Here is an 83382-nt window from a genome sequence, read left to right as displayed (position 1 = left end):
TGAATGTGGTACAACCGGACATTTTAATGATTCATCGCAGCCGCATCGATATCGTTAAGCCGCATGGCGTTGAAGGTGCGCCCGACCTGGTCGTTGAGATTCTGTCTCCGAGCTCTCGCAAGCGGGACAAGGTGGTCAAAGCCGGCCTGTACGCCAAGCACCAAGTGCCCGAGTATTGGCTTGTCGATCCCGAGACGCGGACACTGGAGCAATATCGACTCGATGGCGAGCGTTACGAACTGGCAGAGATATACGAAGCGGAGGATCGAGTTTCCTCGGACAGGCTGCCTTGCGTCTCTTTTGTGTTAGGAGAAGCTTTTGACGAGGTTAATCGTTTGAATTTGCCGATGTGAGGGGGACCGAGAATGAAGAAAAAGCGGGACGAAGAACCGGTTATTCGCGAGCAGCCGGTCACCTACGACGATTATGCGGCGATGCCGGACGACGGCAAGCGGTATGAGATTATCGACGGTGTGCTGGAGCTGATGTCTCCGGGGCCGATGGCGGTTCATCAGGCGATAAGCTCTGAATTGGAATTTATTTTGAAACAAAGCTGTCGTTCAGATTATGCCATCTTTTACGCTCCGTTTGATGTCATTTTAAGCAAGGTAAATGTGGTACAACCGGACATTTTAATGATTCATCGCAGCCGCATCGATATCGTTAAGCCGCATGGCGTTGAAGGTGCGCCCGACCTGGTCGTTGAGATTCTGTCTCCTAGCTCTCGCAAGCGGGACAAGGTGGTCAAAGCCGGTGTGTACGCCAAGCACCAAGTGCCCGAGTATTGGCTTGTCGATCCCGAGACGCGGACACTGGAGCAATATCGACTCGATGGCGAGCGTTACGAACTGGCAGAGATATACGAAGCGGACGATCGGGTTTCCTCGGACAAGCTGCCTTGCGTCTCTTTTGTGTTAGGAGAAGCTTTTGACGAGGTTAATCGTTTGAATTTGCATAATTGAAGGGCGCGCGGTACGAATTGGTGCAGTCGTATGAAGCGGATAACCTAGGGCGTGTCTGCAAACCCGCTCAGGGGCATCTTTCACCCCCTGCTGCGTCACCTTTGCTTGACGTACCCCCGGTACGCCTTCACAAAAGTTCCTTGCATGGAACGAAAATTCGGCATAATCTGCTATCCTCGGAGTTTGCATACACGCCCTAGTAAAATGGCCTGCATATTCCTTTAAACTAAGCGATATTTTTGATTCCATTCGCATGATCGGCACATAGCGGAAAAAGAGGTTTAGCATACGGTGAATAGCACAGTGAAAATTAAAATCGGCATTGCAAGCATTGCGGCGCTAGGGCTGGCAGCTGTAATTGCGGCGATTGCCTTCTTGGTCGGCGCGGTCGGAGGGACCCGCGATAGCGACGAGGAGAATATGCCGCGGGCGTACGAGTATGGAACGGCGACAGCGACTAACGGCATGGAGCTGCATTTTTTACGGACGAGGCCGTCCAACATAGAACCGCTCGTCATTCGCAATAACGTTTCGGCGGTGCCTCATTACGGAGTTAACGGCGGTTTTTTCTACGAGGATGCTCTGCTGAGCGTGGCCGTTCTTAACGACGAGCCGGTGCACGGGGAAACGGGCCGGTACGGTTCCGGAGGAGCGAACGTGAAGTATGCCAGGGGGACGTTAGTCTGGGACGGCGCTCCGGATCGGCTGAGCGTGCAGGTTGTCCGCCAGGCGAAAGAGATCGAAGTATCGGATCGCGCGCGCTTCTGGGCGCAAGGCGGCATTAGTATGAGTCTGGTACGCGGCGAAGACTGGGAGCGGCAAACGGCAGAGGAGGCGGCGCCTTTACCGGATCAGACCAGCCTTCGGTCGGGAGCCGTCTATGATAAGGAAGGCAATTTGTACCTTGTCGTCAGCTCGACGAAGGGAACTCTGGCCGCTTTTCGCGAAGCGATCCTCGAGCGAATCGGAGAAGGGAAGCTCGTAGATGGCATTTTTCTCGACGGAGACGGTTCGTCCCAGCTTCGCAGCAGGGAAAAAAAGCTGGCAGGGGACGGCAGGCTGGTCGTGCAAATGCTGCGGCTTATCGAGTAACGGCACGGTTGGATAAACGGTCATTGCCCGACACCGAAACGGCGCGGATTCTCCTATCGTTAAGGAGGCTGCGCCTCTTTCTATTAGGGTGTTTTTGCTTAGCGGCATGCAAAAAAAGGGAGTGGCAAACGAACCGGATATTAGGTAGGATAGTAGCATTCTCTTAAAGGTGGCCGACAATGACTAACAAATGGATCAAAAACTTCGCGGAGTTCGGCCGCGCCTACCACCCTATTGTTCATTCCCTGCTGCTGGGCACGATTTTGGCTCGGCTGGCTTCGTCGATGAGTTTGCCTTTTCTCGCGATTTATTTGGCCAAGCATACGGATGTCGGCGCGGTTATGATCGGGGCCATCATCGGTGCGAGATCGTTGGCCGGAATGGCGGGCGGCTTCATTGGAGGGACGTTGTCCGATTTATTCGGCAGAAGAAAAATATTGCTCGGAGCGTTGATCGGATGGGGAGTTGTGTTTTTGGGGTTTGCGATGTCCGACAGCGTGCTTCTGTTTTTCCTGTTCAGCCTGCTGAACGGTCTGTGCCGCTCGTTCTACGAACCGGTCTCCCAGGCGCTGATGGCCGATCTGACCGACAAGGAGAAGCGGTTCCAGGTATTCTCGCTGCGCTATCTCGCCATCAACGTCGGGGTTGCGGTGGGGCCTTTGCTGGGGGCGCTATTCGCGGCTCTCGACAGCACGCTTCCTTTTTATATTACCAGCGGCATCTATTTGGCCTATGCCTTGTCCTTATATCTGCTGCTGAACAAATTCGGGATTCGCAAGATTGAAGGGGAAAATAAAGCGGTCAACACGTTCGCGTCGGTATGGAACGTTGTGAGGCGGGACGTCGTGCTGCGGTATTATTTGCTCGGAGGCGTCGTGACCGCGATCGGATATTCCCAGATGACGGTCACACTCTCTCAGTATGTTGGGGACAGATTCGCCGACGGGGTCGCCCTGTTCGCGGTCATGATGAGCGTTAACGCGGTGACGGTTGTCGCGCTGCAGGTTCCTTTTACGAAATGGGCGGACGGGCTGAAGCCGTTGACCGTACTAGCGATCGGCGTTGTCTTCTATGCGCTCGGCAACGTCGGTTTCGGATTGTCGGGCAGCTGGATGACGTTTATCCTCTCGATGGTCGTGTTTACCTTCGGCGAAATGTTGACCTTTCCCGCTGGCAACATTCTTACGGACCGGATTGCTCCGGACCACATGAGAGGCGCTTATTACGGCGCGCAGTCGTTTTCGAATCTGGGTCATTTTCTCGGTCCGTGGATCGGCGGTATGCTGCTGAGCGGCTACAACGGCAAGGTGCTGTTTTTGACTATGGCGGTCGTAGCGGTGAGCGCGATCGTGTTCTATGCGCGGGGAGAGCGGAAGCTTGCTTCCATCCAGACTGTGCAATAGTGGACGAGGTGCAACCTTTTCGCCCGATTTTCCGTTTAGATGGAAAATAGTCTTCGAGTAGGGAGGTTGCTCAAAGAATGAGAAAGATAGCCCTCATGCTGGTTGCGATTCTGTTAAGCGGCTGCGGAGCCGGAGCCTCGGATCAACCTGCGGCTGCGCCGTCCGATTCGCCGTCTTCCGCTAAGGCATCGTCTTCGACTCCGTCCGATGCCCCGTCGCCATCCGCGGCAGTGCCGTCGGCGATGTCGTCCAACGTTCCGCCCCCTTCTCCGAACGGATTGGAGGCGATTCAGAACTTGCTGACCGAGCAGTGGGAGACGCTGCAGGAGAAGCATGCCTTTCAATTGCAGCTCGTCTATTCGACCGAGAAGGCCGTCATAATGACGATCCGTCCTTACGGAGATATCGAACGAGAGCCGACGGAGGAAGAGGTCGAAGCCTTTAAGTCCGATCTGTTCGAATTGGCGGGCAAACCGTTTCCGTTAGAGCTGTCCGTCTGGGAGTGCTGCAAGAACGAACCGCCCGTAACCGGTAAAATCAAATCCGTCGAGAATGGAAGGGTGCTGATCGTTAACGACAACAAGAAAAACGGCAACTCGGACGATCCAGAAGCGTTCTGGGTCGGCTTGTCCGCAGACGGGAAAATGATCGATAGAGACGGAGAAGCGATTCTCAGTATCGACGAAACGCTTGTTGGCCGAGAAGCGAAGGCATGGACGACGGGAATGGTTAACCAATCCTATCCGGGCCAGACGAGCGCCCTTAAAATTGTCATTGAATAGGAAACGTGCAGTGGGCCGATTCGGATGACGCCGAACGATATGGAGCAAGGCAGGCGGTCGTTCAAGGCGACGTTTTGTCGGCATGAAGCATCGTGCTCCCGATATAGAAATCTCCGCGAATCCGGATATGCTCGTAAGGCAGATTAGGGTTCGCTAGTCTCCATAAGAGGCGGTCGGCAGCTCGGTAGCCGCTCTCCTTAATCGGCAGCAGTGGCCGCGTCAGCGCCGGTAGCCGGTCGGTCTGCTCGTTCGCGATGCCGACGAAGGAGCAATCCTGCGGGACCCGTACTCCGGCGTCTCTCAGAGCATAGTAAGCCGGCTCGACTTGTTCGTCGATGGCGCACAGAACGGCGCTGGGACGGAAGCTTCTGAACCGTTCGATAAATCCTCGCGCCCATGAAGCGGTATCCCCGTTCATCCGTTCCGTGCAATGCCTCTCGGGATTAACGGTAAGCCCCTCTTCGCCCATCGCCTCCTGAAAAGCCGACCAGCGTAAGCGAAACCCTCGCTGAGAAGCTGCGTCTCCCACGTATAAAATGTCGCGGTGTCCGGCGCGCAAGAGATGCCGCACGGATTGATGGACCGCCTCGTGCACGTCCCAGATAACGGAATCCACTTTGGACTCGGGCGGTGGAAAGTTCAACAGAACGCGCGGCATCGCCAGCGCCAGCAGCCGTTCCTCCAGCTCCGCGCCAGCCATCCGGGGGGCGATGAAGACGCCCTCGGCATACGGCAAACCGACTTTGTCCGCCCAGCCGTCGAAAGCCTTGGGCTTCAGTTCCGGAGGAAGCAGCAAAGGCTCGACGGTATGGCCGAACTCCGTGAAACGATCGTGCAGACCGGCCAGCAGCAACCGATTAAAGTTGACGGATTGCTCGTTGTGCAGAAGAACGAAGCGCCGTCGCACGACCGGATAAGGGGAAATTCTCTCGTAGGTCAGCGCGTTGCGCTGATCCTTGGTCCAATACCCGAGCTCCCTCGCGAGCCGACAGACTTCGCTTCTCGTTTCCTCCGACATGCCCGGCTTGCCCGTCAGTGCCTTGGACACGGTCTGCACGGACAAACCGAGCTGTTTCGAGAGATCCGCCAACGTCACCTTTTTGCGTCGCATTAACGATTTCCTCTTTTCTGTAGAGCTGCGTTTTCCTATCTTAAACAAAAGTTAAACTAACTTTAAGGCTTTTTCTCCTTCATAATCAAGATGAAATTTTATGGTTCGTTCCGAAGGAGATGACGGCTTGAAAACGATAGAAGCAGACGTAGTGGTGTGCGGCGGAGGTCCGGCGGGCGTAAATGCGGCGATCGCGGCAGGCAGGAGCGGCGCAAGGACGGTTCTGATCGAAAGATACGGATTTATTGGGGGGATGTCGACCGCGGCGCTCGTATATCCCTGGATGACCTTCCACACGCTGCAAGGTAAGCAAGTTATCAAGGGGATCGCGCAGGAGATCGTCGACCGGTTGACGGCGATGAACGGTTCGCCGGGCCATCTCCGGGATACGGTGGGGTTCACGAATACGATTACGCCGTATCATCCGGAGATGTACAAGGTGCTCGCCGTCGATATGCTTAAGGAAGCGGACGTTAAGCTGCTGCTGCACAGCATGATGCACGAGGCTTATACGGAAGGCGGCAGGATTGAATCCGTCCGGCTCGCGACCAAGTCGGGAAAAATCGACGTCAAGGGCAAGGTATTCGTGGACGCGACGGGAGACGCCGATCTGGCCAATCTGGCCGGTGCGCCGTGTCTTCAGGGGCGAGAGGGGGATGGTCTGACCCAGCCGATGACGATGAAGTTTCGGATGCGGGGAGTGGATCTGGCTCGCGTAAAACGGTATATGCTGGAGCATCCCGACGAATTCTACGGGAAAACCCCCTTCGACGAGTTGGAGAGGCTTCCGCTTTCGGGCGTGTTGGGTTTCTTTAAGCATTGGAAGCAGGCGGATTTGCCGATCAACCGCGACCAAGTGCTGTTTTTTACCGGGCCGGAGTCCGATGAGGTACTCGTCAATACGACTCGGGTGCAGGGACTAAACGGCTTGGACGTTGAGGATTTGACGGAAGCCGAGGAGCTGGGGCGGAAACAGGTGTTGATGGTGGCGAACTTCATGACGGCCAACCTGCCTGGTTTCGAAAAAGCGTCGATCTCGAACGTGGGCGCGCAGATCGGAATTCGGGAGACGCGAAGAATCGATGGCCAATACGCGCTGCAAGCGGAGGATGTCGTTCAAGGACGTAGATTTGCGGACGCGATCGCCCGCAGCGGTTATCCGATCGACATTCACGACCCCTCCGGTAAAGGGGTGAAGGCCGCTTGGGTGCAAGGCGACGGCGCTTACGATATTCCCTATCGCTGCTTGCTGCCCCAAGGCATAGATAATCTGCTGGCCGGCGGCCGGTGCATCTCGACCTCCCACGAAGCGCTTGCAACGACGCGCCTGACGCCGAGCTGCATGGCGACGGGGCAAGCGGCCGGAACGGCTGCGGGTCTGGCCGCAAGGTGGGGCATAAAGCCCGGCGAGCTGGACGTCGACCTTCTTCGGCAGGAGCTTGCAGCCGGCGGAGCCGTCGTAGAATAGAAGGCAAGGAGCCCTCGCGTCGGAATTGTTCGACACGGGGCTCCTTCTTTTTATACGAACGGCGCTACGATTCGCTTGGTCCGTTCCAGACCGTCCCACATATCTCCCGGACCGTCGTAGATCAGGACGAATGCTCCATCGTAGCTCGTTCCCCGAACGGCTTCGAGACAACGGATGAGCTCGGCTTCATCCGGTTCGCCGTTCTCGTCGTATACGGGCTTGGCGTGCACGGACGAACTACGCGGCGCGGTCATCGCGATCTCGTCGTACTTGGCTTCGCCTTTGTAGTTGCCGAAATCCGTAATCATGCCGACGGCGTCGCCTGCCTGATTTAGCAGTTTGGCGCAACTCTCGCCGGTCGAGGTCAGCGCCTTGAAGTTTTCCGTCACGACGCGCACTCCCCGATCGGACGCATATTCGGCCAGCTCTCGCAGCGTTTGCGCCGATTTGCGGATCGCTTGCTCGTCGCTAGGTTGCGCTTCTCCTGCGACGATCCGAATCCGCTTCGCTCCGCATTGCGAGGCGATGTCGATCCATTCGCGGAACAGCCGGCCATCGGCGGCCTGCCGAGCTTCGTCCGTCGTCGACGGATCTCCGTAGTCGAGCAGCAGCGTGTCGAAGGAGACGGCCGCGTCGGCGAAGGCTTGTCGCAAACTTTTCAGGTAGGCGCTTCCCTTCGAAGGGAAATGAAAGTGGCAGATCTCGACGGCGGCATATCCTCTGCGCGCGGCTTCGCGGGGCAGCTCCAGAAGCGAAAGGACTTCCGGCTGAGGCTCTTCGTTCGTGCGGTGCTCCCCGGCCTCGGCGTCCCAGGACGTCCATCGAAGAGGGCCGAGCAGACGGTGCAAGCTCCAGGTACTGACGGACAAATAAGACATAGGGCATTCCTCCGTTACGATTCGGGTGGTTGCTGTTTTTATCGTAGTTCTTTTTTTCGGAACATTCCAATAGGGATTGTGACAATGTTGTCTCGTATTTTGGCATTGGGAAGGATTCGTTTTACAATAAGGAGACAACGATACGTAAAAGGTGAGGATAGGAATTGGCGGACTGCCTTTATGCGATAGCTTCTACCGAGGAGGAACGAGGCTTATGCTTGCTTGAGATGCGCTCTCTGTTGGGGGCGGACTGTCGGTTTAACCTGACGAGAAGCTGCGAGGAAGTCGAGCCGGGCCGCAGTCCGTTCATTAAGAGCCGGATTCGTGTCCTGTTCGAGAGCGACGGGCTGGAGGAGCTGGCTGAACTGGCGGGGGAGCGCGTGGAACTGGATGGAGCGACGTTCAAGGTGACGGCGGTTGACAACGATGACCCCGAGGAACGAGGGCGCTTTGAATACGCGCGCAAGCGCGAGCTGGAACGAGCGGTCGGCTTCCGTCTACGGGGGAGGGCGGACATGCGGAACCCGGAGCGGGAATTCGGATTCGCCCGGTTTGGCGGTCGGTGGCTGTTCGGGGAGCTGCATCGCGGGAATGCGGATTGGATGAAGCACCGCGATCAGCCTCGTCAATATTCAACGGCGTTAAGCAATCGAGTTGCTCGCGCGGTCGTCAATATTGCGGTGCCGCGTATGGCCGGCGTGCGAGCGATCGATCCGTGCTGCGGTATCGGTACGGTGCTTCTGGAAGCGATGTCGCTGGGGATCGACATCGTCGGAAGAGACATTAATCCGCTGGCTGCCATGGGGGCGCGAGAAAATCTGGCTTACTTCGGTTACGGCTCCCCTTCGTCTGTGACGCTTGGCGATATGCGAGAGATCGAAGGGCGATACGATGTTGCGATTATCGATATGCCTTATAACCTGTGTTCCGTCCTTTCCGACGATGTGAAGGCGGCTATGCTGCTCAGCGCCAGACGATTCGCCGCCAGGGCGATCGTCGTCACGATTGAAGAGATGGACCGCTTCATACGGGCCGCCGGCTTCGAGATTTTGGACCGCTGCAGGGTGAACAAGGGCGGCCGATTTTCGCGTCAGGTGCTTGTATGCGAATAACCGCGAACAGCTTATTGAAATTATGGCCGCTTTCGTCCACAATGGATGAAGAATGTTAGACCAGTCCATCTGAGCGTTTAAGGAGAGAGAACCAAAGATGAAGTATATAAGCACGAGAGGGAAAGTCGCGCCGATCGGCTTTATCGATATGTTCCTGATGGGGCTAGGCGAGGATGGGGGACTGATCGTTCCCGAGGCGATTCCGACTGTTTCTGCAGAGCAATTGAAAGCCTGGTCGGGTCTGAGTTTCCAAGAGGTGATGTTTAACGTATTTTCCCTATATACGAACGGGGAAATTCCGGATGACGATCTGCGCAAGCTGATCGCGGACAGCTATGCCGGTTTTACGAGCCCTGACGTACTGCCGTTGACGAAGCTTAGCGACGAGCTGAGCGTGATGGAGCTGTTCCACGGACCGACCTTTGCTTTTAAAGACGTTGCTTTGCAGTTTATGGGCAATTTGTATGCATACGTGGCGCAGAAGCGCGGGGAAGTCATCAACATTCTCGGCGCGACCTCCGGCGATACGGGGGCTTCCGCGATCAGCAGCGTTCGCGGCAAGGAAGGCATCCAAATTTGTATTTTGCATCCGGACGGCAAAGTCAGCCGCGTGCAGGAGCTGCAGATGACGACGGTGCAGGACGACAACGTGCTGAACCTGTCGGTGAACGGCAACTTCGACGACTGCCAGCGCATTATTAAGGATTTATTCGCCGACGTGAAGTTTAAGGCCAAGTATCATCTACGGGCGATTAACTCAATTAACTTCGTGCGTATTTTGGCGCAGGCCGTGTATTATTTCTACGCTTACTTGAAGCTTCCGGAGGCCGTGCGTGCGGGCGGCATCAACGTCAGCGTTCCGACGGGCAACTTCGGTAACATTTTCTCCGGCTATCTGGCCAAGAAAATGGGCGTGCCGATCAATCAACTGGTGCTGGCTACGAACGAAAACAACATTTTGGAGCGCTTCATTCGCGAAGGGATGTACAAGCCGGAAGGATTCAAGAGCACGCACAGCCCGTCGATGGACATTCAGATCGCGAGCAATTTCGAGCGCTATCTGTACTACTTCCTCGGCGAAGATTCGGCGGAAGTGACCGCTCGCATGAATCGCTTCAAAGCGGAAGGTCAGCTTGCGTTCACGGCCGAAGAAGTCGAGCGTATTCAGCGCGACTTGTCGGCTTACAGCGTCTCCAACGAGGAATGTCTGGAAACAATCCGCGGATACGAGGAGAAATACGGGTACTTGCTCGACCCTCATTCGGCTTGCGGCGTGGCGGCGTATGAGCGTGCAGGCGGCAAAGGAGAGGGAGTATTCGTTTCTCTGGCGACGGCTCATCCGGCGAAGTTCGACGAGGCGATCAAGCTGCTTGACATCGAGCAGAAGTTTCCGGAGCGTATCTCCGATCTGTTCGACAAGCCGCAGCGACAGGTGAGCGTCGACAATTCGGAGGAAGCGGTCGCGGCTCTGTTGGTGGATTTTTACCGGGTAGACAACTAAGGCGTGTCTGCATACTCCGAGGACAGCTGATATTGCCGAATTTTCGTTCCGTGCAAGGAACTTTTGTGAAGGCGTACCGGGGGTACGTCAAGCAAAAGTGACGCAGCAGGGGGCGAAAAGGCGGTGAAAGATGCCCCTGAGCGGGTTTGCATACACGCCCTAGATCAACATAACTGAAACGGGGGAAAACGGAGTGCTTATCGGTGCGGTAGAAGCTGGCGGAACGAAATTTGTGTGCGGGATCGGCAATGAACAAGGGGAAGTGCTCGACAGGATCAGCTTTCCGACGGAGCAGCCGGAGAAGACGCTTGCGCAGGTGAAGGCGTATTTTCAGGACAAGCAGGTGGAGGCGATCGGCATCGGATCGTTCGGTCCGATTAACATCGATCGTACAAGCCCTCAATACGGCTACGTGACGACGACTCCGAAGCCGGGGTGGTCCAACTACCCGGTGCTGCCGGAGCTCAAGAAAGTGTTCGAGGTCCCGATCGGCTGGGATACGGACGTAAACGCTGCGGCTCTTGGGGAAGCGACTTGGGGCGCGGCCAAAGGCTTGGATAGCTGCCTTTATTACACGATTGGCACCGGCGTCGGCGTCGGCGTCTACGCGGAAGGCAAAATGGTGCACGGACTTGTGCACCCGGAAGGCGGTCACGTGTTGACGCGTCGTCATCCCGACGATACGTACGAAGGCAAATGCCCCTACCACGGCGATTGCTTGGAGGGCATGGCTGCGGGGCCGGCTCTTGAAGCCAGGTGGAAAGTGAAAGGCCATGAGCTTCCGGTCGATCATCCGGCATGGGAGATGGAGGCGTTCTATATCGGGCAAGCGCTTGTGAGCGCGATTTTGCTGCTGTCTCCGAAAAAAATCATTCTTGGCGGCGGCGTTATGCATCAGAAACAGCTGTTCCCGCTTATTCACGAACAGGTGCGAAGCGGGCTGAAGGGGTATGTCGCTTCGTCCGCGTTGGATGCCGACGGCATCGTGGACTACATTGTGGCTCCGGGCCTTGGCGACAATGCGGGCCTGTGCGGTTCAATCGCCCTCGGGCTTCGCGCTTTTGAAGAATCGAAATAAAGTTAACAGCCCTGAGGGAGAGCTCGGGGCTTTTTTTTATGTAAATGGCTATATAGACTTGTTGATCGAATGCTTTACGACCTCTTTCGCTCCCTCGTTTTGTTTCATCTCGTTTGACCAACTCTCGTATGAGCTTTCGCCTCTTCGGATGTAATAAAACCTAACAATAATGAGCTGTTTTAATTCCTGGGTCTGTCCTTTTAATTGATTATGATATGTTTGTGTTATGTAATATTACATTAATGAAATGAAATAGAGAGCTATGAGGCGGGAATAGGCGTTAGAGGGAGCTATGGAAGGATGAATTCGTTTTATTGGTCGGGTGATGTATTTGTCATATAATATAACATTAGATTAAGATTCGATTAGCTTCTTGGTTGAAAACTTACATGTGGAGGTAATGTTTATGTCTTATTCTCGTGCTTCTCGCAAAATGATGATTCCGATTCTGGCCTTGCTGCTTCTGCTAAACGGCATGAGTGGCGCGTTTGCAGCGGTGAGCTCTTCCGCCTCGATTCCCTCCGTCAAAATTCCGCCGGTTCCCTTCGCATTTAAATCCTCTCCGCTTCCTAACGTCATGGTCATCGCTTCGGGCGGTACACTGGCCGGTAAGGCGGCGGACCAGACGAGCTTTCAAAATTACAAAGCTGGAACCTATCTGATGGAAGATCTGGTGAAGCAACTGCCGGACAAAAATAAAATCGCCGACGTTTCGGTCTACCAATTCGGCAACAAAGGCTCCGGCGGATATACCATCGCCGATTTGTACGATCTGTCGCAGGTCGTCGATGAGGCTCTGAAGCTTTACGACGGAGTGGTCGTGACGACGGGCACCGACACGATGGAGGAGATCGGCTATTTCCTCGATCTGACGGTACAGAGCGAGAAGCCCGTCGTCATTACCGGAGCGATGCGGCCTTGGGACGTTATCGGCACGGATGCTCCGGCCAACCTGTACAATGCGATTAAACTGGCGGGCAGCGGGAAGACGACTTGGTTCGGAACCGTCCTAATGCTCAATGATATGATTCATGCGGTGCGAGATGTAACGAAATCGAATGCTCACCGCATGGACACGTTCGAAACGCCGATCATGGGCGCCTTGGGTTACATCGACGAGAGCGAGATCCGCATTTACCGCGCTCCTGCGCGGGCATTAAAAGCAGGCAAAGAGAATTGGAAGACGCCGTTTGATCTGAAGAAGATCGCCAAGAAGAGCCTGCCGATCGTAGGCATCGCCTATAATGGCCAGGAAATGAGCGGCGGCGCCATTCGGGGCTTCGTGGCCGACGGAGCCAAAGGCATCGTAACCGCCGGAACGGGCGCAGGCGGCATCTCGTCCCAGATGAGCGAAGCGCGCAAAGAGGCGATCGGCAAAGGCGTTATCTTCGTAACGACAACTCGCACAGGCTCGGGCACGATGTATGGCGGCGGCGAAGGAATTATCGCCGGCGACAGCCTGAACGCTCAGCATGCCCGCATCCTGCTCATTCTCGCGCTGGCTTTCTCCAACGATTTCAACACGATTAAAGGATGGTTCGAGGGAGTCGGCACGCAGGAAATCGACGGCTCCAAGCTGGCGTCCTAAGATTCGCGAATATCTATAGGAAGAACCTCGAATTCCGCTGCGAAGCGGAGCTAGAGGTTCTTTCTTGCCAGTGCCGCTCCTGGAGTTTCCTCCAATAAGACCTCCTCACGTGCTAAACCTCGCTGCCATCTCCGTATTCCTGCCAATAAGACCGCCCGGCGAACCTAATCCCGTTACTGTACCCGTATTCCTGCCAATAAGACCGCCCGGCGAACCTAATCACGTTACTGTACCCGTATTCCTGCCAATAAGACCGCCCCACGAACCTAATCCCGTTACTGTTCCCGAATTCCCGCCAATAAGACCGCCTCACGAACCTAATCCCGTTACTGTTCCCATATTCCCGCCAATAAGACCGCCTCACGAACCTAATCCCGTTACTGTTCCCATATTCCCGCCAATAAGACCGCCTCACGAACCTAATCCCGTTACTGTTCCCATATTCCCGCCAATAAGACCGCCTCACGAACCTAAATTTGTATTATTGTATCTTCAAGCGTCGGAGCTGTCGTACTTTTTGCGAAATAGGCCATGCTAGGCGGAGAATGTTATTGACAATTTTCATCAAATGCAACAATATAATATATGAGCAAGTATTCATATGTTATGGAACGAGGGATACAAAATGTCCAAACACGTGCAGGACCAGCATAAAGGTAGAAATCACAACCACAATCACGACCATGCTCACAATCACGACCACAACCACAAGCACGACCATGCTAACAACCACGACCACAATCACGACCATGCTCACAAGCACGATCACGACCACAGCCACAATCATGATCATGGCCACCATCATCACGGTATCGGGGGGCATCATCACCATTTTGACGGCAATCGAGACGGGAACAAAAAGGGCTTAACGATCGCGCTGATCATCACGGCGGGGATCATGGTGCTGGAGTTTGTCGGGGGTCTCGTTACGAACAGTCTTGCGCTTCTATCGGATTCCGGGCATATGCTGAGCGACGCCAGCGCGTTGGCGCTAAGCTTGGTCGCCTTCTGGTTCGCGGCCAGACCGGCATCGCCGAACAAAACGTATGGCTATTATCGGTTTGAGATTTTGGCTGCTCTGTTCAACGGCGTTACCTTGTTCGTCATTGCCGGATTTATTATGTGGGAGGCTTACCAGCGCTTCTCGGCTCCGCCCGAAGTGTCCAGCCTGTCGATGCTGCTGATCGCCTCTGTCGGGCTTATCGCCAACCTGCTTAGCGCGTTTGCCCTTATGCGCAAAGGAGACGTCAAAAACAACCTGAACTTAAGAAGCGCCTACCTGCACGTGCTCGGAGACGCTCTAGGCTCCGTCGGAGCCATCGTTGCCGGCATCGTTATGCTTGCTTTCGGCTGGTACATCGCGGACCCGATCATCAGCGTGCTCGTCTCGCTGCTTATCCTGCGCAGCGCCTGGAGCGTCATTAAGCATACCGTCCACATCTTGATGGAAGGAACTCCGGCAACGATTGATCAAGGCGCGGTCAAGTCGGCGTTGATCGGCATACCCGGCGTTCTCGACGTCCACGATTTGCACATTTGGACGATTACGTCCGGGATGGATTCGCTCAGCTGTCACCTTCTTGTCGAGGACCAAGCAAATCAGCAAACGATTTTGCAGCAGGCGATTCGGACAATCGAAGAGAAATTCAAAATTCAGCACGCGACAATCCAGATCGAAACGTCGGAAACTCGCCATGAGGAACTGACGGTCTAGCGGTCCATCGCTGTATTTTCGGCCGCAGATCGCTGATTCCAAACGTCCTGATTCAGATGGAATGAATTGGGGTATAACCCGCAAATGTTAAAAGCGAATCAACATTAATTTTTTCTAACCGTTTTTTAAGAAAAGCTCAGAATAGCCGCAACGGCGGCGATTGCGTTCTCCTTGGAAAAATCTCGGTAAAAACGGATGTGCTATAGTTAATCCCGGCAACGATGCTGTATGCAATCCCAAGATGCCGGGAGGATTTACTTAGCTTATGAAAAACAAACTTACGATAAAATTGGTGTTGGCGTGCAGCCTGGCGACTACGGGACTGTTCGGAACAATGTTCATAGCTTCGCCTCAAGCCAGCGCGGCGACGGAGGAAGCTTTAAGCCTGATCGACATCGGCAAGGACTATATCGGAACGCCGTACCGCTTCGGAGCGACGGCGGGCAAAACCTCCGCATTCGATTGCTCCTCTTACGTACAGTACGTGTTTGATCAAGCGGGAATTTCTCTGCCTCGAACTTCCTCCAGCCAGGCTTCCAAAGGAGAGAAGGTTGATAAAGCGTTCTTGAGCGTCGGCGATCTTCTGTTCTTCAAAACCGGCGGCAAAGGCATCAGCCACGTCGGCATCTACGCCGGAGACGGCAAAATGCTTCATGCCAGCAGCAGCCAAGGCGTCATGATCTCCGACATCAATTCGAAGTACTGGACGAAAGCTTACGTAACGGCTCGCCGAGTTCTCTAAACTAACTAACAACATACCTGGTTCATATAGCTTTCCCACCAAGAAACCCTGCGTTATTACAACGTTAGGGTTTCTTTCTTTTGCGCACACTTAGAGAATGCCCCATCCTCCCGCCCAATTCCGTTGCCGCTCGCAAAACCCAAATAAATGTGTACCTATCAAAAAAGATCGCGCGTTGTTGCCGGCGGCTGGCGGCTCTATACTTTGAAATGTAGAACGTTCTACTTACTTAAGACTTCTAGGGGGATTCAAATGAAAAGAGCGTTTCGGTCCACTCTGTTATCTACCCTCTTGGTGAGCAGCATGATTGCGCTAAGCGCATGCGGAGGCAACGCGCAGAACAATAGCGCTTCCTCGCCGGATTCCGGCTCCGCTTCGCCAAGCGCCGGCGCATCGGCTAGCGCTTCGGAGGGAGGCGCGTCCGACGGCAAACCCGTTGTGATCCGCCATACGATGTACGATACGGAATTCACGAGCGAGATGGTCGCGGAATTCGAGAAAACCCATCCGAACATCAAGGTTGAGCTCGTATCCGCAGATTACAATAAGCTGATGGCGATGATGGCGGCCGGTAACGGACCGGACATTATCCGCACGAACACTAACGAGCTGCCCGGTTATGTATTGAAGGGAATGGCGCTCGATCTGACGGAAAACTTTAATTCGAGCTCTGTATTCCACACGGACGATTTCTATCCGGTCGTTAACAACTTCCGCTATGACGTTACGACAGGGGCTCAAGGCACGGGGCCGCTTTACGGATTCCCGAAGGACTGGTCGCCGGATTTTACGATTTACTACAACAAGAAAATGTTCGAAGCCGCAGGCATTCCGGTACCGAGCGCAACGGACGCGATGACCTGGAAAGAAATCGTCGAGCTGGGCAAAAAGCTGACCGTAGCGAACGGCAAAAAAGTCAGCCAATACGGACTCGTTTACTTTAACGGCAGCACGGCGGCGAACCAGGATCTGATGAATCTTCAACTGCTTCAGCAGGGCGGCAGCATGTTCAGCAGCGATTTCAGCTCGGCGGACCTGACGACGCCGCAGGTTAAGGATTTGCTGAATTTCTGGGTGGATGCGGCCAAGTCCGGCGTAGGTCCGAGCCCGCTGCACCAGGAAACCGATTGGGGCGGCCAACTGTTCGTCGACAATAAAGCGGCGATGATTATCGCGGGGTATTGGTTCTCCGGATTCCTGAAGACGAACGAGTTGACCAAGGACAGGCTGGCCGATTTTGGCGTCGCTCCGGCGCCGATGGCGGAGGGCGGCAAGAGAATCTCCCCGACGGCCTTCGGAACGGGGGCGGTCATCTACAAAAATTCGAAGCATCCGAAGGAAGCTTGGGAAGTGTTCGAATGGTTCTTCGGCGGCAAACCCGCAGAGGATCGGGCGAAGGAAGGCTACGGTCTGCCGGGAACGAAGACGCTTGCGGCGATGCTGCCGCAGACGACCGAGTTCGACAAGTTGAATTACGATTTTATTCAGAACGAGCTGCAATATACGGAAGGAACTTTGCCTTACAGTCCTTTCCTGAACTATCAGGCGGTGAATTCGGTGTTCGAAAAATATTTCACGCCGGTCTACTTCGATAAGGATACGGTAGACGGAGCCGCGCAGAAGATGACGGAAGAGCTGAACACGCTGATCGCGGAAGGCAAGGATCTGATCAGCCCGGAGTAACGATTCATTCAAGGGGGTTACCGGAGACAGTACGCTCCGGTGCCCCTTTTCAAATCCGGCACATCACAAAGGAGGCGAGCCTCGATGATTCGACCTGCCGCATCCGGCACGGCGCCCGCGCTTGGCGCCAAGCCGAAGCGCTTCCGCGGGAAAAGCTTTAAGGAAGCGATGGAATTTTACGTATTTATCTCCCCCTGGTTCGTCGTCTTTGTTTTACTCGGACTGATTCCGCTGCTTTACGGTCTCTATCTGAGCTTTACGAACTATGCGGGGTTTAATATGGACCGCCTGAAATTCGTCGGCTTCGCCAATTACCATAAGGTGTTCACCGACAATGACGCGATGTATTCGCTTGGCCGGACATTGCTGATTACCGGCATTATGGTTCCATTAAGCACCATTCTGGGGTTTTTGCTGGCGGTGCTGCTAAATCAAAATATTAAAAATATCGGCCTTTACCGTACGCTGTTTTTTATTCCTTCGATTATTCCCGTCGTCGCGGTAGGCACGATGTGGAGATCGCTATTCGTGGACGACGGCGTCGTGAACAACGCGCTGGAAAGTTTGGGACTGCAGCCGGTCGATTGGCTCGGCTACGATTATGCGATGGTACCGCTTCTGATCATGCTGTTGTGGGGAGTCGGAGGCGGAATTCTCATCTACTTGGCCGGTTTAAAAGGAGTCTCCAAAGATTTGTACGAGGCTGCGGCGATCGACGGAGCCACTGCACTGCAGCGTTTCGTCAAAATTACGATTCCGCTCGTGACGCCGGTGCTCTTCTTCCAATTTATTATGAACATTATCGGCTCGCTGCAAATCTTCGTGCAGCCGATTCTGCTTGCGGCCAACTCCAACAGCTTGCTGTCTCTGCCGATTCGACCGAACTACGTGTACTCGGTTCACGCCTTTCAGCAGATATTCGCTTACGGCCGTTTCGGCTACGGACTTGCTCTATTATGGGTTCTGTTTATTATGATCCTGGTGCTGACAGTGATCGTCTTCTCGACAAGCAAACTATGGGTATTTTACGAAGTCGATCAGGAGGGGAGATAAGATGGTGAATGCAGGCGCTCGGAACAAGCCGTTCCGAATTGTCATCTATACGCTGCTTGTTGCGCTGTCCATTCTGTTCGTCGTGCCCCTCTACTGGCTGCTGACCAACTCGGTGCAGACGGTCGGATCGGCTTCGACCTTCTGGCCGACCAGCTTTCGCTTGGAAAATTACAAGTACGCGGTAACGCTGATCGACTACTGGAACTTTGCGAGAAATTCCATCATCATCACGGCGATCTCCGTCCTCATTCCGACGCTGACAAGCGCCTTTGTAGGCTTCGGCTTCGCCCGTTTGAGGGCTCCGGGGAAAAACGTGCTGTTCCTGCTGATGCTCTCGACCATGATGTTGCCGGCAATTGTGACGCAGATTCCGACGTACGTGATCTTCTTTAAGATCGGCTTTATCAACACGTTCTGGCCGTGGTTTTTCTGGGCTCTTGGCGGCAGCGCGTTCAGCATTTTTCTGTACCGGCAGTTTTTCGCGACCTTTCCGAAGGATCTGGAGGAAGCGGCGACGATCGACGGCTGCTCGACGTACCGGATTTTCTGGAACATCTTCCTGCCGATTTCACTGCCCGTCATCGCTACCGTCGCGATTCTCTCCTTCAACGGCTCGTGGGGCAACGACTACATTACGCCGTTTATGTTTCTGCAGAACGACAAGTATCCGCTTGCGACGGCGCTGTTCTCGATCGGTTACGTATTCCCCGGCCAGAAAGACATTACGCTGACGCAGGTGCAAAGCGCCGGGCTCATTTTGTTCGTGCTGCCGATTATCGTCGTCTTCTTCCTCGGACAGCGCTATCTGGTGGAAGGGGTCGTATCTTCCGCGATTAAGGGGTGAACGAGAATGATCAGGAAAACGCTACTGTATGCCGTGCTGCTTCTAGCCTGCGCGCAGATGCTTTACGGCTGTTCGGCTAGCACCGCAACGCCGGAAGTCGAAGAGAAGCCCGTTATTGCGTATCCCGCGCCGGAGGATTTGCCCGTCAATTACCGATCGGAGGATTTCACGGTGAAGGCTGGAGAAACCGCGATCGATCTCTACAACGCCGGCAGCAATAGCTGGAATCAGCCGGTTTCCTACGGATACTTCGATATGCCGGGAGCCAGCACGATTACGATCACGCCGAATTTCGATTATCAGACCTTCGAGCTCGTTCCGCGATCGTTGGGGATACGCGGCGAGCGCAGCGGCAATGCCATTACGTTTAAGCTGAACGGCCCGGCTAACGTTACGCTCGTCTTGGACGGCAACTATCAGGGCAAAGCGCTGCATCTGTTCGCGCAAGCGCCGGAGACGGACATTCCGGATGCGAACGACGCGAACGTGCTTTTCTTCGAGCCGGGTTTCCACGACTTGGGCGAGTACGGCTCGGTTCCGACGAAGATTAATTCCAATCAGACGCTCTATATTAGCGGAGGGGCAGTCGTCCGCGGTCGTTTTCGGGCGGATGACGCAACCAACGTAACCGTAAGGGGCAGAGGCATTCTGCTGAACGATTACAGAAGCAACGACGAATACGACGATATCGCGCTTGCATTAAGCCGCGTAACGCATTCCACGATCCGGGACATCATCGTCAATCGGGATACGAACAGTTGGACCTCGTCCATGTACGGCAGCAGCGACGTGAACGTTCTGAATTACAAAGCGGTAAGCCCGCGCTTCGCCAGCTCGGACGGCTTCAATATCGTGAGCAGCCACGACATCGTGTTCGACGGGGTCTTTATTCGTTCCGCGGACGACGCTGTCGCGATCAAGGGGATGTCTCAGGAAGAGGACCCGGCGAAGGCGCCTCCCGTCTATAACATCGCATACCGGAACTCCCAGCTATGGGCGGACGCCAACAATGCGATCGGAATCGGGGCGGAGACGGTCGCCGCCTATTTCAAAAATATTAAGTTCGATAACATCGACGTTCTTTACAATTACGACGACCGCGATCATCCGGATGTGCTGCCGGACCGTTCCGCGATCAATATTTTCGCCCTCCACGGCACCGAGTTCAAGGACATCTCGTTCGAGAATATCCGGGTAGAGAAAGCGAAACGGCTCATCAATTTGCAGATGGACACCTCGTTCTACTTCGGCGCGATTCAGGGCAACTGGGCATGGCCGGGAGCAATGAGCGGAATCCGCTACAAAAACATTACCTCCTATTCAGACGGTACGAACGAGATCAAGGTTGCAGGCTGGAGCGACGATCGTATTATTTCGGACGTGGTCTTCGACAACATTGTCATCAACGGGGAGAAAGTGAAGTCGACGCAAGACCCGCATTTTACGATCAACGAATACGCCAAGGATTTAATAGTCAAATAGGATTGGAAAGATGCGCAAAAGCGCGACGAGGAGAGGAACGATGATGCAAGATCCCGATGTTTACGAAATCGGCTCCGCCCGGATCCGAATTTATCCCGCCCCGGAAGGAATCGGGTACGCGGTCGACGAGCAAAGATTAAGGCGTCAGGGAGAAGATGCGTTCGCCGCCGATCCGGAAGGTCTCGTGCTGTCCCGAGATTGGCGGATTACTGTCGGCGGGCGAGAAATCCCGGTATACGCGGCCCCGGTGACGAGCGGAGGTCCGGCATCGTTTGCCTCCTTCGAGTATATGTCCGGTCCCGGGGAGGTTACGTTGGCAGCGCACTGTTCCGAGGGGGTAAGCAGCGCATCGGTTCATCCGTTATCGCGGGGGATCGTTCCCGAAGTCGCGGAGGATCGGAGCGTGCGGATTCCCATTAACGGACCTTGCAAGCTGATCGTGCAAACGAACGGGAATCTCGAACGACCGTTGTTCCTTACAGTTCATGCGCCGGAGCGGGACATCCCTAAGCCAGGCGATCCGGGCGTGTTCTATTACGGTCCGGGGCTGCACAAGGTCGACAAGCTTAAGCTGACAAAAGGCCAAACTCTCTATATTGCGGGCGGCGCGGTGCTGAGGGCATATGTTCCGGAAGACGAGCCTCCGATCGACCCGAGCGACTGGGCGAAGCAAAAAGTATATGAGGATTTTATCGTTGCGGACGGGGCGGAGGACGTCCGGATTCTCGGACGGGGAATCCTCGATCTGTCCATGCTCGACTGGCACGCCCGCAAAGCGATGCTGATTGCGAATAGCCGCAACGTGCAGGTCGAAGGACTGACGATGGTCGGCACCTCGCATTGGACGGTGCATCTGGCGAAGTCGAGCGACTGCACGATCAAGGATCTGACGCTGTTCGGCTACCGAGAAAATAGCGACGGAATCGATATCGTCAACAGCCGGCGGGTAACGGTGGAGGATTGCTTGATCCGCACCGGTGACGACGCCGTTGTCGTCAAAGCGATGGCCGCCCCTCCGGCGATCGGAGGGCAGGACATTACGGTACGCCGCTGCGTCGTATGGAACGATAAGGTACGCTGCTTCGGCATTACCGGGGAGACGCGCACGGACATCCGGAACATCGTCTTCGAGGATTGCGACATCGTTCGTAGTCTGCCGACCTGGACGGAGGAGCTTGGCTCCCTGTGCATTATCGTCGGAGATTCCGGAACGATCAGCGGCGTACGCTTTGAGAACATGCGTATCGAGGACGAGCGTCAATATGCGATGGCATGTCTGATCTTTAAGGACCGCTGGTCGGTCGATCAAGAGCCGGGGCGAATTCGCGACATCGTCTTTCGCGATATTCGTATTCCCGAAGGCGTGCCTTCTCTGTTCCACGGCTCAGACGCGGAGCATCTTATCGAGAATGTCCGGATCGAAGGACTGTATGCGGGAGGACGGCAGCTCGAAACGATGGAGGAGGCGAACTTCCGGACGAACGATTTCGTTCGCGAGCTGAGCTTGATCGTTCGTCCGTAAGTTCCCTATAATAAAGCCAACATCTAGCGGAGACTGAGGGGATCGCGAATGGCCAACGAGAAATTGAAACTGATGATCGTCGACGACGAATATGAGATCAGGCAGGGGCTGAGGAGCTTCGATTATTCCGCGTTCGGAATCGAAGTGTCCGACGATTGCGAGAACGGGCTGTTCGCTCTGAAGGCGCTCGAGCTTGCTCCGGCGGATATTCTCGTGACGGACATTCGCATGCCCCTCATGGACGGACTCGAATTGGCGGAGAAGGTCGCAGCGCGATACCCGCATATTAAAATCATCGTATTATCGGGCTACGACGATTTCGAATACGCCAAGAAGTGCATGAAACACGGGGCGCTTGATTATTTGCTCAAGCCGCTCGATTTCGAAGAGTACGAGAAGGCTCTGGCTGAAGCGGCGCGTCTGATCGATCGGGAGAAAGACGTGCAGGAGCGAGCCGCCGTGCTCGAACGCAAAGCGAAGCTGTCTGCGCATCACCTGCGTCGAAAATTTCTTCGCGACCTGCTTCAACGGGCGATGACCGACGAGGCAATCGAGCTGGAGAGCGCCTTTTCCGAAGTGATGCTGGAGGAGAACGGAGAATACGCGGTGTGCCTGCTTCGTCTCGACTCCTATCCCGACCGGCCCAGGGGAGTAGGGGATAAGGAATGGAACCTGATTCTCTTCACGCTCGACAACCTGATGCAGGATCTATGGGACGAACAGGGCATGGGCTATCACGAGGTCGATGACAAGGGGCAAATTTCTTTGATTTTAACGAATCCGGACGAGGTTGCGGAGCTTAAGCGGAGCCCGGAGCATTTGCGAGCGCGAATGGAGCGAATCGTGTTGGGACTGAAGCGGTTCCGGGGGCTGTTGAAATCGCATATGTCTTACGTGATGGGACCAACCGTGGCCGGTCCGGGGCGTATCCGACTTTCTAATCGGGAAGCGGGAGCGTTGTTTCACGCGCCGTCCGCTCGCGAAGAGGAGGAGCAGGCTGCGTCGGAAGCCCGTGAGGAAACGATTGGCGGGGAGCTTGAACGGGAGAACGGGCACCGTCTCATCGAAGAAGCGAAGCGCTTTGTCGAGGAAAATTATGATCGGACCATTACTTTGGACGACGTAGCCCGGCACGTTCATCTGAACGCGAGCTACTTGAGCTTCTTGTTCAAGGAAATGACCGGGCAGAAATATATCGATTATTTGATTTTGTATCGAATCGAGAAAGCCAAGTCGCTGTTAAAGCAGACGAATTACAAAATACACGAAATCGGCGAAAGGGTCGGTTACGAGAACCCCCGCTATTTCACGCTGGTGTTCAAGAAATATGCCAAGCAATCTCCGGTCGAATACCGCAACGCCTTCTATCAGGCAGAGTCCGGGGGGCGGTAGGCCATGAGGTTCCGTTATTATCGCAATCGCCTTGTGCTGATTGCGTTTTTGCTTGCCATGCTGTCCGAAGCGATTCTGATCGGGATCAGCTATTGGAATACGAGAGATGTCGGCACGGAAATCCAGAGCGCCTCCGAGCAGAACCTGTCCCGGCACGTCGAGAGCCGAATCGTCGCCAAGCTGAGCGAGATGAACTCCTTGGCGCTGCAGATCGAATCTTCGGATTTTACGAAATACGCGCGTTCGTTCCTGAATCTGCGTTCGTCTGAGGAAGAAGCGACGGCTCGGAGGGAGCTGGACTCCAGATTGGAACAGCTTCATCTGCCGCAGGGGCTGGTGGATCGGATTTATTTTATCGGGGATAACTTGAACCAGAAGAATTTCGGCAAGTCGTTCGCGACGAACCGTTTGCTCCCCGACGAGCATATCCCATGGATCGACGAGATGCGGAGTGCGGGCTTGCTGGATTCGTTCACCCGGTATTACAGTATGCCGACCTTCATTCCCAAGGGCATGTTTACGGACGTTCTGAAGGATAAGAAAGGGAGTATCCCCGACGATTCTTGGCAGCGACTTAATCGATTTTTCGCGGGCGTCGAGGGGCATCTGATCATTAACAACGGAGTTAACTATTTAAACGTATTATCCGTGATCGTGCTTGACGAGCGGATATTTGCCGCCGAGCTGCCCTCCTCGGGCATATGGAGCGGATACGTGGGCGTGTTCGATCAGAATCGGCAGACGCTCTGGTCCAATCTGCCGAGCGAGGAAGCGCTGGCCGCCGCCGCGCAGCGGATCGAGAACGGCTCGCGGCAATGGGAGCAGCAGATTGACGGGCTGTACCAGGTAAGAACGCAGGCTGTCTCTCCATATGATTTTCACATCGCTTTTTTCGAGCGGGAGAGAAGCAGCACGCTGTGGGGACCAAGCTTCTCCAAAATCTATGTCGGCTTTTTCTTGGGCACGCTGCTCGTTTGTTTCCTGATTTCCCTCAAGTTCTCCAACCTGATCATGTATCCTTTCCGGATGCTTGCCAGGGTCGTCTGGAAGAAGGAAAACGAGCTCGACCTGGAGCGCATTCCCGAGGAGCGTTTTTCCGGAACCCGGTTTTCCAGGCTGTCCATTCGGAGCAAGGTGCTGCTGATGCTGCTGACGTCGGTATTGATCCCGGTGTTGACGGCTGTCGGCATGCATCTCTATCTTATGTACAACTATGTGTTCGATAAAGCCGTGGATTTGTCGGTCGATTCCTCCAACCATCTCGTCGTGGAGCTCAGGGACCGGATGGACGGCTACGAGGGCCTGACGAACCGGTTGTCTACGGACAGCCGGTTGACCAATCTGCTTTCACCTTACACGTTCATGGAAAATATCGACGACTTCACCGTGGCCAGCTATCCGGGGCTTGGCGATCTGTCCTATTTCGTCCTGTACGACGCGGGAGGCTCGGCACGCTATTCCTCGGCTTTCTTTAACAATTTAACGCTGTTTAAGCTGAGCTCCATCGATCCCGATCTGTTGTCCGAGCTTCAGCCGGAGCGGACGGTGTGGATTACCGGATTGAAAGACGTATACGGACACCCTTCGCTGATGCTGATCAAGAAGCTGTCGCTGCCTTCGCCTTCCACGGGGAAAACAATCGAAGCCTATCTGCAGGTTGTGCTCAAGGAAGAGGCGTTCTCGTCGGTCGCTTCCGATCGAAAGATGAGCTTCGTTATGCTTGACGGCTCCGGGGATTTCGTCTATTCGAATGCGTCGGCACAAGGGTTCAAGGAAGAAGCTTTCGCTCAATGGCGCGGCGATCAGGGGAAAGCCGGGAGCGCGCTGATCGAGAAGGTCGAAGGAAGCAATCAGGTTATCGTCTCCCGCCCGATCGGGGACGAGGGGTGGACCGCCTATATTTTCAGAACGATTGACGATATGTATTTGATGATCGACGACATGCTGCACCGCTTTATTCTGCTTATCGTTCTGCTCATTCTGATTATTCTCGCGGCCGTGTGGAACGTATCGCTGCTGCTCGTCAAGCCGATCGAAAGATTAACGACGGCGGTGGAGAAAGAGGAAAGCATGCCGGATGCGCAGGAGGATGAGGCTCCCGGGTCGCGGGACGAAATTGGGCGGCTCGTGGAGAGCTTTAACCGGATGATCCGGCAGATTCGTCGGCTGATGGAGGATAACGTCAATAAGCAGCTAAGGGAGAAGGATCTGGTTACGTCGAAAATGAAGGCCGAGCTTGGCATGCTGCAGCAGCAGATCAACCCGCATTTTCTGTACAACACGCTGGAGGCGATCAATATGAGAGCGCGGCAGTACGGAGCGGCGGAGGTGGGTACAATGGTCAATTCGCTGGCCAAAATTTTCAGATTCACGATTAATAAAGGCAGCGAAGTCGTTCCCTTGTCCGATGAGATCGAGCACGCCCGAAATTATTTGACGATCCAGGAGCTGCGGTTCCAGAACAAATTCACCGTTCTCTGGCAGTTGGACGAATCCGCGATGAAGGAGCCGATTCTGAAGTTCGTGCTGCAGCCGATTATCGAGAACGCGCTCCAGCACGGCATCGAAGAGCTGTACGGAGGCGGAGAGATCGCGATCCGCGCGCAGATGACAGAGGGCCGGTTTGTACTGTCGGTGGCCGACAACGGAATCGGGATGAGCGAAGAGGACCTGCTGAAGGTACGGCAAGCTCTGTCGGGGGAAGCCGCATCTTCAGCGGCAATACCGCCAGAGGCGGCATCGCCGGAGGCAACACCGTCAAAAGCAGCATCGCCAGTGGCGGCATCGTCAAAGGCAACACCGGCAAAGGCTCCGGCATCTCAGCCCGAATCCGGCTCATCGGGTCGGTCCAGCGGCGTCGGCTTGGCTAACGTCTATCAGCGCTTGCGGATTTACTACGGCGAGCGGCTTGAGTTCACCATCGACAGCGAGGAGTTTGTCGGGACGACGGTAACGATCTCGATCGCAACGCCAGTCGGGGCGGAAATGTGATGAGAATTTTAAACCAAATGAGTCGAATTTTGAATGGGAATCCGGTTTGAAATCGGACATAATACTGTAAACAAGATAGACGTCGCGCGCTGTTCTCGTGATCGAGCAGAAGCGGCGTCTTTTTTTGTTAATGGGAGGAGAGACAACGGCATAGAATTTGTCTTCTCTAGCAAATCCGCTTGACTTAAAATAAGAACACTAGCTTAAAGGACGAGGGAGAGCATGCAGTGAACCGGATACAGGGGCGGAAGAAAAGACGCTGGAACATTTCAAGCATACTGACAGGATCGTTCATTTTGCTGATCACGCTTCCGATTTTTTTGGTGACGACTTATTCCGTCCGTTCTTTCAACTCGATTTTGATAGAGAATGCGACGTCGCGTGCGATGCAGACGGTGGAGCAGGTATCCTACACCGTCGAGGGGCAGTTGAATCTGATGAAAAATACGGTAGCGACGATTGCCAATGACAGCCAAGTGATCGAGTATGCGTCGTTGACCCGGCATTCCGACGGAAGCCAGCAGCTGCTCGAAACGCGCCGCCAGCTGGAGTCCAAGCTGTACAGTTATTTTCATTATACGCCGGACTTGGTTTCGGTTATGTTTTTCTATAACGATTCGGGAATGGCAATCTATAAGCAGGAGCTCAACGTCGAAGATTCGGAGCTTCGCAAGATGACTTGGTACCAAGAGGTGCTCTCCGATAAAAATAAAGTATACATTATGGGCGCGGAAGCCAGCGGCGCTGTGTTTCCGGATGGGGGCAACTTCATAACCGCGGCGATCGCGCCAAGCTTCAGTTCGGCCTTCTACAATGTCGAGATGATTTATTTCGTCTTTCATGCCCGCAAAATCGCCGATCTGCTGCATACCAACGCGACCGACGCAGGTCCCAGCTTTGTCGTGGACCCCTATGGGTCGGTCGTCGTATCCAGCGAAACGGAGGTTATGTCCAAGGGCATCGGAGGGCTGAGCTATCTTCAGAGGGCGTGGAAGGAAGGAGAAAGTCATTACGTCCAGGAGATTAACGGTCAGGAATCGTTTATCATTCATACGCTTTCAGATTGGGACAGACATTACATTCAGGTTTACTCCTACGACAGAATGCTCAAGCAGGTCAACGATGTGTATCGCAAGCTGATTTTGGCTTCCGCGCTGGGGCTTGTCGTGTTTCTGCTGGTGTCCTATCTGATTGTTCGCAGCATCGTGAAACCGATCGGCTCGCTGATCAATCAGATGGCCTCCGTTAAAGCGGGCAATCTCAAGGCGAAGATCGAAGCTTCGGGCCCTGTCGAAATTTACGTGCTCGGCACGACGTTTAATGAAATGATCGGACAACTGAAGGATTTGATCAGACAAATCGAGCAGAAGGAAAATCAGAAGAGGCTTGCGGAGATTTCCGCGCTGCAGTCGCAGATCAATCCTCATTTTTTGCTGAATACGTTGAATACGATCAAGCTGATGGCCAGCATATCGAAAGCAAGCAACATCCAGAAGATGACGGAAGCGCTGACGCGGCTGCTCTCCGCCGCATTTAATCGCGGGGGCATGTACAGCACCGTAGCGGAGGAAATGAAGCTGCTGGATTACTATATTCAGATTATGAAAATACGGTATGGAGACCAGTTCGACGTCGAATTCGATATCGATCCGCGAATGGAGAAGCTGCCTATTTTGAAGATGCTGCTTCAGCCGATTGTGGAGAATGCGATTGTGCATGGCGTACATGAACGTGAAACGAGGGGACGGATTCAGATCGCCGGACGAATCGAGGACGACAAAAGCTGCCGCTTCACGGTCCGCGACAACGGGCGGGGGATGCAACCGGAGGTGCTGAGCAAGATGCTAGAAGATGGCGCGGAGCAGGGACGCGAGGGCTTCAGCGGCATCGGCTTGCGGAATGTGAACGACAGATTGCGTTTGAATTACGGCCTGTCGTATGGCCTTCATATCGAGAGCAAGCTGGAGGACGGTACAACGATTGCCGTTCTAATGCCGATTTTGCAGGAGGAGAGTTGAATATGCTGCGTGTTCTCATTGTAGACGACGAGCCGATCTACAGATTGGCTTTGCGGGAGATGGTGCCGTGGGAGCAATACGGCTGCGAGATCGCGGCGGAATCTTCCAATGGGCAGGATGCTTTGCGCGTGGTTAAGCAGTATCGGATCGATCTGGTGCTGATCGATATTCATATGCCGATCATGTCCGGACTGGAATTTGTCAGACAGCTGCGCAATACAGAGGAAGGGAGCCTCGTCGGGGTTGTCGTGCTGAGCGCGTATTCCAATTACGAATATGTGCGCGAAGCTTTCCTATACGGAGTGTACGACTACATTATCAAAGAAGATATGGAGCCCGAGCATGTAGGCGGCGTTATAAGCAAGGCGGTCGATCGTTTGAACGAGCAGATCGGTCAGCGGGAGCAAAGGGAGAAGGAAAGTCTCGTCAGACTGGATCGCGTAAAGGAAGGGGCGTATCGTTCCGTCCTGTTGAATGCCGATTTGGCCGAAGGGACGGAACAGGAAGCGGGACAATGGCTGGAATCGCTGACGGGCCAGCGGCACATCCTATGCAGTCTGCTGCTCGATCGTTCGTACGCGTCCTCGGCCGACAAGATCGATTCGGAGCAGATGAAGTTTCTCGTGCACGCTTTTAAGCAGGTGCTTGAAGGGTACAAGACGCAAGCGGTGCTGACGGTGCTCCCTCATTGGGAGGTCGCGGCCGTTCTGATCTTCCCCCATTCCATGAGCGAGTACCAGATTCGCGCCCTGCTGGCGGAAGTGCTGCAGAAGGCCGTCAGCCATCTGCGCGAATATGTGAATCTATCCGTTACGATCGGCGTTGCGCCTTCCTGCGAGCATTATGCCGCGTGGACCGGAAGGCATTCGATTGCCCAGAAGCATGCGAGGATGAGGTTTCACGACGGGCTCGGCCGAGTCTTCTTCGAAGAAGACGTAGCGACGGGGAAAACGGAGTGGAAGGATCAACCGTGGAAGCTGCAGGAAATCTTAAAGCTGCTCGAATCCGGCAACAACGGCTGGGCGCCGCTTGTCGAGGACGGGCTGAACCGGATTGCCGATTCCAGACGTCTGCCTCCCGAAGTTTTTCAGCCCTACAAAGCGTTTCTGTGGGAATTGGGTTCCCTGCTGTATGCCAAAGGTCTTTCATGGGACGACATCGGCGAAGGGCTAAGCGTACCGTCCGAAAAGACGGAGACGTTCGAGCAAATTTCGCATCTAAACGTATGGTTCAGATCGCTCGTGCAATCGGTGTTCGAGGGCATCGATCCGAAGAGAAGAATCGCGCAGCAATCGCCTCCTCTGGTAGACATCGTGAAGCGGTGGATCGAGCGCCATCTGCAGGAGCCGATTTCGTTGGCCATGGCCAGCGAGGTCGTGGACGTTAGCGAGAGCTATCTGAGCAAAGTTTTCGCCAAGGAAACGGGAGAGACGTTCGTAGAATACATCATGCGCAAAAGGATCGAAAGCGCGATTCAGATGATGGGAAGCGGCATGAAGCTGTACGAGATTGCCGAGAAGGTGGGCTATCCGAATCAAGGTCATTTCAGCAAGGTGTTTAAGAAAGTGACCGGGAAAACGCCTCACGAATATCGAGAGGAACTGCAGGCGAAACGGAGCCATGAGCCGCCTTCGGCGAGAAAAGAATAAAAAGAGAGAAGAAAAGAACAAGTTCGTTCATGTGACAGCGTTCCCAAAATCGATAAGATAAGGATGCAAGCGATTACAGCAAACGATTACAGCGAATGATTACAATTAGGGGGTCACAACGTGAAAAGAAAGACGTATTCCAAACTGATACTGGTCATTCTTCTCTGTGCATTTACGATTTTGGCTGCATGCGGCAAAAACAACGGAGCGGGAGCGGGGGAAAGCCAGACGAGCGGCGCGAGCCCGAGCCAGACGACCGAGGCTTCGTCGGCTGCTCCGGAAGCCAGTAAAGAGAAAGTAACGCTAAAAATGGCGATGTGGGATTCCAACAACGAGTTCATTTCGTTCCTACAAGAGAAGGTCAAAGAGTACAGCCAAGTTGCTCCACATGTCACTGTAGAGCTTGAGCCGTTCAAAGGAGACGGCGACTACTTGCAGGCGATGAAGGTCCGATCTGCGGGCAACGAGCTTCCGGACATCTTGGAGCTCAAGCCGAACTGGCTGAACGATTTCAAGGAGCAGCTGATTCCGCTGGACGGCGCGGGATTCCTGGAGAAAAACCAATATGCAAGCAAATACGCCGTAGACGGCAAGATCATTGCGGTTCCGACGGTTTCCTTTCCCGAATTGGTCTACTATCATCCGAGCGTATTCGAAGAACTGGGCTTGAAGGTGCCGACAACCTGGCCGCAATTCATCGAAGTGTTGACCAAAATCAAGGACAACGGAAAGTATATTCCTTACGCGATGGGCGGCAAGGACGCTTGGCCGGACTACCCGTTTAACGAGTTTATTCCCCACATCGTATCCGGGGACGAAAGCTACTTGAGCAACATGGCGAAGCAGGACAACCCGTTCGGCGAAGGAACGGCGTTCTATCAAGGGTTTAAGCAGATCGAAGAGCTGTATCAGGCGCAAGTGTTCGGAACGGACCCGCTCGGAATTAGCTGGGATCAGGCGACCGTGCTGTTCTCCTCCAAGAAAGCGGCGGTGGTCGCGGCCGGTCTCTGGTTCCTGCCGACCTACGAGCAAAAAACGGGCAGCACGGAAGATATTGCGGCGTTCCCGATGCCTTATCGCGCCAGCGAGTCCGAGCCGCTGAAGCTGATGACGTTCACGGATCATTTCTATGGCATTGCAAGCAGCGGCAAGCATCAGGAGGAAGCAAAGGCATTCATGGAATGGTTCTACTCTCCTGAAGTGTATCAAACGTATATCGATAAAGCGCAGCTCAATTCCACGTTCGAAGGCGTTCAGTCCAACGTACAGTTCTTGAAGGATTTCTATGCGCAAAACCAGGCGGAGGCGTTCACGTACATTCCTGGCGATGCAGAATATACGCGCATTTCGAATGCCATTCAGTTGGACGTTAAAGCGTTGGGTCAGGATATGATGTCCGGTAAAAAAGTGGATGATTTCGTTGGCGAGCTTAATAAAAAATGGGCGGCTTCGAAAGCTTCCAAGTAATCGAGAGTAAACAAAATTGGGAGAAAACCTTTAGCGGATTTCTCCCAATTGATTGAGGGGAATGTCGTATGAGCTATACCATCCAGAAGAAAATCGTCGTTTTTTCATTCCTTGCGATTCCGGTTGGGCTTCTTCTGCTGTTTCTGCTGTACCCGACGGTTAAGCTGTTCCAATTCAGCCTCACCGATTGGAACGGAATCGGCAACACTTATAACTATGTCGGCTTCGATCATTACAAGGATGCCTTCCAAAGGCCGGAAGTTTGGAATGCTTTCTCGAACAATTTGCTCTACTTCGGGATTCATGCCGTCTTCATTCCGCTAGAGATTATGGTTGCCGTATTTCTGAATAACAAAATCCGGGCGAGCTCCTTTTTCCGGTCGATCGTGTTTCTTCCTTATATTCTCAACGGAGTAGCGGTCGCTTACCTGTTCAGCTATCTGTACAACCCGATCAACGGCCCCCTCAACGCTTTGCTGGAGGCGGTCGGTCTGGAGAGCTGGATTCAGAGCTGGCTCAGCGACAAAGGGATTGTTAACTATTCGCTCGTGGCCGTGTCGATCTGGCGATTCAGCGGTCTTCATGTCGTGTTATTCCTTGCCGGCCTGCAGTCTATTCCAAGCGATCTGTACGAAGCCGCGAGAATCGACGGGGCCAGCGCGTTCGGCCAATTCCGGCACATTACCGTCCCGGGCATCGCGCGTGTCGTAGAGATCGTACTGTTCTTGAATGTCCGCGGAGCGCTGCAAGTGTTCGATATCCCGTTCCTGATGACTCAGGGAGGGCCCGGCAATGCCAGCTCCACCTTTACGGTGTACACCATACAAACGGCGTTCAAATACAACAATTACGGCCTCGCCTCGGCGCTTGCGGTTATTTTGATGATCATCATTATCGTATTCAGCTATATGCAGGGCAGGTTTTTCAAAGGGAAGGGGGATTAACGGCATGCCGGTCATCTTCAGACGCTACGGTCCCCGGTGGTTGATTTATGCGTTGTTTATTGCGATTAGCTCGGTTGTCCTGTTTCCGATAGCGATTAACTTTTTTACGGCTTTCAAAACCTCTGCCGACTTGCTCGATTCCTCGCCGCTTTCCTTGCCGAAGCAGTGGAATTTCGATAATTTGCAAAATGCTTTTCATAACGGCAACATGCTGACCGGATTCAAGAATACGGCGATCCTTGTAGCTGTCAGCGTCGTGTTCAACACCGTGCTGGGCGCAATGACCGCTTATGTGCTTAATCGCTTCGATTTTCGACTCAAAGCATTGATTATGGGCATGTTCGTCGTGGCTATGGTTGTTCCGTTCTATACGACGGAGGTTTCCCGGTTTCAGATCATTAAGGAGCTGGGACTGTACGATTCGCTTGGCGCCCCGCTGCTGATTTATGCAGGCACCGATCTTCTGCAGATCTTTATCTACTTGCAATTCATCGAGAAAATTTCGAGCCAGCTGGACGAAAGCGCCATGATCGACGGAGCCTCCTACATTAAAATTTTTACGAGAATCGTCTTTCCGCTGCTGCTTCCTGCATCCGTGACGCTTGGCATCATTAAAGCGGTCGACATTATGAACGATATGTATATTCCTTACCTGTACATGCCGTCCAGAGACTTGCAGACGTTGTCGACCTCGCTGATGACGTTTGTCGGTCAACGGGCTTCCGATTACGAGCTGCTTTCCGCGGCCATTCTAATCGTTTTGCTGCCGACAACGCTGATGTATCTGTTTATGCAGCGCTATGTATTTACGGGAATTACGGCGGGCGCGGTTAAGGAATAGGAATAGGAATAGGAATAGGAAAATACGTTCGATAAAGGAGGCGCAAGGATGGGGAAAGTTCTGTGGGTGGAGGACGCGCCTGTCGTTCGGACAGAGAAGTCGGATGCAACCGGCAGGAGCGCCTCCGACTTCGACGAATGGAAGGAGCAGGCGCTCGTTCGCTGCTTAAAGGTGGGGACGCCGGACGAGCTGCGAATGGCGGTAGGCGATATATTCGACAGCTTCGCGGAACCAGCGGCAGCCCGCAAGGAAATGCAGATTTCCTTGCTTATGGTTTTGGCGGCCGTGCTGAAAACGGCCAAAGAAGCTCATGTCAATCTTGACGATTGGTTTGGCGAACTTTCAATTGTTGAAATATTCAGGTTATATGATCTGCCGGCCGTGAAGGGCTGGCTATACGAAGTTTGTCTAGTCGTCCAGCGGCAGATGATAGGCCATCGTCAGCATACATTTAAGGAAATTATCAAGAAGGCAATTTCGTATACGAGGGAACATTACGGAGATCCGACTATTTCGGTTCAGCGCATATGCTCGCAGCTTCATGTCAGCAGCGGATATTTCAGCAGTCTCTTTAAGAAAGAGGTTAAGATGACCTTTGTTCACTATGTCATGAACATTCGAATGGAGAAGGCGATGGAGCTGCTGCGCTCGACTGAGCTGAAGGCGTTTGAGATTGCGGAGCGAGTCGGCTTCGCCAATCCTCATTATTTTAGCTTTTGTTTTAAAAAGCGAGTCGGAGTATCGCCGAGCGAGTACCGTGCCAGAACCGTCGTCGAAGGCCCATGGGTGTGAAGGGGCATCGCGGAAATCACCCGTTCCCGCCCATCCCGGCCTCGCGCGCGAGCATGATCGCATGGGTCCGATCGGCCGCGTGCAGCTTGCTCAGGATGTTGGATACGTGGTTGCGAATGGTTTTGAGCGACAGGCCCATAAGACGGGAGATGTCCGCATTGCTCATATCGCGGGCGATCCATTCGAGCACCTCGCGTTCGCGCGTCGCCAACTGAGGGAACAGCACGTTGCCGCTCGTCCTTTTCAACACGGCGTCGAAATAAAACATCATCTTGCGAGCGATAACCGCGCTGAAGATCGCCTCGCCGCTCCCGACTACGTTAATGGCCCGGACGATTTCCTTTTTTTGCGCGCCCTTAAGCAGATAACCTCGCGCGCCGGCCCTCATAGCCGAGAAGACGGACGAATCGTCCTCGAACATGGTCAGGATCAGCACGCCGATATGGGGGGAGGTCAGAATAATGTCCCGGGTCGCTTCGATGCCGTTTTTGCCGGGCATATTCACATCCATCAAGATCACATCCGGCTGCAGCTCCTCCGCCATTCGAACGACCTCAATTCCGTTGGAAGCCTGTCCGATGACCTCGAATGCCTCCTCGGACTGAAGAATCGACACCAGCCCTTCGCAAAACATCGGGTGATCGTCAGCCAGCAAAATTCGTAAACGATCCTTCTCCGTAATTGTCATCTTTTTTTCTCCTCTCCTCTACGGGCAGGCGAACGCGTATGTCCGTACCCTGACCTGACGCCGAATGCAGCGCCATCGTGCCTCCAAGCTCCTCGGCGCGTTCCCGGATCGAACGGACGCCCACGCCGGGCGTCAAGTCGGCGGGCACTCCGCGGCCATTGTCGGCAATTTGAATGTTCAGATGCCCCTCTTCCTTCCAAAGCCGGATCAGGCAGCGGCTTGCCTGAGCATGCCGGGCAACGTTCGTAAGCGACTCCTGTACGATCCGATAAACCGCGACCTCGGCCGCCGCCGATAAATCCATTTCCCTCTCCGCCCCTTCCAGCACAATTTGAAGAGACGAAGTCTCGTACTGCAGGATCAGCTCCTTCAAAGCAAACGCAAATCCGAACTCATCCAGAGCGGGAGGGCGGAGCGAGTAGACAAGCCGCCGAATATCGGCGATCGATTCCCGCATTTGCAATTGAATGGTCTCCAGCGCCTTGCGCGAACGCTCCGGAAGCTCTTCCTGGCTCTGAACCGTATCCTCCAGCCGAAGCGCCATGGTGGCGAGCGAGGAGCCGAGGCCGTCGTGCAGGTCCCGCCGCAGTCGTCGGCGTTCTTCTTCCCGAGCGGTGATCAGACGTTCCCTCGAGCGCTGAAGATCGCCGGTCAAGCGAACCGTCTGTACCGCAATGCTTACTTGTCGGACCAGATCGTCGGCCAAAAAGCGCTTGTCGGGCGGAATCGCATTCTGAAGCCGCTCCACGCCAAGCACAAGCCGGCCGACCGGCACCCCCCTTACCTCCAGTTCGAGGGTGCTGGTATGCGGTCCAGGTTCGCCATAGGCGGCAAGCCGCTCAATGCTTTCCGAACCGTATACGTCGATGGCGACGAAAGGGAGTCGCAGGGCGGAAGCGATTTTGGCGACGACGGCTGGCAGCAGGGAACGATGCGTAAGCGAAGTCTCCAATTGCTCCGTCAGCTTGGACAGCACCGCATACGGATCTTCCCGTTCCCCGTAGACGAGGCGGTTCGCCTCCCTCTGCACCAGCTCCCGGAGCGGATGGAACATGACGGCGATCAGCCCGGTTGCGAGCAGCGCGACGAACGTTTGAGTCTCGCCTTGTACGAGCACCCCCAACGTCCCGACGATGAGGACATAGGCCATGACTCCAAAAACGCTCAGCACGAGGTACACCATCGTCCGGTTGAAGGCGGCGGACATATGGCGTATCCGGGCTTCCAGCACGATAACGCCGACGGAGAAGGGAAGAATCAGCAGGCTTGCGTACATGATGTTTTGGACGATTAAACGCCATATGCCGTGCTCGTTAAACAGCGGGAGAGGAATCAGCAGGCTCACAACGCTATATAAGCTTAATCCCGTCATTAACCAGCGCAGCTGGCGGCGCTTCTCCGGAGAGGCTTCCTTGGCGTAGCGCTTCGCTTGCGCGTAAAGAACGAGAATGTTCAGGGACAAAAAACAGACGTGATGCAGCCAGTACGGCCAATCCAAATACGGATGGATCGGCGGAAAGAGGCGGACGACGCTCTCGACTAGATAGAGGGCAGCGGGAATGACTGTCCAGCGAGGAACGAAGCGACCGTCGGGAATCAGAAACAGGAAAACGACGTAGATGCTGCCAATTACATTTAGCACAGAATAAAGCATGTTCACCACGAAGAAATCGCCGGTAGTTGTGTCTGCATTGAAGTAGATGCCGACCGCGATGAGCAGTAAAGAAGCCGTCACGCAGAAGGGATCCTTCCAGCCATACCGGTAAAGAAGCAAGCCGATAGCCCAGGCGGACAAGTTATGCAGCGCCAGCAAAGCGACGGTAACGCCGCTGTACAGAGCGGGAGTGATTCCGATGCTTGCAAGCTGGGAAAGCTGAGGCTCGTTCATATAGAAGAAGTAGTTGCAGATGCTGCCGCCGCATGCGGCATCGTAAAACCCCCAACCTCGCATATAGCTGTCGAGCGATACGATGAACGAAGCGGCAACGACCGTCCACCAAAGCGCGTGCAGCCCCGCCTTGAGGCTGAATTGCGCTTTTGCCGTATGCAGAAAGCGCATGTCAGAGCTTCCTTTCCGAGTGAATTTCAAGAAAAGTATAGCATAGGAAATTCCCGGCGGCACGGGGAAAAACGTTCCCGCGAAGTTCCCGGCCGAACCGGGAACGCGGGCCTTGTGCGCAGGATAAAAGGGATTTTAAGATGACAATTGGAAGGAAGCAATTCCACTATTAAAGAGGAGTGTTGAACGGGAATGTCATACGTGCCTTACGGTTTTTACCGGTTCAGCGGCTGGATGCTGCTGCTCTCCGGTCTGCTGACGATCGGAATTCAGTACGTTCACCTGGAGGATATTCCGGCGAGTTTGCAGCAAATGGACTACTTCGTCGATGTGGCGGTTTGGACGCATATCGGACTTCTCGTATCGTTCACGATGTTTCTGATGGGGTTTGTCGGTCTGTATTTGCGGCAAGCGGCCGCGCTTAAGTGGTGGGGGTGGGTCAGCTTCGGCATGATATTTGCATTTGTCGTCCTCGACCTTCTGCATGCGCCGATTCAGATTTTCAATTACCCTGTCCTGTTCGACGGCGTCGCGAACGAGGAGCAGCTGAAGCAGGCGTCGGATTTAGTTATGCGAATCGGTTCGGAAGGGCCGGGATTTTTCTTTATGATTCTTCTAATGCCGCTGATCCTGTTGGGTTCCATTCTGATGGGCGTCTCCATGCTGCGCGCCAAGGTGCTGCCGAAGGGACCGGCCATCGCAACGCTCGTATCGGTCATCCTGATTTTTCTTCCCTACGATTCGATAACGAAGTATTTGTTTCCTCTGCAATACGCGGTTTTCGTCTGGTACGGCTTTATTCTGGCTTTTGAGAAAAGGGAGGCAGTTAGCGAAGGGGAGTGAATAAAATAATCGTATGCTTGTTACTCCAAGAGGCTGTCCTATAAGCCACCAAAGTTGCTCTGAAAGATAATCGATGAACAAGGTGAAGGTGTATATACCTCCCTCCAATGCTATACGCTCCTGAAATGGGAATAGGTAAACCCGTTAATCGGTGATTTCAGGAGCGTATGAGGCAATCTACAGGAGGTATATACACCTTCATTGATTATCGATCATCATGCAACTCTGCTTATGAGACAGCCTCTTCGTTTTGTACTATAAATCATACAAATATCGCTAATTTGTGGGGCTGTGAGTCCAGTTTGTATGAAAGATCATACAAAATACGGAATTGGAGAGGTCGGGGCGCCGGATTTGTATGATAAATCGTACAAGTTGGGTGCTGCCTCAAATAGAGGAAACGGGATCTCGTTACTTCTGAGCCAAAGCGCCCTTAAATGCTTTCTCCAGATCGTCCGCACTTTCCGAGATGATGAACAACACATAGTTGCCTTGCGTCACGACCCGGTAGTTTTTGGAGTTTTCGTACTGGTCGGGCAAATAGCTTTCGAACGACTTCTGAATATCTCCCGCTCGTTTCTCTATGCCTTTCTTGACGGCGGCTGCGTCTTTGGCTTTCTTTACTTTAAATAAGGCGAGCTCATTCGACTTTATATTGACGAAAGGCGCCCGAACCGCAAAATTCTCAAGAATGTCCGGATCGATGCCGTAGGCTTCTTCCATCTGTTCGGCGCTCATGTCGAGCGACACGGGCTGCTCCACCTGCTCCAGCATGAAGTCTACAATGTCGCCGGAAGACAGCGACTTCGGCTTCTCGCTTGGCTCGGGCTTCTTATCCGGCTTAGCAGATTCGCTCGGACTCGGGCTAGGTTGAGGCTTCTTATCCGGCTTAGCGGATTCGCTCGGACTCGGGCTAGGCTGAGGCTTCTTATCCGGCTTAGCGGATTCGCTCGGACTTGGACTAGGCTGAGGCTTCTTGTCCGGCTTAGCGGATTCGCTCGGACTTGGGCTAGGCTCCGGCGTCTTTCCCGGCTGCGCAGATTCGCTCGGGCTAGCTTCGGGCTGCTCGCTCGGACTGGATTCAGGGCTCGGGCTTACGCTTTCGCTGGCGGTCGGCGAGCTGGTGGCGGTCGGCGTGCTATTGTTTTTATCGGCGTTGCCGGAGCAAGCGGTCAGCAGGCTTCCTAGCAATGCGGTAATTAACAGAAATGACATAGCGCTTTTCTTCATGGTCAGTACTCTCCTTGATGTTGGTTTCTAGTAGGTCAGCTTTACTGACGCGCCTGTCCGCTTGAAAGTTGCAGCAAGTTGCGGAAGGCTGCGCCGCTTAGCGGGCAAGCTTCAGAATCGCGCCGTTATCGGCGAAGGTAGCCGTATTGAACAGCAGAAGCGAGTTGTCGATTCCGTTCTCCTCCATATAGCCGGCGATGCTGCCGTTATAGAAGCGGATATCGATCACATGAATCTCTGCGACATGTTTGGTCAAGAATGGAATTAGGCTATGAGCGTAGGAGTCTTTGACAATGAGCAGCTTATCGAGGTCCGCCTGATCCGCATCGAGCTTGCTCGTAATGGTGGACAAGGCGTGGACGCCTCCGAGAAAATAAGGGTACTGATCCTTCTTCGCCAGAAACTGTTCCGCATACAAGCTGTCGTAATCCGTATTGTCGTCGACAACGTGCATTTTGGAATCGATCGGATGCAAGGACGTAAACTTCTGGATGACATCCGGCTTCAAACCGCCGAACTGTCCGCGCGTGTGGAAGCTGCCCAGAAAAGTGTCGCTGACGTTCTCGATTTGAAATTCGTCCAGCCCGGCAGCCGTCCAACCCATTTGCTCGGCATAGGCGACATAGGCGTAATAAGCGCCAAGGGTTGTCCAGTGGTGATCCGTCCGATAATAGATCGATTCCGCGGCATGCGGCCGCAGAAAATCGAAACCGTTCAAATAGTCCGCGCTGTCGCCGAGAAGCGAGCCAACGTATTCGTTCACTTTCTCTTGCGGATAGTTGGGCGCTTTCCAAGGCAGACGCTCCGGGTACATCCCGATGGAGGTCGGAGCCAGCAGGAAGGAAATATTGGCATCCGGATGCTTCTCGGCCAGTCGTTTCACCGCTTCGACGTAGCTCTTGACCTTCTCGTAATTAGGCTCGGGAAACTTCTCGAACAGGTATCCGTCCTTGCCTTTGTAAATGCTGTTGTTTTCCTGCTGCAGCCTTAAGCGCTCTGCCGCCGACTTGACGCCGATCCAATCCGCCCTGAGCGGAAAATGATCCGTGACGAAGCTCTCGGCCTCGTCCGCAAATTTTTTGGATAGCAGATTGTCCCAGGTCAGACGGGGCATTTTCTGCAAATAGCGGTTTTCCAACTCGGAAAAGGATTCGACGGGTCGAGCGAGGAAAGCGCCGGACAGGAGGAACAGCGTGGCGGCGAATGATCCGATCAGCAGACGGTCGGTGATCCGCTTCATGATTAACAGCCTCCTTCATTTAGAACAAACTTGTTTTAGAAGCGGAAATACAGGAAAGGATTAAAGGTCGCGTCGACCAAATAGGCTACCGACAGCAGGAACAGCGCCCCGCACCAGGCCAGATTCAGCACAGAGCCGACTCCGCCCAAACCGCCGGCGAGCTGCTGCCGCAGCCTGCCGTAAGGCAGCGAAGCAATCGCCAGCACGACCAGCAGGAGAGCGTTCGTATAAGCGAAATACATCGTCTCGTCGCTCCACAGAGGCTGTCCGGTCAAGCCGAACATGGCGAGCAAATACTGTCCCGCCTTCGGCAGCTCTTCGAATGCGAATAATACCCAGCCGACGAGAATAAGCACGGCGGCATACAGATGGCGAACCCAGCGGGGGGATCGTCCAAGCAGCGACAGGCCGAACCATTTTTCGAAGATCAGAATAACGCCGAAGTACAGCCCCCAGAGCAGGAAGTTCCAGCTGGCGCCGTGCCAGATGCCGGTCAGCGTCCAGACGATGAGAATGTTGCGGAGCTGCTTGCGCAAGCCGAGCCGGTTGCCGCCAAGCGGAATGTAGACGTAGTCTCTGAACCAGGTGCTCAACGACATGTGCCATCTGCGCCAGAAATCGGTGATGCTCTGCGCGGCGTAAGGTTTGTTGAAGTTTTCGTTGAAACGGAAGCCGAACATGAGGCCGAGACCGATCGCCATGTCCGAATATCCGCTGAAGTCGAAATAAATCTGAAACGCAAAGGCGATGATGCCCAGCCAGGCCATCGCCACGGGCAGCGTACCGGCGTCGGCGGCCGAAATCGTATGCCAGAGCAGTCCGATATTATTCGCGAGCAGCACCTTCTTGGCCAACCCGGTCACGAAGCGGCGCACGCCTTCGGCGAACAGAGCGACGTCGACCTTGCGGCTGCGAAGCTGCTCTGCCACCGACTTGTAGTGGACGATCGGCCCCGCGACCAATTGCGGAAACAACGCCACGAAGGTGGCGAAGTCGATCCAGTTCCGCTGCGCTTTGGCCGTTCCGCGGTAAATATCCACGATATAGGACATCGACTGGAACGTATAGAACGAGATGCCGATCGGCAGCGCCAGCTCGGTGAGCGGGATATCCGTGCCCAGCCATTCGTTCATGTTGCCGATTAGAAAGTCGGCGTATTTGAAATAAGACAGCAGTGCCAGATTAACGGCAATCGATGCGGCCACAACCGCTTTACGCTGCGCCGGTCCGAGGCTAGAGCGTTCCAACAGACGACCGAAGCCGTAGTCCGTCAACGTGGAGATCAGCATAATGACGATGTAGACCGGCTCTCCCCAGGCGTAGAACACAAGGCTTGTCAGGAGCAGCACCAGATTGCGGATTTTTCCGGGGGAGCAGTAATAAAGGAGCAGAACGGCGGGCAAGAATAGAAACAGAAATAGCAAGCTGCTGAACACCATGATGTAAGGAGTCTCCTTGCGGCAGTTATAGTGAACGATAAAAAATCCGGTTATAGGCGAATTCAACAAAGCCTCAGACGCAGGCCGCGAACAAAAGGTTACAGATGCGACTATTCTCCCAGATTTTACGCTAATTTAAGGTTCCGATTATCGAAACTCGCAATATTTTCGTTTATAATTGACTAGGTTGAAACCTTTTTGTCGGTTCATCGTAAAAGTAGGTAGTTGAGGGATGAGAGATTCATAGAATCCCGCCCGCCACTGTATTAGCCGAAAAGAGATGGAAGGGAGATTCTGCTGGGCATGACGATTTCGCTTGTAAAAGGACAGAAAGTGGATCTCACGAAAGGGAACGCCGGGCTAAGTAAAATCACCGTTGGTCTCGGGTGGGATCCGATCGAGAAGAAAGGCTTCTTCGGCACCAAGAAAGTGGACGTCGACTGCGACGCTTCCGCACTGCTGCTCGACGAGAACGGCAAGCTTCGGGACAAGCATCTCGTATGCTTCTACAACTTGAAAAGTCTTGACGGCTCGGTCGTTCACTCCGGCGACAATCTGACGGGAGAAGGCGACGGCGACGACGAACAGATTTCCGTCGATCTTGCGCGCGTTCCCGCTCACGTTCACAAAGTTCTGTTTGTCGTGAATATCTACGATGCCGTCAACCGCAAGCAGGATTTCGGTATGATTTCCTCCGCTTACATTCGCGTGCTTAATCAGGCGAGCAATCAGGAACTCATCCGGTTCAACCTGACCGACAACTACGCAGGCAAGACGGCTCTGATCGTCGGGGAGATCTACCGCCACAGTGGAGAATGGAAGTTCAACGCCATCGGCGAGGGCTCTTTCGCCGCGCATGTCGATTTGCTGGCAAGAGAGTATCAATAATAAATCCAAAATTTAAAATCCAAGAAAAGAGGGAATTGCACATGTCTATCAGCTTATCCAAAGGTCAAAAAATCGATTTGACGAAAACGAACCCGGGTCTTACGAAAGTTCTAATCGGTCTCGGTTGGGATACGAACAAATACGACGGCGGCAAGGATTTTGACCTCGACGCTTCCGCGTTTCTGCTGAACGGTGCGGGCAAAGCAGCCTCCGATAAGGATTTCATCTTCTATAACAACCTGAAGAGCACGAACGGAGCTGTTGAGCACACGGGCGACAACCTGACGGGCGAAGGCGACGGCGACGACGAGCAAGTGAAAGTCAATCTGGCTACCGTTCCGCCGGAAGTGGAGAAAATCTCCTTCTGCATCACGATCCACGAAGCGGCCGAGCGCGGCCAGAACTTCGGACAAGTCACGAACGCGTTCGTTCGCATCGTGAACGAAGATACGGGAGCGGAGCTGATCCGTTACGATCTGGGCGAAGACTTCTCGGTCGAGACGGCGGTTGTCGTAGGCGAGTTGTATCGTCACAGCGGCGAATGGAAATTCAACGCGGTCGGCAGCGGCTATCAGGACGGACTGGCCGGCCTGGTTAAAGATTTCGGCTTGATGTAACACTGTAGTACCCGGTTAACGGGGACCGCTGTTCAATCGGATCGCGGTCCCTTTCCAATTAAAGAGGAGGAATAACGGCAATGGCGGTTAATTTGTCCAAAGGCCAGAAAGTCGACTTGACGAAAACGAACCCGGGCTTGACCAAGGTCAAAATCGGATTGGGCTGGGATACGAACAAGTATGACGGAGGCAGTGCGTTCGATCTCGACGCTACGGCTTTTTGTCTGAACGACTCCGGCAAAGTGAATTCGGATAACGATTTTATTTTCTACAACAATAAGAACAATTCGAACGGCTCCATCCAATTGTCGGGCGACAATCAAACCGGCGAAGGCGACGGGGACGACGAATCGGTCGTGATCGATCTCGGGCAGGTACCGGCTGAAGTCCAGAAGGTCGCCTTCTGCATTACGATCCATGACGCGGCGGCGCGCAATCAGAACTTCGGTCAGGTAGCCAATTCGTATGCTCGCGTAGCTAACGAAGCAACCGGCGAGGAACTGATCCGTTATGACCTAGGCGAGGATTTCTCGATCGAGACGGCGGTTGTCGTAGCCGAATTGTATCGTCATGGCGCAGAGTGGAAATTCAGCGCGGTAGGAAGCGGGTATCGCGACGGGCTGGCCGGCTTGTGCCGGGATTTCGGAGTACAAGTATAGGAGGGATTCCAAGATGACCATCAGCTTATCCAAAGGACAAAGAATCGATCTGACGAAGACAAACCCGGGTCTCAAGAATGCGATTATCGGACTGGGCTGGGATACGAACAAATATACTGGCGGAGACGACTTCGACCTGGACGCTTCGGCGTTCTTGCTTCATGCCAATGGCAAGGCGAACGGCATCGAGGATTTCGTTTTCTACAATAACCTGTCCGCATACGGCGGAGCCGTCCTTCACACGGGGGACAACCGCGACGGCCAGGGCGAAGGCGACGACGAGCAGATCAAGCTGGACTTTACCAAAATACCGGAACATGTTCATCGTATCGGCATTACCGTAACGATCCACGAAGCCGAGCGTCGTCATCAAAATTTCGGCCAGGTTTCGAATGCATTCGTACGGCTGGTGGACGAGCAGACGGGAAGCGAAATTCTGCGTTACGATCTGGGGGAGGATTTCTCGGTCGAAACGGCGGTTGTCGTATGCGAGCTGTATCGTCATGGCGCGGATTGGAAATTCCAGGCGGTCGGATCGGGCTTCTCCGGAGGCTTGGCCGCTCTCGCCAACAACTACGGCTTGGACGCCAAGTAATTACCTAACGGAGGATTCGCAGCGCATGTCTCTTAAGATCATTAAAGGCCAGAAAGCGGACATTACTAAGAACACGTCGATTTCGCGGGTCGTCGTCGGAATGGGCTGGGGTGCCAGCGCCGGCGTAGATTTGGACTTCTCGGTTTTTGTATTGCAGGCAAACGGCAAGGTGCGTTCGGACAACGATTTGATCTTTTACTCGAATCCGACGGGAGCAGGCGGCGCAATCCGCATTGTCGGACAGGAGAAGAAGAGCTACGGGTCCCAGACGGACCAGGAGCAGGTAAGTATCGATCTGCGCAGCGTTCCGCAGGAATTGGAACGGATTCCGTTCACCCTGACGATCTATGAAGGAGACGCCCGCAGGCAAAATTTCTCCCTCGTCAAGGACGCTTATTTGCGGATCATCGATGAAACGACGGGCAACGAGCTGCTCCGATATGAGCTTGGCAATCAATTTCCCGTCGAAACGGCAATCGTCGTGGGAGAATTATATAGATATAACGGCGAATGGAAATTTAATGCCGTCGGCTCCGGATATTCGGGCGGATTGGCCTCACTATGCGGCAGCTTCGGCATCGTCGTTCGCGAAGAACCGCCTGCGGCCTCTCCGCCGCCGGTTCCGCCCGCGCCGCCGAAAGTCGAACCGGCCAAGCCGCCGGTTGGACAAGCTTCTCCCCCTTCGTCTCCTCCGCCGGTCTCGCCGGTCAGACTGGACAAGATCGAGCTGAAGAAGAAGGGCGACGTCATCAACCTGGAGAAGAAAGCGGGTTCGCTGGGCGAAATTCTGGTTAATCTCAACTGGAACCGCAAGAAAACCGGCGGAGGCTTCTTCAAAGCGGCATCCGGAATCGACCTCGATTTGGGCTGTCTCTTCGAATTAAAGGACGGCACGAAGGGCGGCGTCCAAGCGTTAGGCAACGCCTTCGGAGATTTCCAGCGACCGCCTTACGTGGCGCTTGACGGAGACGATCGGACTGGCGCGCTTGAAGGCGGGGAAAATCTGCGAATCAACGGAGCCAAAGTCGCAGACATTAAACGAATCGTCATTTTCGCCTTTATTTATTCGGGCGTGGCGAACTGGTCGCAGGCGGACGGCGTCGTGACCGTCAAGTATCCAGGCGGTCCGGATATCGTCGTGCGTATGGACGAGTACGGCAGCAACAAGGGCTTGTGCGCGATCGCGATGATTCGCAACGTTAACGACCAGACGTTCAGCGTCGAGCGGCTCGTGCAGTTTTTCGACGATCAGCAGAAGCTGGACGTCGCGTACGATTGGGGATTGCGCTGGACAAGAGGAAGCAAGTAATCGATCGATTTGCGAGACTGCGACGTAATGAAGTGCGACATCATTTCGTCGCAGCTCATCAGTAACGGAGTTAGACACCGGCAGGAGGGCCATCATGGATTTTTTGCAAAGCTTTATTGACAACTTCGCGAGCTTTTTCGATTGGCAGCATATCGGCGAGGTATTGTCGATGCCATCGACATGGGGAATTATCGGCACGCTGATCGTTCTCGAGGGCTTGTTGTCCGCGGACAATGCGCTCGTGCTCGCAGTTATGGTTCGCCATCTTCCTAAAGAGCAGCAGAAGAAGGCGCTGTTCTACGGAATTATCGGCGCGTACGTCTTTCGCTTCCTGGCGATCGGAATCGGGACCTATCTCGTCAAGATTACCTGGATCAAGGTCGCCGGAGGTCTATACTTGCTCTGGATTGCGCTAAGCAATTTGTTCGATCTGGAGTTCAAGATGGCTCGCGTAGGCGGAGTTCCGCTGATTCCGTACATCGGCAAGAAAGCCGCCGAGGAAGAGAACGAAGTAGAGAACAAAGGAATGGGCTTCTGGCGTACGGTGCTGGCCGTCGAAATGATGGATATCGCCTTCAGTATCGACAGCGTTCTGGCCGCTTTCGGAGTCAGCGAAGAAGTATGGGTACTGTTCCTGGGCGGTATTCTCGGCGTACTGATGATGCGCGGAGTTGCCCAAGTGTTCTTGAGACTGATCGAGAAGTTCCCGGAGCTGGAAAAAGCGGCATTTATCCTGATTGTCGTCATCGGAGCGAAGATGATCGCCGGAGCGTTCGGCTTCCATGTATCGCATGCTGTGTTCTTCTCCATATTGATCGCAATTTTCGTCGGTACGATGATTTTCAGTTCCATGAGGAAAAAAGCCGAAGCATCCAAATCTTCCGCCAAGTCCTAATTGAACCGATTGCAGTCGCAGTTTCTTGGAAATATCCCTCATGTGAGCGTGGGGGATATTTTTTAAGGATGGATTTGGAAGTATTTTGAAGGTATAGAGATTTAGAGGTTTGGAGGAGGTGAGTCCCTTGCGTTATTTCGACTATCTGTCCCCGGAGCAGGAGAAAGATGTATTTCTTTATTCTCCGGGGGAATTCAGCAATCGTAACGACAGGGAAACTTTGGCTTATGCGGTAGGGGCCGCGTTGTATATGCCGGCGACTCGTTCCCGGATCGCGGAAGACATCGTAAATAAGAAAATTGCGGGACTTGTGTCTCTGGTCATCGATTTGGAGGATGCGGTGGCGGACAGCCAAGTCGACTCGGCCGAGAAAAATCTGTATGAGACGTTGGACAGGCTGTATTGGTATATGATCGAAGGCGAGCTTAAGCCGTCCGCGCTTCCGCTGATCTTTGTTCGGGTTCGCTCCGCGGAGCAGCTGCAGCGTCTGCTGAGCCGGCTTGAGGGACGTCTGCATTTGTTGACGGGTTTTGCCTTTCCGAAGTTCGCAGCCGACACGGGAGAAGCCTATTTCCGCATGCTGGAGGAGCATAACCGCAGCGCGGGGCCGAATGCGCCGACGCTGTACGGCATGCCGATTATGGAGACGGCGGAAGTGATTTACCGGGAAAGCCGGGTGCCCGTGCTGCTCGACATCCAAGCATTGCTGAAGCGATATCAGCCCTACGTGCTAAATGTGAGAATCGGAGCGACCGACTTCTCCAGCATTTTCGGATTGCGGCGCAATCCCGACATGACGATCTACGATATCGGCGTCATTCGCGATTGCGTGACGGATATTATCAATATGTTCGGACGGCAGGAGGACGGCTTCGTGATTTCCGGACCGGTATGGGAGTATTTCCGAAGCGATCGCGTGCTTAAGCCTCAACTGCGAATGACTCCGTTCCAAGAGGCGATGGGCAAGGACGGACTGAAGCTGCGCATGTCTTATCTGGACAGATCTGTGGACGGACTTATTCGCGAGGTGGCGTACGACAAGGAGAACGGCATTATTGGCAAAACGATTATTCATCCGACGCACCTTCAGCCGGTACAAGCGATGTACGTCGTTACTCATGAGGAATATTGCGATGCGGCGAGCATTATCGCGAACAGTCAAGGCGATTACGGCGTGATGAAGAGCCAATACGCCAACAAGATGAACGAGATCAAGCCGCATTTGAACTGGTCCAACCGGATTATGAACCGATCAAAGATTTTTGGGGTGTTGCATGAAAAACATAACTTCACCAGCCTGCTCGTCGATCACGAGCCGGCAGGAGCGCTTGTATAGCATTATCGATGGGTTGGAAGTCGAAGTCACAGTCTCGGCCAATCCGTACGGGCTTGAGCTTGACCAATTGTTCGGAATGGCCGCGCGCATTAACAAGAAGCGCGGTTTTCTATTCGTAAGCAAGGTGCTGGGCAAGCATATTCCGGTCATTCCCGCACTGTCGTTGGGAGCCGGCGCGATGCTTGGCTGCCTCTACGAGGAGGAAGTGCTAAAGCGTCCTTCCGCACTGGCAGCGGAACGGCTGCGCGGCATGTTCGCGGGTAGAAGAGAGGCGGAAGAAGGTTATCGCAAGCTGATGGCGGACAAAATCCGCATCGACGAGCCGACGCTGTTCATCGGCTTCGCAGAGACGGCGACCGCGCTCGGACACAGCATGTTCGACGCCTTCACGGGCAGCGTTTCGTTCGTACATACGACGCGCGAGGAGATCGAAGGGCTTGTCCCGCCGATCCGGTTCGAGGAGGAGCATTCGCACGCGGTCGCTCATCGTTGCTATGTGCGCGATTCGTCCGTCTTCCGCAATGCGGCCCGCGTCGTGCTTGTCGACGACGAGATGACGACCGGCAAGACGTCGCTGAACATCATCCGCGAGCTGCACGAGGCTTACGGCCATCGCGACTTCGCCGTTGCCAGCCTGCTAGATTGGCGTTCCGATGCGGATCGCGATCGCTACGCGGAGCTGGAGCGCGAGCTGGACATCCGCATCCGTTGTTTGGCGCTGATCGAAGGATCGATCAAGGTGAACGGCAATCCGCTTGAAGAGGCGGCGCGAGGCCAAGGGGCGCCCGAGCCGCAGGAGGATTTCCACCTGCTTCGGCACGATTTATCCGAGATGTTCGAGCATGCGGGACAGTCGTCGGAGGAAGCGGGGCGATCGCCTCAGCTTCATTCTTACCTGCTGCATACCGGTAGATTCGGCATTAGCGTAGCCGACGGGGAAGCGCTCGACCGAGCCGTCGTCGAGGCTGCGGGACTGTTGGCCGCGCACAGAACGGGAAGCCGCGCGCTTTGTCTCGGAACTGGAGAATTTATGTACGTTCCGATGAGAATCGCCGAAAGAATGGGAGACGGGGTGTATGCCCAATCGACGACAAGAAGCCCGATTCATCCGCTGCGCAGAGACGGTTATGCGGTGACATCCGCTTATCGTTACGATTCGCCGGACGGAGAGGAAGTCGCTAATTTTATTTACAACGTCGAACCGGGCCAATACGACGAAGCGTTCGTCTTTGTCGAACGACAGTACGATCCGGCGCGAGGCGCATCGTTCGAACGGGCTTTGTCCCTGCTTGGCGTGCCCGTCGTTCACTTGGTTACGTTCGGCGCATCAGACGATCGGAGGGACGGGGAATGAACCAGCTTCTGTCCATATACGAAGGCAATCTCGCCCAGCCGTCCTCTATTGGCAGCTACAAGCCGGAGGACGTCGTATTTTTATTGAAGGATTTAAGCAATGTCGAGCTGGAGCGCGGCACGGAGGACCGGGAGGAAGCGATCCAATCCGGGACGCATTATTCCGAGATGCTGCCGATCGAATATCGGCCGTCGGACGACTATATACAGCTATACCGCGAGACGCTGCTTGCGACCGCGAACAAGGTGGCGGAGGCGGTCGCCGTCGTGTCGGAGCAGATCGTCGCGAGACGCGGCAAGTCCGTCGTGCTGGCTTCGCTGGCGCGGGCCGGAACGCCGATCGGGGTGCTGATCAAGCGCTACTTGCAGACGTTCCATGGACTGGACGTTCCCCATTACAGCATCTCTATTATTAGGGGCAAAGGAATCGACGAGAACGCGCTGAAATATATGCTGCGCCGCCATCCGGACGGCAACATCCAGTTCGTCGACGGCTGGACGGGCAAGGGCGCCATTCGCAAAGTGTTGATCGAGGCCTGCGGAAGCTTCTACGATCGCTACGGCGTTCGATTGAACGACGATCTCGCCGTGTTGGCCGATCCGGGCTGCTGCTCTGCAACGTACGGCACGCGGGAGGACTTCCTGATTCCGAGCGCCTGCCTGAACTCGACGGTGTCGGGGCTCGTCAGCCGAACCGTGCTGCGCGACGATCTGATCGGGCCGGACGATTATCACGGGGCGAAGTTTTACCGCGAGCTGGCGGAGGACGACTTGTCCAACGAATACGTAGATACGATCGAAGCGCAATCCGAGGCCGTTCGGGAAGCGGCCAAGGCTAAGGCTGAACAGCTTCTCTCCGACGGCGAGGACCCTGTTACTTGGCAAGGGGAACAGGACATTCGCGCCATTCAGCGGGACTATGGCATCGCCGACGTCAATCTGGTGAAGCCAGGAGTGGGGGAAACGACCCGCGTACTGCTGCGCAGAGTGCCGTGGAAAATTCTTGTGGACGATAAGAGCAACCCTAATCTCGCTCCGATTTTGCTGCTGGCGGCGGATCGCGGCGTCCCTGTCGAGGAATATCCCGAGCTGACTTATTCCTGCTGCGGAATCATTAAGCCGCTCAAGGGGGAATCCGAATGATTTTCGCCTGCGATTTGGATCAGACGTTGATCTACTCTCGCCGTTCGATGGGACCTGTCGAGGAGAGCGAGCTTGTTCCCGTCGAGAAATACGAGGGCGAGGATCTAAGCTATATGACCCGCACCGCCTATATGCGGCTTCGGGAGCTGAGCCGGGAGATCGATTTCGTGCCGACGACGACGAGAATCTATGAGCAATATGCGAGAATACACGGACTGGCCGATGGCATCTCCATCCGTTACGCGATCGTAAGCAACGGGGGCCGGGTGTTGATCGACGGCCGGACGGACGAGCAATGGGACGGTCTGATCCGGGAAGCCGTACGTGCCGGAGCGGCTTCGGGCGACGAGGCTATGGCGCTGTTCCGCCGTCTCGCGGATGCGAGCTGGGTGCTCAAGGAGCGATATTGCGATGAGCTGTTCCACGCCGTTGTCGTAGAGAGGGATCGCATTCCGCACGGCTGGATGGACGAGCTGGCGAGCGAGCTGTCCGGCATGGGCTGGAATTGCTCGCTGCAGGGGCGCAAGGTGTATCTGGTGCCCGATCCGGTAAGCAAGGGCGCGGCTGTACGTTACGTGAAGGAACTGACAGGCGCATCGTTCGTATTCGCGGCCGGCGACAGCCTGCTGGACGAAAGCATGCTGCGGATGGCGGACGAAGCGATGGCTCCGGGGCACGGCGAGCTGTTCCGCAGTTACGGCAGCGGAAATGACGGAGCGATCCGCTTCTCGCGCCGCTCGGGAATTATGGCGGCGGAAGAAATATTGAACGCCGCTGCGGCTTGCAACAAGACGGAGGTGGCGGGATGACGAACATTTATTTTAATCGCTGGTTCTCTTCGGCGTATCACTACATTAACATGATCCGCGACAATCCGGACGGCCAGCGCTTTACCTTCTACGGCACGCATCCGGACCCGGGACATCTTGCTCTGCAAGCGTGCGATTACTCGGAGCAGGAGCCGGTGCTGCATGGCGAGGAGTACGTCGAGTACGCGCTGGACTTCTGTCGCCGCAATGAAATCGGCGTTTTTATCCCGCGGCTGAAAATGCTGGAAATCGCGAAGGAGGCTCGCCGCTTCGACGAAATCGGAACAAAGGTGATGGTCTGCCGCGACATCCCGCTGCTGGAATGCCTGATGGAGAAGGATCGTTTCTACGAGAGCCTGGCCGGCTCCGGCGTCGTGCCGCTTCCGGAATACGAGATCGCCGAGACGGCGGAGCAGTTCAAGGCTGCGTACGAGAAGCTTGCGGCGCGCGGCCATCGCGTATGCTTCAAGCCGACGAATGCGGAAGGCGGCATGGGCTTCCGAATCATCGACAACGAGCGAAGCGAGCAGGACAAGCTGAACGACCTGTACGGCTGGGTAAGCGCGGCGATTTCGTTCGAGGAGGCGTACGGGACGCTGTCGTCCGTGGAACGGTTTCCGCGGCTGATGGTGATGGAGCTGCTGCCGGACGAGGAGGTCAGCATCGACTGTCTTGCGGATGCGGACGGAAATCTGCTTGCCGCTATTCCGCGCCGCAAATCGTCGGGGCGAATCTACCTGCTGGAAGACAAGCCGGAGCTGCTCGAGATCGCTTCGCGGGTCGCGGCGCGCTGCCGCATCCCGTTCGTCTACAATATTCAGGTCAAATACAACAACGGCGTGCCTAAGCTGTTGGAGATCAATCCGCGCATGTCGGGCGGTCTGTACATTACTTGCTTGAGCGGAGTGAACATGCCGTATTTGGCGGTGAAGGCGATTCTCGGACAACCTTTCGAGCCGCCCGTTCCGCAGTTCGGCATTCGAGCCAGCTATCTTGAGCTTCCCGTCCTCATGAAACCGGTATAAAGCTGAACAAGCAACCCAAAACAACTCAAAACAACCTGACTGAAGCCGGCAAAACCATCCCTTTCGGAATGCAATAGGCATTTTCTGGGCTGGTTAAACTTATATAGCATTAAAAATTGACGAGCGCTGCCGAAAACCATAAACTAAAGTCAAGGTTAACCGTTTGCGCCAGTCGGATTCGGTTGGATAGACAGGAGGTAACGCCTTGCTTCGTTCGAAATGGGGATTAGCGTTCATTATTCTCGGTTATGCGGGAGGATACATCTCGACTTTTTTCGTTTATGACGCGATCGCTCTTTTGTTTCCGATTGCGGGAACGATGCTGGCTTCGGTCATTCGCAACTCCGAACTCAAAATAGCCAGGCTGGCTGCGGAGCGGGATGCGGCGAATGCGGCAGCCGCGAGCGCGCAGCAGAGTCAGCAGATTCCGCCGCCTCGGGCGTTCGATATCGGCGGCATCCCAGCCAAGCAGCCGGAGCCCGAACCGAAAGCATCGGGGCTTGGGCCGGAGTGGGACTCGATTCTCGAGTATATCGGCACGATCGAGGACATGGTGCTGCTCGAAGGGAAGAAGGACAATCTCGACAACGAGATCGTGCAGCGCACATTGTCCCTTCTTGTCCGGTTGAACCGCGTCATTCCGCAATTGGTCGCCTTCAACAATGGGGACATCAACCACAAAATTCAGCGGCTCGTGCTTAAGGACCTGAACGGGGCGATCACGCCTTTCCTGCATTTGAGCGGTGAAGCGAAGCGACAGAATCGCAGACTGCTGCTCAACAGCCTTCGGGACATCGACAACCAGATTACGACCTACACAAGCTTCATCGAGCAGAAGGATTTGATGGAGCTGAAGAACAAGGCCGAGCTTATTCATCAGCGCTACGGCGCCGGTAACTAGTATAGCGAGTTCAAATCGTCCGGTTTTAGCTTCGCGCTTATAATCGGAAACTTTGAACGACCTCAATATTCGATGGGAGGACTTATGCATGAGTACGCAAGCTATTTTGCTTAAAGATTCGGACGCCGTAAGAGTTCAGCAGGAAGCGCAATCGACGATCCAGCGCATTTCGGCTGCGGATGCCGGCCAGCTCGATTCCTTGATGGACGAAGTCGGCCGCATGGGCCAGAAGACGATGGAGAAAGCCGGAGCCAACCTGACGCTGCTGGAGCGCCCTCTTAACGATCTGCTCAGCGGCAAGCGCTCGGAGATTGCCGGGAACATTATGAAGCTTCGCAATGAGGTAGACGATCTGAACCGGTCGAAGGATCTGTCCGTTTTCCAACGCATCCTTCGCAAGACGCCGATGAAAAACTACATCATGAAGTATCAATCGGTGCGGACGAACGTTCAGGCGATTATTTCGGCTCTGCGCAACGGCAAGGATACCCTGGAGGAGAACGTCGTGCACATGCGCAACCTGAAGCAGATGTGTCTCCAGGAAATGTACAATGTGCAGCAGCGCATTGAGTTGGGCAATCAGCTTAAGGTGTTGTTCGAACAGGAAATGGCCAAGCCCGAGAACGAGAGCAGAAAACCGCAGCTCGAAAAAGGCTTGCGCAAGGTCGTTACGAGAATTCAAGCGCTCACCGAGATGATTATGCTGTACCAGCAGGCGATTGCCGGCGCGGATATCATTAACGACAACAACGACAAGCTGATCGATTCCGTCGACGCAACGATCGACAAGACGCAGCATCTGATTACCGTGTCCGCCATGATCGCGACGGCGCTGGAAGACCAGATGAAGGTCATCGATGCGGTCAACGCGACGAACGACATGCTCGGCAAGCAATTTGCGGAGAATGCCCGCATGCTCAACGAGACGACGCAGAAGACGACGCAGGCGATGACAAAATCGGCGATGTCGATGGAACAGATTAATCAGGCGATGAACGATCTGACTTCGGCGATCAACCGGTGCGAGGAGTCCAACCGGACGATCATCGCTTCCGCTACGGAGCAGACGAGTCGTCTGCAGGAAATCAACAAGCAGATGGGCCAACGACTCGGCCTGCAGTCGGGCTCAAGCTCGGCGGCGCCGCAAGCGATGCTCCAGGAGCAGCCTGTCGGCAGCTTGATGGACTAAAGAAGGCTAGTAATTAATGGGGCTGTCCCATAAGCTGAGTGGCTTGAGATAATCGTTAGACAAAGAAGGGAGATACATGCCCCTTTGCTCTTGTTCATCGATTATCTTTCAGGGCAACTTGGGGTGCTTATGGGACAGCCTCATTTTTATTAAGTCACACTATAAAAGCTGTTCGCTAAATAGATTTTTCCTATGACAACTTGTCTGCCATCATATTCCTGCTCTGCGGCGGATAGACTGTGAGTAACGAGAGCCTTCGACTCACAGAGAGGATGAGCGGCATGCTGATGAACGTGCTGATCGGATTTGTGATCGTGTTTCTGATCGTGGCGGCCAGCAGCGAGAAGACGGAAGCCGTCGTCGAGACGATGGAGGAATAACGGAGCCGAACGGCATGCGCATGCAGGCCGAATATACAGGCAAGGCCGGTTGGCCGCCCTATTTGGGTCGGTCTGCCGGCCTTGCTGCTTAATGGACAAGTCTGTTACTGCCAGACTGCCTTGTCACTTGTCAAGAAAGCGTCAACTGAGATTGCAGATCCAATTGCCACGTGGACGAGTCAGTTGGGCGAACAGGTGCTAAAGCGGAAAATCCGCCTTAAATGCGGTCAACAGACCATTTTGAGGGAAATAGAGCGGATTGTCCGTTTTAAAATCGGGAAAAGTGAATTTTTTGAAAAATAAAGCGGGAAACCCGCTCTAATCTCGTCGAATCGATCCGGTATTCGAAAATAATGCGGAAAATCCGCTTTGTTCGGCAGCTATGAAATTAGGGAATCTCCGCGCACTCCGAATCTCTATCCTACGACTCTTAAGAGGTAAGACTGGTATTGCCTGACTATTCCGTTTATTATTAATTGAGAGAGATCAGATAGGAGAAGGAGGAGTCGCGCTCTTGGATTTTACCTTTGAAATTTTGGATTCCTCCACGATTAACCTTCGCTTCAATTACGGAGGAGCTTGGTTCGAGTTTAACTTATTTTACAGGGACGAGCAGTGGATTTTGCATCCTTACGACGCCACCTTGCTAGGGAACCCGGAGATGTGCCGACTGGTCGTCGCCGATTTGCTCGGCAACAAAGTTTTTCAGGTAATGCTGGCGAAGCAGCGCATTTTGCTCTCGCAGTTGCGGACCTCTGTCGACGTTTCGAACGATCGCTTCGAGCGGATTCCCTCGGAACGAGTCGAACGGGATCGAGGAGCGGAGCAAGGTGTGGGGGACGAGATCGATCGTTGGGTGCAGCAGCATTCGTTGACGGAAATTATCGACCAGGAACAGCGGCGGGTTGAGGAGCGTCTACAGATCTATCAGACCGTGCTGCAAAAAATGTTTTATCAAAATCTGGGGCCCGGCGACGAAGAGTTCGATAAAGTACAGGAGATTACGCGGATCTACAAAGAAGCGTTCGGCAGGCTGGGCGAGCTGACGAGTAAAAGAGACAGCGACGGCTTTGGCGACGACTTCTCGCGCGGACGTCGATTTTAACTTATATTTAGGAGGATTTTCGTGAAATACGATCTGTTGTATCAGGGCGCTTTTGCTATGTTGAAGGTTGAACTGCAGGCCGGAGAAAGTGTTAAGGCCGAATCTGGGGCGATGGTCTCGATGTCTCCCAATATCGACGTTACAGGTACGGCCGACGGGGGCGTGATGGCGGGACTCGGCCGGATGCTCAGCGGCGAGAAATTTTTCTTCCAGGAGCTGTCGGCGAACCGCGGCGGCGGAGAGGTGCTGCTCGCTCCATCGTCCATCGGGGACATTCAAGCCGTCGAGTTGGACGGGTCCTACCGGCTAATGGTTCAAAAGGACGGATTCCTTGCGGGAACGAGCGGCATTCAGGTTAATACGAAAATGCAAAATTTGAGTCGCGGCCTGTTGTCCGGAGAAGGTTTCTTCATTATCGAGATCAGCGGAAAGGGAACCGTGTTTCTATCTTCGTACGGATCGATTCATGCGGTAAATATCGAGCAGGGGGAAGAGCGGATCATCGACAACGGTCATCTCGTCGCTTGGCCGGATTACATGCACTATTCGATCGAGAAAGCTTCCAAAGGCTGGTTCTCCAGCATCACAAGCGGCGAAGGCCTCGTATGCAGATTCCGCGGCGAAGGGGTCGTGCTCATTCAGACCCGCAACCCTTCGGGCTTCGGCAGCTGGATTAGAAAGTTTATTCCGAGCAGATAAGTTGTACACAAAATACGTCGAAGAAATGTCGGCGAAGCCCTCCTTTTCGGATTAAAAAAAGGTTTTGCGAATTTTCTGTGAATATCGAACAGGAAGGCTCTATGATGGTATAATGGAGAATACTGAGATTTACGGAGAAGAGGTGCAAAGCCTATGGATATGCAGCCCGCAGTCGGCAGAGGTTTACCGGTCGTTTCTTACGAGCAATTATTCGAGCATTACAAAGATAAAATATTCAGCTTCGCATGGAAAATCCTGCGCAGCACGACAGATACGGAAGAGGCTGTGCAGGAGACGTTCCTTAAGCTCTACGTGAATTTCGAACGTCTCGATCCTGCAGGCTCAATCTCCTCTCTCATTTTCACGACGACAAAGAACATCTGCATCGACATGCTGCGCAAGCGGAAGACCAAGCTGACGCTCAACCATCCGATGATGTATCACGAAGGCTGGGAGAATCAGATTGCCGAAGCGAGCCGCCCGGAGGACGCGCTGATCCTGAAGGAAACCTCCGAGCATCTGCTCGCGGCGATCGATAAGCTGCCGAAGGCTTATCGGCTGATGGTGTATCAGCGGTACGTGCTGGATATGTCGATGGAGGAAATCGTGGAGATGAACCAGGTGAAAATGAATACGGTCAAGTCCCGCTTGAAGCGAGGACGAGACCTGCTCAAGAAGCATCTGGAGAAAAGTTGATCGGCAAGCCGAGAAGTCCGGAGCAAGCGGCGGACCTCCCGGCTTTCTTCTTGCCCGGACATAATCGGATGGACGCATATCGCAAAAGGAGAGACAGAAGATGACGACAAGTATACGAGATCGCAACAACCTTAAAATTACGGGCGAAGGAGAGCGGACGATTGTGTTCGCGCACGGTTTCGGCTGCGATCAGACGATGTGGCGCTATGTCGCCCCGCAATTCGAGCGGGACTACCGGGTCGTTATGTTCGATTACGTCGGCTCCGGCCGTTCCGACCATAGCGCTTATCGCGAAGACAGATACGGCAGCTTAAGCGGCTACGCGCAGGATGTGCTGGAGATCGCGGAGGTTCTGAAGCTGCGTGATGCGATATTCGTCGGTCATTCGGTTAGCGGAATGATTGGCGCGTTCGCTTCGATCGAAAGGCCGGAGCTGTTCAGCCGTCTGATTATGATCGGATCGTCTCCGCGTTATTTGAACGATTTGCCGGATTATTACGGCGGGTTCGACGAGAGCGACATTCGCGGCCTGCTGGGAATGATGGAGATGAATTTTATGGGCTGGGCCAACTATCTCGCTCCGATAGTGTTGAACAATCCGAAGCGCGGCGATCTGTCGAATGAATTGGAGCATAGCTTCAGCTCCAGCGAGCCGAAGATTGCCCGACAGTTCGCGGAAACGACGTTCTTCTTGGATTTCCGCGAGCAATTGGGACGAGTGACGGTGCCTTCGCTTATTCTCCAGTGCGCGGAAGACAGCATTGCGCCGAAGGAAGTCGGAGACTATCTTCATGCCCATCTGAACAACAGCACGTTAAGCCCGATGCAAGCGAAAGGGCATTATCCTCACTTGAGCCACCCGGAGGAGACAACGAGGCTGATCCAAGCTTACTTGGCCTCTTAACATCGCGAGAATACGGAAGGGTTGCGAAGACATGGACGAGCTATTGAACGAAGCGCCGTGCGGGTATCTCTGTCTGAACGGCGCGGGCGAGATTCGGGAGATGAATCGGACGCTGCTGCGCGCATTAGGGTTTGAGCGGGAGGAACTGATCGGGCGGCATATGGAGACCATATTGACGGCAGCCAACCGCATCTTCTATCATACTTATTTTTATCCGATGCTCCAGCTCAATGGACAGGCAAACGAAATCTATCTCGGCCTGAAAACGAAGGACGGACAGGAGACGCCGGTATTGATGAGCGCGGCTCGCGCCGAGCGGGATGGGGAGACGGTCATCGACGGGTTTCTGCTGCCGATGAAGCAGCGAATCGATCACGAGCGGGATATGCTGGTCGCGGCCAAAAAGCTGGAGGAGCTTAACCGCGCGAAGGACGAGGCGCACGAGGCGCTCGTTCGGCTTCATGCGGAGCTGGAGGAGAAGCAGGAGAAGCTGGTGGCCGTCAATCAGGCGCTGGAGGCGCAGGCTTATACGGACGGGTTAACCGGAGCGTGGAACCGCAGGCATTTCGAGACGAGCCTGGCCGCGAGCTTCGCTACGTACGAGCGTGCCGACGTTCCGTTTTCGCTGCTGCTGCTCGATATCGATTTCTTCAAAAAGGTGAACGACACGTACGGTCACCCCATTGGAGACGAGGTGCTCAGACGGCTCGCCAAGCTGCTGCGAGAGCAATCGCGCGACAATGATATCGTGGCGCGGTACGGCGGCGAGGAGTTCGCCGTCATTCTGGCCAATGCAGACCGGGACGCCGCCGTTCAGGCGGCCGAGCGCTATCGTCTGGCGGCCGAGCGGACGGATATGGGCGATCTCCGCATCACGATCAGCGTCGGAGCGGCAACGGCCGGCTGGGGAGATACGGCGCCAACGCTCATCGCCAGAGCGGATCAGGCGCTCTATCGGTCGAAGACGGATGGAAGGAACCGGGTCACTTTTGCTCAGGATAATGTAGGTTAAGTGAAAGATAGAATATTTGCATGCAAAGGGATGGCTTTGTGGCTTGGGAGAGTCGACAATTCCGTCCCCTTTTTTATTTCAGGCTACTTTTTGTCGTGTGTTTGGTTTAATCTGTATAGAGTGGGGATTTTATTGAAAAAGGTGTGAGCCTGCTCATGCATACGATAGGGATTTACGACGAACGGGACGACGAATTTATTGCGGAACGGGACGATCAGTTGGCGCTTTTTCACCTTTTTTTGTCCGAGGAGCCAAGCGACGACAAACGAATCTGGAGCATCTACGGCACAGCCGGAACAGGCAAAAGCTTTTTGCTCGATGCGTACCGGCGGTTGGCGGAGCGGTCGGGGGCGCGGATGCTGCTGCTCGACAGCCGCGACTTCAACCATACGGCCGAGCAATTCTGCCAGCGACTGCTGCGCCAGATGAAGGGGGGGCAAGCAGAGGCGGAGAGAGGGCCGGATAGGCAGGGGGATGCGCTCGATACATGCTTGCACGAATTGCGCCGCATCTCCGAGACGGCCAAGGTCGTTATTGCGCTGGATACGTATGAAGAAATGGGCGAACTGGACGGATGGCTGCGCGAGCAATTTTGCAAGCGGTTGCCTCCCTGCGTTCTATTTCTCATTGCTGGACGATATAAGCTGAAAGACCAATGGATCGTTACGCCGGCGCTGCGCGAACGAATTCGCTACATGCCCCTCGACAATCTGAGCAGGACGGCATGCGGCGTTTATTTGCAGCGGTTGGGAATGACGAATGACGAGCACATCTCGCGCATTTGGCACAAGACGCGCGGGCACCCGCTTGCGCTGTCGCTCGCCGCATTCGTTGACGCTCAGGCGGACTGGACGAACGGCTCGGCGGACGAGGCGGAATGGTTCGAGCAGTTGGCGAAAGCCTGGCTGCGCGAGGTGCCGGACGCTCAGCTGCGCCAACTGGTCGAGGCCGCCGCCGTGCTGCTGCATGTCAATCGCGAAGTATTGCAGTTTATTATGGATAAGGAAATCGACGATGAGTCGTTCGAACGGCTGATTGCCCTGTCTTTTGTACGACGCACGAATCGCGGTTGGATGCTCCACGATCTCGTTAGAGGAACGATGCGCAAGCAGCTTGAGGAACGCACGCCGGTTTATTGCGAGAGGCTGAGGGGGAGGGCGGCCCAATATTTTGCGGCCCGGATTCGCCACTCGTCGACCTATCGCAATACGGAATGGGAAGTCGGGGAACTGCTCTACTATGTAGGAGGAGGACTCGTGCGTACCTCTATTCAGGCGCAGGCGCGCGGCCGGTATGCGTGGGGGCCGTTAACCATGGCCAATGTCGACGAGGGCGAACGCTATCTCAGCAGGAGGAATCAGGCGGCGACGCCGCTGGATTTGGTGCTGGTCGATCCGGAGACCGATGAACATTACGAGAACAGCGAAGCTCGTGAGGATATGGCTCTGGCGGTTAAAGATTTGGATTTGCGGGCATGGCTTGCGCTCGACCGCCGTTCGGCCATGCTGCTTCGGTCCGCGAACGGGGAAGCCGTCGGACTGGCCGTCATTATTCCGATTCATGCGGCAACCTTGCCGGCTCTAAGCGCCGATCCGTTCGCCGGGCCATACCTGGCCTCGCTGACGCCCGCCGAATACGACAGGCTGAAGACTGCGCCGCTGGATCAGGCGGGATGGTTTATTCGCTCAATCGACTTCGTCGATTGGGGCAATCCGGATTTGGTTATTGAAGGTATGTTCCTGATGTTTTCTTATATGTATGCAGGGGGACTGTTCGTGACGTCCCCGCCTCCGGTGCCTTTTTTCGATACCGTTCATCGAGAGCTGGGGTTCCAGGACGTACCGGGGTTGCTGCACTGCAATTACGACGGGCGGACCCCGACGCCTACCTTTGTGCTCGATACGCGCGGAGAGAAGCTCGAGCAATTTCTCGGTTTGCTGCTAAGGCGCAGCGGAGTTCCGCTCGAAGCCGAAACAACCGGCGGGAAGTTCGACGAACGGCTGACGGAACGGGAACGGGAAGTGGTCTCGCTCGTGTTGGACGGGATGACGAACGCGGAGATTGCCGCCGAGCTGTATGTAAGCGAAATTACCGTTAAAAAGCATGTCAGTTCCATCTACAACAAGCTGGCCGTCAAAGGCCGAGGCCAATTGATCAAGCTGCTTGTCGGGAAATCGAGCAGCGCCTGATCGGCTCTGGCCGCGTCCCCTCTTCCCCCAGCCTGTCTCGATTTCGAGGCAGGCTGGAGTCCCGTCATATCCTTTGTCCGGAAAACGCCGTAAGGCGTTTTTTTGCGTTGCGGCGAACCGATCGGATGCAAAAGTATACTTGCGTATAATATCGGGATTCGATCAACGGTGATAGAGTAAATTTCACATGGATGAGAGGAGAATGAACATGTCCAGAAAGATGATTGCAGGTTCCGCCATCTATTTTGTCCTTGGCGCGCTGATGGGGATGGGGATGTCGATCAGCGAGGACTACACGCTTAGTCCGGTTCATGCGCATATTAACTTGCTTGGCTGGGTGTCTATGGCGTTGGGAGGAATTGTGTATCATCTGTTCCCGAATGCAGCGGCGTCCAAGCTCGGCAAATGGCACTTCTGGCTGCACATGATCGGCATTCCGATTATGATGGCTGGGCTTGCGGCCATGCTGCTGACGGGCGATAAGGCAATGATACCGATCGTGTCTGTAGGCAGCGTGATGGTCGTCGCAGGCGTCATCCTGTTCATGATCAATGCCTTTAAGCATGTGCGGTAACACCGGCAACACTGCGCGGAAAGGAGAGAGGAAAGCGATGATGAGAGATTGGGGACGTAAAGCGTTAAAAGTGATGCTGGCTGTCGCCATCGGGCTCGGCGGATTAATGGCGCAAACCGCAGAAACGAGTCTGGTTGCAGCGGAGCGGCTGGCTGTCGACGAAGCTTCGGAAAGCATGATGCGCAGTCTGCAGGCGGAGCTTGAGCCGGAGTCGGTTGCAGAGCTGCAAGGCGAACCGGCTGAGGCGGACGGTGAAGAAGTCTCATCGTCTCCGCCCGGAAGTGTGAGACGCTGATGGAGCAGTTGGCTTCGGCCACGCGACAAGGGCGAAAGCCGCCTCTCTGCTGTTGAGAGTGCTCATAACGATAGGAGCTATTGAACAAGAATAGGAGTTGACAACAGTGTTGAAAAGTAAAACAAGCCGTTTGTTATGCACTTCGCTTTTATCCAGTACCCTTCTGATTGGAATGCTGCCCCCCGCGCCGTCGTATGCGGCTGTGCCGAGCGTGTCCGTGCAGAAATATATGATGGTCGATCAGTTCGGCTATTTGCCCAATGGCGACAAGGTCGCCGTGCTCGTCGATCCGCAAGAAGGATTTAACAGCGCGGATTCGTATACGCCCGGCAGCGTGTTTGAGGTAAGACGCGTCAGCGACGATGCGGTCGTATTCACGGGAGCGCCGACAGTCTGGAACAAGGGCGCAACCGAGCCGTTCTCGGGCGATCGGGGCTGGTGGTTCGACTTCTCGTCCGTAACGGCGGAAGGCGACTATTATATTTACGATGTGCAGGGCAATTCCAAGTCCCATAATTTCAGAATCGCGGCGGACGTCTATCAAGACGTGCTGAAAGCGGCGATCAAGACGTTCTACTATCAGCGGATCGGCACGCCGCATCTGGCCGAGCACGCAGGCGCCGCCTTTGCGGACGGTCCGGCCTTCGTTGGCCCGCATCAGGATACGCAGGCGAGAAACGTATTCGATCGCAACAATCCGGCGACGGAGAAGGATCTGTCCGGGGGCTGGATGGATGCGGGCGACTATAACAAATATGTTACGTTTACGGCTCAGCCGGTGAACGAGCTGTTGTCCGCTTACGAGCGGGAGCCCGGCGCATTTTCCGACGATTACAACATCCCCGAATCCGGCAATGGCATCCCGGACATTCTCGATGAGGTGAAGTGGGAGCTCGACTGGCTGAAAAAGATGCAGGAAAGCGACGGCGGCGTTCTGCTGAAGGTCGGCGTGCCAAGCAGCGGCGGCATCGGCGAGTTCGCCAATCCGCCAAGCGCGATTACGCGGTATCGCTACTATTTGCCGAAAGCGTCCGCATCTACGGTCGTGACCTCGTTGAATTTTGCCCATGCGGCGCTCGTATATGAGAAATTCCCGACGCTGCGCAGCTATGCCGACGATCTTCGGGAGCGGGCGATTCAGGCTTGGGACTGGTATCACGCGAATCCGAAGACGGCTAACGCCGACAACGGCGAGATCGAAGCGGGCGATGCGGATATGTCGCTCGAAAGCCAGGAACAGATCGCCACGGTTGCCGCCGCGTATTTGTTCGCGCTGACCGGCGATGCAAAGTACAATACGTACTTTGTCAACAATTACAAGCAGACGTGGGCGATGAGCGACGGCTATTGGGGCATGTACTACGGTGAGCAAGCGGATGCCGTCATGTTCTACACAACGCTGCCGAACGCCGATCCGACTGTCAAAGCGCATATTTTGGAAAGACGCGATGTGCAGGATTTCGATGAAAGATTTAATGATAACGACGATTTGTACCGCTCGTATGTACCGGGCTGGGCGTACCACTGGGGAAGCCTGCAAGTTCGGGCGCGATTGGGCGCAACCGCCTACGATTTCGTTCAATATGACGTCAATCCGAGCAAGCGGGACAATTTCGACAAGCGGGCGCAAAACACGCTGCATTACTTCCACGGCGTGAACCCGTTCGGCTTTGTCTACTTGACCAATATGGAAGAGTACGGCGCGGAAAATTCCATCTCGCAAATTTATCATAGCTGGTTTGCGGACGGATCGCAGTGGGATCTGGCGCCTGCGGGATTCGTGCCCGGCGGGCCGAGCATGCAGTACAGCGGCACGGCTTCGCCGCCGCTGGGACAGCCGAGACAGAAGATGTACAAGGACTGGAACGGCATTGCCTGGGATTGGCCGCGGACGGTAGACGCTTCTTGGGAGATTACCGAGAACGGCATCTATTACCAAGCCGCTTACGTGAAGCTGCTGGCGAAGTTCGTATCCGCGCCTCCGCTGCCGACGGAGCCGCCTGCCGTACCTGTAGGGGAATCTGCGAACGCGACCGGCACGACGTCGATCGTGTTCAAGTGGAACAAGACACAAGGCGCAGCCGCTTATGACATCGAAATTGACGGCGTCGTGCAGGACAATGGCCCTAGCTTATCTTATACGCACGAAGGACTTGGTCATGGCACAACGCATACGTATCGCGTCAAAGCGAGAAATACGCTCGGAGAGAGCGAGTGGAGCGCTCCGGCAACGGCGACGACCGAGGTGCCGCCTCCGCCACCGGAGACGCCAAGCGATGTGCTTGCGACGGCAACCGGCAGCTTTACGACGCTGCTGAGCTGGGATGCGATGGAGGGAGCGACAAGCTACGAAGCGGAAGCGGACGGCGTGGTGAAGAGCGTCGGCAATCAAACGTCGGTGCTGTATAAAGGATTGGCTTCGTCTTCCACGCACAGCTACCGGGTCAGAGCGATCAACAGCGGAGGGGCCAGCGAATGGAGCGATCCGACGACGGTAACGACGCCTGAAGCTCCGCCGACGAGCGAGATCGATCTGTCGCACAACGGCACGAACGGCTATACGTTTGGTCAAACCTGGGATCAGGTGAAGCGGTACCAGACGTTCGTAGCGGACTCTTACCCGACGCTGACGGGCGTAGAGGTGAAGCTCAGAAGAGGCGGCTTGCCGGGCGATGTTACGGTTGAACTGTACGAGACAATCGATAATAAGCCGACGGGCAATCCGCTGGCTTCCGCAACGATCGCGGCGAACTCCATATCCGACGACGGCACGATCGTCCGTGCGCCGCTCAAGTATAGCGGATTGAAATACGATACGAAATACGCGATCGTGCTGGGCCAAGCGGCTGGCGGCGCTGGCGGCATCTACGAATGGCTGACCGAAATTGATGTGAACGGCAATCTGAATTTCGGCAAATATACGGGCAGCGAATGGGCTGACGAATCCCATATCGGCTACGGCTGGCTGAAGCTTTCCGTTGCGCAAGGCGGCCAGACCGAGCCGAACGAACCGAACGATCCGGACCCGCAGGACCCGCAGGAGCATCAAGTTCCGGCTGCGCCGGTCGGGGTTCAGGCAACGGCCGTCGGCGCTTCCACGGTTCATGTGAGCTGGGAAGCGGTGCAGCATGCGGTCGCTTATGAGATCGAGGTGGACGGCTCCATCGACTATCAACTGACGAATATCCCGGTTTTCGTTCACGACGGATTGGCGGCAGGGTCGACTCACGTTTATCGCATCCGGGCTCTTAACGGCGCGGGCGCGGGCGAGTGGAGCGCTCCTGTAGCGGCTGTGACTGGAGAAGAGGCGCCGCAAGAGGCGTCGCCAATCATCGACGTTTCCCATCAGGGCACATACGGCTTTATGTTTGGCGAAACGCGGGATCAAGAGAACAGATACCAGACATTTACCGCGAATGCGAACCAACAGATGACCCATATCGAGGTCAATGTCAGAAAGTTCAACAATCCGAGCAGCTTGACGGTCAGCTTGTACGCGACCAAGAACAATAAGCCGATCGGAAAGGCGCTTGCGACGGTCAACGTCAAAGCAAGCGAAGTTAGCGAAGACTACGCCATAGTCAGCATTCCGCTCGCATACGCCGGGCTGGAAAGCGGCGCAACGTATGCGATCGTGCTGGGTCAGTCGCAAACGTCCGATTTCGCCGGTTACGAATGGCTGACCTCGGAAGTGAGCGGCGCCCTGAAGTTCGGGAAATACAGCGGCGGTTCGTGGATCGACGAATCCGCCATTGGCGACGGCTGGCTGAAGGTGTATGTAGAGTAAGCGGTAGTGTTGAGCGTCTAGAGAGCTAGGGGCTGTCCCATAAGTAGGGGCGTGCAAGATTATCGATGAAAAAAGAAGGGCATCTATCTCCTGGAGACTGCCTCATACGGTCCTGAAATGACCTTGTGACGGGTCTATTGGAATCATCGATCATCGTTCAGATCAGCTTTGATTACTTATGGGACATCCCTTAGAGCAGTGAGGGGAGAGCCAGGAGAATGAGCAAATCTTCATTGATTGCGCTCGTAACGGGCGCGAATAAGGGAATCGGCTTCGAGATCGCACGACAACTCGGAAAGCAGGGCATTACGGTGTTGATCGGGGCTAGAGACGAGAGGCGAGGGATGGAAGCGGAGCTTAGGCTTGCAGGCGAAGGCGTGGACGCCCGGTTTGTCCATCTGGATGTAACGGATCAGCAATCGGTCGAAGACGCTGCCGTCGCTATTCGCGGTCAATTCGGCAGGCTGGACATTCTCGTAAACAACGCGGGCATTCTCGTAGATGAGAAACCCCCGAGCGACTACGATATTCGTTCCATGGTCGCCGTCTACGAGACCAACGTATTCGGTGTATTCCGCACAACGAAAGCGATGGTGCCGCTGCTGCTGGCGTCGGAGCAGGGACGGATCGTCAATATGTCCAGCTCGCTCGGTTCGCTGACGCTGAACAGCGACCCCAACTTTGAGCTTGCTTCCTTCCTGATGATCGGCTATAACTCGTCGAAGGCGGCAGTGAACGCTTTAACCGTTTTTTATGCGAACGATCTAAGAGAATCCGCGATCAAAGTCAATGCGGCCGACCCCGGCTATTGCGCGACTGCGCTTAACGCGTTCACCGGCATGCGAACGCCGGAGGAAGGGGCGCGGACAGCCGTCCGGCTGGCGACATTGCCAGCGGACGGCCCAACGGGCGGCTTCTTCAGCGACGCGGGCAGTTTGCCCTGGTGAGGGACTAATAAAAAGATGAGGCGATTTCTCCTGCCTCATCTTTTTTTTCGGTGGAACCGCCTCTTATATATAGGAGTTTGGAATAAATGTTATGGTATATATGAATTTCCCCAATAAAATAACGGCGTGTAAAATGGAAGCAAAACGATGCATTCAGGAGGAGTGTCAGGATGAAACAGATTGCCGTTCTGGGCGCCGGCACGATGGGAATTGGAATTGTCCGGCTCTTTGCGGAGCATGGCTACGAGGTTTGCTTGTATGAGCCGCATATGGCGCGTACCGTCCTTGATGAGAAGCTGCGTTCGTTCGAGGATAATCGCATGAACGACTCCGGCCGTCCAGATGACAGCCGCTTTTCCGTTCGTATTTACGAAGATATCTCGAAAGCGATTGCAAACGCAGATTTAATCGTAGAGGCGGTGCCGGAGCAGCTTGAGATCAAGCGCGAGGTATACCGCCAACTTGCCCAAAATATCCGTGATAATGCCATTGTAGCTTCCAATACTTCTACTTTTGCACTCGAAACCTTAGCCGAAAACCAGCCGTTCAGCGACAGAATGATCATTATGCATTTTTTTAACCCCGCACATCTCATTCCGCTGGTCGAAATTGTCGGATTGCCGGACACGCCTTCTGCGATTATCGATGAGACGGTCAACCTTATGCGCAGCTGCGGTAAGACGCCTGTCGTGCTCAAGCGGGACATTCCCGGTTTTATCGCCAACCGTCTGCAGGCCGCGCTACTCCGTGAAGCATTTTATCTGTTGGAAAATGGAATTGCCGACGCCGAGCAGATCGATACGGTCGTCAAGGAAGCGCTCGGACTTCGCTACGCTTTCAAAGGGCCGTTCGAAATCGCCGATTTGGGCGGGCTCGATATATGGTCGAAGGTGACCGGACATCTCTTCCCCGAGCTTGGCGTAAGCCGGAGCGCGCCGGAATCCTTGCTTGCCAAAGCGGCGGAGGGGCAGCTCGGAGCGAAGAGCGGCGCAGGGTTCTATCGTTATGATGATGCCGATGAGGTTAAGGACAATTTCGAACAGCAGTTGCAGGATTTGGTCAGACTGAAACGCGAGTCGTCGCCGCTCTAACGTTGCCCAGCAGGCTTGCAGCCTCGTGGCACCGCAATTTGTCGCTCTAACGTTGCCCAGCAGGCTTACAGCCTCGCGGCAGCGCGATTTGTCGCTCTAACGTTGCCCAGCAGGCTTACAGCCTCGTGGCACTGCGATTTGTCGCTCTAACGTTGCCCAGCAGGCTTGCAGCCTCATGAGCTTGATTACGTTATTTCGGGAGCGCTCTACTAGTCTAAATCAATCTAAATGGTTGGAATCGTCAACAACTCCCGAATATCCTCCTCGGTAATCGAGGACAAAGCCTCTTGCCCCGGCTGGATCACTTCGTCGATAAGATGTTTTTTGCGCTGCTGGAGCGCGTACATCTTTTCTTCCACCGTGTCTTGGGCGATGAGGCGCAGCACCTGAACGACGTTTTTCTGGCCCATCCGATGCGCCCGGTCTGCAGCTTGCTGCTCGACGGCCGGGTTCCACCAGAGGTCGTAGAGGATGACGGTATCGGCGCCGGTCAAGTTAAGTCCGGTTCCTCCCGCCTTCAGCGAGATCAAGAACACCTCGCGTTCGCCGTCGTTAAATCTGCTGCACAGGTCAACGCGTTCCGCTGCCGGGGTCTGCCCGTCGAGATAGAAGAACGGAACCCCTTGATAGCCGAGCTCCCGCGCCACCATGCCCAGCATTTCCGTAAATTGCGAGAATACGAGCATTCTTTTGCCCGCGTCCCGGCACTCTTCAATCAGCTCCATTAACTGTTCGAATTTGGCCGAGCCGCCTTCGTAACCCTCCACGAACAGAGCCGGGTGGCAGCATAGTTGGCGAAGTCGGGTAAGCCCGGCTAGAATCTTGATTCGGCTGCGTCCGAAGCCTTCTTCGTCGAGGTGCTTTAGCGTTTCCTTGCGCAATTTCGCCAGATAGCTTAAGTACAGCTTCTTCTGCTCCGGCAGCAGCACAGACGGTTGCACCGATTCGATTTTCTCGGGCAGCTCCGCGAGCACGTCCGTCTTCAGACGCCGCAGCAGGAACGGGCGAATCCTCTTGGCGACAGCTTCGCGGCTAAGCTCCGAGAACGTCTCGCGATCCTGGAACAGCTCCGGGAAAACGATGTCGCAGATCGACCACAGCTCCTCCAGCGAATTTTCAATCGGCGTTCCGGTGAGCGCGAACCTGTAGCGGGCTTGCAAAGCTTTAACCGATTGGGCTGTCTGGGTGGCGTAGTTTTTGACCGCCTGTGCCTCGTCAAGAATCAATGTGTGAAAATAGCGCTCCGCATATGAGTCCACATCCCTGCGTAGAAGAGGGTACGAGGTGATCAGCACGTCGACTTGGGAGAGCTGCTCCAGAATACGGCTTCGTTCGATCTTGTCGCCGTCGCCGACGACCGCCCGGACCTCAGGAGCAAACTTACGAAGCTCGTTGAGCCAATTGTAGCTGAGCGAAGCGGGACAGACGATAACGGCCGGCTGTCGCCGGTCCCTGATCTCGGGCAGCACGGATACGAGATAGGCGATGCTTTGCAGTGTTTTGCCCAACCCCATATCGTCCGCCAAAATACCGCCGAACCGGTAATGAGCCAGCGTTCTGAGCCACTGATAGCCGAATTTCTGATAGTCTCGCATAATGCCGTCCAGGGACTCCGGGACAGGGAAGTCGAGGCTGTCCGGGTTTCGCATATTATCCAACAGGCTGCGCAGCGACTTGCCCAGCTTCAAGACGGGATCGCGGTTATCCCCGTCGATCAGATGCAGCCCGCGCACGGCGGGAAGCTGGAACTCCGCTCCGGTCAGACTGCCCTTGTCTACCTTCATCACAGCGATAAAACGATTGATCGCCTCGTAATCGGGCGTCTCCAGCGGCATCAGCGCTCCATTGGGAAGCTTGTAGTATCTTCGCTTGTCGCTTAGCGATTGGATCAGGTTGCGGATCTCCGTCACCGGCACGCCGTCCAGCTCGAACTTGCATTCCAGCCAGTTGGTCCGTTCGTCTACGTCAACGCGGATTCTCGGAGGGGCATGCCCGACGTGAAGCCTGATTTTTATCGCGGTGGTCGCGTATACCTTCAACAGCTGCTCAAGCTGCGGAATGATATGATACAGAAAATCGTACTGACCCTCCTCGTCCTCCATGAAATAGCCGCTTTCCGTTTTCATGAAATTCGCCTGCTCCATCAGGTCGAGAATACGGGCTTCCTTGTCGCTTTCACGCATGAGAATTCGATTGATTCCGCGTCCGGCCCGGGCGTTATCCAGCGGATTGATGACGATTTCGCCATAATGGAATTCGAGTCCGGCCAGCAGCCGGTCTCTTACGCGATCCAAATATAGCTTTGCTTTAAGAGGCGCCTGCACGACTTGCTCGGAGACCGCCTGGGATAGCCTGACGCTGCCGAGTCCCATCAAGCCGGGAACGACTTTTTCCATAAAAGGGGCCATTTGTTCGGACGAGACCCGAATGGTGTGGGCATCGCGCGCGTTGGCCAGCATTTTCTGAAGCTCTGAGAGCCGTCTGCATGGCTCGGGCTTCAGCTTGAGCAGTGCGCCGTCGGTAAGGACTAGGCCGTACGATTCCAGTACGATAAGCCGGTCGAGCCCTTGAACGTTCAGGCGATATCCCGAAGGCTCAGCTCCGGCGAAGCCGCCGTCCTGTTCAAGCTCGAACAGCAGGGGCATGGGCATGTCGGAGAAGCGGAGGCCTTCATAGGAAAAGCCGTCGTATTCGAGTCTTACGGACGAAGCCTGGGTCAACAGAGGAGCAAGCTCCTCCCACACGGACGGAGGAATCAGGAGCGTGCGATCTCCGCCGGCAGGAGTCGTATGTGCGGCAAAACCTCCAGAAGTGTCGCGGTACATTTTCTCGTTGCGGTGGAGCTCGATCAGTTGGCGAATGATGGCGTCGTTCGTTTCGTGAAAACAGTGCAGCTCAGGGTCGTAAGTAAAATACCGGGAGCATTCGTACTGTTCGCGCAGAGCGATACGATCTAGGAATTCACGCAGCTTCGGGACGACATAAGTACGCTTGGAGCCGACTCTTAGCTCTATGGAAAACATATTTTTACGAAATCCGTAATGGAACAGACTGACGATAAATTCCACGCTAAGCGGCTCTCGCGCATCGAAGATCGTCGACGCCCGGCTGGGGCGGACGGGCTTGGTATCGAACAAATCGAGCATAACGGTAGTTAACGCAGCATCCGTAGGGGCGCCGGAAGCTCTCGTGCTGTCCGGGAAACTCGGCTGTCCCGGTTGGTTTAGGCGTTTAGGACGAGCGACGGATTGTGTAGCGCTTATTGGCGATTTGTCGGCCCCGGCTAATTGTCCCGATTGCTGAAGCTCATACAGACTGAGCAGCGTGGCGGCGATATGGCGGCAGCTCTGGCTGGCGGAGAGATTAAGGTTAAGACATTCGCAGTCGGTGCGAATGTCCCCGTTGTCGTCGGCGCGAATATCGACGCGAAACCGCGAGTGCGTGCCTTTAACTGTAGCCGTACAGATGCGGAGGGCAGGATCGTAGTCGGCGATCGTCACTTTGCCCGCGCGGCAATCGACCTCTCCCCGTTCATAGGAGTAGGCGCCGCACATGGTTTTAATCTTCTTTTTCGTCAATTGAAAGCTCATAAGCGGACTCCTGATCTGGTCTTGTTGTCCCCATGATACCAGATTCCAGGACCGTAGACGACAATGATGGCAAGGTGGCGGTTTGTTTCACGGCAGCAAAAAGGGGCCGACTCATAAGCAGGTTCATCCTTTCGGAAGACTCTTTACTTATGAGACAGCCCTTTCTGGGTAGAATTACGCTAAATCTTCATGCAGCTCCCATTATTTCGCGGTCAGATTAATGTGATCCAGATCGGTATCGTTGTTGAAAATAAAGGATAACAGGTAATCGCCGCGTTTATAGACGACTTTTTTCTGGACGAGCTTACCGTTCTTAATCGTTTTTGTAGCGTCGGGACGGCCCCAATTGTGCACGAGCATTTTCAGGGTGATTCCTCCGATATTTGTCTGCCGCTCCACGTTCGTGCCGAAATAGCGGAGCTCGCGTATTTTGTTCAACTTATAGCTGACAGCGTAGCCTGGATGCCCCATTTCTGCATGGTAAACATCGAAAGCATCGGAGTCTTTGCCCGGAAGCTCGGGTTCGCCGATTTGTTTCTGTACATCCTTGCGCGTGCTGACGCCGACGGTCAGACCGGCCATTGCTCCGGGAAATTGACCCTTAAGAGCCGGTTTATAAAAGCTGTTCAAGGTTTGCAGGGCTTGAGCTTTAGCCTGGGCCTGATCGTCCTTGACAGCTGCTGCGGATACGGATGGGGACGCGAGCGGATGACCTGAAGCTCCGATTAAGCCAAATGCTACCGCTGCGGATAAGAACACGACGCCTGTCGATTTCTTGAAATGCTTCATGTGAATGTCCTCCCTAGATGTCTGGATAAAAGCACGTGTACATAAAATAGACGGGTTTTCGGAAGATGAAGTTGCAAGGTTATTAGTGGCATCTTACAAAACCGAGCACATCTCCGGCAGGCGAATCGGGTTATTTACGACGCGCACGCAGCCGAGGAGCTCCTAACGTGGCAACGCAAAAAGTCCGCTGCTCTTAAGAGAGCAAACGGATCGAAGCGGGGGAATCCGCGCCCTCTTTCCTTTATTTTGGACCAAGAAAAGGGGGATTATGAGGCGGAATCCATTAATGAAGTTAAGGCATTTTTTGAGAAGAAGGCTATTCCCGTTCCGCCAGATTGGCGAGCGAGCGCAGCCGCTCTTTGCGTCCGGGCAATTGGGACAGAAAGATGCGCAAGTCGGGGAAATCGCTCAGATTTAACGTGTAGTAAACCCATTGGCCGCGTTTTTCCTCGCTGATGAGTCCGGCTGTTCGAAGCTTGCGAAGATGCTGGCTCGCGTTGGGCTGGCTTGTACCCAGCAACTCTACGATGTCCGAGACGCATAAGTCTTTTTCCTGCAGCAGCCCCAAAATAGCTAACCTGGTACGATCCCCCAACAGCTTCAACAGCTCCGCCATTTGGCCCAATCGATCGCTCATTTCCCCAACTCCCTCTGTCCGCTTAGACTCTGGTTGAAATAATAGATTCGTGCATAATGATATATTAATTTATAACATAAAAGATAAACCAGATAAAGATTTGCGAGGCCTATATGAGCAGTATGCGGGCAGTTTGGCGTTATCGGGATAAGGAAGAGTAGTATATGGTGCGAATGGCGGCGGTGGGGGGGCGGATATGGAGGGGCGTGAGGCGGGCTGACGGTCGGGTAATAGGAGAGAAAGTGTGTGTCGGAGATAGGCCATTGTTGTGAGGTTAAGCAATCTATGTGTATCCCAGTCCATTAGGAGATTAAACACTTGGCCTTCATCCCGCGGCATGGATAGCGCCGAGGCACTTATTTGGCCTCCGCTCCCCCGTTTGGAGAGCGTGGGGGCACTTTCTTGGCCTTCATCCCGGGGCATGGGGGGCGCCGAGGTGCCTTTTTGGCCCGCGGCCCGCCAAAGCACAATCTAATCGTCCGGGCCTACGAGCGACAAGATAATGGTCGGCCTCCTCCGCAGCTCGGCTCCAATCCGCCATCGCAGCCGGGCGGTGGCGGATGATTTTTGTCTAAGCCGATTTGATGCGGGAAAAGAAGCCGGAGATGGCCATTTCGGCGGCTCCCATCATGGCGGAGCGTTCGCCTAGTTCGGCGAAGAGAAACTGCGCCTTGCGCAGGTGGAAGCCGAGAGCGCGCTGCACGACAGTTTGGCGCAAGGCGTTCTCTAGCCATGGTCGGGCTTGGCTTAGTCGGTTGCCGATAATGACGGCATCTGGGTTGAAGATGTTGACGATGTTCGCGATCCCGATGCCCAAATATTCGCCGATGTCGGCGAAGAGCTCTTGGACGTCCTGCCTTCCCGAGCTGGCCGCGGCCAGTAGCTGTTCCAAGTCGTCGAAGCCGAGCGAAGAAGCCTGCTTTAGCAGCGCACGCTCCGAGGCGTACAGCTCCCAGCAGCCTCGATTGCCGCAGGCGCAGCTTTGACCGTGAGCTTCGATAGACAGATGCCCCATCTCTCCCGAGAAGCCTGTCGTGCCTTTATAGAGCGATTTGTTCAAAATAAGCCCGGTACCGATTCCGATCCCGACGCTGACATAGACCAGATTGGCGATGTTGCGTCCGGCACCGTATTTTTGCTCGCCAAGCGCGCCCGCGTTGGCCTCGTTATCGATGATGACGGGCAGGCCGAAGCGCTCTGTCAGCATGCGCTGCAGCGGAATGTCCCGCCATTGCAGGTTGGGTGCGAACAGGATCGTTCCGTGCTCATCGACGATGCCGGGAACGCCCGCTCCGATGCCGACGATTCCGTAAGGGCTGGGCGGCGCTTCGGCGATCAGCGCTTCGACGCAGCCGCACAATTGCTCGAATACCGCTTCCGGCTCCGAATCGCGAAGAGGGGATGTCTGCTCAGCAAGGATAACGCCCCGCATATCGACGAGCGCGCCGCGGACATAGTTGACGCCCAGATCGATGCCTATCGCATATCCGGAAGCGGCGACGAATTCGAGCATGACCGGCTTGCGCCCGCCGCTCGACTGGCCCGTTCCGATCTCCCGCACGAGCGAGCCGTCGATCAGATCCTGCACCAGGCTGGACACGGTTGCTTTATTAAGCCCGGATTGCTCCGAGATTTGCGCGCGGGACAGGGGGGCTCCCCGCAAAATACTTTCCAGCACGATGGCTGTATTGATTCGTTTAATGAGCGCTTGATCGCCCGTAGGTGTCGTCATAGCGGCGCAGAAGCTCCTTCGGCTCGGATAGAGTGGCTTGGACATGACTCATGACTTCATGATGGCTTGGTCCACATTATGAAGTCCATTATAACATAAATTAATAACCTCAAAACTTAGTTTATTGAATAGACAAACTAAGTTGTCGGTGTTATGCTGAGATCAGATTACCAAAATGACATCGGTTTCAAGGAGGCCTATATTCGTTATGAGCAAATTCCCCAACGTTCCTCAAATCCAGTACGAAGGACGCGATTCGCAAAATCCGTTCGCGTTCCGCCACTACAACCCGCAAGAGGTCGTGCTCGGCAAAACGATGGAGGAGCATCTGCGCTTCGCCGTCGCTTACTGGCATACCTTCAACGCTAACGGAAGCGATCCGTTCGGAGTCGGCACGGCGGTTCGGAGCTGGGATTCGCTCGCTCCGCTTGATAAGGCGAAGGCTCGGGTTGAGGCCAACTTCGAGCTGCTGGAGAAGCTGAACGTTCCGTTCTACGCTTTTCACGATGTGGACATCGCTCCGGAAGGCGCGACGCTGGCGGAGACGAACAAAAACCTTGACGTCATCGTCGCCATGCTGAAGGACTATCAGAAATCGACGGGCAAGAAGCTGCTCTGGAACACGGTTAACCTGTTCACGAACCCGCGTTACGTTCACGGCGCAAGCACGACGAACAACGCTGAGGTATTCGCCTATGCGGCTGCAACGTTGAAAAAAGGACTCGAGGTCGGCAAAGAGCTCGGTGCGGAAAACTACGTGTTCTGGGGCGGCCGCGAAGGCTACGAATCGCTGCTGAACACCGATATGAAGCTGGAGCTCGACAATCTGGCGCGCTTCCTGCACATGGCGGTGGATTACGCGAAAGAAATCGGCTTCGACGCCCAGTTCCTGATCGAGCCCAAGCCGAAGGAGCCTTCCAAGCACCAGTACGATTTTGACGCGGCTACGGCGATCGCGTTCCTGCAAAACTACGGCCTGAAGGACAGCTTCAAGCTAAACATCGAAGCGAACCATGCGACATTGGCCGGTCATACGTTCGAGCATGAGCTTCGCGTAGCCAGCATCAACGGCATGCTCGGCTCGATTGACGCCAACCAAGGCGACCTGCTGCTTGGCTGGGATACCGACGAATTTCCGACCGATCTTGTCTCCACGACGCTGGCCATGTATGAAATTCTCAAGAACGACGGCCTCGGCCGCGGAGGCGTCAACTTCGATGCGAAGGTTCGCCGTTCGTCCTTCGAGGACGAGGACTTGTTCTTCGCGCATATTGCCGGTATGGACACCTATGCCCGCGGCTTGAAGGCGGCGGCGAAGCTGATCGAGGATCGCGTGCTCGACGATCTCGTGGCTAAGCGTTACAGCAGCTTCAGCGAAGGCATCGGCGCCGACATTATATCCGGCAAAGCGACGCTGAAGTCGCTCGAAGCGTATGCGCTGCAGGCGAAGCCGATCCGTAATGAATCCGCTCGTCTGGAGCAGCTTAAAGCCGCCTTGAACGATATCATTTTCAGCGTATAAGCGAATAATAGAGGAGACGGACTCCATGAAATATGTCATCGGTGTAGACTTGGGGACGAGCGCGGTCAAAACGCTGCTCGTCGGCCAAGACGGCGTCGTGCGCGCCGAGGCGACCCGGGAATATCCTTTGTACCACGACAAAGCCGGATGGAGCGAGCAGGACCCCGAGGATTGGGTAGTGGGTACGATCGACGCGCTGCGCGATCTGCTTGCAAGCTCCGGCGCCAACCCGGAAGACGTCGAAGGGGTCAGCTTTTCCGGACAGATGCACGGACTCGTTCTGCTTGATGCGCAAAGCAAACCCGTGCGCAGAGCGATTCTGTGGAACGATACTCGGACGACAGAGCAGTGCCGCGAGATCGAACGGACGCTTGGCGACAAGCTGCTGTCCGTCACCCGTAATCCTGCGCTGGAAGGATTCACGCTTCCGAAGATTCTGTGGGTGAAGCAGCATGAGCCGGACAGCTTTGCGAGGGCCGAAAGCTTCGTGCTGCCGAAGGACTATGTCCGGCTTCGCCTTACCGGAGAGAAGCACATGGACTTGTCGGACGCGGCGGGAACGCTTATGCTCGACGTCGCGGGCCGCGAGTGGAGCGCGGATGTGCTGGACGCGTTCGCGCTCACTTCCGGCTTCTGCCCGCCGCTCGTCGAGGCGGGAGCTTATGTCGGCGAGTTGACTGCGGAAGCGGCGTTGGCGACCGGACTCCGGCAGCAGACAAAAGTATTCGCGGGGGGCGCCGACAATGCCTGCGGAGCGATCGGAGCGGGTATTCTGTCGCCCGGCCTGACACTGTGCAGCATCGGAACGTCTGGAGTCGTCTTGACGTACGAGGAGGACGCCTCCGCCGACTATCGGGGCAAGGTTCATTTCTTTAATCACGGCAAGGCGGGAGCCTTCTATGCGATGGGCGTTACGCTCGCAGCGGGCTACTCGCTTAGCTGGTTCCGCAATGCGTTCGCCAAGGGCGAGACCTATGATGCGATGCTGCAAGGAGCGGAACTTATTCCGGCCGGCGCGAACGGCCTGCTGTTTACGCCGTATATCGTCGGAGAGCGAACTCCGCATGCGGATGCGCAAATTCGCGGGAGCTTCGTCGGCGTGGATGGAAGCCATACGAGAACGCATTTCGCCCGGGCGGTCATGGAAGGAATTACGTTCTCCTTGAACGAGTCGATCGAGCTGTTCCGCGCCGCGGGCAAACAAGTCGACCAAGTCGTATCGATCGGCGGCGGGGCCAAAAATCCGCTCTGGCTGCAGATGCAGGCCGACATTTTCAAAGCCGATGTCGTTGCGCTGGAGAACGAGCAAGGGCCCGGTCTCGGTGCGGCGATGCTGGCCGCGGTCGGCTGCGGCTGGTTCCCTTCGCTTGACGCTTGCGGAGCGACGTTCGTGAAGCACGCGCGGGTGTATCGTCCGAATGAAGAAGCCAGCGCGCGTTACGGGCAGCTGTTTGAAATTTACCGCCAAGTGTACGCTCAGACGGCGGACCTCAATCGCGCGCTCTACGCTTTTCGAAACTAGCGCAATCGGGTAGAATAAAAATTAGGACAAGGGGTGCCTCCCTTTCCTTCAAGAGCCTTCGCATTTCCCGGCCGGTAAACGGGAGAAGGCTCTTTTGCTGTAGGCGGGGAAACCTAAGAGCCTGCAAATCCGTATTTTATAACATATGAACATTTAACGACTGAATCGAAGCGGAGGAAAACCGGTGGCAACGGACGAGACGGACGACAAAGAGCGGGACAAGATCAGATTTCCTTTGCTGCGGGCGGAAGTGGAAGAAGCGGGCTACGAGTCGGGGCATCTGATCGTGCGCAATATCGTGCTTGAAGTTGGCTCCGGCGAAAGAGTCGGTCTGATCGGGCCTAACGGAGCGGGGAAGAGCACATTGATGAAGGGACTGCTCGGCCAACTGCCTCACTGGCGAGCGAAGGTGTATTGGCGGGGCGAGGAGAAGACGATGGCTCGGGAAGAAGCCGTTTCTTCGCAAATTGCCTACATTCCCGAGCAGCCGATTGTATACGAAAGGCTGACGCTGTGGGAGCATCTTGTGTTGGCCGCAGCTTCGGTCGGCTTGTCGGAGGAAGAGCTGAACGAGCGGGCGGACAAGCTGCTGCGCCGTTTTCGTTTGAACGGGTTTCGGCATCATTATCCGGTGAAGTTCTCCAAAGGCATGCAGCAAAAAACGATGCTGATCATCGGCTTCCTGATGAAGCCCGATCTGTACCTGGTGGACGAGCCGTTCATCGGACTTGATCCCGGCGCGGTTCTGGAGCTGATCGACGCCTTGGAGGAGGAAAGAAGCCGCGGAGCGGCCATCCTGATGACGACGCACGTACTGGACTCGGCGGAAAGAATGTGCGATCGGTTCGTGCTCGTCAATAACGGAGGAGCGGCTGCCACGGGTACGCTTGAGGAGATTGCGAGGCAGGCGGGCCTCGGCTCGGACGCTCGGCTGTTCGATTGCTTTCATCGACTCACCGCCCGTGACGAAGATGACGAGGTGGAGGCATGAGCCGTCAGGAAGCGGAGCCGAATTCGACGCCTTCCCGTTCCCGTTCGCTCGGAAGCTTCACTTCGCGGACGCTGTTTGCCGAAAGGATGCTCGCATTCTGGCACACCGTCTGGAAATGCTGGAGAATCGTATTAGACTGGACGGTATGTCTCTACATTGTGCTTCCAGGGGCGTTTATCTCCGTCGGAATGTACAGGGATTTCATGCGCGATCCGCCGCCGGGACTGGCGGAGTTTCCGCTGTATCCGATTCTGCTTGTGCTCGCGCTGCTTCAACTTACGGGGAAATACCGGACATTCGCCGAGGCGGGCGACGGTCTGTTCCTGCACCGGCATCCCGGATGGAGGCGGGGCTTTGCTTGGATGGGCTTCGCTTACGGAGGAGCGTCAAGACTATTTGTTACCGGCGTTGTGGCAGCAGCGCTGTCTCCGGTTCTTGTGCCTGTGTTCGGCCTATCCGCGGCTTCGCTGGCCGCCCTCGTTCTGTATTACGCCGCCGCAGGGCTGAGCTGGTCGCTGCTAAACGATCGGATCGCGCTGAACTGGAAAGGCTGGCGTAGATGGGCGGCGATACTGCCTACAGGCGCTGTCTTTGTGTTCGGCGTAACCGCGTTGGCCGATCGGGCAGCCTTCGACCTGCTTCTAACGCTTCTGTTCGGGGCGGCGTTCCTCGCCGGCGCATTCGCGCTTCTGCTTCTGAGGCTTCGCAAGCTGGGAACACTGTTGCACGAAATTGCCGTGGAAACGGCAAGCTACACGTCGCTCGTCAGCTGGGTTCTCATGGATACGATGGAGAAGAAGCCGATTCCGCGGCAAAGCAAGCCGATCCTGTTCGCCCGCTCCCAGCCGTTACTGCGTCACCGGAGCGTCGATGTCGACCGTCTGGCGGACAGCTGGATGAAATCGGTCGTTCGCCGTCCGGATCTGCTGAAGCAGCTTGTTTATATTCTCGGGGTCGGCACAATGGCGCTGGCCTTGCCTCCGATTCCGCTGGCGGTCGCAGTATGGCTGGTTTTGCCTTTTCTGGTCGTCGCTGCGCTGCGCCGACAGTGGCGGCAATGGTTATCCGAGCCGTATCTCTCGCTATTCGAATGGTCCCGTCAGGTCGAGACGGAGGCTTCCCGCAAAGCGACGGCTTGGCTGGCGCTGCCCCACATGCTGTTGTGGGCGCTTCTGCTCTCCATTCGAATCGGGCTGGCGTTCGGGGGCTTCGCCTGGCTTGCGGCTGTCGCGTTGCTTCCGGTAGGTTATTTCTGGGCGAGGACAGTGAGCAGTTTGTTATCCTCATTCGCAGCCTCGCGCGAAATCAAGAATAAACGCTCCTCATTCCGGGATAACTAACCGGAAGGAATATAAGTTGACTGAAGCTGGGCGGAACCGTCCCCATCGGAAATATTATGCAAGGGGCTTCCCCTTCACAGGGTCAACTTATATAGAATTACGAGGAGAGGGTGAAAGCGATGAAGCATGCCGCGCTGCTGTTTCAATTCCCCGGAGATTCTCAAGCCATGCTGGCGGCGGAGACGTTGGAGGAACTGGGCTACGAGCCGCAGCTTCATGAAGGCGGAAGGCTGCACATTCACGTGCAGAACGAGGATTTGACTTCTGCGCTGGAAATTGTGCAATGCTGTTCGGGGCATCTGCTCGAACACGCGCCGGCGGAAGCCGTCACCGTTACGGATTTCGCTTATGGGATGGACGATATTCCGATCCCCGCGCATACGGTAAACGAGGATTGGGTCGACTCCTATCAGGAAGGCCAAGCGGCTTCCTATCCGCCCAACGCGCTGGACGAAGCCGATTCCTTTCGGCAGAGCTCAGAGGAAGACGGGGAAAATGGCGACGGTACGGCCTATCCGACCGACGACGGATCGTACGACCGGTTCGAGACGACGTAGACGGATTCAGAAAAAGCGCTTGCATTTGCGGCGCTTTTTGTTTTATACTTGGTCCGAAACGTTTTGGAAAGGTGTCTGCGGAATGGCAACGATCAAAGATATCGCTAGAAAAGCGGGCGTATCGGTTACGACGGTATCCCGGGCGCTGAACGGATACGACGATGTGAACGAGGAAACGCGGAGGAAGATCAAGCAGGTCGCCGCCGATCTGTCCTACAGTCCCAATGCCGTAGCCAGAAGCCTGGTGTCGAAGAAGACGCGTACGATCGGTCTCATCATCTCGGACATTAACCGCGCGGGAGCCAAGGATGCATTTGCGTACGAGGTATTGTGCGGCATTAACGACAGAGCCGGGGAATTGAATTACGATTTGCTGCTGTTCAGCACGAATCCGTCCAAGCAAGTGGAGAAATCCTATGCTTCGCTGTGCAAGGAAAGAAATGTGGAGGGTGCAATTCTGTCGGGCTTGCGTCTGGACGATCCGTATCTGCATGAGGTCGTCGAACAAAATTCCTTTCCATGCGTCCTGATCGACATTCCGATAACGGGAGCGAACGTCGCGCACGTCACTTCGGACAGTAAGATCGGGGCGACGATGGCCGTCCGGCATTTGCTGGAGCAAGGTCACCGGAGGATCGCCATGATCAACGGACACAACCAAGCTTCTGTCAGCCAGGACCGTTACTTCGGCTACAAGAAAGCGCACGAGCAGTTCGGTTTGTCCGCCGATTCATCACTGGTTTATGACGGGGGATTTTCGGAGGACGGCGGGGCGGAAGCCATGTACCAGATCCTGATTCGCAACCCGGACGTTACGGCGGTGTTCTGCGCCAGCGATTTGATGGCGCTCGGCGCCATGAGAACGCTTGAGAAAATGGGCCGCAAAGTGCCGGAAGAGATGTCTGTTATCGGATTCGACGACATTACGATCGCTTCGTATTGCTCGCCCAAGCTAACGACGATTCGGCAGGACAAATACGAGCTTGGCTATCAGGCGGCGCAATTGCTGATCGATATGCTGGAGGAGCGGACGGATAACCGCAAAATTCTGCTTAGCAATCAACTGGTCGTCAGGGAAAGCACGCGGCGTCTCTAGCATTGTAAGGAGAGACGCTGCTTCCAGTCTCGAGGCTTAAATAATAAAAATAGTTTTTTTTCGCCAAAATCCGAAACGTTTCGGATTAAATATAAGAATACGGGATGGGGACAAAATGAATTACAGAGTGATCAAGCACAACGATCTTTTTCTGATGACGGACATTCGCGGGGACGTTCCGGGGAACGATGCCCAAGACGGACTGTATATGAAGGATACCCGTTTCCTGAGCCGAATGGAGCTGACGCTGAACGGTAAACGGCCGCTGCTGCTATCGTCCGCCGCCGACGAAAACTATGTGGCTCGAATCCGGTTGACCAACGAGCACGAGGAGACGAACGGCGAGGTTAAGCTTTGGAGGGAATCGGTCGAGCTGATCCGGGAAAGATTCATCTATGAGGACGTACTGTATGAGAACGTCATTATGACGAACTTTTCGACAAAGGCGCTGCATTTTGAAATCGGGCTGCTATTCGATGCGGATTTCAAGGATATGTTTCTCGTTCGCGGCTTTCAGCCCTCCGACCGGCTGGGCACAGTGACGGAGCGCGACGCCACTACGACTTCGTGGCATGCGGTATACGAAGGCGCGGACGGGGTTCGGAGGAGCACTGTCGTATCCTGGGACACGGAAGCGGACTCGGTAAGCGAGCAGGGAGAAGCTTTCTTCCGTATCGGCTTGCAGCCTAAAGAGATGAAGCGGATCGCGATTACCGTCATGCCTTCGACAGGAGGACACCGCTCCGTACCTACTCCAAGCGAAATCGCGCTGGCCGAATTGCAATCGACTTACGAACAATGGAACGAAAGCGTCATGAAGGTCGAGAGCGACTCGAAGGTGCTTAACCGTCTGTTCGACCGGGGCGTGCAGGATCTGCGCGTGCTGTTGACGGATTTCGGGAGCGGCTTGTTCCCGGTTGCGGGGCTGCCCTGGTACGCGGTGCCATTCGGACGGGACAGCTTGATCGCGGCTTTGCAGATGCTTCCTCTGAACCCGGATATCGCCCGAGGAACGCTTGAAATAATGGCGGACTATCAAGGCACGGAGGTCAACCCGTGGAAGGACGAACAGCAAGGCAAAATCATGCACGAGCTTCGCAACGGGGAGCTTGCCCGTTCGGGCCAAGTGCCGTTTGCCCCTTATTATGGGAGCATTGATTCGACGCCGCTGTTTATTTTGCTCGCTGCGGAATATGCGCATTGGACAGGAGATACTTCCGTCATCGAACGACTTATGCCGAATATCGAGAGCGCGCTGGAATGGATCGACAGTTACGGGGATCGCGACAAGGACGGTTGGGTCGAATATTATCAGGAATCGTCCAAAGGCATCGCCAATCAAGGCTGGAAAGATTCCGCGGATTCGGTCGTCCATGCGGACGGAGAATTCGCGAAGGCTCCGATCGCTTTGATCGAAGTTCAAGGGTATGTCTATCAGGCGAAAACGAAGCTTGCGTCCGTTTTGGAGCGGCTGGGCCGCGACGATACGGCTCGCAGGCTGAGAGAAGAGGCGGAGCGGATGAAGGCAACGCTCGATGCCGCGTTCTGGATGCCGGAAGAACGGTTTTACGCCATCGCGCTGGATGCCGACAAAAACCAG

69 protein-coding genes (1 of these 69 cut by a window edge) are annotated in these 83382 nt (G+C 55.0%); 58 read left to right on the top strand and 11 right to left on the bottom strand.

What is annotated here, in order from left to right:
• The 5 genes from DFP98_RS39255 to DFP98_RS27305 form a co-directional block, all read left to right on the top strand.
• Positions 1–353, top strand: a 353-nt coding sequence (locus DFP98_RS39255) for a Uma2 family endonuclease (protein ID WP_181917972.1), incomplete at its 5' end; no start/stop codon positions are given.
• Positions 354–365: 12 nt separating this feature from the next.
• Positions 366–962 (top strand): Uma2 family endonuclease, encoded by a 597-nt coding sequence (locus DFP98_RS27320; protein WP_116063808.1) that lies wholly within the window; start codon positions 366–368, stop codon positions 960–962.
• Positions 963–1253: 291 nt separating this feature from the next.
• Complete coding sequence (locus DFP98_RS27315; protein ID WP_116063807.1) at positions 1254–2054, top strand: hypothetical protein; 801 nt, start codon at positions 1254–1256, stop codon at positions 2052–2054.
• A 179-nt stretch (positions 2055–2233) separates the two neighbouring features.
• Positions 2234–3457: an MDR family MFS transporter gene (locus tag DFP98_RS27310; protein WP_116063806.1), complete on the top strand. Its 1224-nt coding sequence runs from the start codon at positions 2234–2236 to the stop codon at positions 3455–3457.
• A 77-nt stretch (positions 3458–3534) separates the two neighbouring features.
• Positions 3535–4239 (top strand): hypothetical protein, encoded by a 705-nt coding sequence (locus tag DFP98_RS27305; protein ID WP_116063805.1) that lies wholly within the window; start codon positions 3535–3537, stop codon positions 4237–4239.
• A gap of 61 nt (positions 4240–4300) precedes the next feature.
• Here the strand turns inward: DFP98_RS27305 and DFP98_RS27300 are convergent, their stop codons facing one another.
• A complete protein-coding gene (locus tag DFP98_RS27300) occupies positions 4301–5350 on the bottom strand; it encodes a LacI family DNA-binding transcriptional regulator (protein WP_116063804.1) in 1050 nt (349 codons plus the stop codon).
• Positions 5351–5450: 100 nt separating this feature from the next.
• Between DFP98_RS27300 and DFP98_RS27295 the strand changes: the two genes are divergently transcribed.
• On the top strand, positions 5451–6818 hold the full coding sequence (locus tag DFP98_RS27295; protein WP_116063803.1) for an FAD-dependent oxidoreductase: 1368 nt from the start codon (positions 5451–5453) through the stop codon (positions 6816–6818).
• Between the two features lie 50 nt (positions 6819–6868).
• Here DFP98_RS27295 and DFP98_RS27290 read toward each other — a convergent pair whose 3' ends face one another.
• On the bottom strand, positions 6869–7696 hold the full coding sequence (locus DFP98_RS27290) for a sugar phosphate isomerase/epimerase family protein (RefSeq protein WP_116063802.1): 828 nt from the start codon (positions 7694–7696) through the stop codon (positions 6869–6871).
• Between the two features lie 164 nt (positions 7697–7860).
• On the opposite strand from DFP98_RS27290, the gene DFP98_RS27285 reads away from it, so the two are divergent.
• From DFP98_RS27285 to DFP98_RS27190, 19 genes are all read left to right on the top strand, one after another.
• Positions 7861–8808 (top strand): TRM11 family SAM-dependent methyltransferase, encoded by a 948-nt coding sequence (locus tag DFP98_RS27285; protein ID WP_342772513.1) that lies wholly within the window; start codon positions 7861–7863, stop codon positions 8806–8808.
• Positions 8809–8905: 97 nt separating this feature from the next.
• Positions 8906–10309 carry a threonine synthase gene (gene thrC / locus DFP98_RS27280; RefSeq protein WP_116063800.1) on the top strand — a complete coding sequence of 468 codons (1404 nt, stop codon included), beginning with the start codon at positions 8906–8908 and terminating at the stop codon, positions 10307–10309.
• A 193-nt stretch (positions 10310–10502) separates the two neighbouring features.
• Positions 10503–11387 carry an ROK family protein gene (locus DFP98_RS27275; protein ID WP_116063799.1) on the top strand — a complete coding sequence of 295 codons (885 nt, stop codon included), beginning with the start codon at positions 10503–10505 and terminating at the stop codon, positions 11385–11387.
• A gap of 406 nt (positions 11388–11793) precedes the next feature.
• On the top strand, positions 11794–12975 hold the full coding sequence (locus tag DFP98_RS27270; protein ID WP_342772512.1) for an asparaginase: 1182 nt from the start codon (positions 11794–11796) through the stop codon (positions 12973–12975).
• Positions 12976–13600: 625 nt separating this feature from the next.
• Complete coding sequence (locus DFP98_RS27260) at positions 13601–14689, top strand: cation diffusion facilitator family transporter (RefSeq protein WP_116063797.1); 1089 nt, start codon at positions 13601–13603, stop codon at positions 14687–14689.
• Between the two features lie 265 nt (positions 14690–14954).
• The gene (locus DFP98_RS27255) at positions 14955–15431 is read left to right on the top strand and encodes a C40 family peptidase (RefSeq protein ID WP_116063796.1); all 477 of its coding nucleotides are present in this window, start codon (positions 14955–14957) and stop codon (positions 15429–15431) included.
• 252 nt (positions 15432–15683) lie between these two features.
• On the top strand, positions 15684–17114 hold the full coding sequence (locus DFP98_RS27250; protein WP_181917971.1) for an ABC transporter substrate-binding protein: 1431 nt from the start codon (positions 15684–15686) through the stop codon (positions 17112–17114).
• An 84-nt stretch (positions 17115–17198) separates the two neighbouring features.
• Positions 17199–18167: a carbohydrate ABC transporter permease gene (locus tag DFP98_RS27245; protein ID WP_116063794.1), complete on the top strand. Its 969-nt coding sequence runs from the start codon at positions 17199–17201 to the stop codon at positions 18165–18167.
• A gap of 1 nt (position 18168) precedes the next feature.
• Positions 18169–19011, top strand: coding sequence for a carbohydrate ABC transporter permease (locus DFP98_RS27240; protein ID WP_116063793.1), 843 nt, complete (start codon positions 18169–18171; stop codon positions 19009–19011).
• Positions 19012–19017: 6 nt separating this feature from the next.
• Positions 19018–20493, top strand: a complete 1476-nt coding sequence (locus DFP98_RS27235) for a glycoside hydrolase family protein (protein ID WP_116063792.1) — start codon at positions 19018–19020, stop codon at positions 20491–20493.
• Positions 20494–20533: 40 nt separating this feature from the next.
• Positions 20534–22015, top strand: coding sequence for a glycosyl hydrolase family 28 protein (locus DFP98_RS27230; RefSeq protein ID WP_181917970.1), 1482 nt, complete (start codon positions 20534–20536; stop codon positions 22013–22015).
• A 48-nt stretch (positions 22016–22063) separates the two neighbouring features.
• Positions 22064–23407: a response regulator transcription factor gene (locus DFP98_RS27225; RefSeq protein ID WP_116063790.1), complete on the top strand. Its 1344-nt coding sequence runs from the start codon at positions 22064–22066 to the stop codon at positions 23405–23407.
• Positions 23408–23410: 3 nt separating this feature from the next.
• The gene (locus tag DFP98_RS27220; protein WP_116063789.1) at positions 23411–26398 is read left to right on the top strand and encodes a sensor histidine kinase; all 2988 of its coding nucleotides are present in this window, start codon (positions 23411–23413) and stop codon (positions 26396–26398) included.
• Positions 26399–26625: 227 nt separating this feature from the next.
• On the top strand, positions 26626–28416 hold the full coding sequence (locus tag DFP98_RS27215) for a sensor histidine kinase (protein WP_116063788.1): 1791 nt from the start codon (positions 26626–26628) through the stop codon (positions 28414–28416).
• Positions 28417–28418: 2 nt separating this feature from the next.
• On the top strand, positions 28419–30065 hold the full coding sequence (locus tag DFP98_RS27210) for a response regulator transcription factor (protein WP_116063787.1): 1647 nt from the start codon (positions 28419–28421) through the stop codon (positions 30063–30065).
• Between the two features lie 120 nt (positions 30066–30185).
• Positions 30186–31532, top strand: coding sequence for an ABC transporter substrate-binding protein (locus DFP98_RS27205; RefSeq protein ID WP_116063786.1), 1347 nt, complete (start codon positions 30186–30188; stop codon positions 31530–31532).
• Positions 31533–31600: 68 nt separating this feature from the next.
• The gene (locus tag DFP98_RS27200; protein ID WP_116063785.1) at positions 31601–32476 is read left to right on the top strand and encodes a carbohydrate ABC transporter permease; all 876 of its coding nucleotides are present in this window, start codon (positions 31601–31603) and stop codon (positions 32474–32476) included.
• Between the two features lie 4 nt (positions 32477–32480).
• Positions 32481–33317, top strand: coding sequence for a carbohydrate ABC transporter permease (locus DFP98_RS27195; protein WP_116063784.1), 837 nt, complete (start codon positions 32481–32483; stop codon positions 33315–33317).
• 48 nt (positions 33318–33365) lie between these two features.
• Entirely contained in the window at positions 33366–34109 is a 744-nt protein-coding gene (locus tag DFP98_RS27190; RefSeq protein WP_116063783.1) for a helix-turn-helix transcriptional regulator, read from the top strand.
• A 16-nt stretch (positions 34110–34125) separates the two neighbouring features.
• Here the strand turns inward: DFP98_RS27190 and DFP98_RS27185 are convergent, their stop codons facing one another.
• Together DFP98_RS27185 and DFP98_RS27180 are read right to left on the bottom strand one after the other, a co-directional pair.
• On the bottom strand, positions 34126–34797 hold the full coding sequence (locus tag DFP98_RS27185) for a response regulator transcription factor (protein ID WP_116063782.1): 672 nt from the start codon (positions 34795–34797) through the stop codon (positions 34126–34128).
• Entirely contained in the window at positions 34754–36856 is a 2103-nt protein-coding gene (locus DFP98_RS27180) for a sensor histidine kinase (RefSeq protein ID WP_116063781.1), read from the bottom strand. Before DFP98_RS27180 ends, DFP98_RS27185 begins: the two co-directional genes overlap by 44 nt.
• Before the next feature lie 192 nt (positions 36857–37048).
• Between DFP98_RS27180 and DFP98_RS27175 the strand changes: the two genes are divergently transcribed.
• Positions 37049–37699 (top strand): hypothetical protein, encoded by a 651-nt coding sequence (locus tag DFP98_RS27175; protein WP_116063780.1) that lies wholly within the window; start codon positions 37049–37051, stop codon positions 37697–37699.
• 411 nt (positions 37700–38110) lie between these two features.
• On the opposite strand, the gene DFP98_RS27170 is transcribed toward DFP98_RS27175, so the two are convergent.
• From DFP98_RS27170 to DFP98_RS27160, 3 genes are all read right to left on the bottom strand, one after another.
• Positions 38111–38929 carry a DUF4358 domain-containing protein gene (locus DFP98_RS27170; protein ID WP_116063779.1) on the bottom strand — a complete coding sequence of 273 codons (819 nt, stop codon included), beginning with the start codon at positions 38927–38929 and terminating at the stop codon, positions 38111–38113.
• 97 nt (positions 38930–39026) lie between these two features.
• On the bottom strand, positions 39027–40169 hold the full coding sequence (locus tag DFP98_RS27165; RefSeq protein WP_116063778.1) for a DHHW family protein: 1143 nt from the start codon (positions 40167–40169) through the stop codon (positions 39027–39029).
• Between the two features lie 35 nt (positions 40170–40204).
• Positions 40205–41608 carry an MBOAT family O-acyltransferase gene (locus DFP98_RS27160; protein WP_116063777.1) on the bottom strand — a complete coding sequence of 468 codons (1404 nt, stop codon included), beginning with the start codon at positions 41606–41608 and terminating at the stop codon, positions 40205–40207.
• 303 nt (positions 41609–41911) lie between these two features.
• Between DFP98_RS27160 and DFP98_RS27155 the strand changes: the two genes are divergently transcribed.
• The 25 genes from DFP98_RS27155 (at position 41912) to DFP98_RS27040 (ending at position 68006) form a co-directional block, all read left to right on the top strand.
• Positions 41912–42496 (top strand): TerD family protein, encoded by a 585-nt coding sequence (locus tag DFP98_RS27155; protein ID WP_116063776.1) that lies wholly within the window; start codon positions 41912–41914, stop codon positions 42494–42496.
• A 41-nt stretch (positions 42497–42537) separates the two neighbouring features.
• Complete coding sequence (locus DFP98_RS27150) at positions 42538–43113, top strand: TerD family protein (RefSeq protein ID WP_116063775.1); 576 nt, start codon at positions 42538–42540, stop codon at positions 43111–43113.
• Between the two features lie 80 nt (positions 43114–43193).
• The gene (locus DFP98_RS27145; RefSeq protein WP_116063774.1) at positions 43194–43772 is read left to right on the top strand and encodes a TerD family protein; all 579 of its coding nucleotides are present in this window, start codon (positions 43194–43196) and stop codon (positions 43770–43772) included.
• A 13-nt stretch (positions 43773–43785) separates the two neighbouring features.
• Positions 43786–44367: a TerD family protein gene (locus tag DFP98_RS27140; RefSeq protein WP_116063773.1), complete on the top strand. Its 582-nt coding sequence runs from the start codon at positions 43786–43788 to the stop codon at positions 44365–44367.
• Positions 44368–44392: 25 nt separating this feature from the next.
• On the top strand, positions 44393–45676 hold the full coding sequence (locus tag DFP98_RS27135) for a TerD family protein (protein WP_116063772.1): 1284 nt from the start codon (positions 44393–44395) through the stop codon (positions 45674–45676).
• A 94-nt stretch (positions 45677–45770) separates the two neighbouring features.
• Complete coding sequence (locus DFP98_RS27130; protein ID WP_116063771.1) at positions 45771–46571, top strand: TerC family protein; 801 nt, start codon at positions 45771–45773, stop codon at positions 46569–46571.
• Positions 46572–46698: 127 nt separating this feature from the next.
• Entirely contained in the window at positions 46699–47907 is a 1209-nt protein-coding gene (locus DFP98_RS27125) for an HpcH/HpaI aldolase/citrate lyase family protein (protein WP_116063770.1), read from the top strand.
• Complete coding sequence (locus DFP98_RS27120) at positions 47846–49261, top strand: phosphoribosyltransferase family protein (protein WP_246016780.1); 1416 nt, start codon at positions 47846–47848, stop codon at positions 49259–49261. Before DFP98_RS27125 ends, DFP98_RS27120 begins: the two co-directional genes overlap by 62 nt.
• Entirely contained in the window at positions 49258–50403 is a 1146-nt protein-coding gene (locus DFP98_RS27115; protein WP_116063769.1) for a cysteine protease StiP family protein, read from the top strand. Before DFP98_RS27120 ends, DFP98_RS27115 begins: the two co-directional genes overlap by 4 nt.
• Complete coding sequence (locus tag DFP98_RS27110) at positions 50400–51212, top strand: HAD family hydrolase (RefSeq protein WP_116063768.1); 813 nt, start codon at positions 50400–50402, stop codon at positions 51210–51212. The genes DFP98_RS27115 and DFP98_RS27110 overlap by 4 nt, the downstream gene beginning before the upstream one ends.
• Positions 51209–52237, top strand: a complete 1029-nt coding sequence (locus DFP98_RS27105; protein WP_116063767.1) for an ATP-grasp domain-containing protein — start codon at positions 51209–51211, stop codon at positions 52235–52237. Before DFP98_RS27110 ends, DFP98_RS27105 begins: the two co-directional genes overlap by 4 nt.
• 205 nt (positions 52238–52442) lie before the next feature.
• A complete protein-coding gene (locus tag DFP98_RS27100) occupies positions 52443–53138 on the top strand; it encodes a hypothetical protein (RefSeq protein ID WP_116063766.1) in 696 nt (231 codons plus the stop codon).
• A gap of 88 nt (positions 53139–53226) precedes the next feature.
• On the top strand, positions 53227–54327 hold the full coding sequence (locus tag DFP98_RS27095; protein ID WP_116063765.1) for a toxic anion resistance protein: 1101 nt from the start codon (positions 53227–53229) through the stop codon (positions 54325–54327).
• 239 nt (positions 54328–54566) lie between these two features.
• Complete coding sequence (locus DFP98_RS39535; protein WP_220377176.1) at positions 54567–54707, top strand: hypothetical protein; 141 nt, start codon at positions 54567–54569, stop codon at positions 54705–54707.
• Positions 54708–55221: 514 nt separating this feature from the next.
• Positions 55222–55812 carry a hypothetical protein gene (locus tag DFP98_RS27090; protein ID WP_116063764.1) on the top strand — a complete coding sequence of 197 codons (591 nt, stop codon included), beginning with the start codon at positions 55222–55224 and terminating at the stop codon, positions 55810–55812.
• 21 nt (positions 55813–55833) lie between these two features.
• Positions 55834–56511 carry a TIGR00266 family protein gene (locus DFP98_RS27085; protein WP_116063763.1) on the top strand — a complete coding sequence of 226 codons (678 nt, stop codon included), beginning with the start codon at positions 55834–55836 and terminating at the stop codon, positions 56509–56511.
• 153 nt (positions 56512–56664) lie between these two features.
• Positions 56665–57207, top strand: coding sequence for an RNA polymerase sigma factor (locus DFP98_RS27080; protein WP_116063762.1), 543 nt, complete (start codon positions 56665–56667; stop codon positions 57205–57207).
• Between the two features lie 100 nt (positions 57208–57307).
• On the top strand, positions 57308–58111 hold the full coding sequence (locus DFP98_RS27075) for an alpha/beta fold hydrolase (protein ID WP_116063761.1): 804 nt from the start codon (positions 57308–57310) through the stop codon (positions 58109–58111).
• Between the two features lie 31 nt (positions 58112–58142).
• Positions 58143–59123: a sensor domain-containing diguanylate cyclase gene (locus tag DFP98_RS27070; RefSeq protein WP_116063760.1), complete on the top strand. Its 981-nt coding sequence runs from the start codon at positions 58143–58145 to the stop codon at positions 59121–59123.
• 155 nt (positions 59124–59278) lie between these two features.
• Complete coding sequence (locus DFP98_RS40045) at positions 59279–61312, top strand: LuxR family transcriptional regulator (RefSeq protein WP_116063759.1); 2034 nt, start codon at positions 59279–59281, stop codon at positions 61310–61312.
• Between the two features lie 202 nt (positions 61313–61514).
• Positions 61515–61886 (top strand): cytochrome-c oxidase, encoded by a 372-nt coding sequence (locus DFP98_RS27060; protein WP_116063758.1) that lies wholly within the window; start codon positions 61515–61517, stop codon positions 61884–61886.
• A gap of 37 nt (positions 61887–61923) precedes the next feature.
• Positions 61924–62181 carry a hypothetical protein gene (locus DFP98_RS27055; protein WP_116063757.1) on the top strand — a complete coding sequence of 86 codons (258 nt, stop codon included), beginning with the start codon at positions 61924–61926 and terminating at the stop codon, positions 62179–62181.
• A 106-nt stretch (positions 62182–62287) separates the two neighbouring features.
• Entirely contained in the window at positions 62288–65968 is a 3681-nt protein-coding gene (locus tag DFP98_RS27050; RefSeq protein WP_116063756.1) for a glycoside hydrolase family 9 protein, read from the top strand.
• A 218-nt stretch (positions 65969–66186) separates the two neighbouring features.
• A complete protein-coding gene (locus tag DFP98_RS27045) occupies positions 66187–66915 on the top strand; it encodes an SDR family oxidoreductase (RefSeq protein WP_116063755.1) in 729 nt (242 codons plus the stop codon).
• A gap of 170 nt (positions 66916–67085) precedes the next feature.
• Positions 67086–68006, top strand: coding sequence for a 3-hydroxyacyl-CoA dehydrogenase family protein (locus tag DFP98_RS27040; RefSeq protein WP_116063754.1), 921 nt, complete (start codon positions 67086–67088; stop codon positions 68004–68006).
• Between the two features lie 224 nt (positions 68007–68230).
• Here the strand turns inward: DFP98_RS27040 and DFP98_RS27035 are convergent, their stop codons facing one another.
• From DFP98_RS27035 to DFP98_RS27020, 4 genes are all read right to left on the bottom strand, one after another.
• Complete coding sequence (locus DFP98_RS27035; protein WP_116063753.1) at positions 68231–71596, bottom strand: DEAD/DEAH box helicase; 3366 nt, start codon at positions 71594–71596, stop codon at positions 68231–68233.
• A gap of 201 nt (positions 71597–71797) precedes the next feature.
• On the bottom strand, positions 71798–72385 hold the full coding sequence (locus tag DFP98_RS27030; RefSeq protein WP_116063752.1) for a YjgB family protein: 588 nt from the start codon (positions 72383–72385) through the stop codon (positions 71798–71800).
• A gap of 316 nt (positions 72386–72701) precedes the next feature.
• Positions 72702–73022, bottom strand: a complete 321-nt coding sequence (locus DFP98_RS27025; RefSeq protein WP_116063751.1) for an ArsR/SmtB family transcription factor — start codon at positions 73020–73022, stop codon at positions 72702–72704.
• 571 nt (positions 73023–73593) lie between these two features.
• Entirely contained in the window at positions 73594–74754 is a 1161-nt protein-coding gene (locus DFP98_RS27020; protein ID WP_116063750.1) for an ROK family transcriptional regulator, read from the bottom strand.
• A gap of 208 nt (positions 74755–74962) precedes the next feature.
• On the opposite strand from DFP98_RS27020, the gene xylA reads away from it, so the two are divergent.
• The 7 genes from xylA to DFP98_RS26985 all read left to right on the top strand — a co-directional run.
• Complete coding sequence (gene xylA, locus DFP98_RS27015; protein ID WP_116063749.1) at positions 74963–76276, top strand: xylose isomerase; 1314 nt, start codon at positions 74963–74965, stop codon at positions 76274–76276.
• Between the two features lie 25 nt (positions 76277–76301).
• Positions 76302–77798: a xylulokinase gene (xylB, locus tag DFP98_RS27010; protein WP_116063748.1), complete on the top strand. Its 1497-nt coding sequence runs from the start codon at positions 76302–76304 to the stop codon at positions 77796–77798.
• Between the two features lie 184 nt (positions 77799–77982).
• Entirely contained in the window at positions 77983–78789 is an 807-nt protein-coding gene (locus tag DFP98_RS27005) for an ABC transporter ATP-binding protein (RefSeq protein ID WP_246016773.1), read from the top strand.
• Positions 78786–80129 carry an ABC transporter permease gene (locus tag DFP98_RS27000; RefSeq protein ID WP_116063747.1) on the top strand — a complete coding sequence of 448 codons (1344 nt, stop codon included), beginning with the start codon at positions 78786–78788 and terminating at the stop codon, positions 80127–80129. The genes DFP98_RS27005 and DFP98_RS27000 overlap by 4 nt, the downstream gene beginning before the upstream one ends.
• A 119-nt stretch (positions 80130–80248) precedes the next feature.
• Positions 80249–80686 (top strand): hypothetical protein, encoded by a 438-nt coding sequence (locus DFP98_RS26995; protein ID WP_116063746.1) that lies wholly within the window; start codon positions 80249–80251, stop codon positions 80684–80686.
• A gap of 82 nt (positions 80687–80768) precedes the next feature.
• A complete protein-coding gene (locus DFP98_RS26990) occupies positions 80769–81782 on the top strand; it encodes a LacI family DNA-binding transcriptional regulator (protein WP_116063745.1) in 1014 nt (337 codons plus the stop codon).
• A gap of 115 nt (positions 81783–81897) precedes the next feature.
• Positions 81898–83382, top strand: partial view of an amylo-alpha-1,6-glucosidase gene (locus DFP98_RS26985; RefSeq protein ID WP_116063744.1) — the 5' portion only. The gene runs 618 nt beyond the window's last position; the window shows 1485 of its 2103 coding nt (coding positions 1–1485); the start codon lies at positions 81898–81900; the stop codon falls past the right edge of the window.

This window comes from Cohnella phaseoli, assembly GCF_003386235.1.
Classification (GTDB): domain Bacteria; phylum Bacillota; class Bacilli; order Paenibacillales; family Paenibacillaceae; genus Cohnella; species Cohnella phaseoli.
This window is presented reverse-complemented; position numbering and strand designations above follow the sequence as displayed.

What these genes read in the sequence shown, in the direction of transcription:
- DFP98_RS27320 (WP_116063808.1), top strand. Translation starts at nt 366, where the DNA reads ATGAAGAAAAAGCGGGACGAAGAACCGGTTATTCGCGAGCAGCCGGTC.
- DFP98_RS27310 (WP_116063806.1), top strand. Translation starts at nt 2,234, where the DNA reads ATGACTAACAAATGGATCAAAAACTTCGCGGAGTTCGGCCGCGCCTAC.
- DFP98_RS27305 (WP_116063805.1), top strand. Translation starts at nt 3,535, where the DNA reads ATGAGAAAGATAGCCCTCATGCTGGTTGCGATTCTGTTAAGCGGCTGC.
- DFP98_RS27300 (WP_116063804.1), bottom strand. Translation starts at nt 5,350, where the DNA reads ATGCGACGCAAAAAGGTGACGTTGGCGGATCTCTCGAAACAGCTCGGT.
- DFP98_RS27295 (WP_116063803.1), top strand. Translation starts at nt 5,451, where the DNA reads ATGGTTCGTTCCGAAGGAGATGACGGCTTGAAAACGATAGAAGCAGAC.
- DFP98_RS27290 (WP_116063802.1), bottom strand. Translation starts at nt 7,696, where the DNA reads ATGTCTTATTTGTCCGTCAGTACCTGGAGCTTGCACCGTCTGCTCGGC.
- thrC (WP_116063800.1), top strand. Translation starts at nt 8,906, where the DNA reads ATGAAGTATATAAGCACGAGAGGGAAAGTCGCGCCGATCGGCTTTATC.
- DFP98_RS27270 (WP_342772512.1), top strand. Translation starts at nt 11,794, where the DNA reads ATGTCTTATTCTCGTGCTTCTCGCAAAATGATGATTCCGATTCTGGCC.
- DFP98_RS27260 (WP_116063797.1), top strand. Translation starts at nt 13,601, where the DNA reads ATGTCCAAACACGTGCAGGACCAGCATAAAGGTAGAAATCACAACCAC.
- DFP98_RS27255 (WP_116063796.1), top strand. Translation starts at nt 14,955, where the DNA reads ATGAAAAACAAACTTACGATAAAATTGGTGTTGGCGTGCAGCCTGGCG.
- DFP98_RS27250 (WP_181917971.1), top strand. Translation starts at nt 15,684, where the DNA reads ATGAAAAGAGCGTTTCGGTCCACTCTGTTATCTACCCTCTTGGTGAGC.
- DFP98_RS27245 (WP_116063794.1), top strand. Translation starts at nt 17,199, where the DNA reads ATGATTCGACCTGCCGCATCCGGCACGGCGCCCGCGCTTGGCGCCAAG.
- DFP98_RS27240 (WP_116063793.1), top strand. Translation starts at nt 18,169, where the DNA reads ATGGTGAATGCAGGCGCTCGGAACAAGCCGTTCCGAATTGTCATCTAT.
- DFP98_RS27235 (WP_116063792.1), top strand. Translation starts at nt 19,018, where the DNA reads ATGATCAGGAAAACGCTACTGTATGCCGTGCTGCTTCTAGCCTGCGCG.
- DFP98_RS27230 (WP_181917970.1), top strand. Translation starts at nt 20,534, where the DNA reads ATGATGCAAGATCCCGATGTTTACGAAATCGGCTCCGCCCGGATCCGA.
- DFP98_RS27225 (WP_116063790.1), top strand. Translation starts at nt 22,064, where the DNA reads ATGGCCAACGAGAAATTGAAACTGATGATCGTCGACGACGAATATGAG.
- DFP98_RS27220 (WP_116063789.1), top strand. Translation starts at nt 23,411, where the DNA reads ATGAGGTTCCGTTATTATCGCAATCGCCTTGTGCTGATTGCGTTTTTG.
- DFP98_RS27210 (WP_116063787.1), top strand. Translation starts at nt 28,419, where the DNA reads ATGCTGCGTGTTCTCATTGTAGACGACGAGCCGATCTACAGATTGGCT.
- DFP98_RS27200 (WP_116063785.1), top strand. Translation starts at nt 31,601, where the DNA reads ATGAGCTATACCATCCAGAAGAAAATCGTCGTTTTTTCATTCCTTGCG.
- DFP98_RS27195 (WP_116063784.1), top strand. Translation starts at nt 32,481, where the DNA reads ATGCCGGTCATCTTCAGACGCTACGGTCCCCGGTGGTTGATTTATGCG.
- DFP98_RS27190 (WP_116063783.1), top strand. Translation starts at nt 33,366, where the DNA reads ATGGGGAAAGTTCTGTGGGTGGAGGACGCGCCTGTCGTTCGGACAGAG.
- DFP98_RS27185 (WP_116063782.1), bottom strand. Translation starts at nt 34,797, where the DNA reads ATGACAATTACGGAGAAGGATCGTTTACGAATTTTGCTGGCTGACGAT.
- DFP98_RS27180 (WP_116063781.1), bottom strand. Translation starts at nt 36,856, where the DNA reads ATGCGCTTTCTGCATACGGCAAAAGCGCAATTCAGCCTCAAGGCGGGG.
- DFP98_RS27175 (WP_116063780.1), top strand. Translation starts at nt 37,049, where the DNA reads ATGTCATACGTGCCTTACGGTTTTTACCGGTTCAGCGGCTGGATGCTG.
- DFP98_RS27170 (WP_116063779.1), bottom strand. Translation starts at nt 38,929, where the DNA reads ATGAAGAAAAGCGCTATGTCATTTCTGTTAATTACCGCATTGCTAGGA.
- DFP98_RS27165 (WP_116063778.1), bottom strand. Translation starts at nt 40,169, where the DNA reads ATGAAGCGGATCACCGACCGTCTGCTGATCGGATCATTCGCCGCCACG.
- DFP98_RS27160 (WP_116063777.1), bottom strand. Translation starts at nt 41,608, where the DNA reads ATGGTGTTCAGCAGCTTGCTATTTCTGTTTCTATTCTTGCCCGCCGTT.
- DFP98_RS27155 (WP_116063776.1), top strand. Translation starts at nt 41,912, where the DNA reads ATGACGATTTCGCTTGTAAAAGGACAGAAAGTGGATCTCACGAAAGGG.
- DFP98_RS27150 (WP_116063775.1), top strand. Translation starts at nt 42,538, where the DNA reads ATGTCTATCAGCTTATCCAAAGGTCAAAAAATCGATTTGACGAAAACG.
- DFP98_RS27145 (WP_116063774.1), top strand. Translation starts at nt 43,194, where the DNA reads ATGGCGGTTAATTTGTCCAAAGGCCAGAAAGTCGACTTGACGAAAACG.
- DFP98_RS27140 (WP_116063773.1), top strand. Translation starts at nt 43,786, where the DNA reads ATGACCATCAGCTTATCCAAAGGACAAAGAATCGATCTGACGAAGACA.
- DFP98_RS27135 (WP_116063772.1), top strand. Translation starts at nt 44,393, where the DNA reads ATGTCTCTTAAGATCATTAAAGGCCAGAAAGCGGACATTACTAAGAAC.
- DFP98_RS27130 (WP_116063771.1), top strand. Translation starts at nt 45,771, where the DNA reads ATGGATTTTTTGCAAAGCTTTATTGACAACTTCGCGAGCTTTTTCGAT.
- DFP98_RS27120 (WP_246016780.1), top strand. Translation starts at nt 47,846, where the DNA reads ATGAAAAACATAACTTCACCAGCCTGCTCGTCGATCACGAGCCGGCAG.
- DFP98_RS27115 (WP_116063769.1), top strand. Translation starts at nt 49,258, where the DNA reads ATGAACCAGCTTCTGTCCATATACGAAGGCAATCTCGCCCAGCCGTCC.
- DFP98_RS27110 (WP_116063768.1), top strand. Translation starts at nt 50,400, where the DNA reads ATGATTTTCGCCTGCGATTTGGATCAGACGTTGATCTACTCTCGCCGT.
- DFP98_RS27105 (WP_116063767.1), top strand. Translation starts at nt 51,209, where the DNA reads ATGACGAACATTTATTTTAATCGCTGGTTCTCTTCGGCGTATCACTAC.
- DFP98_RS27095 (WP_116063765.1), top strand. Translation starts at nt 53,227, where the DNA reads ATGAGTACGCAAGCTATTTTGCTTAAAGATTCGGACGCCGTAAGAGTT.
- DFP98_RS27080 (WP_116063762.1), top strand. Translation starts at nt 56,665, where the DNA reads ATGGATATGCAGCCCGCAGTCGGCAGAGGTTTACCGGTCGTTTCTTAC.
- DFP98_RS27075 (WP_116063761.1), top strand. Translation starts at nt 57,308, where the DNA reads ATGACGACAAGTATACGAGATCGCAACAACCTTAAAATTACGGGCGAA.
- DFP98_RS27070 (WP_116063760.1), top strand. Translation starts at nt 58,143, where the DNA reads ATGGACGAGCTATTGAACGAAGCGCCGTGCGGGTATCTCTGTCTGAAC.
- DFP98_RS40045 (WP_116063759.1), top strand. Translation starts at nt 59,279, where the DNA reads ATGCATACGATAGGGATTTACGACGAACGGGACGACGAATTTATTGCG.
- DFP98_RS27060 (WP_116063758.1), top strand. Translation starts at nt 61,515, where the DNA reads ATGAACATGTCCAGAAAGATGATTGCAGGTTCCGCCATCTATTTTGTC.
- DFP98_RS27055 (WP_116063757.1), top strand. Translation starts at nt 61,924, where the DNA reads ATGATGAGAGATTGGGGACGTAAAGCGTTAAAAGTGATGCTGGCTGTC.
- DFP98_RS27045 (WP_116063755.1), top strand. Translation starts at nt 66,187, where the DNA reads ATGAGCAAATCTTCATTGATTGCGCTCGTAACGGGCGCGAATAAGGGA.
- DFP98_RS27040 (WP_116063754.1), top strand. Translation starts at nt 67,086, where the DNA reads ATGAAACAGATTGCCGTTCTGGGCGCCGGCACGATGGGAATTGGAATT.
- DFP98_RS27035 (WP_116063753.1), bottom strand. Translation starts at nt 71,596, where the DNA reads ATGAGCTTTCAATTGACGAAAAAGAAGATTAAAACCATGTGCGGCGCC.
- DFP98_RS27030 (WP_116063752.1), bottom strand. Translation starts at nt 72,385, where the DNA reads ATGAAGCATTTCAAGAAATCGACAGGCGTCGTGTTCTTATCCGCAGCG.
- DFP98_RS27025 (WP_116063751.1), bottom strand. Translation starts at nt 73,022, where the DNA reads ATGAGCGATCGATTGGGCCAAATGGCGGAGCTGTTGAAGCTGTTGGGG.
- DFP98_RS27020 (WP_116063750.1), bottom strand. Translation starts at nt 74,754, where the DNA reads ATGACGACACCTACGGGCGATCAAGCGCTCATTAAACGAATCAATACA.
- xylA (WP_116063749.1), top strand. Translation starts at nt 74,963, where the DNA reads ATGAGCAAATTCCCCAACGTTCCTCAAATCCAGTACGAAGGACGCGAT.
- xylB (WP_116063748.1), top strand. Translation starts at nt 76,302, where the DNA reads ATGAAATATGTCATCGGTGTAGACTTGGGGACGAGCGCGGTCAAAACG.
- DFP98_RS27000 (WP_116063747.1), top strand. Translation starts at nt 78,786, where the DNA reads ATGAGCCGTCAGGAAGCGGAGCCGAATTCGACGCCTTCCCGTTCCCGT.
- DFP98_RS26995 (WP_116063746.1), top strand. Translation starts at nt 80,249, where the DNA reads ATGAAGCATGCCGCGCTGCTGTTTCAATTCCCCGGAGATTCTCAAGCC.
- DFP98_RS26990 (WP_116063745.1), top strand. Translation starts at nt 80,769, where the DNA reads ATGGCAACGATCAAAGATATCGCTAGAAAAGCGGGCGTATCGGTTACG.